This is a genomic window from Brevibacterium yomogidense (assembly GCF_016107685.1).
Classification (GTDB): domain Bacteria; phylum Actinomycetota; class Actinomycetes; order Actinomycetales; family Brevibacteriaceae; genus Brevibacterium; species Brevibacterium yomogidense.
The window spans coordinates 1-115343 of the sequence record NZ_JABASY010000006.1; the positions used below are offsets into that span (position 1 = coordinate 1).

Genomic DNA, 115343 nt, shown 5'->3' on the forward strand with positions numbered 1-115343 from the left:
GATGGTACTGCACTCGATAGGGTGTGGGAGAGTAAGACACCGCCGCAATACTTTTAGTAGGAAAGCCCGAAGGCTTGAGCATTGCTCGCCTTCGGGCTTTCCCCATTCACCCGCGAGAACACCACTCCGCGGTGACTCACAAGAACCCTTGTTAAACGGGCGTGAGTGATCGTCTGTCTGAGTAGTCGAACAACATAGTTGAGCGCATCACCATGGGCAGAACCGTGCGGTCTTAATGCGTTCTCGCTATTCAGAATCGCGCGCTGCAGGACCGCTCCGCATATATAGTGCCTACCATGAGTCTTCATCCCGCCCTCCGGCCCATGTACGACACCGTCCTGCACAGGAACCCGGGCGAATCCGAGTTCCACCAGGCAGTGCTCGAGGTGTTCTACAGCCTGGGCGCAGTGGCGGACCGTCACCCGGACCTGGTCGAATCGGGCGTGATCGAACGACTGTGCGAACCCGAACGCCAGATCATCTTCCGCGTCCCGTGGACGGACGACCATGGCAAGGCACAGATCAACAGGGCGTTCCGCGTCGAGTACAACTCCGCTCTGGGCCCCTATAAGGGGGGTCTGCGATTCCACCCGACGGTCTACCTGGGCATCGTGAAGTTCCTCGGCTTCGAACAGATCTTCAAGAACGCTCTCACCGGCATGCCGATCGGCGGCGGCAAGGGCGGATCCGACTTCGACCCGAAGGGCAAGAGCGACCTCGAGATCATGCGGTTCTGTCAGTCGTTCATGACGGAGATGTACCGGCACCTCGGTGAACACACCGACGTGCCGGCCGGTGACACCGGCGTCGGCAGCAGGGAGATCGGCTACCTCTTCGGTCAGTACAAGAGGATCACCAACCGGTTCGAAGCCGGGGTGCTCACCGGCAAGGGACTCGACTACGGCGGATCCATGGTGCGGACCGAAGCGACGGGATTCGGCGTCGTCTACTTCGTCCGAGAGATGCTCTCTGCCGCGGGACGCAATTTCGACGGCAAGCGGGTCATCGTGTCCGGTTCGGGCAACGTGGCGATCCATGCTGCGCTCAAGGCGCAGGAACTGGGAGCCACGGTCATCGCCGCGTCTGACTCCGGGGGCTACATCCACGACCCCGCCGGGCTGGACATCCAACTGCTCGAAGACGTGAAGCTGAACCGCGGGGCTCGGATCAGAGAGTATGCAGATGCCCGCACGTCGGCCACCTTCCATGACGAGGGCAGCATCTGGTCGCTCGAGGCAGACATCGCGCTTCCCTGCGCGACGCAGAACGAACTCGATCATGATGCGGCGGTCGAACTCGTGAAGAACGGGGTCTCACTCGTGGCCGAAGGCGCGAATATGCCCTGCACTCCTGACGCCATCAAGGTGTTCGGCGAGAACGAGGTGCTGTTCGGCCCGGGAAAGGCGGCCAATGCTGGTGGTGTCGCCACCTCGGCACTGGAGATGCAGCAGAACGCGTCCCGGGACTCCTGGTCCTTCGCTCAGACGGACGCTCGGCTCGACGAGATCATGTCCGGGATCCACACCGCCTGCGCAGAAGCGGCAGAGGAGTACGACGCCCCCGGCGACTATGTGGCCGGGGCGAATATCGCGGGCTTCCTCCGGGTCGGTCGCGCGATGAGCGCCCAGGGAATCGTGTGACGGTCTGACCCTGCCGGCGAGGAGGCCCGCACGCGCCGGTCGGAGCGTCCACGACTGTGGGTCAGCGGGGGGCTGGTCGATGATAGGCGCCAGCCCAGTGGGTGAGGGGTGGGGGAGCGGCTCGGTTCGACTGCAGAGCTGTGACCTTCCCGACGATCAGGTCGTGCGTGGCGACGGGCACCCGGTCGATGATCGTGAGGTCGAACCAGACGGCGCAGCCCTCGATGATCGGGCCGCCGGACGGGGCATCGATCGTCCCGACGCTGTCGAGCACTCCGTACAAGGGCTGGGCGGGCTCACCCAGCCACTGAGCGATGTCCTTCTGCTCCGCCGTCAACACGCTGAGAGTGCAGGTCTCCGCGGTCTCCAGCGATTCAGCCATCCGGGAGCCGCTGTAGATGCTCACAGCCATCGTCGGTGGGTCGTACGACACATCGATGAAGGAGTCCACAGTGATCGCGTGCTGCGTGGAGCCCCGCCGACAGCCGATCACCGCAACAGGACGGGGAAAATCCTGCGCCGCGCTCCTGTATGCCTCGACGAAGCCCGGGGCCGATGTGTCCGCATGCGGACCTAGAATGGATGACATGTCTGAAACATATCCCGCCGGCGGTGGCTCGGCCACGCTCGACCGCCAGGAACAAGAGCAGCTGGTAGAACCCGGGGACCACGAGCGGTTCTCGCACTATGCACCCAAGAACAAGATCATGGAAGCCATGGTCAACGGCACACCCGTGGTCGCTCTCTGCGGCAAGGTGTGGATCCCCACACGGGACCCGGAGCGCTTCCCCGTCTGCCCACGATGCAAGGAGATCTTCGAAACCATGCCGGAAGGATCGCAGGAGTAAGTGTCGCGTCGTGTTCCCGGCACTCATGCCGCTGAACAGCTCTCGCCTGCTTTCCCCGAACGCGCTGCCTGGGGCACTGCTGGCAAGCTGCGAGCGTGGCAGGCAGAGGCGCTGGAAGAGTATTTCGTCAAGGAACCACGGGACTTCCTCGCAGTCGCGACGCCAGGTGCAGGCAAGACGACCTTCGCACTGAGACTGGCAGCGGAACTCCTGGCGAAGCGCGTGGTCGACCGGTTGACCGTCGTGGCACCGACAGAGCACCTCAAAGTGCAGTGGGCGGACGCGGCGGCACGTGTGGGGATCCGTCTGGACCCCTACTTCAAGAACGCGCAGGGCCGGCACGCGCCCGGCTTCCACGGTGTGGCTGTCACATATGCGCAGGTGGCCGCCAAGCCGATCCTGCACCACAACCGGACAGCAGCGGCCCGCACCCTCGTCATCCTCGACGAGGTGCACCACGCAGGTGACAGCCTGTCGTGGGGTGACGCGATCCGCGAAGCTTTCGAGCCCGCTCGGAGACGTCTGGCGCTCACAGGTACGCCGTTCCGCTCCGATACGAGCCCCATCCCGTTCGTCGAGTACGCGCCGGACGAAGAGGGCATCCGGACCTCGCGCGCTGACTACACCTACGGCTACGCGCAGGCTCTGCGTGACGGCGTCGTGCGCCCCGTCCTGTTCCTCGCCTATGCGGGTGAGATGAGATGGCGGACGAAAGCCGGCGACGAGATGTCGGCGGTGCTGGGTGCGGACGCGACGAAGGACATCCACTCGCAGGCCTGGAGGACTGCTCTCAACCCCAAGGGCGAATGGATCCCCGCCGTGCTGCGTGCGGCGGACCGACGCCTGTCGGAGGTCCGCCGAACGGTTCCGGACGCCGGTGGTCTCGTCATCGCGACGGATCAGACAGTGGCCCGCGCCTACGCGAAGCAGCTCCGCGAGATCAGCGGCGAGGAGGTCACCGTCGTCCTGTCCGACGAAGTGGGGGCCTCACAGCGCATCGAGCAGTTCCAGGACTCGGACCGCCGATGGATGGTCGCGGTGCGCATGGTGTCGGAAGGCGTCGACGTGCCGCGTCTGGCAGTCGGCGTGTATGCGACCTCGTCTGCCACACCGCTCTTCTTCGCCCAGGCGATCGGCCGTTTCGTGCGTGCACGGAAACGCGGCGAGACCGCGTCTATCTTCCTCCCCAGCGTGCCGATCCTCATGGCACTCGCGAACTCGCTCGAAGCAGAGCGCGACCATGCCCTGGACCGGAAGCCGGACCCGGAGGACGACGGTCTCGTCACCTTCGATGACGAGGCGCTGGAGGAGGCCAACCGCGCCGAATCCGCGAGCGACGCGCTCATGGGGTCCTTCGAGGCACTCGACGCCCAAGCGAGCTTCGACAAGGTGCTCTTCGACGGGGGTGAGTTCGGCGCAGGCGGCGCGATCGGGTCCGACGACGAATCGGACTTCATCGGCATCCCCGGCCTCCTCGAACCCGATCAAGTGACGGAGCTGCTGCGGAAGCACCAGGCGGACCAGCAGACCCGGCGTCGGCACGTGGCAGTGTCCGCGCCCGAACCGGCCACTGATGAGTTCGAACACCGTGCCCTCAAAGAGGATCGCAACAGGCTGCAATCACTCGTCGGAGCGTGGGCGCGGCGCACGGGACAGCCCCACGCGACCATCCACGTCGACCTCAGGAAGGCGTGCGGCGGTCCTGCGGTCGCCGACGCGACGCGTGATCAGGTGCGGGACAGGATCAAGAAGCTCGAGGCCTGGTTCGTCGGACGGCGCTGAACGAGTCCGCGGTCTCGGGCCGGCTGTCGGCCTCGGGGCCGGACGTCGGCCTCGGTCCGGGAGGTCGGGTCAGCCCTCGTAGTAGACGGTGGGGATCGCGGGCTCCCCGTCCTGCAGGCGGCGAGCGGTGCGCGGGAGCTCGGCGACGGAGGCAGCGTGCCGCTCCCGCGCGCGTCGCACACCTTCGCGGCCCGTGAACGAGTCGTCGACGGCACCTTCGACGACCAGGTCCACCAGCAGCTCACGGCCGTCCGCGAGGTCCGCGGGGATCCGCGGGATGCCGATCGCCTCCTCCGTCGCGATGTCACCGTCGAAGGCACGGACCGCCTCCTTGCGGCCGCCCCGGCTGCTCTTGCCGTTCGCCTTCTTCGCCACCGACGTCCAGTCCCCGGAGCCGTCGGGCGCATCGGTGTGCGCCACCAGTTTGTAGACGAGATTCGCCGTGGGGGAGCCGGAGCCCGTCACAACACGTGTGCCCACCCCGTAGGAATCGACAGGAGCCGCCGCGAGCGACGCGATCGCGTATTCGTCCAGATCGCTGGTCACCGTGATCTTCGTGTCCGTCGCCCCCAGTTCGTCGAGCTTCGCCCGGACCTCCGTCGCCTGGATAGCCAGGTCACCTGAATCCAAGCGGACCCCTCCAAGCTCCGTCCCTGCGATGTCGATCGCGATCTCCAGGGCCGCATCGACGTCGAACGTGTCGAGGAGGAGTGTCGTGTCCCGACCCAGTGATCCGACCTGCGCGGTGAAGGCATCGCGCTCCGAATCGTGGATCAGTGTGAAGGAATGCGCAGACGTCCCCAGAGTAGGGATCCCGTACGCGAGCCCCGCGGCGAGGTTCGACGTCGCGGAGAAGCCTGCGACCGCCGTGGCACGCGCCGCCGCGACGGCAGAGATCTCATGGGTGCGCCGCGATCCCATCTCCGCCAGCGGGCGGCCGCCCGCCGCGTTCGTCATCCGCGATGCGGCGGACGCGACAGCCGTGTCGTGGTTGAGGATGGAGAGGATGAGCGTCTCGAGGACGACGGCATCGCCGAACGTCCCCTCGACCGTGAGGATCGGGGACCCCGGGAAATAGACCTCGCCCTCCGCGTATCCCCGGATGGTGCCGGTGAACCGGTAGTCGCGCAGATAGTCGAGGGTGTCGTCATCGACGATCGACTCCTCCTTCAGCCACCGCAGCTGGGTATCGGTGAAGCGAAAATCGGCGAGGTGCGAGAGGAATCGGCCCGTGCCAGCGACGACCCCGTAGCGGCGGCCCGACGGGAGACGCCTGCCGAACGCTTCGAAGATGCTTCGGCGGTGCGCCACCCCTGAATGCAGTCCCGCCTGCAACATCGTCAGTTCGTACATGTCTGTGAGGAGGGCGCTCGAGCCGAGCTCCGCCGCAAGATCGCTCATGCCTGGATCCTAGATCACAGTGTCGCCGCACTGCAGGTCGAAGCGGTCGCCAGTGGTGCGGGACCCCGACGGGGCCGCTGCACCGACGCGGTGCTCATCGCGGTTAAGGCGGCGGTGCCTATCACGGTTAGGGTAGGGGCGTGACAGAGCAGGGAGGGGCGACCGCAGTCGCGGAGCCGGACGCCACGAGCGTCCCCGCACCCGTGCGGGACGTGCCGTGGGTGACGATGGTCCTCAACGATCCCGTCAACCTCATGAGCTACGTCGAGTTCGTCTTCCGCGAGTACTTCGGATACAGCAGGGCGAAGGCCAGACGCCTCATGCTCGAGGTGCATGAGCGGGGCCGCAGCCGTGTGTCGACGGGAACCCGCGAACAGATGGAAGCAGACGTTCAGGCGATGCACGGGTACGGGCTCTGGGCGGAATGCCGGCCGGCGGAGGAAGGCGGCGATACGGCGTGAGGATCCTTCCCGACCACACCGGTGAGCACATCATCATCCAGATGGAGCACGCGGAGCAGACGATCATCGCCACTCTGCTGTCCGACGTGTCGCAGCTGCTGTCCATGGACCTCCCGGAGCCGGACGCGGACCCCTTCGAGCGGCTCGTCGGGCACCTGGATCCGGACCAGGACGTCACCCGCCCCACGGACCCCGCTCTCCTGCGGCTGCTTCCCGACGTCGACTCCACGGACCCGGAGCGGTCCGTGGAATACCGCCGACTCACAGAGCGCGACCTGCGCGAATCGAAGCTGCACAGCATCCGCATCGCGCTTCACAGCCTCGGCCAGCATCCTTCTCCGATCGCTCTTGACGCGGACGCCGCACGCGCATGGATGCGTGCGATGACGGACGTGCGGCTGGTGCTCGCCTCCCGGCTCGACATCACGAACGACGAGGACGCGGAACGGCTGCTCGGCGGCGACACGGAGCTCGGTGAGACCGGGGAAGCGGTCCTCAGCCTCTACGAGCTCACGACCTGGCTGCACGAGCACATCACCCAGTTCATGCTCGACGGACTGGCCCCGCACCCCGACGACGATCCGGACGACGGCGAGGACGACCTCCTGTTCGACGAGGACGGGCAGTTCGAAGGCAGCGACGAAGACGACGCGCAGGGCGGGCTCTGATGCGCCTCACAGCGGTCGGCACCTCGGGCTCGTTCCCGGGAGCGGGCAACGCGGCCAGCTGCTACCTCCTCACGTGGGAGGCGGACGGACGGGACTGGGCGGTCGTGCTCGACCTCGGGTCGGGTGCACTGGGTGCGCTCCAGGAGCACATCGACCCCTCGCGTCTCGACGGGGTGGTGCTGTCGCATCTGCACCCGGACCACTGCCTCGACATGACGGGGCTCTACGTGCGCCGCATCTATGACCCGGCTGTGTTCCTCGCACCGGACCAGCCCGGGGTGGCACCTGTGATCGATGCGGCTCCGCTGGACGTGTGGGGGCCCGCCGGTACAGAGGAGAGGCTCGCCCGTGCCTACTACACCGACCCCGGCCTCAGCCCGGACGCCGACCGTTCGCATCCGGCCGACCTGCAGACCGCCTTCGCGTTCCACACGGTGCGCGACCGTGAGTCGTTCACGGTCGGCAGCGTGCGGTTCGAGCCGTTCCTCGTGAGGCACCCCGTCGAGTGCTACGCGCTGCGCATCACGGCCCCGGGCGGGGGAGTGCTCGTCTATTCCGGTGACACGGACTCATGCGACGGCCTCGACGCGGCGGCCGCGGACGCGGACGTGTTCCTCTGCGAGGCCGCTTTCGAGGAGGGCCGCGACCAGGCCCGGGACGTCCACCTCACGGGACTGCGCGCCGGCGAGACCGCCGTGCGTGCTGGGGCCCGCCGCCTCGTCCTCACCCATATCCCCCCGTGGACGCGCTCCGACGTCGTCCGCGCAGAAGCGGAGTCCGTGTACTCCGGCCCCCTCGACATCGCCACTCCCGGTGGCATCTGGGACATCCCCCTCGGAAGGAATCGACAGTGACTCACACCCGTTTCGACGGACGCACACCCGACCAGCTGCGCGAGGTGCGGATCACCCGTGACTGGCTCGACCACGCCGAAGGCAGCGTGCTCGTCGAGTTCGGCCGCACGCGGGTCCTCTGCGCCGCCTCCCTGTCGGAAGGCGTGCCGCGCTGGATGAAGGGCCAGGGCCGCGGCTGGGTCACCGGCGAGTACGCGATGCTCCCGCGGGCCACCCACACCCGCAGCTCCCGCGAATCGGTCAAGGGCCGCGTGGGCGGGCGGACGCACGAGATCTCCCGGCTGATCGGACGCTCCCTGCGCGTCGCCGTCGACATGGGCAAGCTGGGGGAGAACACGCTCCAGATCGACTGCGACGTCCTCCAAGCCGACGGCGGCACGCGCACGGCGGCCATCACGGGTGCGTACGTCGCGCTCGCGGATGCGATCGACACAGGACGGCGCCGCGGCTGGATCCCGGCCGCTGTGGACCCGCTGGTCGATTCGATCGCCGCTGTGAGCGTGGGGATCGTGGACGGTGCGCCGGTCCTCGACCTCCCCTATGAGGAGGACGTGAAGGCCGGCACGGACATGAACGTCGTCATGACGGGGGCGGGAGCCTTCGTCGAGGTCCAGGGCACCGCGGAAGGCACACCGTTCGATCGCGACGAGCTGGGCCGCCTGCTGGATCTTGCGCAGTCGGGCTGCGAGGAGCTCACCCGCATCCAGCGCGCTGCCCTGGCGGAGCCGCGGAAGACCGGTTCCTGAGATGGCCGGCGCGTCCTTCGCCGAGGCGGTCCTCGCCACGCGCAACGCCGGCAAGATCCGGGAGCTCGAGTCCCTGCTCGCGGAATCCCTGGGGCCGGTCCGGGTCCTGTCCGCAGCCGATGCAGGGCTGCCGGACGTCGTCGAGGACGGAACCACGTTCGCGGAGAACGCGCTGCTGAAGGCACGGTCAGCTGCGGCCCACTCCGAGCTGCCCGCCTTCGCCGACGATTCGGGGCTGGCCGTCGACGTGATGAACGGTGCGCCCGGCATCTTCTCCGCCCGCTGGTCAGGAGTCCACGGGGACGACGCGGCGAACAACGCGCTGCTGCTTGCACAGCTGGCGGACGTGCCGGACGCGCACCGCGGAGCCGCGTTCGTCTGCGCGGCGGCATTCGTCGCCCCCGACGGGACCGAGGTCGTCCGCGAGGGGCGCTTCACCGGCACCCTGCTGCGGGAGCCACGCGGCGAGGACGGGTTCGGCTACGACCCCCTGTTCCTCCCGGACGGATCCTCCCTCACCGCGGGCGAGATGGGCCCGGCCCGCAAGAACGCGATCTCGCACCGCGCGCTCGCGTTCCGCGCTCTGCTGGGTGTGATCGCGTAGACCATCGGCATCGATGCCGGCATCGCCGGTGGGACTGGCGGCACGTAGTTTCTGCACGACCTGTCCGCATGGCGGTCTGCTTCCAGTGGACATGAGAGCTTCGTTACACTGTTTCTCAGCTTTGATGAGGTTCTCGATTCTTTGTCCTGCGGCCACCGTCTGCCCGCAGGATCGACAGGAGCATGATGTCCCGCCTTCTCGCCGTCGCAGCAGGAGCCGCAGCGCTCACCCTCACGATCACCGGCTGCAGCGCAGGTGCGGGCGGAAGCGGTGGCGGCGACGCCAATGCGGACCGCACGGACATCGTCGTCGCGCACACCGCGGAGCCGGTCAACCTGGACTTCACGACGACGGATGGTGCGGCGATCCCGCAGGCGCTCATGGAGAACGTCTACGAATCGCTGGTGCGCATCGACCAGGACGGTGAGCTTCAGCCCGCGCTGGCCACCGACTGGACCGTCAGCGACGACCGTCTCACCTACACGTTCACGCTCGATGAGGACGCGACCTTCTCGAACGGGGACCCGGTCACTGCGGAGGATGTGAAGTTCTCCTACGAGCGCGTGCAGTCGGACGAATGGACGAATGCGCTGGGTGCGAAGATGGACCTCGTCGATTCGATCGAGGCGAGCGACGAGAATACCGTGGAGATCACCCTGTCCCGGCCGTCCAACACCTGGCTGTTCAACCTGGCGTCGCTCGTGGGGGCGGTCTTCCACCCGGACGAGGTGGACGACCTCGCGAACACGGCGGTGGGGTCCGGCCCCTACGAGGTCGAGGAATTCACCCGCGGGCAGCAGATCGTCTTCACGAAGCGCGACGACTATGCCGGTGCGACCCCGGGGACGCTCGACACGGTGACCTTCCGCTACTTCGACGACGCGGTCGCCGCTTCGAACGCTCTGAAGTCGGGGCAGATCGACGTCATCAGCAACCTTCAGACACCAGAGCTCACACCCGACTTCGAATCGGACGACACCAAGCAGGTCGAGGTCGGCACGACGAACGGCGAGGTCGTGCTGTCGATGAACAACGCGGAGGGTATCTTCGCGGATCAGAAGGCGCGCGAGGCGGTGCTGTACGGCATCGACGAACAGGCGGTCCTCGACACCGCGTGGGGTGGGTACGGCACGCTGATCGGCGGCATGGTCCCGCCCACGGACCCGTACTACGAAGACCTCAACGACGTGTGGCCGCACGACGTGGACAAGGCGAAGGAACTCGCCGAGGAAGCCGGGATCGATGGTGAGGAATTCCGCTTCACCGTCCCCAACCGCCCCTACGCGCAGGCGTCGGCGGAGATGGTCGCGGCCCAGCTGGAGGAGATCGGACTTCGTCCCACGATCGTCACGCAGGAGTTCCCCGCGGTCTGGCTGGACGAGACGATGACCAACCACGACTACGACATGTCGGTCATCAACCACGTGGAGGCCCGCGACATCCTCACCGTGTTCGGCGACGGCTACTACACCGGCTACGACGCGTCCCGGATCGAGGACATCGCGGCGGACGCGGACGAAGGGACGGAAGAGGAGTACGTCGAGGGCATGAAGGAGGTCGCGCGGACCGTGACGGAGGATGCCGCCGCCGGCTTCCTCTTCCTCTTCCCCAACCTGGTCGTCGCGGACGCCTCCGTGGCCGGTCTGCCGGTCAACGCGGTCTCCGACTCGTTCCAGATCTACGACCTCGCCTGGAACTGAACGGCCCACCGATACTGAGCCCCGTCTAACCGATACTGAGCCCCGTCTACTGAGCCCCCTCATCCGATACTGAGCTCCCTCATCCGGGACTGAGCCCCTGGGGGCGCTCCTCCACCCTCACCCGCACCGACGAAAGGCGACTGACACGTGCGCGCACTCGCCAGCAGACTCCTGCAGTTCGTGCTGACGGTCTGGGCCGCGACCGTCGCGGTGTTCGCCCTCATGCAGATCCTGCCCGGCAACGCCGCGCAGGTGGCGGCGGGGATGAGCGCGACCGCGGAGGACGTCGCCCGCATCGAGCAGGAATTCGGCCTCGACCGGCCGCTGGTCGTCCAGTACGGCGAGTGGCTGATGGGGATGCTGCGCGGTGACCTCGGGGTCTCCTACGTGACGGGCGCCCCGATCACACCGCTGGTCGTCGACAGCATCCAGGTGACGCTCATCCTGGTGGTGAGCGCGATGGTGCTCGCCCTCGTCATCGCCGTGCCGTTGGGGACCGTCGCCGCGCTGCTGCGGGGACGCCGTCTGGGCGCGCTGCTGTCGGGTCTCAGCCAGGTGGGTGTCGCCGTACCGAACTTCCTCGCGGGCATCCTGCTCGTCATGGTCTTCTCCCTGGGGCTCGGCTGGTTCCCGTCCTCGGGGTGGCAGGCGCCGGTCTTCGGCCTGGGGGGATTCCTCTCCCACCTCGTCCTGCCGGTGTGCGCACTGGCGCTGGTGCAGGGGGCGATCCTCACCCGCTACGTCCGTTCCGCGGTGCTGGAGGTCATGCGTGAGGACTACCTGCGCACAGCGCGTGCGAAGGGCCGCACGTCCGGGAGTGCGCTCGCCGTCCACGGTCTGCGCAACGCGGCGATCCCCGTCGTCACCGTCGCGGGAGTCCAGCTCGCCACGCTCCTCATCGGGGCCGTCGTCATCGAGCAGGTCTTCGTCCTCCCCGGAATGGGGTCGGAGCTGGTGCGTGCGGTGGCGAACCGGGATCTCCTCACCGTGCAGGCGATCGTCATGGTGCTCGTCTTCCTCGTTCTCCTCCTCAACCTCGTCATCGACCTGCTCTACACCCTCCTCGACCCACGTGTGAGGAATGCCGCATGAATCCCCTCGACCCTCACGGCCCGGCGACCGGCAGTCCTGCTGCGCACCCCTCGGTGCCTCCTGGCAGTGCGGCGCAGACTCCGGCGGCGGACGCTGCGACGAGGAGCGCAGCGACGGCGGACACCCCGGTCGGGCGCAGCCGTCGCACAGCGGAGCTCACGTTCGTCGTGGGGCTCGTGCTCGTCGGGATCGTCGTCGTCCTCGCGCTCGTGTCGTTCGTGTGGACGCCGCACCCGCCCACCCGTCCCGACGCGGCCGCGCGGCTGGAGGGCATGTCCGTCACCCACCTGTTCGGGACCGACCGATTCGGCCGCGACACCCTCACCTGGATCATGCTGGGGGCGCGCGTCACCCTGCTCGTCGGCGTCGTGGCCGTGGGGATCGCGATGCTCATCGGCGTTCCGCTGGGGGTGCTCGCCGGGATGACGCGGGCACGGTGGCTGTCCGGGCTCATCATGCGCGGCAACGACCTGCTGCTCGCGTTCCCCGCGCTGCTGCTCGCGATCGTGTTCTCCGCCGTGTTCGGTCCGGGGACGGGGCCCGCGATGGTCGCGATCGGCATCGCCGCGATCCCGGCCTTCGCCCGCGTGGCCCGGTCCGGCACACTGCAGATCATGGGTCGCGAGTACATCGCGGCTGCGCGCACCGCGAACCGCACACCGCTGCAGATCGCGATCCAGCACGTCGTGCCGAACATCGCGGGTCTCGTCATCGTGCAGGCGTCCGTCACCTTCGCACTGTCCGTGCTCGCCGAGGCAGGGCTGTCCTTCCTGGGGCTCGGCACCCAGCCGCCCACCCCGTCGTGGGGGCGCATGCTGCAGGAGTCCCAGCAGTTCCTCGGGTCCCGCCCCGAACTCGCCCTGTGGCCGGGCCTGTTCATCGCGATCGCGGTGCTGGGCTTCAACCTGCTGGGCGACGGCCTGCGGGACAGGCTCGATCCGACTCTGAGAGGACGCAGCTGATGTCCGCCCCACTGCTGAGCGTCCGCGACCTCACGATCTCCACGGGTTCGCGCGAAATCGTCCACCCGCTGGCGTTCGAGATCGCCCCGGGTGAGCGGCTGGGTCTCATCGGGGAGTCCGGTTCGGGGAAATCGCTCACGTCCTCGGCCGTCATGGGGCTGCTGCCGTCCGAGATGTCCGCACGTGGCACGGTCGCCCTCAGCGGGGAGGGCGCAAACCTCCTCGAGAGGTCGGAGTCGTCGCTCGCCCGGTTGCGCGGCAACCGGATGAGCATGGTCTTCCAGGAGCCCATGAGTGCTCTGAACCCGCTCATGCGCGTGGGCGCCCAGGTCGCGGAGGTCATGCGGCTGCACCGGACGGCCACGCGGGACCAGGCGATGACGCGGGCGATCGACCTGCTCGACCAGGTGCACCTGCCGGATCCCGCTGCGGCCGCTCGCGCCTACCCGCACCAGCTGTCCGGCGGGCAGCGGCAGCGCATCATGCTCGCGATCGCGCTGGCGAACTCGCCGGACCTGCTGATCTGCGACGAGCCGACCACCGCGCTGGACGTGACGGTGCAGTCGGCTGTGCTCGACCTCATCGACGAGCAGGTCGCGGCGCGCGGCACCGGGCTGCTCTTCATCACGCACGACCTCGCGGTCGTCGCGCGTGTGTGCGAACGCGTCATGGTCATGAACCGGGGCCGCGTCGTGGAGACCGGGACGGTCGACCAGATCTTCACTGCGCCCCAGCACGAATACACGCGGGGCCTGCTCGCTGCGAGCGACCTCACTGCCACCGACGACCGCGGTCGCCTCTTCACGATCGCGACCGCCGCGGCCTACCCGGGCGCGGGGGCACCGGCTGACGCTCCCGCCGCCCGGGTGACGGGGGAGACCCAGCCGGCCGGCGCCTCGGTCGCGGAGCAGACACCCGCCGCCGAGGCGGGGGAGCAGTCCCAGCCGGCCGGCACGTCGGCGGTGGGTCGGGCAGAAGATCGTGAAGCAGGGGGAGCCTGGGACGCGTCGGGGAAGACCGGCCGCGACGAGCCCTCCGACACAGCCCACCTCATCGAGATGAGCGGTGTCGTCAAGACGTTCACGCGACGGGCGGGCCTCTTCCGCAGCGACCGGGTCGAAGCGCTCAAGGGCATCGACCTGAACGTGCGGGCCGGCGGACGCATGGGCATCGTCGGCGAATCCGGGTCCGGGAAGTCGACGCTGCTGTCCATCCTCTCCGGCCTCGAGACGCCGACGGCAGGGCGCATCCGGGTGGGCGACGTCGTCGTCGACCCGGAGGACTACTCGGGGCTCACCGCGATGCGCCGCGACTTGCAGATCGTGTTCCAGGACCCCTACGCCTCACTCGACCCGCGGATGAGCGTGGCCGAGATCATCGGGGAGCCGCTGCGATCGATGGGCCTCGACGGAGCCGAGAGGAAGGACCGGGCGGAGGAGATGATCGAGGCCGTGGGCCTGGACCACGACTCGCTCACCCGCTTCCCCCACCAGTTCTCCGGCGGGCAGCGGCAGCGGATCTCGATCGCGCGTGCGCTCGTCACGCGCCCCCGCATCCTCGTCGCGGACGAACCGGTGTCCGCACTCGACGTGTCCGTGCGCGCGCAGGTGCTCAACCTGCTCGCGGACCTCGTCGACGAGTACAGCCTCACCCTCGTCTTCGTGTCCCACGACCTGGGGGTCGTCCGCCACCTGTGCTCCGACGTCGCCGTCATGCGATCCGGGGAGATCGTCGAACAGGGCCCCACCGACCAGGTGTACGACGACCCGGCACACGACTACACGCGGGCGCTCGTCGCAGCGACCCCCACCATCCACGCGGCGCTCAACGTCTGACCGGCGGACACGAGCGCCCTCACCACCTCACGAAGGAGACCCCGCAGTGAACCCCGAAGGCCACGCACCACTCGCCACACCCGCCGACCTGTCCGTCGAGGCCATGACGCGCGGCTTCCGGGAGGGCGACCTCACGCCGGTGGACGTGCTCGAGGCGGTGCGGTCACGCGTCGACACCTGCGAACCGACACTGCGTGCGCTCTGGTGGTCCGACCTGGAAGCCGACGGCGCTGCGGCTGCAGCCGCCCGGGAATCCGCCGCACGGTGGAAGGCGGGGGAGGAGCGGGGCCCACTGGACGGCGTGCCCGTCACCGTCAAGGAGAACATCGCAGTCCACGGCGTGCCGATGCCCGGCGGCCACGCGGCCGGCGACCCCCGGCCGGCTCCCGCGGACGCCCCCATCACCGCGCGGCTGCGGGAAGGGGGCGCGGTCCTGTTCGGCGTGACCGTCATGCCCGATTGGGGCATGCTGTCGTCCGGCGTGTCCTCCCGCCACGGCATCACCCGGTCGCCGCTCGACCCCGCGCTCACGACCGGCGGGTCGTCGAGCGGTGCCGGTGCTGCAGCGGCCGCGGGCTACGGTCCCGTCCACATCGGCTCCGACATCGGAGGCTCGATCCGCCTACCCGGCACCTGGTTGGGGCTGGCGACCCTCAAGCCCAGCTTCGGCCGGGTCCCCCTGGACGCGCCCTACCTGGGACGGTGCGCGGGACCGCTGGCGCGGCGCACCGCGGACTCACGGGCCGCGATGCAGGTGATCGGGCGTCCCGATGCCCGCGACGTGTCCGAGCTGCCGCCCTACACGGGGGACTACGCGCGTCCTCTGGGGCAGACCCCGGGGCAGGAGCCCGGCGTCGCCGGCCCGCGGATCGGCGTGCACACGGACGCGGGCTGCGGAGAGGCGACGGACCCGGAGGTGGCGGCCGTCGTCGCCGCGACGGCCGCGGCACTGTCCGATGCGGGCGCGGACGTCGTCGAGATCCCACCGTTCATGGACGCAGAGCTGTTGGCCGACGTGGACCGCTTCTGGCGCGTGCGGTCATGGGAGACGTACTCCGCACTGTCACTGGAGGACCAGCGGCGGATCCTGCCGCACGTCGCGCGGTGGTGCATGGCAGGCGCCGATGTCCCGGGCGTCGACCTCATGCGCTACTACCACTCGATCCAGAGGATGCGGTCCGCGACGATCGCGGCGACCCTCGACTACGACTTCGTGCTCTCACCGGTCGCGCCGATGGCGGCGTTCCCCGCGGAGAGCCCCATGCCCTACGACGACCCGTCCCTGCCGATGCAGCACATCGGCTTCACGGTGCCCTACAACATGTCGGAGCAGCCGGCATCGAGCGTCCACGCGGGTCTCACCTCGGACGGCCGGACGGTGGGGGTGCAGGTCGCGGGACGTCGCTTCGACGATGCGGGCGTCCTCACGGTGTCAGCGCAGATCGAAGAGCTGCTGGGTGCCGCAGCACCGGTGCGGACCGTCGGGGTCGACGCCGGCTGAGGGCTGCGGCACCGGCGGGCCTCCGGCCCGGGTGCCCGACACCAGAGGCCCCGGCCACTGCCGGACCTCAGCCGTTGTAGAAGAACGTGATCGCGATCGAGTCCCCTTCGACCTCCACGGTCCCGGCCGGGTGCAGATCGGACGTGAGCTCGTATTCGGTGCCGTCTTCCGTCTCGACGTCAGCGACGACCTTGCCGGGCTTGTCCGAGTCGGTGTAGAACGAACCCGTCGACGTCGCCCCGAAGTCGGTGACGACGATCTCCGGCTTCTTCTCGAGGTCGAACTCCACCCCGTCCTTCTTGAGCTTGTCGTAGGTCTTCTTCTCGTCCTCCGACTGGAAGCTGTCGCGTTCGAAGAAGCCGCAGTCCGTCTCGAGCTTCTCGGACTCCAGACATTCGTCGAGCTGCGCCTCGACAGCCTTGACGACGTCCTTCTTGTACGCGTCCGTCACCCCGATCGTCACGTTGAGCGCGGCAGGCTGGGGCGCTTCGTCAGGGGCGAAGCCGACGGAGATCGCGGCCGACCCCTCTTCCGTGTACTTGGTCTCCGGAACGACCAGCTCGTACGACCCGGGCATGACCGCATATTCGGTGTCCCCCGTCGCCAGATCCACGGACTCACCATTCACCGTCGCATCCGCAGTCTGGGTCAGGTCGAGGGAGAGGGTCTGCAGGACGGGCGGCTGGAGGGTCCACTCGTCGAAGAACACTCCCTGCTTCCCCGATTTCTCTGCAGTGAGCGGCAGTTCATAGTCCTGCCCGCCCAGTGTGTAGCTCGCGGTCATCGTCGCGACGTCGCCGTCGATGTCCGCCTCACCGACCTGGACGTCCTCGATCGCGGAGTCCGAACCGGAGAAGATCTCCGGGGACACGAGCGCTTCGTTCGCACCGTTCGGCACGGTCGCGGTCGTGACCTCCTGGGCCGCTGCGAGGTCGCCTGCGGCGACCGCGTCGAGGTACTGCTGGGCGACGGTCTCCGGCCCGTACTGGGTGCGGTTCATATTCATGACGACGAGTGCGCCGACGACCACGAGCACCAGCACGACCCCGACCGCGGACAGGGACAGGATGAGCGGCAGCTTCGACTTTCCCGTCTTCTTCCCGTCCCGCTGCCGTGTGGGGGCCGGGTCGCCGGGGGCGTATCCGGGAGCCGGTGCGGGCTGCGGCACGGTATCGCCAGAGGCGGGCGCGGAGGCGGCGACGTAGGCGTCCTGTGAGAAGGCGGCCGGCGCTCCGTACGCGTCGGCCGACGGCGCGTACGGCGACTGCGCTGCCGCATCCGGGCCGTAGGCGGGGGCCGCGCCGTACTGGCCGGCCCCGTACTGGTCGCCCTGATGCGCACCGTACTGATCTGCACCGAACTGGTCTGCCTGGTGCGCACCGAACCGGCCCGCCCCGTACTGGTCCGTGCCGAATTGACCGGCCCCGTACTGTCCCGCGTTGAACTGACCCGCGCTGTGCTGGTCTGGCCCGTACTGATCCGCGCTGTGCTGATCCGCCCCGTGCTGGCCGACGCCCGTCTGCGGCGACTCAGGTGTCGAGGCGGCGTCGCCGGCCTGCTGGTCCTGGTGCGCCTGCTCAGGACTGCGGTCGGGCATGGGCGGGATCTGGGGGTATGGATCTCCAGCGCTCATCGCCAGTGGCTCACCTTCGGAACGTCGACAACAGGGCAGGAGACACAAGGGTCTCCGGTCGCTCAAAGGTACCACCCGGACATGACGCGGCGGTGTGTCGAGCGCGCCGGTGGCACCCGGGGCGGGGCACAATGGGCGGCGATGTCAACGGCACCCCCGCTTCCCCCGCTCTCCAGCCGCCACCCGATCGTGATCGGTGCCCTGGAGGCGCTGCGCGCCGTGCTCGTCCTCGCCGTCAGCGTGCTGGTCGTCGCGATCGCCGCGTGGTTCACCGCGATCGCGCAGCTGCAGCCTCTGTCCGCGGTCCTCACCTGGGCGGGGACGCTCATCGCGGCGGCATCCGGCTGGGAGCTCACGATCGGGGTCGGACTGCCGCCCACACTGCTGACGATCGTCCTCCTCGCCCTCCTCACGTCCGCGCTGAGCCGGACCCGCCGCGCCCTGGCCGCCAACGAGCTGCTGGTCCGCAACGGCGCGCTGCCCGCGACACGGTACGCCGCCACGATCGGCATCACCACGTGCGTCGTCATGATCGCCACCGTCCTGTTGGTCGCGGGCCTGGTCGTGGGGACGGGAGAGGTGAGCGTGGTGGGGTGCGCCCGTTTCCTCGTCGTCGTCGCCGTCCCCGTCCTCATCGCCTGTCTGGGACCGGAACGGCGCGGCGCACCTGCCGGCCGCTGGGCGCAGGCGCTCCTGGACACCGTGGCGCGGAGAGCGGGTGCGGAATGGGCCGACGCTTCGGAGGCCGCACTGCGGGTGCTGCGCCGCGTGGCCGCGGCCTGGGCGATCGTCTCCCTGCTGGGTCTCGTCATCGCCCTCGTCACTGGCTGGTCGTCGATGGCCGAGGCCGTATCCGGCTATTCGCACCCGACCGTCGCCGCGGTGGGCCTGGGCATCGTCCAGCTCCTCTACGCCCCGACCCTCCTGGTATTCGTCCTCAGCTGGGTTTCCGGCGCGGGCATCCACCTCAACGCCGTCGCCCACGCATCGCCGTTCTCGGAGCAGGCCGGCCTCGTCCCCGCTGTGCCGGTCCTCGCCGCGATACCCACAGACGCCTCGGCGTGGGGGTGGGCCTTCCTCGCCGTCCTCCCGGTGGCGGCGGGCATCGCGGCGGTGGGGCGGCCTCGGTGGGCGGACGACCTGGACTGGCGCACCGTCGTCCTCGCTGTGGTGCTGGTACTCGTCTGTGCAACGGTGATCAGCGTGTTCGCGACGGGTCCGATCGGGCCGTCGGGACTGGGGACGTTCGGCGTTCCCGTCCTCGCAGCGGCGGGTGCCATCGGGGCGGGAACGGCCGCGGGCGTCGCCGCCGGGTGGGGCCTCAGTCTGCTTGCGAGCCGGGCATCGGCTGACCGGTGAGACGCTCGAACCAGTCACCGACCTGCGTGTTGTAGTCGTTCTGGCAGACCGCTGTCGCCTGTTCGGTGATCGCGTCGCCCATGCACTCCTCGTACTCCGCACGGATGTCCCAGATGAAAGCCGTGGAGACGGCGGACACGAGCACGTAGCCGCCCACGAGGAAGCCGATGATGCCCGTCACGATCGCCTGGGGGACCTGCTTCGCGCGGATCCCCGCGATGAGGCAGAGGACGGCACACACCATCGCGGCCAGCGCGAGGACGCCGGACACCATGACGAGGGGGAGGGAGAGCATCGAGCAGAGGATGGAGCCCGCGAGGAGCACCGTGAGGGCGAGGCCGTACTTCACGACGGCACGCTGCGGGCCTGTCGGCTTGTCCGGCTCCTTGTCGCCGTTCGGCCCCTTGTCCGCTCCGCGGCCGGAACCGTCGGAACCCGAGCCGTGCGCATCACCGTCACGCGGCGGGTCGATGCGGGGCTTGTCGTCAACGGGGCTCGGTGTGCTCACACACCACAGTGTCGCATACCGCCCGCGAGGGATCGATACAGCCCGCGGACGCCCGTTCCTCTAGACTTGCCGCGTGCGCTGCCTGATCCTCGCCTCCGGTTCCGGGACCCTCACCCAAGCCCTCCTCGACGCGTTCGCGGACGGACGGTCGGGGGTGCGGATCGTCGGCATCGGCTCCGACGTCCCCACCGCAGGTGTCCTCGACCGTGCACGCTCCGCAGGGATCGACACGTTCGTCGTGGCTCCCGCGGACCACGCGTCCCGTGCGGATTGGGACCGTGCACTCGCCGACGCGGTGGAGTCGTACACGCCTGACTGGATCGTCTCCGCGGGGTTCATGAGGATCCTGGGTCAGAGCTTCGTCGAACGCTTCACCGGCCGCATCATCAACACCCACCCCGCCCTGCTGCCGTCCTTCCCCGGTGCCCACGGCGTGCGTGACGCACTGGCGCACGGCGTGAAGGTGACCGGCACGACGTTCCACCTGGTCGACGCCGGAATCGACACCGGGCCGATCGTCGCCCAGTTCCCCCTGCCCGTGCACGACGAGGACGACGAGGAGTCCCTGCACGAGCGGATCCGTGCCGTGGAACGGACGCGACTCGTCGAACTGCTGGGCTTCCTGTCGTCCGGGACGCTCACCGTCGACGGCCGACGAGTGAGCGGCTGGACGCCGGCACGCCCACGCGGCGACTGACGACCAGGCCACCGGAGCCCGCCGTCCGCTCCCGCCGCCACCCACCCGCACGACACCACCCCGCGACCACACACCCATCCGAGCAGGAGGCACCAGACACGTGCAGACAGCCCACCCCATCCGCCGCGCACTCATCAGCGTCTACGACAAGACCGGTCTGGAAGACCTCGCAACCGGCCTCCACGCCGCCGGAGTCACCCTCGTGTCGACCGGTTCCACCGCCGGCCGCATCAGCCGGGCCGGCGTACCCGTCACGCCGGTCGAGGAGCTGACAGGGTTCCCGGAGACGCTCGAAGGACGGGTGAAGACCCTGCACCCCCGCGTGCACGCGGGTATCCTCGCGGACACGCGGAAGCCCGAGCACCTCGAGCAGATCGCGGATCTGGGGATCGAGGCCTTCGACCTGGTCGTCGTCAACCTGTACCCCTTCACGGACACCGTCGCGTCCGGCGCGGAGTTCGACGACTGCGTCGAGCAGATCGACATCGGCGGGCCGTCGATGGTGCGCGCTGCGGCGAAGAACCATCCGAGCGTCGCAGTCGTCACCGACCCCTCCGTCTACACCGAGGTCGTCGAAGCGGCGGCCGGAGACGGCTTCACCCGCACGCGTCGGACGCAGCTGGCCGCGGACGCGTTCGCCCACACCGCCGCGTACGACGTCGCCGTCGCCACGTGGATGGCCGAGCAGATCGCCGAGGACGAAGCGGTGCTGCCGGCGTTCGCGGGCTCCGCGGTCCACAAGACGGCCGACCTCCGGTACGGAGAGAACCCCCACCAGCGTGCGGCGGTCTACGCCGTTCCCGGCGCGGGAGGTGCCGCGGGCGCCGTCCAGCTGGGCGGCAAGGAGATGTCGTACAACAACTACCAGGACATCGATGCGGCGATCCGCGCCGCCTACGACTTCTCCGACCCCGCAGTGGCGGTCATCAAGCACGCGAACCCGTGCGGGATCGCGGTGGGCGACGACATCGCCGATGCGCACCGCCGCGCGCATGCGACCGACCCCGTCTCCGCATACGGGGGTGTGATCGCTGCGAACCGCGAAGTGACGCTCGCGCTGGCGGAATCGATCAAGCCGATCTTCACAGAGGTCCTCGCCGCTCCATCGTTCGCCGCGGATGCCCTGGAGCTGCTGCGGACGAAGAAGAACCTCCGCCTGCTCGAGCTGGGGGAGCACACGGAACAGCCCCTCGAGACGAAGCAGATCGGCGGTGGCTTCCTCGTCCAGGAACGCGACCTGCTCCAGGCCGACGGGGACGAGCAGACCGGGTGGACCCTGGCCGCAGGTGAACCGGCGGACGACGCGACGATGCGCGACCTCGTCTTCGCGTGGCGCGCCTGCCGCGCCGTGAAGTCGAACGCGATCCTGCTCGCGAAGGACGGAGCCGCTGTGGGAGTGGGGATGGGACAGGTGAATCGCGTGGACTCCGCACGGCTCGCGGTGGAGCGTGCCGGTGAGGAGCGGGCGACCGGGTCCGTGTGCGCCTCCGACGCGTTCTTCCCGTTCGCCGACGGCCCGCAGGTGCTCTTCGACGCGGGCATCAGGGCTGTCGTGCAGCCCGGCGGGTCCATCCGCGACGAGGAGGTCATCGCTGCGGCCCAGGCCGCGGGCGTGACCATGTACTTCACGGGATCGCGCCATTTCTTCCACTGACATGAACGGTCCTTCCCCCGGCGCGGCCCGGCGGCCCCTGCGCCGGGGGAAGGGCCGTGGCTGGTTCTCCAAGCGCTGGATCTACTGGAAGCGCCGCTTCTCCAACCCGACGCCGCGGGACTGGGTGCTGCTGGTCGTGCTCGTGGTCCTCGTGAGCGCCGTGGTTCTCTCCACGGTGAGCTTCCGCCTGTCGGGACTGCTGCTGGCCGCTCTGTGCGCTGCGTCGGGAGTCGTGAGGCTCATGCCGGAACCGTGGTGGGCGACGGTCCGGAACCGGGGCCGCGCATTCGACGCCGGGATGTTCTTCGGAGCGGCGATCGCGCTCGCCCTCATCACATGGGCGGTGCCGGGCTGAGCCCGCCGTTCCCGCCGCCTCACAGGAGGCCCACCGCCACACAGCAGGCCTGTGACGTGCACTTCTAAGGATGTGTGAAGAATCTGTGCACACCCTGTGACGATGCGCCGGGTGTTTGCGTCCGCCTGCGGACGGGTGGCAGGGTCATGCATGAAGCCGCCGGGTGAAGGCGGATGTCGACACGGAGGAGGCCGCATATGGGTATCGGAGATATGGCCGGCAAGGCGCAGGACGCACTGAAGACCGAACAGGGTCAGAAGTTTGCAGGCGAAGGCCTCAACCGTGCATCCGACGCCGCGGACAATGCCACCGGCAACAAGCACACCGACCACATCAACACGGGTAAGGACGCCGTCTCCGACAAGCTCGGGCTGGGCGGCGACGACAAGAAGAAGGGTCAGTCCAAGCGCTGATCCGTCACCTCACTCGCGCTGCGCCCCGGTTCCGCTTCTGAGGACCGGGGCGCAGTCGTGTGCACGGGCTCGTCCACCTGAACGCGAGGTGCACCGACCTAGCGAGGTGCGCCGATGTAGCGAGGTGCACCGACCTAGCGAGGTGCGCCGATGTAGCGAGGTGCGCCGACGTGGTCGGATGCCCGCGGGGCGGCGCGCCCGGCGGACCCCTGCGGGGCGATGCGCCCGCGCATCGCCCGGTCAGAGTTTGACGACGGGTGCGTAGCGCATGAGGAGGCGCTTCGTCCCTTCCGAACCGAAATCCACGACGGCGACGGTCTTGTCGCCCGCACCGGTCACCTCGACGACCGTTCCCAGGCCGAACGCGTCGTGGGAGACGCGGTCGCCCGCATCGACGGAGACGACTTCCCGCTGGGGACGGATCCGATTGGGGAAGCCGCTGCCCGGGCTGGTCGACGACGACCGCGCACCGGCACCGCCGCGCCTGCCCGCACCGAAGACGTTCCCGGACGAACCGCCGGAATCCCCGCGTCCCCCTCCGTAAGCGGAGCCGTAGGGCCCGGAACCGGCCAGTCCCGCACCGAATCCGCCCGACCCGAAACCGGTCGTGCCGCCGGAGCCCGTCGACTCCCAGTCGATGAGCTTCTCCGGGATCTCCGCGAGGAACCTGCTGGCAGGGTTGTACTGCGGCTGGCCCCACAGGCTGCGGGTCTCCGCCCGGGTGAGCACAAGCTTGCGCTGCGCCCGGGTGAGGCCGACATAGGCGAGGCGGCGCTCCTCCGCCATCTCCTGAGATGATGTGAAGGACCGCTGATGCGGGAACGTCCCGTCCTCCAGCCCCGTGAGGAACACGACAGGGAACTCCAGTCCCTTCGCCGTGTGGAGGGTCATGAGGGTCACTTCGCCGGCTTCTTCGTCGGGGATCGCGTCGGAGTCCGACGACAGTGCCACAGCTTCGAGGAACGCGTCCAGAGACCCGTCCTCGTTCTGGGCGTCGTACTGCTCCGCCACGGCGACGAGCTCCGCGAGGTTGTCCACGCGCGATTCGTCCTGCGGGTCCGTCGACTCGTTGAGTGAGGCGAGGTAGCCGGTCTGCTCGAGCACCGCTTCGAGTGCGGCCGCGACGCCCCCGCCTTCGGCCACACCGGCGAGATCGCTCAGCAGTGCGAGGAAGGTGCGGATGGGGCCGCGGGAGCGCGTCGTGATGCCGACGGCGTTCTCCGCGTCCTCGAGCGCCTCACGGAACGTCGTCCGTTCGCGTTCCGCGTGCGCCGCGACGAGTGCTTCCGTCCGATCGCCGATCCCACGCTTGGGCTCGTTGAGGATGCGGCGGAGGTTCACGTCGTCCGCGGGGTTCGCGAGCACGCGGAGGTATGCGAGCGCGTCCTTGATCTCCTTGCGCTCGTAGAACCGGGTGCCGCCGACCACCTTGTAGGGCATGCCCGCACGCACGAGCGCGTCCTCGATCGCACGTGACTGCGCGTTGGTGCGGTAGAAGACGGCGACGTCGCCGTACGTGAGGTCGTGCTCGTCACGCAGTTCGTCGATCCGCTCGACGATGAAGCGGGCCTCCGCCTGCTCCGACTCAGCGACCCACCCGGTCACGGCCTCGCCGTCGCCGCTGTCCGTCCACAGCCGCTTGTCCTTGCGGTCGTCGTTGTTCGCGATGACGGCGTTCGCGGCGGAGAGGATGTTCTGCGTCGACCGGTAGTTCTGCTCGAGCAGCACGACGCGGGCGCGGGGGAAGTCCTCTTCGAACTCCACGATGTTGCGCACCGTCGCCCCGCGGAACGCGTAGATCGACTGGTCCGCATCCCCGACGACGGTGAGCTCTGCCGACGGTCCGTCCGGGAGGTCCGCTCCCGCCAACAGGCGGATGAGCCGGTACTGGGCCGGGTTGGTGTCCTGGTACTCGTCGACGAGGATGTGGCGGAACCGCGCGCGGTAGTTGTCTGCGACGGCGTCGAAGGCGCCCAGCAGGTGGACGGTCTCCATGATGAGGTCGTCGAAGTCGAGTGCGTTCGCCCGCCGCAGCCGGTCCTGGTAGCGGCGGTAGACGGTGAGGACGGCTTCGTCGTTCGGCCGCTTCTCCGACACGGTCTGCGCGAAGTCGTCCGGTGTCATGAGGTCGTTCTTGAGGCCGGAGATCCGCGACCGCAGCGCCCGCGCGGGGAACTTCTTGGGGTCGAGGTCCGTCTCCCGTGCGATCTGGGTGAGCAGCCGCAGCGAGTCCTGCGCGTCGTAGATCGTGAAGCTCGACGTGAGCCCCAGCGTCTTCGCCTCCCGGCGGAGGATCCGCACGCAGGCGGAGTGGAAGGTCGACACCCACATCGTGCGGGCCGCCGGCCCGACGAGTGCGGCGATCCGCTCCTGCATCTCCTTCGCCGCCTTGTTCGTGAAGGTGATCGCGAGGACCTCGCCCGGCCGAGCGTGCCCCGCTCGCAGGGCGTGGGCGATGCGGCGGGTGAGCACGCTCGTCTTGCCGGACCCGGCGCCGGCCACGATGAGGAGCGGGCCACCGCTGTGCAGGACGGCTTCCCTCTGTGCGGGGTTGAGGCCGTCCAGCAGCGCATCCGTCGACTGCTCGTAAGCGGGGGAGGGCGCCGCGCCCGAGGCCCCGGCCGGGGACACGGGACCGGTCCCGGACCGGGCCCCGGCCTCGGACCCAGACCCAGCCCCGGCCCCGGCCTCGGACCCAGACCCGGACCGGGCGGACGCGGTCGCGGGCCCCGCACCGGCCTCGGCGGCGGCGCTCACGACGTCCGCCCCGGCCCCGGCAGCGGTATCGCCGTCTGCGGTCCGGGGGGACAGGACGGAGAGGAAATCGAAGGGGGAGCTCATAGCGGTGCGAACCTATCAGCCGGGACGGACACGGCCCGGCTCTGGGGAGCCGGGCCGTGGACGACGAGCGGGTGCGGGACGGATCCCGCGCTGACCGGATGAGGAGTCCTGATCAGCGGAGTGACTGCTCTGCGGAGTGGCCGTTCTCAGGCGAGGACGGTGCCGGGGACGAAGACGGCGACGATCACGGCGACGAGGGCGGTGATGCCTGCCGCGTGCGACATGCCCGCGGACGCACCCTGGTCAGGAGCCGCCTTCTCCTTGCGCTTGCCGATGAAGGCGAAGACGGTGACCGCGATCGCGAGGACGAGCTTCACGCCGATCTTCACGTGATTGACGGCGGCGTCGTCCGCGACCATCGCCTCCGCGAGGCCCGTGAGGAGAAGGCCGGTGACCAGCTGCAGGTACGCGCCGTGCAGCATGCCCGGGGACAGCTTCGGAGCCTTGATGTTCGTGAAGTACCCGCCGATGATGATGGCCATGCCGATGAGGTGCAGAAGCACGAGGACGAGACGAAGGATTTCCATACCCCCGAGTCTAGTGGCAGGATAAACCCCAGCGCCCACCCGCCCCGGGAGCGCGGTCCGCCCTGGTGTAATGGCAGCACGCCGGCCTTTGGTGCCGTGTGGTCTAGGTTCGAATCCTAGGGGCGGAGCGGGATGAAGCGATCCGCAACACAAGGAGCCCCACACATGCCGCAGCACAGTCCGGCAGCAGTGATCGTCCTCGCCGCGGGCGAGGGAACCCGGATGAAGTCGGCCACACCCAAGGTGATGCACCCGATCGCGGGACGCTCTCTCCTCCACCACGCGATCAACGCGGCGGCGGGTACCGGCCCGGAACATCTGGTCGTCGTCCTGCGCCACGCGCGGGAACAGGTCGCCTCCCACGTCGAATCGATCGCGGGCGTGCTCGACCGCTCCGTGCTCGTCGCGGACCAGGACGACGTCCCCGGGACGGGCCGCGCCGCCGAATGCGCGCTCACCCAGCTGCCGGAGGGCCTGACCGGCACCGTCGTCGTCACCTACGGCGACGTCCCCCTGCTCACCGCGGGGACCCTCTACGCGCTCGTGGAGCACCACGAATCGCAGACGAACGCCGTGACGGTTCTGTCCGCGAACGTCGCGAACCCCACCGGCTACGGCCGGATCGTGCGCGACGCCGCCGGCGACCTCGAGCGGATCGTCGAGGAGAAGGACGCGGACGACGAGGTGCGGAGGCTGCGCGAGATCAACTCCGGCATCTACGCCTTCGACGCCGCCGTCCTGCGCGAATCGCTCGCCCGCGTCGACACCGACAATGCTCAGGGGGAGAAGTACCTCACGGACGTCATCGGCATCGCCCGCGGAGGCGGGTCGCGGGTCGCGGCACTCACCACCGATGACGTGTGGCAGGTCGAAGGCGCGAACGATCGCGTCCAGCTGGCCCAGCTGGGCAGGGAGCTCAACCGCCGCATCGTCGAAGGCCACATGCGCGCCGGTGTCACGGTCGTCGACCCGGAGACCACCTGGATCGACGCCGACGCCGTCATCGCACCGGACGTGACGATCCAGCCGGGCGTGCAGCTCCACGGCGCCTGCGACATCGCCACCGGTGCGGCCATCGGCCCGGACTCCACCCTGTCCGACACGGAGGTGGGCGAGGGGGCGACCGTCATCCGCACGCACGGCTCACTGTCCGTGATCGGGGCCGGCGCGACCGTCGGCCCGTTCGCGTACCTGCGCCCCGGCACGGAACTGGGCACGAACGGGAAGATCGGCACGTTCGTCGAGACGAAGAACGCGCAGATCGGTGCGGGGACGAAGGTCCCCCACCTCACCTACGTGGGGGACGCGACGATCGGCGAGCAGTCGAACATCGGCGCCTCCTCCGTGTTCGTCAACTACGACGGCGTGCACAAGAACCGCACGACCATCGGATCATTCGTGAAGACAGGATCCGACACGATGTTCATCGCACCGGTGACAGTGGGCGACGGCGCCTACTCCGGCGCGGGCACCGTGATCCGCGAAGACGTCCCCGCCGGTGCCCTCGCCATCACGGAGGGGCGCCAGCGCAACATCGAGGGGTGGGTGGTCGCGAAGCGGCCGGGCACCGCTGCCGCGCGAGCGGCGCAGATGGCAGGCGGGGCGGCGGAAGCGTCCGCCACGACAGACCCTGCGGGTCCGAACGGGCCCGGCAGCGCAGACAACGCGGACAACGCGGAGAAGGAGTCCTGAACGTGAGGTCGATCACCACCGCGGGCGAGAAGAAGCTCGTCCTCGTCAGCGGGCGCGCGAACTCGGAGCTGGCCGAACAGGTCGCCGAATGCCTGGGCACGGAACTGCTGCCCGCAGACATCTACAACTTCGCGAACGGCGAGATCTACGTGCGGTTCAGCGAATCCGTTCGCGGCACCGACGTCTTCATCATGCAGTCGCATACGACCCCCATCAACGAATGGGTCATGGAGCAGCTGATCATGGTGGACGCGCTCAAGCGCGCGTCGGCGAAGCGGATCACCGTCATCGCACCGTTCTTCCCGTACGCCCGCCAGGACAAGAAGCACCGCGGCCGTGAGCCCATCTCCGCGCGCCTCATGGCGGACCTCTTCAAGACCGCCGGGGCGGACCGCCTCATCACGGTCGACCTGCACACCGCGCAGATCCAGGGGTTCTTCGACGGTCCCGTCGACCACCTCGTGGCGCTGCCCCTCCTGTCCGACTACGTGAAGGAGAACTACCCGGAGGACCTCGCCGTCGTGTCCCCCGACGCGGGTCGCATCAAGGTCGCGGAGAACTGGTCGGCGAGCCTGGGCGGCGTGCCGCTCGCGTTCATCCACAAGACCCGCGACATCACGCGCCCGAACGAGACGAAGGCCAACCGGGTGGTCGGCGAGGTCGAAGGGCGCCACTGCGTGCTCGTCGACGACATGATCGACACCGGCGGCACGATCGTGCAGGCGGCGGACGCCTGCATGGCAGCCGGCGCGAAGGGCGTCATCATCGTGTCGACCCACGCCGTCTTCTCCGGGCCCGCCGTGGAACGGCTGAAGAACTCCGTGGCGGAAGAGGTCATCGTGACGAACACCCTGCCGCTGGGGGAGGAGACGCACTTCGACAAGCTCACCGTTCTGTCGATCGCGCCCCTGCTGGCACGTGCGGTGCACGAGGTCTTCGAGGACGGGTCGGTCACGAGCCTCTTCGAGAACGTGAGCAGCTGACGAAGGGCCCCAGGCTCGGCGCCCACCGCCGTCGGCTTTGACGGTGGTGCGCGAGCACGTATGATTGGCGGGTTACCTCGGCGAGGGAGGCCCCGACGGCCTCCGTGATCGACGCGGTCCTCATGTTCCGAGCAGGCATCCTGTCCTCCGCTCCGGGCCGGTGGGTTCTGCGTCCGTACGAGGCGCCACCGCTTGGAAGGAGATTGACCATGGCCGATGCGAAGCTTGATGTCGTGCGCCGCGAGGAATACGGCAAGGGTGCTGCCCGCCGGTACCGCCGCGAAGGCAAGATCCCCTCAGTCCTCTACGGACACGGGACCGAACCCATCCACCTGCTGCTGGACGCGCACCCCACGATGCTCGCGCTGCGCACGCAGAACGCGCTGCTGAAGCTCGAGAACCCGAACACGGGCAAGAGCGAGCTGGCGCTTGCGAAGGACGTGCAGACCAACCCCGTCACCCGTGAGATCGAGCACCTGGACCTCCTCATCGTCAAGAGGGGCGAGAAGGTCGAAGTCGATGTGGCAGTCGTCCTCGAAGGCGAAGCCGCTCCCGGCACGCTCGTGTCCGTCGACAACCAGTCGCTGCTCATCGAGGCCGACGCGACGAAGCTGCCCGACACGCTCGAGGTCAGCATCGAGGGCCGCGAGGCGGGCGAGCACATCTACGCCGCAGACGTCCCGATGCCGTCCGGCTCGACACTCATCTCCGATCCGGAGCTGCTCGTCGTGAACGTGTCCGCGCAGCTGTCCGAGGAGCAGCTCGAAGCGGAACTCGAGTCCGACGCCGTCGACGAAGAGGTCGCTGCGGCGACCGGTGCGGAGCCGGAGGAGGAGACCGAGGCAGAAGAAGAGGAGTGATCCTCGCGAGGAGCCCGCAGGGCCCCTCGCATTCGCACGCGTGCACTGCGGGGCAGGACCGTTCGCGGTCCTGCCCCGCAGTCGATCTGTGAAGGAAGGACGGACGCTCCGACATGAGCGCGGACACGTGGATCATCGTGGGTCTCGGGAACCCGGGGAGCCGGTACGAATCGACCCGCCACAACATCGGCTACCTCGTCGTGGACGAGCTCCTGCGCCGCATGGGCGCGAAGCTGACCAAGACGAGAGCGAGCGCGCTCTCGGCCACCGGCCGACTGCCGGGAACGGGCGGGCTGCCGGGCCCCCGCACGGTGCTGGTGCGCCCGTCCACCTACATGAACGTTCTGGGGCAGCCGGTAGGACAGCTGGCCCGCTTCCATTCCGTGTCGCCGGACCGCGTGATCGCGATCCATGACGACGTCGACCTGGACTTCGACACGGTGCGACTGAAGAAGGGCGGCGGCGAGGGCGGCCACAACGGTCTGCGCTCGATGACCAGCCACCTGGGGACGCGCGACTACCTGCGGGTGCGGGCGGGAGTCGGCAGGCCTCCTGGCCGCATGGACACAGCGGACTACGTGCTGGGTCGTTTCAGCGCACAGGAGAGGACGACGCTGCCGATCTTCGTGTCCGACCTCGCCGATGCGGTGGAGGCGCTGACCGGTGAGGGGCTCGACGCCGCACAGCAGCAGTTCCACGCACCCCGCTGACTACGGGCGCACGACTACGGGCGCGGTGCGCTGCGCGGGCGCAGGACCAGTGCCGCTGCCGCCCCACCGATCGCCCCGAACAGGTGCCCCTGCCACGAGATGCCGACGTGCACGGGGAGCACCCCCACGAGCATGGATCCCCCGTAGACGGCGAAGACCGCGATGGCGATGACGGCGTACAGGACCCGGTGGCCCATCGACCCCGCGGTGAAGACGCGGATCATGAGGTACGCGAAGTAGCCGAACACCAAGCCCGACGCGCCCACGGTCACCGTGCCGGGGAGCGCGAGCAGCCACGGGCCGATGCCGCCGATCAGGGTCGCGACGGCGGTCACGCCCCAGAAGCGGCGGGCGCCCTCCGCCGCGACGAGGCAGCCGAGCACGAGGAACGGCACGGAGTTCGACACGAGATGGCCCCACGTGGAGTGGAGGAGCGGCGCGAGCACCACGCCCGGCAGGTGGGTGAGGTCCCACGCGCGGATCCCCAGGGACTCGAAGCGACCCGGCAGGATCATGTCCGCGAACTCGATCACCCACATCGCGACGAGCAGGACGATCGGTGACAGGAACCGGGCGGCGAACGGCGCGCGCTCGGAGGTGCGTGCGGGAATGTGCGACATGCTCCGAGTATCCGCGATGAAGCTGGACGAACGTTCCGTGTGAAGCCGCGCGGTGCGGGCAGTTCCCCATCGGGCCCCTGCCCGTCACCGGTCTGCGCGACGACGACCGACGAGCAGACCGCAGACTCCGCCCACCGCCAGCAGGAGCGAGGTCGCGGCCACCAGCAGGGCTACGGTCGCCGGTTGGGCGTATTCCATCCCTCCCACCCACAGACCGTTCTCATCCACGCTGTCCCACTTGAGGGTCGGCGGGTCAGCGGCGCACTCTCCCCAGAACAGGAACAGGACGCTCCCCGTGAGGAGTGACATGACTCCCCACGCGCGTACAGAGGGTGCCGCGAGCGCAGCGGCGACGCAGCCGAGGACGCACACCCACACCCAGAGGACGGCGAGGTGCGGCTCGAGGAAGACCTCGTCCTGCATGTCGCCCAGCGTCGAGTACCGGATCTGCGGAGCGCCTCCAGCCCCCTCACTCGCAAGCACCGGGATGATCGCAGCGGCGATGTAGGTCCCGAGCGCGAGGAGGTGTGCGACGCGAACAGCGGCGGGCCCGGCGGGGAACCTCTTCTCATCCATGGGACGAGTCTCGTCCGTCAGCAGGTATCCCCTGTGTCCGAGCGGTTCCCGTCCAGGAACACGGACGTCCGGCACCGCGGAGCACTCGCCCGGCCCCACGGAGCTCGCCCGGCATGGGGGCGACGCGGGGAGCGGGAGAGACGCGGAGCGTCGGGGTGTGACGGGTCCCTCCGTCGCGGTCATGTCCGTGGGGACCTCTAGACTGGACGGCGTGCTGACTGGATTGAGTGACGCCCTCACGCTGCCCGCATTCGAAGAGGTCCGACAGGCGGTGGCCGATCCTGCTTCCCCGGGAGGCAGCGTGTCCCTGGTGCGAGGGCTCCTGCCCCCGCTCATCTCCCGTACTGCGAAGACCGGCACTGCGCTGGTCGTCACCGCGACGACCCGCGAAGCCGAGGACCTCTCCCGCGCCCTGGCGGATCACCTTCCGGAGGAGGCTGTCGCGGTCTTCCCGTCGTGGGAGACGCTGCCGCACGAGCGGCTGTCGCCCCGGTCCGACACCGTCGGAGAACGCCTCACCGTCCTGCGGCGACTGGCGCACCCGGACGAATCCCAGCCGCTGCGCGTCGTGATCGCCCCGGTGCGGGCCGCCCTCCAGCCACTCGTCAAGGGCTTGGGGCAGCTCGAACCGGTCGTGCTGCGCGCGGGCGATCGGATGGACCTCACCGAGCTCGCGGAGACTCTGTCCGGGCTCGCGTACTCCCGGGTCGACATGGTGTCGCGGCGTGGTGAGTTCGCGGTGCGCGGCGGGATCATCGACATCTTCCCGCCCACCGCGGATTCGGCTCTGCGCCTCGAATTCTTCGACGACGAGGTCGAGGAGATCCGACCGTTCGCCGTCGCCGACCAGCGGTCGCAGCCGGCGGACCCGGACGGGCCGGAGGCGGAGCTCTACGCGCCGCCGTGCCGTGAAGTGCTCCTCACCCCCGCCGTCCGCGCGCGTGCGGCCGCGCTCGCGGAGACGACGCCGGCTGCTGCGGACATGCTGCAGCGGATCGCCGCGGGGGTGGCGGTGGAGGGGATGGAGTCGCTCGCGCCCGTGCTCGCGGACGGGATGGAACCGCTCGTGGCGGTCGTCCCGGCGGGGACGAGGGTCCTCGTCGTGGAACCGGAGAAGGTGGCCCGCCGGGCGGAGGACCTGGTCCGCACCTCGGACGAATTCCTCGCCGCGGCGTGGGAATCCGCGTCCGACGGCGCGCAGGCACCGGTCGATCTGTCCGCAGCGAACTTCCGCACGATCGCGCAGACACGGGAGGCCGCCGGCATCCTGGGCCTGCCGTGGTGGGAGGTGGGCGGCTTCGCGGTCGACGAGGAGCTCATCGCGCCGGGCACCGAGTCCTACACCGTTCCGGCACGTGAACCGCGCGGATACCAGGGTGATGTCGAAGCGATCCTGGCCGACGTCCGCAGCCTCGTCCGCGACGACTGGTCCGTCGTGGTCCTCACGGAGGGTGGCGGCCCCGGCAAGCGGCTCGTGGAGGTGTTCGCCGAAGCCGAGGTCCCTGCTGCACTCGTCGACGACCCCGACTTCACGGCTGCGGGCCGGGTCGAGGTCGCGACCGGCGCGGGCTATGGCGGTTTCGTCGTCGACGACCTCCGCCTGGCGGTGCTCACGGAGGCGGACGTCCTGGGGCGCGCGGCGGCGGCGTCGACACGGGACATGCGCAAGCTGCCAGCGCGCCGCAAGCGCAATCAGGTCGACCCGCTCAACCTCTCCCCGGGCGACCACGTGGTCCACGAGCAGCACGGGGTGGGCCGCTTCGTCGAGATGGTCCAGCGCACAGCAGGCAAGGGCAAGGACGCGCACACCCGCGAATACCTCGTCATCGAGTACGCGCCGTCGAAGCGGGGGCACCCCGGTGACCGGCTGTACGTCCCCTCGGACTCCCTCGACCAGGTCACCCGCTACGTCGGCGGAGAGAGCCCGTCACTCAACAAGATGGGCGGATCCGACTGGTCGAAGACGAAGTCGCGGGCGCGCAAGGCGATCAAGGAGATCGCGGGGGAGCTCATCCGCCTCTACTCAGCACGGCAGGCCACGAAGGGCCACGAGTTCGGTCCGGACACACCGTGGCAGCGGGAGCTCGAGGACGCCTTCCACTACGTCGAGACCCCCGACCAGCTCACGACGATCGACGAGGTCAAGGCCGACATGATGAAGAGCGTCCCCATGGATCGTCTCATCTGCGGCGATGTGGGCTACGGGAAGACCGAAGTCGCCGTCCGTGCCGCGTTCAAGGCGATCCAGGAGGGGAAGCAGGTCGCGGTGCTCGTCCCGACGACCCTGCTCGTACAGCAGCACTTCGAGACCTTCTCAGAACGCTACGCCGGCTTCCCCGTGACCGTGGCGGCCCTGTCGCGCTTCCAGTCGAAGAAGGAATCCGACCGTGTCATCACAGGGCTGAAGGACGGCACGATCGACCTGGTCATCGGCACGCACCGGCTGCTGTCCGGTGAGGTCTCGTTCAAGGACATGGGACTCGTGATCGTCGACGAGGAGCAGCGGTTCGGCGTCGAGCACAAGGAGACGCTCAAGGCGATGCGCGCTGATGTCGACGTCCTCGCGATGTCCGCGACCCCCATCCCGCGCACTTTGGAGATGGCGGTCACCGGCATCCGGGAGATGTCGACGCTCGCGACCCCTCCGGAAGAGCGCCACCCCGTCCTCACGTACGTGGGGAGATACGAGGACCGGCAGGTCGCAGCCGCGATCCGCCGCGAGCTCATGCGCGAAGGTCAGGCCTTCTACATCCACAACCGGGTCCAGGACATCGATCGGGTGGCGGGACACCTGGCGGAACTCGTCCCGGAAGCTCGCATCGCGATCGCCCACGGGAAGATGGGGGAGAAGCAGCTCGAGCAGGTCATCATCGACTTCTGGGAGCGGAAGTTCGATGTGCTGGTGTGCACCACGATCGTGGAGACGGGCATCGACATCGCGAACGCGAACACCCTCATCATCGACAATGCGGACCGCTTCGGACTGTCGCAGCTCCACCAGCTGCGCGGGCGGGTGGGCCGTGGCCGCGAACGCGCGTACTCCTACTTCCTGTACCCGCCGGACGGGACGCTCACGGAGACGGCGCACGACCGCCTCAAGACCCTCGCCGAGCATTCGGAGCTGGGTGCCGGCATGCAGGTGGCGATGAAGGACCTCGAGATCCGTGGAGCAGGGAACCTGCTGGGCGGGCAGCAGTCGGGTCACATCGAAGGGGTGGGATTCGACCTCTACGTCCGGCTGGTGGGGGAGGCCGTCGCGAACTTCCGCGGCGAGGCACAGGAGGAAGAGCGGGAGATGCGCATCGAGCTCCCCGTCGATGCGCACATCCCCACGGACTACGTCGGCCACGAACGGCTGCGACTCGAGGCGTACCGGAAGCTCGCTGCCGCGACCGGCGAAGAGGCGATCCGCGAAGTGCTCGAGGAGCTCACCGACCGCTACGGCGCACCACCGGACGCGGTGGGAGTGCTCGCGGACGTCGCCCGGCTGCGCATCCGGGCCCGCGCGTCCGGTGTCTCCGACATCGTGAGCCAGGGCAACTTCATCCGGTTCGGACCGATCGAGGACCTGCCCGACTCACAGATCGCCCGCCTCAAGCGCATGCATCCCAAGGCGCTCATCAAGCCGGCGGTCCGCTCGATCCTCGTCCCGAAGCCCACGGGCGGCAGCGGCTTCGACCAGCGGGAGGTCGTCGACTCGGAGATCCTCACGTGGGCCCACCAGTTCCTCGAGGCGATCCTGCCGATCGAGGAGGAGGCGTCCGCGTGACCGGTGGCGGCACGGTTCCGTCGAGACCCGCGGACATCGACCCGCGCGACCTGCAGGAACCCTGGGCGCGGCCGGAAACCGCGGACCTCACACCCGCGTCGATGATGGCGTTCATCCGTGCACGCTGCCCCTGGGCGGAGGCCCATACTCACCGGTCCCTGGCCCCGTACCTCCTCGAGGAGACGGTGGAGCTCATGGCCGCCCTCGTCGAGGACGAGGCTGCGAGGGATGAGGACCCGGGTACGGTCGACGCCGTGGAGGCGGAGCTGGCGGATGTCCTCTATCAGGTGCTGTTCCACGCGGCACTCATCGACGACCGCAGGGGACGGGCCCCCGGCGCCACGTGGGATTCTCTGCAGGAGCGCATCGTCGGGAAATACGTGCGCCGTCACCCGCACGTGTTCGACTCAGCGCACCCCGTCCCGCTGGACGACGTGCAGCGTCGCTATCAGCAGGTGAAGGCGGAGGAGAAGGAGCAGCGCGATGCCGTGTCCGAACCGTCGGCGGCCTCGCACCGGCTCGCGGCCGACCGTGCTCTGAGCATCCTGTCGGAGATCCGGGGGACAATGGACGACAGGAACAGACAAGACTGACCGGTACCGGCGGCACGCCTGCGGACGACCGGTCGCTGAACGGAGATGAGGAGCACGCATGACGATCGCCTTCCACCGCGCACCGAGGATCGAGGTCCCCGGCACCTTCAACTTCCGTGATCTGGGCGGACACTCCACGCGTGACGGCGCCACCGTCGCCACCGGTCGGCTCTACCGTGCCGATGGTCTGGGCAGGCTGGGGGACGACGGCATCGCCATGCTCAAGGAGATGCGCATCGTGTCGGTCGTCGACCTGCGGGAGGAGAAGGAGGTGGCGAACATCCCCGACACCGTCGACGGGCTCGGGGCGCGCTACTCGCATATGCCGCTGCTGGGCAACCGCTACTTCCCCTTGGACGCGAACATCCCGGACCGCATCGTCCTCGACCCTCCTTCTCTGCCCGGACTCTATGCGGCGATGATCGAGACCGCGGGCCCCCGCTTCGTCGATGTCATCAGCCACCTGTCGGAGGTCGAGGAGGACGCGGCGGTCTTCCACTGCTCCGCCGGCAAGGACCGCACCGGCCTCATCGCGGCGTTCGTCCTCTCGCTGCTGGGTGTCGAACGCGACGCGGTCATCCAGGACTATGCGCTCACGGAGGAGTACCTGGGTGAGGAGTTCCGCGCCGCGCTGCGGTCGCACTTCTCGTCCGCCGGCATCTCGACCGTGTCCACGATGGCGACGGACGCGAAGCCGGAATGGCTCGCCGACGTCCTGGACAGGCTCGACCGCGACCACGGCGGCGTCGAGGGCTACCTCGTCGACCACGGCCTGCGGGACGGAGTCGCCGATCGCCTGCGGTCCTCACTCACGGCGCCGGCTGCACGTTCGTGAGGGCACCCGCACGTTCCTGAGGCCGCGCGCGTTGACGGGCGGCCCGGCGGAGTGCGAACACCCACCCCACCACGGCGAGGCAGAGGCTGCCCGCGTAGGCGAGGACGCCAAGTGGGTGGGTCGTGGCCGTCTGCCAGATGAGCCGCTCGGGGAGGAGCGCTGCGAACCCGAACGCGATGAGCAGCCCTATGTAGCTGCCGATCATGTTCCCTGCGTGCCCTGTGGTGTCACCCTTCCTGATGCGGAGGAGCCCGAGTGTGACGGTGCAGATCGTGAAGACCGCGAGGGCGTGGAACAGCGTGATGCCGTTCTCCACGATGAAGAGTCCTGACACGGACGTCGCGTACATGAGGACGATCCAGCTGCGCCCCACATTCCGGTGGAGCCGGTCGCGACGGCGTCTCACCATGTTCACGGGTCCCAGCGTGATCGCGAGGAAAGCGGTCGTGGCGTGGATCGGGATGACGATGGATGCGAGGAGCGTGTCCATGGCTATAAGATAGTTGCACTATTCAAGTGCGACAACGTGGAGAGCACACGGTGCATCCGCTATCCGACCCACATGGCACGCGCACCGGAAAGCGGACCCGGGGAGGCACGCGATGAAACTGGGCGAACTGGCGCGCAGCCTGGACACCACGACCGCGAGCGTCAAGTTCTACATCCGGGAAGGCCTGCTGCCGCCGGGCCGCAAAGTGAATCAGACGACCGCGATCTACGACGAGAGTCATCATCGCCGGCTGGCGCTCATCCTGGGACTGCGCGGCGCCATCGGGACATCTCTGGCACGGATCGCGGACCTCGTCGCGATCATCGACGACCCGGAGGCGGGGCAGCTCGACGTTCTCGAGGCCGCCCAGACGATCGGCGTCGAAGGCCGCGGTGAGGAGGGCTCACGATCCGTGCCCGGCGCGAGGACCGGCAGCGGCGACGCGGACGCGGGGGCTGCGGACGCCTCGGCAGCGGTGGCGCGGATCATCGACGAGCAGGACTGGCCGGACGTGCCGAGCCGGGCGCGCGCAGCGGTCGAGCGGCGACTCGCCCGCGTACGGACGCACGGGGTCGACCTGGACCCGCAGACGCTGTCCCGCATCGCCGCGGCCGTGGCATCGATCGGAGTCATGGGCCTCGATGTGAGCGGCACGCGCGACGAGGCTGCACTCGGGGTCGCCGTGGGGACGTACGAAGTGTCACAGCTCGTGGTCGACATGCTGAGCCTGGCGCAGACCTCGCACAGTGTCAGTGCACTGGAGCCGTGACGCGGCTTTCGGGCTGTTCGGCACACGACGGCTCTTCGCCCCGGCATCGAGTGCATTAGGCTGACACCGTCGTCCCCGCACACGCGCACACGCGCACGATCAAGGAGAGTCCGTGGCACAGATTCTGGCCGCCAATGCACGGGAGATCCTCGACTCCCGTGGCAACCCGACAATCGAAGTCGAAGTACTCCTCGAAGACGGCGCGGTCGGCCGCGCCGATGTGCCCTCCGGTGCGTCGACAGGTGAGTACGAAGCCGTCGAGATGCGCGACGGAGACCCCGACCGGTACCTGGGCAAGGGCGTGCAGAACGCCGTCGACGCCGTCCTCGACGACATCAACGATGCCATCGCCGGCATCGAGGGCGACGAGCAGCGCCTCGTCGACCAGGCACTCCTCGACCTGGACGGAACGGACAACAAGTCCCGCCTGGGAGCCAACGCGACGCTCGGCGTCTCTCTGGCAGTGGCCCGCGCGGCGGCGGAGAGTGCAGAACTCCCGCTCCACCGCTACCTGGGCGGACCCAACGCCCACATCATGCCGGTGCCGCTCATGAACATCCTCAACGGCGGGTCGCACGCTGACTCCAACGTCGACATCCAGGAGTTCATGATCGCGCCGATCGGCGCCTCCACCTTCCGCCAGTCCCTCCAGTGGGGTGCAGAGGTCTACCACGCGCTCAAGAAGGTCCTCAAGGACCGCGGCCTGTCGACCGGGCTGGGTGACGAAGGCGGGTTCGCCCCGAACCTCGACTCCAATTCGGCCGCACTCGACCTCATCCTCGAGGCGATCGAAGCGGCCGGCCGCAAGCCCGGCACGGAGATCGCGCTCGCACTCGACGTGGCCTCCTCGGAGTTCTACGGGGAAGCCGGCTACACCTTCGAGGGCTCCGCCCGCACGGCCGACGACATGGCCGCGTACTACGAGAAGCTCGCGAGCGACTACCCGCTCGTGTCCATCGAGGACCCGCTGGACGAGAACGACTGGGACGGCTGGACCGCCCTCACGTCGCGGATCGGGAACGCGGTCCAGATCGTCGGCGACGACCTCTTCGTCACCAACCCGGAGCGCCTGCAGCGCGGCATCGAGATGGGCGCCGCGAACTCGCTGCTCGTGAAGGTGAACCAGATCGGCACGCTCACGGAGACGCTCGACGCGATCTCCCTGGCGCACTTCCACAACTACACCTCCGTGGTCTCCCACCGGTCGGGTGAGACGGAGGACACGACGATCGCGGACCTGGCCGTCGCGGTGAACTCCGGACAGATCAAGACCGGCGCGCCGGCACGGTCGGAGCGCGTCGCGAAGTACAACCAGCTGCTGCGCATCGAAGAGCATCTGGGCGACGCGGCCCGCTACGCCGGACGCGCGGCGTTCCCACGGTTCCGCGACTGACATCCGGTCGGTTCCGGCGCTGACACGCCGGAGCGGACTGCAATCCCCGCAGCGGGGACAGGGGCGCGGCACACTTGAGGTGGCCGCGCCCCTTCCCTGTCCGCGCGGTTCGAGGTGAACACGATGAGCAGACGCAGTGCGACCGGTCGCAGCCGCGGACGCCCCGGCGCGGGTCAGGCCGGCGGCAGGCGTCCCCAGCGCGACCCTCGCCACACCCGTTCGGGTGGGGGAGTCTCCCCGGAGCTCATCGACGACACCGCGGCCGGACGTCGGATGTCCTTCCGGACGGCCGTGATCGTCGGCGCACTGCTGGTCGTCGGGTTCGGCCTCATCCAGCCGCTCAGCAGCGGCCTGTCGCAGATGCAGCAGATCGCCGCCCTCGAAGCGGACGTCGACGCGACGAAGGGCGAGGTCGACCAGCTCCGCGAGGAGCGCAACCGGTTGGACGATCCCGTACATCTGGAGCGGCTCGCACGGGAGAACCTCCAGTACGTCCATGACGGAGAAGAAGCCTTCATCGTCGTCGACAGCCCGAGCGCCCGCGGCGACGACGCGGACGAATCGACGGCGGGAGCATCGAAAGCCGTCCGTGCACAGCCCTGGTACATCGAGCTGGCCGATTCGCTGCGCGCGGTCGGCTTCGCGAGCGAGGAGGACCCCACGTGATCACCCCCTACACGGATGCCGACAGGGAGCGGGTGCGCGAACAGCTCAACCGGACGCCGCGCGGGGTGGTGGGAGTCGCGTCCCGGACCGCGGACGGCGACCCGATCGTCGTCGCCACCGCGCCCCGACTGGCTGACGGGACGCCCTTCCCCACCACCTACTACCTCACCCACCCCGACTACGTGACCGAGGCGTCCCGGCTGGAGGCAGCCGGCGTCATGGCCGAACTCTCTGCGGAGCTGGCCGAGGACGAAGAGCTCCAGGCCGCCTACGCCCGCTCGCACCGCGCCTACCTGGACGACCGCGCCCGCATCGGGCGGGAAGTCGGGATCGACGAGGTGACCGAGGTCGCGGACTTCTCCGCAGGCGGTATGCCCACGCGCATCAAGTGCCTCCACGCGCTCGTAGGACACAGCCTGGCGGCCGGGCCGGGGGTGAATCCGGTGGGGGACAGGGCCCTCGCGATGATGGAGACAGTCCCGCCTGCCGTAGGCTTCCATCTATGACGAGAACGGCTGCCTTCGACTGCGGGACGAACTCACTGCGACTGCTCATCGCGGACATCGACTCCTCTGGCGCCCTCACCGAGGTCGTGCGCGAGATGCGGATCGTCCGTCTGGGACAGGGCGTCGACGAGACCGGGGAGTTCGCGCCGGAAGCGCTCGAGCGGACCTTCGCCGTCTGCGAGGAGTTCGCGGAGCTCGTGGCGGAGCACGCGCCCGACCGCCAGCGGTTCGTCGCGACATCGGCCAGCCGCGACGTGTCCAACCGGGACGCCTTCGCAGCGGGAGTGCAGCAGCGCCTCGGTATCGCGCCGGAGGTCATCGACGGCGCGGAAGAGGCCGCACTGTCGTTCCTGGGTGCCACAGCGGGGATCCCGGACGCCGCGACCCCTCGCCTGGTCATGGATCTGGGCGGAGGGTCGACGGAGCTCGTGCTGGGCGAGTCGACCGCTGGTACCGGTTACAGCATGAACATCGGCTGCGTGCGGCTGTTCGAACGGCACCTCGCCTCCGATCCGCCCACCGCGGAGCAGATCGCCGCACTGCGAGCCGACGTCGACGACGCGTTCACCGAAGCCGCGCAGCACGTCGACGTCTCCGCAGCGCGGACGCTCGTGGGTGTGGCGGGGACCATCACGACCGTCGCGGCCGCGGCACTGGACCTGGACCGCTACGATCGCGCGGCGATCCACGGCACCCGGCTCACACGTGCCCAGGTCCTCGACACTGCCGACCGACTGTCCGCCATGACGTCCGACGAGCGCCGTGCGCTGCCGTACATGCACCCGGGCAGGGCGGACGTCATCGTCGCGGGCAGCCACATCTACGCGCGCCTCGTCGAACTGGTCGATGACGCCGTCTCCCGCGCAGGCGGCACCCTCGAGGTCCGAGTGAGCGAGTCGGACATCCTCGACGGGATCGCGCTGGGCCTCGCACAGGGCTGACGATGCCACGAGGACACGGGGCGCGCGGAATCGGGAGCGAGCGCGCGCGTCAGGCTGCGAGGCGGCGACGCCTGCGGAACCGCCTCCTCCAGATCCTGGCGATCCTTGCCGCTCTGGGACTCGTCGCCTCGACGATCTTCGGCAGCCCCGCAGGAGCCGCGGAAGCGGGCGCTGCCCAAGCGGGCACGCGAACCGGTCCGGCCTCCGCCACGGGAGCACAGAACCCCTTCGTGCGCGTCGCAGCGGCGCAGACCGACGACGACCTGCCCGAACCGGGACCCGGCCAGTGGTTCATGGAGCCCTACGACATCCCGGAGCTGTGGAAGGAGACCCGGGGTGAGGGCGTCACCGTCGCCGTCATCGATTCGGGTGTGAGCGACGAGCACGAGAACCTCACCGACCGCGTGACCGCGTCACGCGACTTCTCCGGCGCCGGCAAGGACGGCACGGAACCGGTCGGTGCGGACAGCATCATCCACCACGGCACGGCTGTGGCGGGGGTCGTCGCGGGCACCGGCGAGGGCAGCGGTCCGGTGGGCGTGGCACCGGAGGCGAGGATCGCCTCGGCGTCGGTGTGGTTGGGCGGCGGGGCACCGGCAGCGGCGCAGTCCACCCGGGTCCAGGCAGAGCAGGCCCTGCGCTGGGCGGTGGACAGCGGCGCCTCCGTCGTCAACATGTCGCTGGGCTGGGACGATCCCTCCTGGCCGCAGTCGTGGGACGACGCGTTCGCGTACGCCTATGAGAAGGACGCGGTCGTCATCGCCTGCGTGGGCAACCGGTCGCAGGGCGCGACCCAGGCGTGGTCGCCGGCCACCGTCCCCGGGGTAGTCGGCGTGGGCGGACTGACCAAGAGCGGTGAAGTGCGCCAGACGTCCTCCGCACCCGGGACGGCCGTGGACCTCATGGGCCCGGCTGAGGACATCCCCGTCCCGTACTGGGACGGCGGGTACGGGACCGCGGACGGCTGTTCGTTCGCGGCCCCCGTCGTCGCCGGCATCGCGGCGCTGCTGCGTTCCGCGCACCCGGACTGGTCGGCGGATCAGGTGGTCGCCGCACTGACGGAGACCGCCGGTCCCGTCGCGGGCCACGAGGGGCAGGGCACCGCCGAGGCGCCGGACCCCCTCGTGGGATACGGCCGGGTCGACCCCGGGGCCGCTCTCACGTGGGAGTCCCGCGATGACGTGCCCTCTGCATCCGATCAGCTGAGTGACTGGGTCGCGATGCACCGCCGGGCCGAGACCTCGGACGACGCCGCGCACCCCGGTGCCGAGGCGGCCGACGAGGACGACAGCGGCGGAGGCGCCCTGCCCGACGGCAGCGTCACCGCGGAAGGAGCGGCGGCGCCCCTGCTGGGACCGGTCGTCCTCGTCATCGGGGGACTGGCGGGTGCGGCACTGCTGGGAGGGTCGGTGGTCATCGTCGTCCGGAGTCGACGCCGAGGGTCGGCGGACGGTGACGGAGAGCCGCCTCCGAATGTGGCGAACCCGACCCCGGAAACCGGCTAGTGAAAAGTTTCACAAGGACTTAGGATGAGGGTATGGCTCTCATCAGAAACAACGCTCTGCGTCCGCGCATCCTCATCGTCGGCGGTGGCTACCTGGGCTTCGTGACCGCCCAGAACCTCCTCAAGGACCTGGGACGGGGTGAGGCCACAGTGACCGTGGTCGACCCCAACCCGTACCTCACCTACGCCCCGTTCCTGCCGGAGGTCGCCGGCGGCAGCATCGAACCCCGTCACGCGATCGTCCCGCTCCGCCGTCACCTCAAGGGTGCGGAGGTCATCACGGGATCCGTGGCGAGCATCGACCACGGCAAGAAGTTCGTCGTCATCGAGCAGGAGGGCTACGAGCCCTTCGAGCTCGACTACGACCAGATCGTCCTGGCGTCCGGCGCCGTCCCGCGCGCACTGCCCATCCCGGGCCTCGCGGAAGAGGGCATCGGCCTCAAGCGGATCGAGGAGGCCATCGCGCTGCGCGACCACGTCCTCAACCGCCTGGCAGAAGCATCGCTCATGGAAGACGACGCGGAACGCCGCAAGGCACTCACCTACGTGTTCGTGGGCGGCGGGTTCGCGGGCATCGAAGCCCTCGGCGAACTCGAGGACATGGCGCGTGCCGCCGTTGCCCAGTACGACACCCTCACGGAAGCGGACATCCGCTTCGTCCTCGTCGAGGCGCTGGGCCGCGTGATGCCCGAAGTGGGCGAGGCGCAGGCCCGCTGGGTCGTCGACCACCTGCGTGAGCGCGGCATCGACGTCTACCTCGATACCTTCCTCAAGGACTGCACCGACAAGCACATCGTGCTGTCGAACGGTGAGGAGTTCGACGCAGACCTCGTCGTCTGGAACGCCGGCGTCAAGGCGAACCCGATCCTCATCGATTCGGATCTGCCGATCGACGAGCGCGGCCGTGTCACGGTGCGCGCGGATCTGCGCGTCGAGAACGAAGAGGGCGTCGTCGAAGGTGCCTGGGCCGCGGGCGACAACGCCGCTGTCCCGGACCTGTCCGGAGAGGGCCCCGGCGGTTTCTGCGTCCCCAACGCCCAGCACGCGATGCGTCAGGCACCGGTGCTCGCGAAGAACCTCCTCGCGTCGATGCGCGGCGAGACCGTCTTCACGCAGTACTTCCACAAGTCGCTGGGCGCGGTCGCGGGCATGGGCCTCTTCAAGGGCGTCGCGCAGATGGGCAGCACGGAGCTGCGCGGACCCATCGCGTGGGCGCTGCACCGTCTCTACCACGGCTACGCGATCCCCACGACCGAACGCTCCGTCCGCGTGTTCGGCAACTGGGTGCTCAACACGGTGCTGGGCCGCGACCTCACAGCGCTCAAGGACATCGACGTGCCGCGCCGCGCGTTCGTCGAGGCTGCGAACTCCAAGCCTGCTCCCCAGAAGGAGAAGGCGAACGCCTGACGGTGAGGCTCTGACACTCTGAACGGGTCAGAGCGGACGAACCTGGTGGAGGCCCCGGACTGCGGTTCGGGGCCTCCTGTCGTCCGGGCGCAGTGTCAGCCTGGACGCAGATCACGTCGGGAGCCTGGACGCAGATCACGTCGGGAAGGGGAAGAAGTGGACCCTCCGCCGGCGTTGTGTGGTTAGGCTTGGCTTTGATGCGCTGCGGGCTGCGACGCGTCGCACCGTCGAGCGTGCCGTGACCGCGACGCACGAATACCCCGGGAGAGGAGTGGAATGGATCCGACCACGTGGAACCTTCCACTCGCGATCGTCTGGAGCATCATGTACGGGATCATCCTGTGCCGCGCAGGGGCGACGTATGCGCTGGGACGACTGACGCGCGGCGGGCTGTCGAAGTCACCGCGGATCCGCGCGCTGCTGGTGTCGCAGAAGTACGCCCGAGCGGAGGAGAGGGTGAACCGCTGGGGCGCGCCCGTCGTCGCGGTGAGCTTCTTGACGGTCGGTTTCCAGACTCTGGCGAACCTCGCCGCGGGGACCACCCGGATGCCATTGCTGCGCTACCTGGCTGCCCTGGCCGTCGGGGGAGCGGCGTGGGCGACCGTGTATTCGATCGTGGGGTTCGCGGGCTTCCGGGCGATCATGCTCGCGTACACGCGTGCACCTGTCCTCACGGTCGTCATCGCGGTCGCGGCCGCCGTGATCCTGGTCGTCGCGGTCGCACGGCCGGTGCGACGACGTGCCGCACGGCGAGAAGCAGTGCGCTCGGATGATGCGGAACCGCTAGTCTGAGTGCGGAGCGCGTGATGCGCTCTGCGCCCCTATAGCCCAACCGGCAGAGGCAGTCGACTTAAAATCGATTCAGTCTGGGTTCGAATCCCAGTGGGGGCACCACAGCGGGTTGTCGATCGGTCCCACGACGCGCACCATGGAAGAACCTGTTGTCCCTCCACGGGAAGAAGGCTCTGTCATGATCGGCCGCTTGAACACCACTGCCATGGACTGCCCCCAGCCCCGCCAGACAGCGAGGTTCTATCAGGCGCTGCTGGGCGGAACCCTCACCCCGGAAGAGGAAGACGCCGACTGGATCGACCTCGACGACCCGTCTGGCCGCCGCATCCTGTCCTTCCAGCGGGCGGAGGACTACGTCGCGCCCACGTGGCCGGACAACTCCGTTCCGCTGCAGATGCACATCGATATCCGGGTGGCGGGCTACGACGAGTCGGAGCCGACGATCTTCGCTGCCGGTGGTCGACTCCTGGACGACTCCGACGAGCACCCCAACTTCCGCGTCTACGCCGACCCCATCGGAAGACCGTTCTGCCTGGTCCTCAGCTGAGGTCGGCGGGAGACCCGGTCGGCACCGGGAGACGCCCGGTCAGCACCGGGACAGGTAGGTCGACACCGGGACAGGCCTGGTCGACACCGGGAGACGTCGACTCGGTACCGGGCGCCGCAGGCCGCTCAGGCGTAGCCGTACGCCCGCTTCGCATTCACCCGGCGCGTCTCGCCGCGGATCGTGAAGAGTGAGATGACCGTGCCGACGTAGAAGAAGCCGAGCGTAAGGAAGAAGAGGATCCCCTTGAGGATCTTCCCCAGGTAGAAATACTGGAGTCCGGCGACGAAGAAGAAGCCGAGGATCGTGAGGACGAGCGCCAGGCCCTCGTCCTTGGCGGGCAGTGCGGGGTGGGACACGGTGCCTCCTGAAGTGTGGATGAACTGGCTGCGGGGTGCCGATCGACCGCACGGGCAACCGGCGCCTCCTCTGATTCTCGCATCGCGGCCCGCCCCTGTCGGTAGGGGTGGCCCTCCCGTCCCCGTCCGGAATGCCCGCCCTATGATGAAACGGTGACGACGACCACGGGGGAAGCTGCTCGACGACAGACGGCGCCGCTTCACCACGTGAGCGGGGGAGTCACCACGTGAACGACCGTCCCCGAGGCGGGCTCACCGCGCTCTGCATCGCCCAGATCGTCAGCTGGGGCCTTCTCTACTATTCGCTGCCCGTCGCTGTAGCGCCGATCTCCCAGGACACGGGTTGGAGCCACACCGTCATCACCGCGGCACTGTCCGCCGGACTGATCGTGTCCGCGCTCGCCGGGATCCGTGTGGGCCGCCTGCTGGATACGAGCAGTCCACGTGCCGTCATGGCGTCCGGCTCCGTCGTGGGCGTCGTCGCGCTCCTCCTGGTCGCGTGGTCGCCCAACCTCCCGATGTTCTTCGTCGGGTGGCTCGTCGCGGGCTTCTCCCAGTCGGCAGTCCTCTACCCGCCGGCGTTCGCTGTGATCACCCGGTGGTACGGGGATCGCCGGGTGGGTCCGCTCACGACCGTCACCCTGGTGGGCGGCCTCGCCTCCACCGTGTTCGCTCCGCTCATCGCGTTCCTCATCGACACGTTCGGGTGGAGGGCGAGCTACGTCGTCATGGCGGGGATCCTCGCGGTGGTGACGGTGCCGCTGCACACGCTCTTCCTCAACCGCCGATGGACCGACACCATCGCGACGAGCGAAGAGGCGAGCCCCGCTGCGGAGATCCGGAGCGTGACGCGGTCACGGCAGTTCCGCACCCTCCAGATCGCGATGGCGGTGGCGACGTTCACGCTCTTCGCCGTCACCATCAACATCATCCCGATGTTCCTGGAGCGGGGGATGAGCTATTCGACCGCAGCGTTCGCGCTGGGACTCATCGGGGCAGGGCAGCTGGTGGGCCGCATCGGCTATACGTGGCTGGCCCACGGGACGACGACTCGGACCCGCACCACCGTCATCTTCACTGTGGGCGCGGCCGGGCTGTGGGCGCTCGCGGTCCTGCCGGGACCGTTCTGGCTGCTCATCGCCGTCGCGGTGCTTGCCGGTGCAGCACGCGGGTGCCATACCCTGCTGCAGGCGACGGCGGTCTCCGACCGGTGGGGGATCAGGAACTTCGGGGCCGTCAACGGCGTCTTCACCGCCCCCATGACGTTCGTCGGCGCGCTCGCCCCCGTGGCCGGTCCCGCCGTCGCGGGACTGCTGGGCGGCTACCCGCACATGGCCGTCGTCATGGCGGTCCTGCTCAGCACTGCCGCCCTGGTCACGCGCCGCACCTGAGGCCGTCGCACGTCACGGCCCCACAACGGCCCCCCACAGGAGACTTCCCGCGCATGAGGGCCCGCGCGCATGAGGGTCTGAGCCCGGGCAGTCGTCCTGCGTTCCGTCGTTCCCGTTCGGTCAGGTATCAGCACGTTCCACCACTCAGGACTTCACGAGTCTCCTGATCGCGTCGGCCGCCTCCGTCACCTTCTCCTCAGCGGATCCTGCCCGTGCTGCGTCGACGACGCAGTGCGCCAGGTGGTCCTCGAGGAGGGTGAGTGCGACGTTCTCCAGGCCCGAGGTCGTGGCGCTCACCTGAGTGAGGACGTCGATGCAGTACTTGTCCTCGTCGATCATGCGGGCGAGGCCGCGCACCTGCCCCTCGATCCGACTCAGCCGCGCCAGCAGCCGCTTCTTGTCGCCGGAGTAGCCGTGCGTGTGCGCGGCCGCAGTCGTGTCCTTCGTCAGCTCACCGCTGTCCGGTGATGTGCTCATGTCTGATCCTTCTGTTCTGTGGGACGGAATCCGCGCAGTCGCAGGCTGTTGGTGACGACGAAGACGGAGGAGAACGCCATCGCGGCTCCGGCGATCATGGGGTTGAGGAGTCCCAGCGCCGCGAGCGGGATCGCCGCTGCGTTGTACGCGAAGGCCCAGAAGAGGTTCCCCCGGATCGTGCGCAGCGTCCGCCGTGACAGGTCGATCGCGTCGGTCGCCGCGACGAGGTCACCGGCGACCAGCGTAATATCCGCAGCCTCGATCGCTGCATCCGTGCCGGTGCCCATCGCCAGGCCCAGGTCGGCCGCCGCGAGTGCCGGCGCGTCATTCACACCGTCGCCCACCATCGCGACGGTGCGCCCCTCACTCTGCAGCCGCTTCACGTGATCGACCTTGTCCTCCGGGAGCACTTCTGCGATCACCTCGTCGATCCCGGTCTGCTGCGCGACGTCCTGGGCGACATCCCTGTTGTCGCCGGTGAGCAGCACGACGCGCAGATCCTGTGCGTGGAGGCGCGCGATCGCACGGGGCGAGGACTCCTTGACGGTGTCCGCGATGAGGATGACGCCGCGCGCCTCCCCGTCCCAGCCGACGACCATCGCCGTCCGGCCCCGCGCGCCCGCCTCGTCGAACGTCTGCCGCACGGCGGCAGGCACCGACCAGCCGGCGTCGTCGAAGAGGAGCGCGCGGCCTGCCATGACGGCGCGCCCCTCCACGGTCCCGCGCACACCGCGTCCGCGCACGTTCTCGAAGTCGACGACGGCGGGCAGGGGAGACGCAGCATGGTCGACGACCGCGCGGGCGACCGGGTGCTCCGACCCGGCCTCCAGGGCGCCCGCCAGCCGGAGGAAGGCGGCGGGGTCGACGGATTCGGCGACGACGACCTCGGCGACGGTCATGCGGCCGGTCGTCACAGTGCCCGTCTTGTCGAGCACGATGGTGTCGATGCCGCGGGCGGTCTCGAGGACCTCGGGGCCGCGGATGAGGATGCCCAACTGGGCGCCACGGCCGGTGCCGACCAGCAGCGCCGTGGGGGTGGCGAGGCCCAGCGCGCACGGGCAGGCGATGATGAGGACCGCGACCGCAGACGTCATCGCGGGAGTGAACCCGTAGCCCAGCAGCATCCACACGACGAAGGTGACGACGGCGATCGCCATCGCGATCGGCACGAAGATCGAGGAGACGCGGTCGGCGAGCCGCTGGACGTCGGCCTTGCCGGACTGCGCGTCCTCGACGAGCTTCGCCATCCGCGCCAGCTGGCTGTCCCTGCCCACCCGCGTCGTGCGGACGAGGAGGCGACCCGATTCGTTGACGGTCCCGCCCGCCACGGGATCGCCGGAGGCGACCTCGACGGGCACGGATTCGCCTGTGAGCATCGAGGCGTCGACGGCGGAGCGGCCGTCGACGACCGTGCCGTCCGCGGCGATCGTCTCACCCGGCCGCACGACGAACTCGTCATCGACGCGCAGGCGCTCGACGGGGATGCGGACCTCCGCACCGTCCCGGACGACCGCGACGTCCTTGGCGCCCAGCTCCAGCAGGGTCCGCAGCGCCGCACCGGCAGAGCGGCGCGACCGCTTCTCCAGGTAGCGCCCCAGCAGCACGAACGTGATGACACCCGCCACCACCTCGAAGTAGACGTCGCTCAGCTCCCCACCGTGGCCGCCCAGGTGCAGGGTGAAGTCGAAGCCGTGGCGCATGTCCGCGTGGCCCGCGGTGCCGAAGAGCAGGGCTGCGAGCGACCAGACGAACGCCGCCGTCGTGCCGACCGTGATGAGGGTGTCCATCGTGACCGCGCGGTGGCGAAGATTCACGAACGTGGACACGTGGAACGGCCACGCCGAGTACAGGAACACCGGTGCCGTGAGCGCGAGCGACACCCAGCCCCAGTAGTCGAACTGGAGCGGTGGCACCATGGCCATCGCGACGACCGGGACCGTGAGGACGATCGCGGTGATCAGCCGCCACCACAGGCCGCGCAGTTCGCGGGCGGCGCGTTCGTCGGCCTCTGCCAGCGCGTCGTCGCCCGCCAGTTCCGCGGTGTACCCGGTCTGCTCCACGACATCGACGAGCAGCGACGGGTCGAGGTCCACCGGAGCGTGCACGGTCGCCTTCTCCGTCGCGTAGTTCACGCTCGCGCTGACTCCGTCGACCCGGTTGAGCTTCTTCTCCACACGCGCAGCGCACGACGCGCACGTCATGCCGCCGATGAGCAGTTCGAGGTCTGCGCCGTCCCCGCCGGTTATGGCGGGTGCCGTGGTCGTGGCAGGCGCGGTGCTGGTTGCAGGCGCGGTGGCAGTGCCCGCGGCTGCCGGGGCCGTGCCGTCCTGGGTCGTCATGCTGGTCGCTCCTTCGTGTCCGCAGGGGTGCGAGACAACTCCAGCATACCCCTAGGGGGTATCTGAGGGAAGGGATGGTGGGCGCTCGACGGTGTGGTCCACGACACCCCTCAGGTGCGTGGCAGGCACCACCGACGCGTGGCAGATACTACCGACGCGTGGCAGATACTACCGGCGCGTGGCGGACACCACAGGTGCGTGGCGGGGTGCGGGGATAGGCTCGAAGGGATGGACTCTCCGATCGTCGTCGCAGGCGGAGGCGCTGCTGGCCGCGCCGCCGTGCAGACGCTGCTCACGCTGACCGACCAGCCGATCGTCCACCTCGCCGGGCCGTCCGGTGAGGCGATCGACCGCACCCTCGTCGACAAGGCCCTCATGACCGGTCGCGTGTCACCGGACCGCGCCGTCGCCATGCGGCCGCCGCTCGACGGCGTCGACACCCGTTTCGACACACTCGCATCCGTCGCCGAGGTGCCGGCAGGCTCGGATACGACTGTCGCCGAGGTGCCGGTCGGGTCGATCTCCGATGCCGCTGTGGTCGCGGGAACCGGGGAGGCACCAGCTGGCCCTGATACCGCCGCCTGTCCTGGGCGGGGCTCCTCGCGACTGGCGCTCACCCTGGGGTCCGGGGGAGTGCTGGGCGCGGCGGGACTCATCGTCGCGACGGGGTCGACGCCGCGCCGCCTCGACGTGCCGGGTCTCGAGGAGTGGGTGCGTGCAGAGCGCATCTCGACACTCCACTCCGTGACCGATGCCCTGCGGATCCGTGAGCTCCTCGAAGAGGTCGACGGTGCGCGTGTGCTGGTGAGTGGGACCGGTCTCGTCGGCGCCGAGGCCGCGAGCCTCCTCACCGAGGCGGGGCACCACGTCACGCTCGTGGCACGTTCGGCGGTTCCGGGTGCCGCAGGACTGGGAGCGACGATCGCCGGCCGCCTCGCGACGATCCACGAGGGTGCGGTCGAGACGCGGTGGGGGACCTGGGTGGTCGCGCTGCGTGAAGGGGTCGCAGCTCTCTCCGACGGGTCCGAGGTCGAAGCGGACCTCGTCGTCGTCGCCCACGGCGCGGAACCGCACATCCCGGGAGGATTGCTGCGTGACGAGACGCCCGACGATCGCGCTCGTCCCGACGGCAGCCGCGGGGACGGCAGCAGCCCGGATGAGGGTCGCTCCGATGCCAGTCGCCCCAGTCGCGGGGGCGGCAGTGCTCGCGGTGCGGGGCACGGCAGTGCCGCCGACGCAGGTGTTCCTGTCGACGACCGGCTGCGCTCCGCGGGCTGGGAGAACGTCCTCGCCGCGGGCGCGGTCGCACGCTTCGGGCCGCAGCCGTACCGTGTCGACCACTGGGACGACGCCGAGGCGCAGGGGGCCCACGCGGCACGGACGCTGCTCCACGACCTCGGCGACGGTGACGATCCCGGACCGTACCGGCCGTGGAGCCCGTGGTCCGCACGCATCCACGGCCGCCAGCTGGCCGGCTTCGGCCACCCGCTGCCGGGGTCGACGGAGCGGATCGTGAGCGAGGACCCTCTCCTCGTCGAGTTCATTTCTGCAGCAGACGGTGCCGACACCGTCTGCGCGGTCGTCGGACTGGACGCCGGCCGGGCACTGCGGGACCACGCGCGGACCATCGGCCCACACGCGCCGTGAGGGGAGACGCGGGCAGCGGAGGTTCGGACCTGGCGGGGAGACACGGGCCCAGTGGGGAGACGGGGCCCAGTGGGGAGACAGGCTCACGAGAGGGCGCGGGGAGGAGACCCCGGTCTCGGGTGTGAGCGTTGAGCGCGGGTGAAGACCTTGCAGCATGTCCGGTCAGCGGACCGTGAGCGACCGCATGCTGAACCCGGGCGTAACCTGCGGGTATGACCCCGCACGCCGCCCCGGACTTCCCGGATCACCGCAGCAAGGTGCTCGCGTGGCGCGGTCTCATCCTGGGTGTGATCGCGCAGCTGTTCTTCACGATCGTCATCGCCGGGCCTGCATTCCTCATCCCCCACCTGCGCACGGACAAGGGCTTCACTCTCGCCGAAGCGGGAATGGCCGGCACATCGACGAGCGTCGGCATGGTCATCACCCTCGTCGCCTGGGGTGCGCTCGCCGACAGGCGCGGTGAGCGGCTGGCCCTCAGCCTGGGACTCCTCCTCTGCTCCGTCGCCACGGCAGGGGGCTTCGCCCTCGCGGTGGCAGGGCTCCTGGATTCGCTGCTGCCGCTCGTCCTCGTCCTCGCGCTGGCGGGCGGGATCGGCGCGAGCGTCAACACCGCGACCGGGCGCGTCGTCGCCGGCTGGTTCCCCCGCCACCAGCGCGGAACCGCGATGGGGATCCGACAGATGGCACAGCCGTTGGGCACCGCCGTCGCCGCGGTCCTCGTTCCTCCGCTCGCCGCGCTCTGGGGGATCCCCGGCTTCTTCGCCGTGACCAGTGTGCTGTGCCTGCTCATCGGGATCGGGTGCGTGCTGGGAGTCGTCGACCCGCCGCGTCCCGGCAGACGTGAGCTCACAGTGCCCGACCCGGACGGCGCCGCAGCGGTGGAAGCCGCAGAACCGGAGACCGGTCGGGCGGTGGGGGCCGGACAGATGGCGGGTGGCGGGCAGGTCCCGGTGGCCGGCCGCAACGCTGGGGTGGGCCCGGGTAACGGGGGCAGGAACTCAGCCGGCACCTCGGCGGTGGTGAATCCGTACCGGGAGGACTCGTTCCTCTGGCGCATCCATGCAGTGTCCGCACTGCTGGTCGTCCCACAGATCACCTTCGCGACGTTCGGGCTCGTGTGGCTCATCGATACGCAGGACCTGTCCGCGCAGACTGCGGGACTCCTCGTCGGGGCGGCACAGCTCGCAGGGGCGTTCGCCCGACTCGCGATGGGAGGGGCGAGCGACCGCGCGCCCTCGCGGGTCATCGTCCTGCGGTGGGTCGCCTGGGCTGCGGCGCTCCTCACCGGTTCCGTCGCCGTGGTCTCCCTGGGCGTTCTGCCGGTGGTGGCGGGTGTCCTGTTCGCCCTCGCCTCCGCGGCGTCCGTCGCGGACAACGGGCTGGCGTTCACCTCCATCGCGGAGGCGTCGGGATCCCGCTGGTCCGGCAAGGCGATGGGCATCCAGAACACCGGCCAGCATCTGCTGTCGGCGGGGGTGGGGCCGGGGGTCGGGGCGCTCATCGCGACACTCGGCTACCCGCTGGCACTGGGGTGCGTCGCGGTGTTCCCTGTCGTGGCCTCGTTCCTCGTCCCCGAACGGGACCTTGAAAGATCGTGAGGGCGTATGAGGTGCGTGCGGGTTGCGTGGGCCCACGCATTCAGTCGTCGTTCACTCGTCCCCTATAGCGTTCTGTACAAGGCGACGACACCGGAGGGGCGATCATGGCGGCACTGCATCCGCGGCAGCAGGAGAACCTGCGACAGTACATCGATCGCCTCCACCTGGAGGGGTACCGGGTCATCGACGGGCACACCCCCGACCCGGATCTCATCGACCCGGGCGGCGCGGCGGTCGAGACATGGCGCGAGGACTACCCGTACGACGAGCGGATGGACCGCGAGGACTACGAGCTCGAGAAGTACTTCCTCCAGATCGAGCTGCTGAAGTTCCAGTACTGGGGGCAGGACACCGGACGCAAGCACGTCATCGTCTTCGAAGGTCGCGATGCGGCGGGCAAGGGCGGCACCATCAAGCGCTTCACGGAGCACCTCAACCCGCGGGCGGCCCGCGTCGTCGCGCTCAACAAGCCGTCAGACGTGGAGCAGGGGCAGTGGTACTTCCAGCGCTACATCCAGCACCTGCCGACGTCCGGCGAGTTCGTCATGTTCGACCGCTCCTGGTACAACCGGGCGAACGTCGAACGTGTCATGGGCTTCTGCACGGACGAGGAGTACGAGATCTTCATGGAGCAGGCGCCCCAGTTCGAGAAGATGCTCATCGACTCCGACATCCACGTGACGAAGTTCTGGTTCTCCGTCACCCAGGCGGAACAGCGCACCCGCTTCGCGATCCGCCAGATCGACCCCGTGCGGCAGTGGAAGCTGTCCCCGATGGACCTCGAGTCGCTGGACCGGTGGGAGGACTACACCGCGGCGAAGGAGGCAACGTTCATGCGTACCGACACGGACTTCGCTCCCTGGATCACCATCAAGTCGAACGACAAGAAGCGTGCACGCCTCAACGCGATGCGCTACTTCCTCAACCAGTTCGACTATGACGGCAAGGACACCTCCGTCGTCTACCCGGCCGACGAGAACCTTGTGAAACGTGGACGCGACGCGGTGGGGGACTGAGGCACGGTAGTGGCTGCGGCGCGGTGGGGGTGAGGCGTGGTGGGGACTGACTGCACCTCGAGCGCATGATGTGCCCCTACGTCCGCGTACAGGACCGTTCAGCGCGAAGAATCGGTCCTGTACGCACACGTAGGTGTAGGGATGTCCTGTACGCGGACGTAGGGGCCCAGGGTCAAGGGGTCCGTGAGCCCAGGGGCCGAGGGATCTGGGCTCCCAGGACCCCCATAACCCGAGGAGCCCCATAACCCCAGGCGCCCTAGACCCCTAGGCATCAGGAGGTCGTCGACACGATCCCGCCTGGGTGTCTGAGGGTCTGTCACCGGCCGGGTGAGAGGGGAAAGCTCACCCGGCCGGTCACACTCAAGGGGCATCGCCGCCCGGTCAGCCGCGTGGGGCGGCAGTGCCCCTGTCGGCAACGATGCGGGCGTCAGTGCCCGGTGGCCCGCGAAGTCGCGGCTACGGTCGATCAACCGCGTGAAAGCGGCGACAATCGAGTGGCGGTCGCGCGGCAGTCTTTGAGAGACGGCCGCGCGGAGTGCAGCCAGGAGACGGCCGAATCGCTGAGGGCCTACTCCACGACCCGGGGCGCTCCACTCCTCAGCACCACCCGCCAGCTCACCTCACGGCACCCGCCAGCTCACCGCACCTCAGCTCACCTCGGCCAACTGCACCGCACCTCACTGCACTGCCCGGCGTTTGCGGCCCACGAAGCTCATGCAGAACGCGAAGATGCACAGCGCCAGGATGATGACGGCGATGGCGATGCCGGCGTCGACCCAGAACTGCGGTGGGAAGAGACGGATGAGGGAGTCGTCCATGTAGAACGTCCAGGTGCCGTCTGCGAAGAAGACGTTGTGGAAGCCGGTGAAGAACTGGTCCCAGCCGATGACGGCGAGCACGGTGAGGGCGGCGAAGAGGACGAGCGTGACGATCGGTCCTGCCCGGAGGCTGCCGCGGATCCCGCTGCCGGTGGGACGGCACTTGTAGAGGCCGAACACGATGATCCCGATCGCGCCGATGACGGCGACGAGGGTGAGGATGCCGATGAGGGTCTTCACGTCCGCCATGTGCGCGATCTCGCCGGAGGTGAAGACGGGCGTTCCGTCGGGCAGCACGACGTCGGACAGGTATCGTTCCGTCGCCAGGTTGAAGAGGTAGTCGACGGTGTAGGACCCGTAGTGCAGGCGGTCCGCGTCGGTGAAGCCGTACTGGTCGTCGGGGAAGCCGGGCCGCCACGAGTAGGTCCAGGACAGGAACCATCCGGAGGCGACGGCACGCACTGCCAGTGCGAGTGCGACGAAGGGGAAGGCGATCGTGATCCAGATCGCGCCGATCACGTCGAGGGGGGTGCGTCTGCGGACGGGCATCTCGACGGTGCGGGAGGCCATCGAAGCTTCCGCCGCCCGCATCTCGTTCCGGTCCGCGTCGACCTTCGCCGCCCGCTTCGCGGCCTTCCGTTCGCTGCGGGTGAGCTTCTTCGTGGGGGCGTCACCGGCCGGTGCTGCGGTGCTCTCCCCGTTGAGGAGGGCCCATTCCTCGTCCGTGAACATGTCGGGTCGCGCCGTCGCGCCCGCTGCGCTGCTCACCCCGTCTGCTGGGGCACCCGCCGCCGAGGCCCCCTCCAGTCCCGGCTCCGTCCCGCCTGGGGCGTCCGTGCCGGTGTGGGAGACGGGGTCGAACTCGGCGGTCGGCTGGTCTTCGACCGGGGCGTCGTGGATCGGGTCGAAGGCGGCGGTGGCATCCGGATCGAACGCGGCGGCGTCGAACGTGTCCGCGCGTCCGGATTCGTGCGCGCCCGCATTCGCCCCGCTGTCGTCGTCGGCGTACTGAGCCGCAGTGGGGTCGTCCCCGTCCGGCTGAGAGCTCAGCCGTCGGGAGAGGAGGTCCTTCGGCTCGTTCGAATCGTCGGCATTCACGTCTTCATTGTGGACGGAGGTGCGCCGCCTTCCCGGGAGGACACGCCCGTGGGGCGGTTCCGCACAGAGAGGGCACGGCAGTCGGGGAGCGGCTACCAGGGAGTGCATGTTCCACGATTCAGGGCTTGCACAGTGCGTGAGCGTGGGCTTCCACCCCTTCCCGCGCGGGCCGGGCAGGACTACCGTGGAGTCATGGACGACCTGGTGAGAATCTTCGGTCCTCGCGTGCGTTCCGTCCTCGCGGAGGAGTTCCGACGGCAGCTGTCCGTTGTGGGCGGTGGTGACGATGTCTACGCCGCCACGGTGTGTCATGCAGACGGACTTGCGTGGTGGACGGCCGTGAACACTCCGGCATTCCACGACGAGGACGTGAGGGGGCAGGTGTCGACTGCTGCGGAAGTGGGAGGCGGGAGCGAGTACCCAGGAACGGGCTCGCCCGGAGGCGAGCGGTACTGGCGCTGGTACCCCGGAGGATGGGGCGCACCCAAGGCGAAGGGGTCACCGCAGTCGGAAGACCTCCTGGCGGACCTGGAGGCATGGATCTCGGACACCTCGCACACGAAGTCGAGCACGTGGACGGACATGAAGCGTGGCCTCGTCGATCTCCTCATGTCATCCGTGGGCTCGTCGGATGTCCGTTCGGTGTTCAGCGAGGTGGGTGCGACACCCGTCCTCTACGTCGTCGAGGCGGACGGCGATCCTGCGCAGACGGTGCTGTCTCTCGAGACGCTCAATGACGACCACCCGGACCCGTCCGCACTGGATGATGCCCTGGCATTCTGGCGCGATGTGACGTGACGGCGCACGCGCGCACGTGAACTCCGCGCGACGATGTGACGGGCTCCTGCATGTGACGTGACCCCCACACGTGTCGCAGAACTGTTACCGCGTGCGGCTCGAGGGTGAAAGGGGGGGCTGACAGACTCTCGTTGTACGGGTTTCGTGGCAGCCGCCCGGCTGATCGTCGGGGTTCTGGGCGCCGTGTCAGCAGGGAGTCACAGTATGCAGACTGCGGTCTTGGTCCTCGACAGGGAGAACTCCCGTATCACCGCGGAGCGGTTCGCAGCGCAGTACCTGAGTGATTGGGGTACGGAGGCACGGATCACCCGATCGGACGACCCGATCGAGGTGCGGCCGGCCGAGGCCGAGGCCAGCCCGCCCGAGAACGAAGCTCACCTGCCAGAAGACGAAGCTCATCCGGCTGAGCGCCGCGGGTTCCGCGTGGAGGTGGGCGGCGGGGTGCTGGAGGTCGTCCAGTCCTCAGTGCCGTTCACAGCGGCAGCGGGGTTCGCGGAGTGGGAGGACCTGGGCGCGATGTGGCCGCGAGACAGGGCGTTCAACGCGGCGCACCCCGCCCATGTCTCCGTGGCGTGCGGCTCCACAGGCATCGACGTCAAGCAGGCTTCGCACCTGGTCACGCAGGCGCTGGCGTCCCTCGTCGCCCTGATCGACAGCGCGCACGCGATCGTGTGGCCGACGGCTCGTCACCCGATCGAACCGTCGCTGCTGCGGAAGATCGCACTCGATCCCCGTGTCGAGGGGCGTGTGCCGTTGTGGGTGTCCGTCGAGACCGTGACCGCGGTCGATGGTTCCCCGGTGGGACGGACCGAGGGGATGGTGGAGTTCGGGCATCCGGAGTTCGAGGTTGCCGAGGCTGATGAGAGTGCCGCTGACCTCGTCACCTTCCTGCTGAGGCTCGCGTCGTTCTCCGTCTCCCGAGGTGCGATCCCGCCGGGACAGACCGTCGCCTCTCCGTCCGGTCCGCGCCGCATCATCGTCGGCGACGCGATGTTCGCGGACGACGCGATCGTCCATCGGATCCTGCCGACACGACTCAGCAGGGAACTCCCACAGGACCCTGACGGCCCTCGACCGCGCGACCCCCACGGCTCTGCTTCACCTCGATCGATCTCCGCCAGGAGCTCTGCCCCCTCTCCGCGTTCTGCCGTCCCGAAGAGGCGCGGTTTCTGGGCTCGATTCTTCCGCAGCTGAGGGCTCGTGACGCCCCCTCTCCAAACGCGCACGAAGCCGCCGGGGAGGGGCTCAGTCGAGCGGCTTGCACCCAGCCTCAGCCGAGCAGCACGGAGCAGAGGAGGATAGCCGGGACGGACAGCATTGTGGTGATGAAGACGCTGTCGCGCATGAGTGTCTCGGACTGCCGGTACCGCATCGCGTAGATGTAGACGTTCTGGGCGGTGGGCAGGGCAGAGGTGACGACGATCGCGAGCAGGTCGTTCCCCGTCCACCCGAGGATCGGTCCGCCGATCACCCATGCGAGCACGGGCTGGATGATGAGCTTCGTGCCCGTGATGATCGTCAGCTGCGAGCGGGTGCCCTTGAGCGGCAGCTTCCAGCCGTCCTTGAAGCTCAGCCCGAATGCCAGGAGGGCGCCGGGGACCGCCATGTCGCCCATCATGCTGAGGGGGTCGAACAGGACGGGCGGCACGGTGAATCCGGTGCCGGACACGACGATGCCTGCGACTGCGCCGATGACGATCGGGTTGCGCGCGATCGTCCAGATCGGTGACCACCAGTGGTCGATCTTCCCCTGCCGGAGGGTGTCGAGGACGGCCATGCCGACGGGTGCGAGCAGGAGCAGCTGGAACAGCAGCACCGGTGCGACGTAGGCGATGTCGCCCAGCACGTAGATCGCGATCGGGATGCCCAGGTTGCCGATGTTGACGTAGCTGACGGCCCACGCGGAGAACATCGCCTCACCCGTCGTTCGCCCGCGCAGCCACCGGGTGAGGACGAAGAGCGCGACGGCGCAGAGTACGGCGGAGCCGCCTGTGGCGATGAGTTGGGACGAGAAGATGAACGTGAGGTCTGTCGTCGAGATCATCGTGAAGAGAAGGGTGGGCGTCGCCAGATAGAACACGATCCCGGCGAGCACCTTCTGCGCGTACGGTCCGAGTACTCCGGCACGGCCCAGCGCGAAGCCGGTGAGGATGACCACGGCGATGACGCCGAAGCCTTCGAACACTCCGAGCACTCGGGCCCCCTCTCAGGTGGCAACCATACGCGCGGTTGAACGCCGGTAGCCTGGTGTTCGACATGAGAGACGACACGGACCCCACTCCTTCCCGTACCGGTGCTGAGCCGCAGGCAGGCCCGACGAGCGCATCGCAGCCCGGTGGTATCGGCACGCCGCGACCTGACCGCACCGATGGTGGGAAGACCCGACCCCGCCGCCGAGGCCGTGGCCCCGGTGGGAACACCGGCCAGGTTCCGCAGGGAGACAAGCCGGCACGCCGAGGCCGTGGTCGCCGGAAGGGCCAGGGGGACTCCGGTCGCAGGCAGCAGCACGAAGCGCGGCGGGAGCGCCAGCGCGCGGCGCGTGCTGCGCGCGAGCCGCTCATCGAGTACCCCGCGGAGCTGCCCGTCGTCGAACACCGCGAGGAGATCGCGGAGGCGATCCGCGACCATCAGGTCGTGGTGATCGCCGGTGAGACGGGTTCCGGCAAGACGACGCAGATCCCGAAGATCTGCCTGGAGCTGGGCCTGGGTGTCGACGGGATGATCGGCCACACCCAGCCGCGGCGCATCGCCGCGCGCTCCGTGGCGGCTCGTCTGGCGGAGGAGATGGCCGAGGACCTGGGCGACACCGTCGGCTACCAGGTGCGCTTCACGTCGCAGGTGGCCGACCACACACGGGTCAAGGTGATGACGGACGGCATCCTGCTGTCCGAGCTGCGCCACGACAGGCTGCTGCGCGACTACGAGGTCCTCATCATCGACGAGGCGCACGAACGCAGTCTCAACATCGACTTCATCATCGGGTTCCTCACAGAGCTGCTTCCGAAGAGGCCCGACCTCAAGGTCGTCATCACGTCCGCGACGATCAACCCGGAGGCGTTCAGCGAGCACTTCGGCGGCGCCCCGATCATCTCCGTGTCCGGTCGGACCTACCCCGTCGAGGTCCGCTACCGCCCCCTCGACCCGAACGACGCGGGAGGCTCCGCAGAGGACGACGAGGGAAATGGCGACCTCACACGGGGCGGAGCTGCGTCGCGTGCCCCCAAGGACCAGGTCGAGGGGATCCTCGACGCGTTCGACGAGCTGACGGGGGAGGCACCCGGCGACATCCTCGTCTTCCTGTCCGGTGAGCGGGAGATCCGGGACGCGGCGGACGCGCTGACCGACCACGTGCAGAAGGCGACCCTCAAGGGTCCGCGCAGGCGCGGGGCGGACTGGGAGGTCGTGCCCCTCTACGCGCGGCTGTCCTCGCAGGAGCAGCAGCGGGTGTTCCGACCGCACGGCAGGCCGCGGGTCGTGCTCGCGACGAACGTTGCGGAGACCTCGCTCACGGTGCCCGGCATCAAGTACGTCATCGACACCGGGGTGGCCCGCATCTCCCGGTACTCGAACCGGACGAAGGTCCAGCGGCTGCCGATCGAACCGGTCAGCCAGGCGAGCGCGAACCAGCGCAAGGGCAGATCGGGGCGGACGAGCGACGGCATCGCCATCCGGCTGTATTCGCAGGCGGATTTCGAGTCTCGACCGGAGTTCACGGACCCGGAGATCCTGCGCACGAACCTCGCGAGCGTCATCCTCCAGATGGTGAACCTGGGTTTCGCCCGCACGGAGAAGGAAGTCACGGACTTCCCGTTCCTCACCCCGCCGGACCCCCGCGCGGTGCGCGACGGCCGCACGCTGCTGTCGGAGCTGGGAGCGCTGAAGGTCGGGCAGGACAGCGGCCTCACGGTGACGGACATCGGGCGGAAGCTCGCGGCGCTGCCGATCGACCCGCGGCTCGCCCGCATGGTCATCGCGGGCGCGCAGAACGGCTGCGGGGCGGAGGTCGCGGTGATCGTCGCGGCACTGTCGACGCAGGACCCCCGGGAACGGCCGGCGGAGCAGCGTGGCGAGGCGGACGCCCTGCACGCGCGCTTCACGCACGCCCGCAGCGACTTCCTGTCGTTCCTCGCGCTGTGGAACTACGTGCGCGAACAGTCGCAGACCCTGTCGAGCTCGAAGTTCCGCCGGACGATCCGGGGGGAGTTCCTCAACTACGTGCGGATCCGCGAATGGCAGGACCTCGTGGGCCAGCTGCGGTCGATCGCGGGATCCGCCGGCATCCAGCTGGGTGAGGTGACGTGGAAGACCGGCGCGGATGAGGGTTCCGCGGCGGGCGGGAAGCGAGACCCCTCCACCTCCGGCCCGTTCGACGCGCAGGCCGTCGCGATCCACAAGGCCCTGCTCACGGGACTGCTGTCGATGATCGGGCAGAAGCTGCCGGACGGGCGCGAATACCAGGGTGCGCGAGGTGCCCGCTTCCAGATCTTCCCAGGCTCCGGGCTGTTCAAGAAGGGGCCGGACTTCGTCATGAGCGCGGAGCTCGTGGAGACGTCCCGCCTGTGGGCGCGCACCGTCGCGTGGGCGGACCCGGACTGGGTCGTCGACGTCGCGGGCGACCTCGTGAAGCGCACGTATGCGGAGCCGCGCTGGTCGGGGAGGAGTGGCCAGGCCGTCGCGAACGAGAAGGCGACGCTCTACGGGGTGACCCTTTACACGGAGCGGCCGGTGTCGTACGCGCGCATCGACCGCACCGTCGCTCGGGAGCTCTTCCTCCGTCACGCCCTGGTCGAGGGGGACTGGCGGGAGACGCACGCGTTCCTGCAGACGAACGCGAACACCCTGGCGGAGGCGGAGGAGCTCGCCTCCCGCACCCGCGACCGCCGAGTGCTCTCCGGTGAGGACGACCTCTACGCCTTCTACGACGACCGCGTGCCGGAGGACGTGCTGACCGCCTCCGATTTCACCGGCTGGTGGCGGAAGAAGCGTCGCGAGGACCCCGCGTTCCTCGATGTGCCGCTCGAGACGCTGCTGGCCGAGGACGCCGCGGACCGCACCGCCGACCTCGCCCACGAATACCCCACCCACTGGGTGCTGCCGGCCCGCAACGACGAGGAGTCGGAGGCCCGCGCGGAGCTGCGCTACTCGTTCGAACCGGGCACCGAGGGCGACGGGGTGACGGCGGAGATCCAGGTGGGCGACCTGGACCAGGCCGACCCCCACGCGTTCTCGTGGCAGGTGCCGGGGCTGCGGATCGAGTTCATGGCGGCGCTCATCCGGTCGCTGCCCAAGGCGAAGCGGACCTACTTCGTGCCGGCCCCCGATGTCGCCCGCGACATCCTCGCCCACCTGCGTGCGGCCGGTGAGGAGGGGCTCGGCAGTCTGCCCGAGGTGCTCGCCGTCGAACTCACCGCCCGCGGCGGCGGGGGGCGGCTCGAGGACCGCAATCCGATCACCGTGACGCCCGCGGACTTCGACTGGTCCCGCGTGCCCGCCCATCTGCGGCTGCGCTTCCGGCTCATGCGGGGGCGCCGCGTCCTCACCGAGGGCTTCGACCTTGCCGCGATGCAGGCCGACCAGCGCAAGCGGCAGGCCGCGAAGGCGGCGAAGGCGCTCGCCCGGGCGCAGGGGTCGGCCGCCGAGGCCGCAGCGGCCGGGCGAGGCGGCTCGGCTCCGCAGGCGGCCGGGGCGCAGACCACCGCCGCCGAGGCCGCAGCTGGCACTCGTGGACCCCGCACCGCAGGCGCGGGGCAGGCAGGTGCGGGTGTGGGGCCGGCGGGTGCAGGTGCGTCACGCGCTGGCGGTGCGGGTCGCAGCGGCGAGCGTGGCAGCGGTGGGCGGACCAGTGCGCCGGTGCCCACCCGCGAACAGCTGGTCGACCGGGTGGTGGCGGGCGCCTCGGCAGTGCTGTCGTATGCGAAGGAGCACCTGAGCACGCAGGAGAAGCTGGTGCTCGCCGGTCACCAGAAGACGTCCGACGCGCTGCTGGAAGCCGTGCTCCGTGTCGCAGCCCGCGGTGAGATCGCGGCAGCAGGGATGGGCGCGGACGGACGGTACGCGGACATGACCGGGACCGCGGACGTGGCCGCGACCTCGGGAACGGCCGGGGTCTCGGACATGACCGGGACCTCGCGAGGGGCCGGGGCCTCGGGAACGGCTGGGGCTTCCGGGGCGTCGGGTGCGGACCGCGCACCCGGTGCCGCTCCGGATCCGGACGTGCTCTCGCGCGCGGCGCAGGGCGGGCTCACCACGCGGATGGACCAGCTGCTGCCCGCCCTCATCGCTGCACTCACCGCGATGACGACGCTGGAGAAGAAGGTGTCGAAGGCGTCGTCGCTGGTGATCCTCGCGAACCTGGCGGACGTGAAGGAGTGGCGGGAGCAGATGGGAACGGCGGAGGCGATCGCGGGGCTCAGCGAGGCGGCGCTGCTGCGACTGCCGCGCTGGGTGGAGGCCGCGAACGTGCGGATCGACGCGATGGTCGACCAGCCGCCTCGGGACCGGCAGCTCATGGATCGGATGCTCGCGTCGGAGGCGGCGGTGTCGAAGAAGCTCGCCACGACGCGGCCGGACGTCGCAGCCCTGGGGCGGGCCGCCCGCTTCGGTGAGGTCGTCGACCCTGGTGCTCCCTCGAGCGGCCCCGGCAGACCCGCATCGGGGCCGGGGGAGGGGTGGCACGCGCTGCTCTTCCAGCAGGAGGAGCTGCGGCTGAGCCTCTTCGCACCGTCACTGGGGGCGATCGGCAAGGTGTCGGAGCAGCGGATCGCGAAGTCGCTCACGAAGATGTGAGGACCACGACGGCCCGGACCACGACGGCCCGGACCACGACGGCCCGGACCACGACGGCCCGGACCACGACGGCCCGGACCACGACGGCCCGGACCACGACGGCCCGGACCACGACGAGGTGGGGGCGGTCCGGACCACGACGATGTGGGGCGGGACCGTGCCCGCTAGGCGGTCTGAGTCCGCTACCCCCAGAAGACACCCGTGACGATCCCCATGAGCGGCATGAAACCGGCAGCGAGCACGGTGGCACCGGCCCAGCTCCACCGCCACCGCCACGTGTCGCGCCGCCAGCCGATGAAGAGGCACACGAGCGCGGCGACGAGGCAGATGAACCCGCCCACGGACATGAGGATGACGCCGAACTGCGTCCACCCGCCGGCCCCCAGCTGCATGATGTACACCGCGACCTGTGACATCTCGAGGGAGAACGCGATCGCCAGCCACAGCAGCGGGGCGCTCGCCAGCGCGGCCAGCACGAGGGGCAGGACGCGGAGCAGGCGGCCAGTCCGGTGCGGGTCCCGTGCGACGGTCGTGACCTCGTCCGGGTGGTCGTCGTGCTGATCGTCCCACCGGTCGTCGTGTCCGTCGTCCCACTGGTCGTCCCGGGGGCTCGATGATCTGCGGTTGCTGCTCACGGACACCAGCCTAGATGTCCCCGCTGGAGAACACCTGCCTACACTGGAGCGGTGAACTCCGGCCCCTCATCCTCCTCAGCCCCAACCGCCGACATCCGCAAGCAGGCGAAGCGGCGGCGGACCTTCGCTGTCATCTCCCACCCCGACTCCGGCAAGTCGACGCTCACAGAGGCGCTCGCCCTCCACGCCCGCGCGATCGGCACCGCCGGCGCCGTCCACGGCAAGGCGGGACGCCGCTCGACCGTCTCCGACTGGATGACGATGGAGCAGGACCGCGGCATCTCCATCACGTCCGCGGCCCTCCAGTTCGAGTACGAGGATGTCGTCTTCAACCTCCTCGACACCCCCGGCCACGCGGACTTCTCCGAGGACACCTACCGCGTGCTGTCCGCCGTGGACAGCGCCGTCATGCTCGTCGACGCGGCGAAGGGCCTCGAGGTCCAGACGATGAAGCTCTTCGAGGTGTGCGCCCACCGCGGCATCCCCATCGTCACCGTCATCAACAAGTGGGACCGTGCAGGGCTCGACCCCCTGGCGCTCATGGACGAGATCCACGAGCGCACCGGTATGCTGCCCACCCCGCTCACATGGCCGGTGGGCCAGTCCGGTGACTTCCGCGGCGTCCTCGACCGGCAGACCGGCGACTACACGAAGTACACGCGGGCGAGCGGCGGCGCGAGCATCGCAGGCGAGGAGTCCTACGAGCCGGCAGCCGCGGAAGAGCTCGAGGGCGATGCGTGGACGACCGCCGTTGACGAATCGGAGCTGCTGGAGCTCGAAGAGCAGAACCACGACCAGGAGGCGTACCTCGCAGGAAGCACCACCCCCGTGCTGTTCGCCTCCGCCGTCCTCAACTTCGGTGTGCACAAGCTGCTGGACACGCTCGTGGACATCGCACCGGCCGCGGAACCGCGTCCTGACGTCAAGGATGAGCCGCGTCCCGTCGACGCACCGTTCTCCGGTTTCGTATTCAAGGTGCAGGCGGGCATGGACGCGAACCACCGCGACCGCCTGGCCTACGTCCGCGTGTGCTCCGGCGTGTTCGAGCGGGGCATGGTCGTCACCCACGCGAGCACGGGCAAGCCGTTCGCCACGAAGTACGCGCAGCAGGTCTTCGGTCGCGACCGCGAATCCGTCGACGAGGCGTTCCCCGGCGACGTCGTGGGGCTCGTGAACGCCTCCGCTCTGCGCGTGGGCGATTCCCTGTACCTCGACCGCAAGGTCGTGTTCCCCGGCATCCCCACCTTCTCGCCCGAGCACTTCATGGTCATCCGGGCGAAGGACTCGTCGAAGTACAAGCAGTTCCGGCGCGGCATCGAGCAGCTCGACCACGAAGGCGTCATCCAGGTGCTGCGCAGCGACTTGCGCGGCGACCAGGCGCCCGTGCTGGGTGCAGTGGGCCCCATGCAGTTCGAGGTGGCCGAGGACCGGATGGTCAACGAATTCAACGCACCGTGCGAACTGGAGCGGCTCAACTTCTCCATCGCACGGCGCACCGTGCCCGAGGACGTGCCGACGCTGTCCCGTGAGCGCAACGTCGAGGTCCTGTCGCGATCAGACGGGGAGCTGCTGGCGCTGTTCTCCGACCGCTGGCGCCTGCAGGGCGTGGAGCGGACGCATCCGGACGTGGTGCTGGAGCCGCTCGTCGTGAGCTGACGATCCGGGGTGCTGCGCAGCGGACCGCGCGAGTGCAGCGAGGCGTGTGATTCAGCGCACGGGGTGGTGGGTTCGCTCAGCAGGTTCACGGAGGACTAAGATGGGTTGGCGCCCGTACGGACATCCGTTGACCACCGCATCTCATCGCGCGTGCACGCACCCCCGGGCATTCTGAAGACGTTGAGGAGAGTACGAGACTGTGGCTGAGAATCCGATTCGGGTCGCCATCGCTGGCCTGGGCAACTGTGCGAGTTCCCTGATCCAGGGAGTGGAATACTACCGCGATGCGGATCCGGCACAGAAGGTGCCGGGCCTCATGCACGTCCAGTTCGGCGACTACCACGTGAGCGATCTCGAATTCGTCGCCGCGTTCGATGTCGACGGCAAGAAGGTCGGCCAGGACATCGCGGAAGCGATCCACGTGAGCGAGAACAACACGCTCAAGCTCGCGGACGTCCCGCCCACCGGTGTGACGGTGCAGCGCGGACCCACGCTCGACGGCATGGGCGTGTACTACCGCGACACCATCATCGAATCGGATGAAGAGCCCGTCAACGTCGCACAGGCGCTGCGTGACGCTCGCGTCGACGTGCTCGTCTGCTACCTGCCGGTCGGTTCTCAGCAGGCCACGGAGTACTACGCGCAGGCCGCGATCGACGCGAAGGTCGCCTTCGTGAACGCGCTGCCGGTCTTCATTGCGGGCACCAAGTCGTGGGACGACAAGTTCAGGGCCGCGGGTGTCCCCATCGTCGGCGACGACATCAAGAGCCAGATGGGCGCCACCATCACCCACCGCGTCATGGCGAAGCTGTTCGAGGACCGGGGCGTGGTGCTCGACCGCACGTATCAGCTGAACGTGGGCGGCAACATGGACTTCAAGAACATGCTCGAACGGGAGCGACTCGAGTCGAAGAAGATCTCGAAGACGCAGGCCGTCACGTCGAACACGAGCGTCGACCTCGCGGACCGCGACGTCCACATCGGGCCGTCCGACTACGTCGAATGGCTGGACGACCGCAAGTGGGCGTACGTGCGCCTCGAAGGCCGCAACTTCGGTGACGCGCCCGTCTCGCTGGAGTACAAGCTCGAGGTGTGGGACTCGCCCAACAGCGCCGGTGTCATCATCGACGCCGTCCGGGCCGCGAAGATCGGCCTGGACCGCGGCATCGGGGGAGCACTCCTGAGCGCGTCGTCCTACTTCATGAAGTCGCCACCGCACCAGCAGGGCGACGACGCGGCGCACGCCGCGATAGAAGCCTTCATCCGGGGAGACATCGACTCCTGACCGCCTGGCGCCGTCCGTCGCCGCTGCGGCCGCGGACGAGTCCTCGAGGTGGGGGTCCAGTCCCCGTCGCAGTGGTCGAATCCTCGCCGCGGCAACCGGGTCTTCCTCGCCGGTAGCCGACGCGGCTTCGACGCGGCCTGTCCGACACACCACAAGGTGTCGGGCAGGCCGCGTTGTTTTTCGATAGTGGTGCGCGACTCGGGGTTCTCCGAGTACTCTGGCACCCGTCGCACAGTCGCGGAGCGCGGTGCACTGTTCTCCCCGGCCTGCGCGGCGGCGTCGCTGTCCGTGCAGAGGCGTCCCTGCCCCGCGTTCGAGGAGTACTCGTGTCCACTGCCAAGAACCCGCCGCCGGCCTCACAGGTGCACTCCGAGGAGCACCTCGGCGTGCTCATGCGGAGCCTCATCGTCATCGAGAGGGCGGGCAACAAGCTGCCCCACCCCTTCTGGCTGTTCCTGGGCCTCGCGCTCATCGTCATGATCCTGTCCGCGGTCGCCTCTGCGATGGGAGCCTCCGCGGTCAATCCCGCGACAGGCGAGGACGTCGTCGCGGTCAACCAGTTCGGTGCCGAGTCGCTGAGGGAACTCGTCGCGAACTCGGTCACCAACTACGTCACCTTCCCCGCGCTGGGTCTGGTCCTCGTCGTCCTGTTCGGCGTCGCGGTCGCGGAGCAGTCGGGGCTCATCCCGGCCCTCATGAAGGCGGCGCTGCGGTCGGCGTCGCCCCGCTGGGTGACACTCATCGTCGCGCTCGTCGGGTCTGCTGCGTCGATGGCCTCCGACGCGGCGTACATGATCGTCATCCCGTTGGGCGGCATCGCGTTCAAAGCGGTGGGCCGCAACCCGATCATCGGCTGCGCCGTCGCCTACGCCGCGACGTCCGGCGGGTACTCCGCCGCACCGTTCGTGAACTCTCTCGACGCGATCCTGGGCGGGCTCTCCACGTCCGCGGCACAGATCGTCGACGGCTCCTACGTCGTCACACCGGTCGCCAACCTGTACTTCAACTTCATGTCGATGTTCGTCGTCGCGTTCGCGGTCACGCTCGTGACGGAGCTCCTCCTCAACAAGCGCGGTGAGCAGCTGACCGTCGACGAGGACTCCGACGACGGCGTCGAGGACCACGAGGACTTCGCGCGCGGAGCCTCGGCCACGGAGAAGCGCGGCATGATCGCCGCGCTCATCGCGATGGTGCTGGGGATCATCCTCGTCATCGTGCTGGCGCTTCCGCAGGAGTCGTTCCTCCGCGACGTCGACGGCGGCTTCGGGCCGGAGTCCGGTCTCATGGCCGGGATCGCCGCGATCGTCGGAGTGGGCTTCTTCGTCTTGGGCATCGCCTACGGTGTCGTCACCGGATCGATCCGGACGTGGGAGACAGTGCCCAACATGATGGCCGAGGGTGTCCGCCCGTTCGTCCAGGTGATGGTCCTGTTCTTCGCCGCCTCGCAGTTCCTCGCCGTCTTCAAGGCGTCGTCGCTGGGTGAGATCTTCGCGATCAAGGGGGCGGAGTTCTTCCAGAGCGTCGAAGCGGGACCGTTCCTCATCCTGCTGGGCGGCTCCGTGCTCGTGGGGATGGGCGCGCTCCTCATCACCTCCGGCACGGGGCTGTGGACGCTGCTGAGCGTCATCCTCGTGCCGATGTTCATGCTGCTGGGGATCTCACCGGAGACCACGCAGGCGATGTACCGCATCGGTGACTCGACGTTCAACATCGTGTCGCCCATGAGCCCGTACTTCATCATGATCCTGGGCTTCGTGCAGCGGTACAAGAAGGACGCGGGGATCGGCACGCTCCTGTCGCTCACCATCCCGCTGAGCATCGCGATGTGGATCTGCTGGACCGCGTTCTTCTTCGCCTGGTGGGCACTGGGCATCCCGTGGGGCCCCGGTTCGCCGATCGACTACGCTCCCTGATTCGGAGTCCGGCGACTGAGCCCCGCATTCGGAGGTCTGTGTCGGGTGGCCGAGTCCTCTGTCGGGTGGCCGACTCCTGCCGCGGCATCGGATACCCGGTGTGCCGGCCCGACGCTCTGAGACTGATGCGGTTCTCGATGACAGCGATGTGATCTTCCTGGTCACATCGCTGTCACGATCGTCCTGTGAACGGGAATTCTGTGAAGTGATACAGGGTTCATCCATAGAATGGTGTCGGTAGATACCACGACCACCGATGGGAAGGATCCCGATGAGCAATCCGCTCGTGCGCCGCGGCATCAACGACGGAATCCGAGCTGGGCAGGAGCAGAACCGCATCCCCGCCCCCTCTGATGCGCAGCTGCAGCAGATGTACGACGCTCCGTCGTACCAGGCGCAGCCCGTCGCCGAACGGTCGATGACCTACGACGACGTCCTCATGAAGACTGCCATCTGCTTCGCCGTGCTGCTCGCCGGCGCGGTCGTCGGGTGGATCATGCCGATGCTGGCGCTGCCGTCGATGCTCGTCGCGCTGGTGATCGGCCTGATCATCGCGTTCAAGAAGGAACCCAGCAAGGGCCTCATCCTCGCGTACTCCGCGATCGAGGGCGTGTTCCTGGGCGGCATCTCGAGCATGTTCGAGACGATGTACGACGGCATCGTCATGCAGGCGGTGCTGGGCACTGTCAGCGTGTTCCTGGTGATGTTCGGGCTGTTCAAGTTCAAGATCGTCCGCATGAGCTCCGGCTTCATGAAGTTCCTCATGCTCGCAGTGGGCGGCTATGCGGTGTTCTCACTCGTGAACTTCGGCTTCGCGATGTTCTCCGGCGGTGAGATGAACGCCCGAACCATGGAGATCACGATCATGGGCATCACGATGCCGCTGGGTGTCCTCATCTCCGGTGTCGCCGTGATCCTCGCGGCGCTCACGCTCGTCGCGGACTTCCAGATGATCGAAGAGGGCGTGCGCCACCGGATCCCGGAGAAGTACTCGTGGATCTGCGCGTTCTCGCTCATGGTCACCCTCATCTGGCTGTACATCGAGATCCTGCGCCTGCTGTCCTACTTCCGGTCGAACTGACGGGTCATCGGGACAGATCATGACGGCTGAGGCGAAGGCGGCGGCTCTCCTGGAGGAGGTCGGCCGCCTTCGCCTTCGTGTGACGTCTCTGACGACTCGCCAGCTGGACGACGGTCGGCGGGCCGTGATCCGTGAAGCGCTCGCGCACCTGTCGGATCTGTGCGCGGAAGGTCGGGCCGTACCGGAGCTGGAGGACAGGGTTCTCGCGGATCAGGTGGTGGTGCTCCTCACCGACTGCCTGCCGGAGTACGGGGCGACGGACGACCAGACGGCCCGCGCGCTTGTGATCGCGCAGGATCTGAGGCACGCCCTCGCGTAGCCGTCACTCTTCCGGGATGCCCCGCACTGCGGGGACGACACACATGGGCGACAGAGATGACAAGCACAGACGGCAGACAGGAAGGAGACTCCTCCACAATGACTGATGCAGAGCCGATCCAGGGTCCTCGCGGCGAAGACCTCTTCGACGCGATGAACTTCCACACACGGAAGTGGGTGCGGCCGGAGGACCTCAATGCGAACGGCACGCTGTTCGGCGGCAGCCTGCTGCGGTGGATCGATGACGAGGCGGTCGTCTACGCCATGATCCAGTTGGGCAACCAGCGCATCGTCACGAAATACATCTCAGAGATCAACTTCGTGTCGTCGGCGACGCAGGGCGACATCCTCGAGATCGGTCTGCAGGCCGTGCACTTCGGCCGCACATCGCTCACGATGCGTTGCGAGGTGCGCAACATCATCACCGGCGACACGATCCTCTCGATCGACAAGATCGTCTTCGTGGGACTCGACGAGCACGGTGAGCCGAAGCCCCACGGCTACACCGCGATCACGTACTCGCGCGACCGCTTCCCGGAAGATCTCACGCGCCGGAAGCGTTCCATCACCTGAGGCGTTGCCCTGCCTGAGGCGGCCAGGGCGGACACGCGCGAAGCGATATCAGGAGAAGCGCACCGCAAGACCTCGGCTCGCAAAGCTCTGTAATATAGCTCACATGCCGATCGAGCTGGAGAACGTGGCCATCGCTGTCCGAGACCTCGAGGAGGCGATCGCCTTCTTCACCGACCTGGGTCTCACCGTTGCCGGTCGTGACACCGTCAAGGGTGAGTGGGCCGACGTCGCGGTGGGCCTCGACGGCAACCATGTGCACCTCGCACTGCTCGAGACACCGGACGGCCACGGTCGTCTCGAGCTCTTCGAGTACATCCATCCTCACGCGATCGAGACGGCACCCACACAGCCGCACGAGATCGGCATGCATCGCGTCGCGTTCTCCGTCGATGACCTCGACGAAGCACTCGAGATCGCCGCGAAGCACGGCTGCCATCCGGTGCGCGGAGTCGCGAACTACGAGGATGTCTACAGGCTCACGTATGTCCGCGGTCCCAGTGGCATCCTCGTGATGCTCGCCGAGGACCTCCGCCAGCGGTGACGAGGGCGAACGGAGCGAACGGGGGACGATGACAGACACGCAGGGCGGCAGGTTCGTCTACGAGACGGCGACGAGCATCGACGGTTGGATCGCGGACGGGGACAACTCCTTGTCGTGGCTCTTCGCGGTGCCCGTCGAGGACGAGGATCAGGCGAGGCTCGCACCGCTGGCTGCGCCTGTCCAGGTGATGGGGTCGACGACGTATCTCTGGGTGCTGGAGGAGATGGGTGCACTCGAGGATCCGACGAACTGGTCGCGGGCGTTCGCTCCTGCCGAGGTCTTCGTCTTCACCTCGCGTGAACTGCCCGTTCCCGACGGAGCGAGGATCACTTTCCTCTCGGGTGACGTCGCGTCCCACCTCGGCGCACTGCGTCGCGCGGCAGACGGTGGTGACGTGTGGGTCATCGGTGGGGGAGACCTCGCTGCGCAGTTCATGGAAGCGGGCGTCCTCGACGAGGTCGTCCTGTCGGTCGCCCCCGTCATGCTGGGGTCCGGTGCTCCGCTCTTCCCGCGCCGACTCGACGCGGACCGCCTCAGCCTCGTGAGCGCGACGCGGGTGGGCGAGTTCGCCCGCCTCACCTATCGCGTCTCACCCTGAGCTGCTGCGAACCGGCTGAGAAGCCCGTTCCGCAGCGAACCCGTCCTGTCGACCGTCTCGCACAGTACGCTCCGCGCCTCTTGCCATACGGTCAGCGCTTCTTGCAGGACGCACCCGCGCCTCTAACGGCGTCAGCTGGGGCGGTGCTCCATCATGGTCTCTTCCAACAGCGCCTCCGCGATGGGGCGGTAGTCGATGCTGTCGTCGTACCACTCGTCGAAGTCCGCGAAGTCGCCGTCCTCCTCATAGCCGAGCTCGTCGAGCTTCGCCGTCCACGTGGCGCGGGAGTCTTCGAGCCGGTCGACGATGTCGTCGCCGATGACCCCTGATTCCACGACCTCTTCGCGCCGGTCCTCTGCGAACGCGCGGATCTCGTCCTGCAGTTCGGCGGAGGCCTCGTCGATGTCACCTCCGGACTCGTTCGCCAGCGCGATCGCGTCCACCTTGCTGCCCACCGTCGACTCCATGCCACCGTGGAAATACGCGTCGAACGAGTCGAAGATGATCTGCTGGTACGCCAGGGGGAGCGCGTCGACGCCGGAGCCGGTGAGGATGGCGCCGCTCACGCGCGGGAAGCTGGTCTCCGTGGGGTAGCCGAGGTTCGGGGCGACCTCGAAGAAGCCGCCCTGGACGACATCGGACAGCACCGCGAGCGTGCAGTCGATCGTCCCGCGCTGCAGCGCTTCATAGGCTTCGACTCCGGCGATCGACACGGGGGTTCCGCCCACATGGTCGACCATGTCGTTCGCCGCAGGGGACCCGACGCGCACCTGGAGTCCCTGCCAGTCGTCGAGCTCCGGTGCCGGGTCCGTGCAGACCGAGTAGTAGTTGCCGGAGGCCATCACGGGAACCAGCGGGGTGACGCCGATGTCCTCGTACTCCGCGAGGATCTCCGGGGTGTTCCACGCGACGTCCGCTGCGACGATGTTCACGAGGACCTCACCCAGCATGGGGGAGGAGGGGTCGCCACCCAGCAGGTCGTTGAAGGCGTTGAATGCCGGGAAACGTGCGGGATCGTACGACGGGAGGGTGAAGGCCATGTCGACGCGCCCGTCGGCCAGAGCGTCGTGGAGCTCGTCGTAGCCGGCGATCGACTGGTTCCACGCGAGGTCGACGGTGAGTTTCCCACCGGAGCGCTCCTCGACGGCCTCCTTGAAGTGGGTGCCCAGGGGTGCCTGTGGGGAATCCGGCGAGGTCGCGGGGATCTGGAAGCTGATCGTCGCCGGGTCGAGGTCCTCGACTGCCGCCGCGATCTGTTCCTCCGACGCCCCGTACTCGTATCCGTCGCCCGCTTCTCCTGCTGCGGTCTTACCGCCCGCGGTTCCCGCGCATGCGGTCACCGTGAGGCTCAGTGCCGCGAGTGCAGCGATGCCGCTGATGCGCGAAGCCGTGATCCGTCGTGCCCTTTTCATGTGTTCACCTTTGAAGAGAGTGGAAAGGGAGGGGCCGCACAAAAATGATGCGCGCCTCAGAAATGAGCCTATCAAACGATCGAATGGTCTTGACCGTCGTCCCACCGCGCACCTAATCTGCAGGTGAGAGGCACACCGGGGTGTCAGCGCCGTGGCAACAGACCCGCAGACTCCGTGTGCCGGGGAGGCTCCGCATCGTGACCCAGCAATCCGTGCCCGCGCAGGAATCCGTGCCCGCAGAGGATGCACCCGCACTCGACGTGGAGGTCCGTCCGACCTTCCACGAGCAGTTCGCGCTCCTCGCGGAGACCCGTGGCGACGTCGACGCGCTCATCGATGCGACGGGGACGGTCACGTTCGCGGAGCTCGACGCGCACACGAACCGGCTCGCCCGGCTGTTCCAGGATCGCGGGGTCGCACAGGGGGACTTCGTCCTCATGTCCACGCCTGTCGGTTCGCTCATGATCCAGGCCGCGATCGCGGCCTGGAAGGTCGGTGCGGTGCCGATGCCGGTGTCCGACCGACTCGTGCAGAGCGAACTCGACGCGATCATCGAGGTGGGTGCTCCCGCTCTGGCGATCGACACGACCGATCGGACGATGGACGTCCCGCGCATCACGCATGTGCAGGACGCGCAGGGCCTGTCCGCCGATCCTCTTCCCGCCGTCGTGTCTCCCCAGCTCAAGTCGCCCACGTCCGGTGGCAGCACGGGACGGCCGAAGCTCATTGTGTCCGGCGCCGAGGGCGACCCGACGGCGATCGCGCTGCTGGGCAGGGTGATGGGTGTGCCGGAGAACGACGTGTGCCTCATCACCGCAGCGCTCTACCACAACGCGTCCTTCAGCAACGCGCTGGCGGCACTCACCCTGGGCAACACGACGGTGCTCATGGAGCGCTTCGACCCGGAGACGACTCTGCGCATGATCGAGCAGCACCGCGCCGGCTGGGTGTACGCGGTCCCGGCGATGATGCAGCGCATCTGGAAGCTGCCGGACGACGTGAAGTTCCGCTACGACCTGTCGTCCGTCACGACCTTCTTCCATGTCGCGGCACCCTGCCCGCAGTGGCTGAAGAGGGCGTGGATCGACTGGCTGGGCCCGGAGGTGATCTACGAGCTGTACGGCCCGACGGAGGGCCAGGCGGCCACCGCGCTGACGGGGACGGAGTGGCTCGAGCACCCCGGTTCCGTCGGGACGGCGAAGGTGGGTGAGGTGAGCATCCGGGACGAGGCGGGTGCTCCACTGCCCGCTGGTGAGACCGGTGTGGTGTGGCTGCGTCGCGGTGTCGACGAGCCGCCGTCGTACTTCTACCTGGGTTCGGAGGCGGAGGCCGCTGAGGATCAGTGGGAGACGGTCGGTGACATCGGCTGGATGGATGCCGACGGGTACCTCTACCTGACCGACAGGCGCGGCGACATGCTGCTGGTGGGTGGCGTGAACGTGTACCCGGCGGAGGTGGAGGCGGTGAGCGACATGCATCCGGCGGTGCTCGCCTCGTGCTGTGCGGGGATCCCGGATGCGGACCTCGGAACAGTACCCGCGCTCGTCGTGGAGACCGCGACCGGGGAGATGCCCGCCGATCTGGAGGAGCACCTCGCGGAGCACCTGTCGAAGGTGAAGCGGCCGCGGCACATCGTGGCGACGTCCAGCCCCCTGCGTGACGCAGCGGGCAAGATCCGCAAGCGGGACATCAAGGACGAGTTCCTCACCACCTGATGACGCCTGCTCGTCGTCACTCGCATCCTGCGGTTGCGACCCTGACGCCCCTGTCCCGCCACCCCTCGACCCCCACACGGAACCGGTCTAGCGTGGAGGTGTGACCACCTTCGATGAGAGCCAGGACCCAGCCGCCACCACCGCAACCGCTGCCTCTGCCGCGGACCTCACCACTGTGACCACCGCGAAGCCCACGAGCGCGACGCTGGGCGAGCTGCGCGCCGCCGGGTACGGAACCCGCACACTGCGCGAGGAGCTGCGCGACAACCTCCTCGCGAAGCTCGCCGACGGCACGGACCCCTGGCCGGGTCTCCACGGCTTCGAGTCCACGGTGCTGCCGCAAGTGGAGCGGGCGCTGATCGCCGGTCACGACATCGTGCTCCTGGGGGAGCGCGGTCAGGGCAAGTCGCGGCTGCTGCGCGCCCTCACCGGCCTGCTGGACGAGTGGTCGCCGGCGATCGCGGACACGGACCTCTCCGAGGATCCTTTCCACCCCGTCACCGGAGGCGCCCGGGCCCGGGCGGAGCGCGAGGGCGACGCCCTCCCCGTCGTGTGGCGGCATCGTGCGGAGCGGTTCGTCGAGAAGCTCGCGACACCGGACACGTCCGTCGCGGATGTGATCGGGGACGTCGATCCCATGCGGGTCGCGGAGGGCCGCAGCCTGGGCGACCCGGAGACCATCCACTTCGGCCTGGTGCCGCGTGCGCATCGCGGCATCGTCGCGATCAACGAGCTGCCGGACCTCGCCGAACGCATCCAGGTGGCGCTGCTCAACGTCATGGAGGAGCGCGACGTGCAGATCCGCGGCTACGTGCTGCGGCTGCCGCTGGACGTGCTCGTCGTCGCGTCCGCGAACCCGGAGGACTACACCAACCGCGGCCGCATCATCACACCGCTCAAGGACCGGTTCGGTGCGGAGATCCGCACCCACTACCCCCTGGATCTGACCGACGAGGTGGCGGTCGTCCGCCAGGAGGCCCACCTCACCGCGGAGGTCCCGGACCACCTCATCGAGATCCTCGCCCGGTTCACCCGCGGCCTGCGGGAATCGCCGGCGATCGACCAGTCCTCCGGTGTCTCCGCCCGCTTCACGATCGCGGCCGCGGAGACGGTCGCCGCGGCCGCTCGCCACCGTGCCACCGTCACGCACCGCAGACTGTCCGTGAGCCCCACCGCCGAGGCGTCGGCCACCTCCACAGAGCGACCCGCCGAGGAATCGGCGGGCTCAGTGGACCCCGCCGCCGAGGCCGTGGCCCGCCCCGTGGACCTCGTCACCATCCTCGACGTGCTGCGGGGCAAGGTCGAGTTCGAGCCCGGTGAGGAGGGCCGGGAGCGGGACGTCCTCGAGTACGGCCTGCGGGTCGCGACCGCGGAAGCGGCGCGGGAACGGCTGGCCGGCATCGACCTCGGGCCCCTTGTCCTCGCCTTCGACGGCGACCGCACCCTGGTGACGGGGGAGCATGTGAGTGCGCGGGAGTTCCTCGACGAACTGCCAGAGCTGGACGACGCGGATCTCTACGACGAGATCGCGGGGCGATTGGATGCGGAGTCCGCCGGAGAGCGGGCTGCGGCGATCGAACTGGCCCTCGAGGGCCTCTACCTGTCGCGGAAGCTGTCGAAGGTGACGGGGGAAGGGCAGGCCGTCTATGGATGACGAGCGTCCGGCCGGCGAGCATCCGGCCGGCGACGGATCAGCTGACGGCAGGTCAGCCGACGACAGGTCGGTTGACGACGGGCCGGTGGGCGGCGGACCGCACGGTGCTGGTCGCGGACCACGCCGGAGCGGTGGGGGCGAGACGCGGTACGGCCGTTTCGCGGGCGGCCCGGACCCTCTCGCGCCCCCGGTGGACCTCGCGGAAGCGCTCGCATCGATGGCCGACGACGTCATGGCGGGCTACGGCCCCGACCAGGCCCTTCGGGAGTACCTGCGACGTGGCGGGGAGAACACGCGGGGGCTCGACGACCTCGCCGGCGACATCCAGCGCAAGCGCCGTTCCCTGCTGGAACGGCACGGGATGGGCGGCACGATCGACGAGGTGAAGCGTCTCCTCGACGAGGCGGTGCTCGCTGAACGGGGACAGCTCGCCCGCGACATCACGATGGACGAGACGGACCGGACCTTCCGCGAGATGCAGATGGAGAACCTGCCGGAGTCACCTGCGGCCGCCGTGTCGGAGCTGCGCGGCTACGACTGGCAGTCCCCGCAGGCACGGGAGGCCTTCGGGCAGATCGAGGACCTGCTGGGCCGCGACATGCTCGACGCCCGGTTCCAGGGCATGAAGCAGGCGCTCGAGAACGCGACGGACGAGGACCGGGAACGGGTGCGGGACATGCTGAGCGACCTCGGCGACCTCCTGGAGAAGCGGGAGCGCGGCGAGGACACGGACGACGACTTCGCCCGCTTCATGGACGAGCACGGGGACCTCCTGCCGGAGGGCGCCGACAACCTCGACCAGCTGGTCGACATGCTGGCGCGCAGGTCCGCCGCCGCACAGCGGATGCTCGCCTCGATGACGGAGGAGCAGCGGGCGGAGCTCGCGGCGCTGTCGGAGCAGGCGTTCGGCTCACCGGACCTGCAGGAGCAGCTCGACCGGGTCGATCGCGGCCTGCAGGGCCTGCGCCCCGACCTCGACTGGAGCGGTGGGGAGCAGTTCGAAGGGGACGACGGCCTCGGGCTCGGTGAGGGTGCCGGCGTCCTCGAGGAACTCGCGGAGCTCGACCGGCTCGCCCACCAGCTGAGCCAGGCGTACCCGGGCGCGTCGCTCACCGACCTCGACGTCGACGGGCTGGACCGCCACCTGGGCCGCGACGCCGGCGTGGACGCGCGGACGCTGCAGGAGATCGAGGACCGGATGCGGGAGTCCGGCTTCATGCGGCGCACTGCCGACGGCGACTTGCGTCTGTCCCCGGCGGCACTGCGGCGACTCGGCAAGACCCTGCTGCGGGACGCGGCGACGCGCCTGTCCGGGCGTGCGGGGCAGCGCGATGCGCGGCTGGCCGGGGTCGCGGGTGAGCAGACCGGGGCGACCCGTTCGTGGGAGTTCGGGGACACGGAACCGTGGGATGTGGGACGCACCGTCGGCAACGCGATCATGCGCACCGCAGCAGAGGGCGGCGACCCCACCCAGGGGGTGCGGATCCGCGTCGACGACGTCGAGGTCCGCCAGACGGAGGCGCGCACGCGAGCGGCTGTGGCCCTGCTGGTCGACGTGTCGTTCTCCATGGCGATGGAGGGGTGGTGGCTGCCGATGAAGCGGACCGCGCTCGCCCTCCACCACCTGGTGCGCACTAGGTTCCGCGGCGACGCGCTCACGCTCATCACGTTCGGGAAGCTGGCGCGGACGACGGACCTCGACGGGCTCGTGGGGCTGGGCGCGGAGTACGAGCCGGGCACCAACCTGCATCACGGGCTCATGCTCGCCGGCGAGTTCTTCCGGAAGCACCCCACGGCGCAGCCAGTCCTGCTCATCGTCACCGACGGGGAGCCGACCGCGTACTTGACCCCGCGGGGCGAGGGCGCGTTCTCCTACCCGCCGGACTCCATCACGGTGCGGAAGACGATCGCGGAGCTCGACCGTGTGGGGAGGACGGGCGCGACGGTGACGTTCTTCCGGCTGGGCGACGACCGGGGCCTCGAGCGTTTCGTCGCCGCGATGGCCCGCCGCGTCCGCGGCACGGTCGTCGCCCCCGACCAGGACGACCTGGGATCCGCCGTGGTGGGCGAATTCATGCGGACCCGACGGCAGGGCGGAGACCAGCGGGCGGGGTGAGAACCAACGGCGGGGTGAGAGCCAAGGGCGGGGTGAGAGCCAGCCTCACCCCGCCCCCTGGCACCACCACTCAGGCCAGACCTTCACCATTCGGACCGGCCCGGACTGCTCGGGCCCGATAGAGGTCCTCACCTTTTCGACGGAGCCTCCTCACCCTTTTGCCGGGGTGAGACTCACGCTCACCCTTCCGGGTGAGCCAGTGCCTCACCCTTCCGGTGCGACGGGTTTCGCGTCGATGTGACGGTTCTCCCCGGCGGCGCGGTGGGGGATGCGGCCGCCTGCCAGCACCATGTCGACCTGGCGGTCGGACATGCGGTGGCGCAACTCGATCTCCGTGTCGCCCACCCGTGCGCGGACCGTAGTGGAGTCCTTCAACGTGTCGCGCAGCCCCGTGAAGCTCACGACGTCATCCTGGGAGATCCGCTCCGCGTCCGAGGGATCCGCGAACTCGAGGGGCAGGACGCCGAAGTTCGCGAGGTTCTGCCAGTGGATGCGCGCGAACGACTTCGCGATGACCACGCGCAGACCCAAGTAGCGGGGTGCGATGACCGCGTGCTCACGGGAGGACCCCTGACCGTAGTTCTCCCCGCCGACGATCGCGTGCCCGCCGTCCGTCTCCGCCGCTCGTGACGAGTAGGTGTCGTCGACCTGCGTGTAGACGAACTCCGCGATCTTGGGGATGTTGCTGCGGTACGGCAGGACCCGCGACCCGGCGGGCAGGATCTCGTCGGTCGACACGTTGTCGCCCACCGTCAGCAGGACCGGCACCTCCAGGTCGTCGGGCAGCGGGTCGAACTCCGGGAGGGACACGATGTTGGAGCCCTTGACCAGCTCGACCTGCTTCGCCTCGGCCTCGTCCAGCGGAGCCAGCAGCATGCGGGTGTTGACGCTGTACTTCTCCGGCAGCTTCGGTGGCGGGTAGCTCATGTCGAGGTCGCGGGGATCGGTGATCTTCCCGGTGAGTGCGGCAGCGGCAGCGGTCTCCGGGGAGCACAACCAGACGGAGTCCTCATCCGTGCCGGAACGGCCGGGGAAGTTCCGCGGCATGGTCCGCAGACTGTTGCGGCCCACGGCGGGGGCCTGTCCCATGCCGATGCAGCCCATGCAGCCGGACTGGTGGATCCGTCCGCCTGCCCGGATGAGTTCGAACGTCCAGCCGCCCTTCGTGAGGTCCTCGAGGATCTCACGGGAGGTCGGGTTGATGTCGAGGGACACCTGGTCGCTCGTCTGCTGGTCGCGGACGATCTCCGCGACGACCGCGAAGTCGCGCAGCCCCGGGTTCGCGGACGAGCCCACGACCACCTGGAACACCTCTTCGCCGGCGACTTCCCGCACGGGGACGACGTTGCCGGGGGAGGACGGCTTCGCGATGAGAGGTTCCAGCGTCGACAGGTCGATGTGCTCCTCGACGTCGTAGGTCGCGCCCTCGTCGGCCAGCAGCTCCGTGTAGTCGTCCGGTCGTCCCACAGCGCGGAGGTAGTCGCGCACCGCGTCGTCGGCGGGGAAGACGCTCGTCGTCGCACCCAGTTCTGCGCCCATGTTCGCGATGACGTGACGGTCCATGGCGGTGAGGTTCGCAAGCCCTTCGCCGTGGTACTCGATGATCCGCCCGACACCGCCCTTGACGCCGTGCCTGCGGAGCATCTCGAGGATGACGTCCTTCGCGGACACCCAGTCGGGCAGGTCCCCGGTGAGTTCGACACCCCAGATCTCAGGCATCCCGACGTAGAGCGGGTCACCGGCCATGGCCATCGCGATCTCGAGACCGCCCACGCCGATCGCCAGCATGCCCAGGGCGCCGGCAGCGCACGTGTGGGAGTCGGAGCCGATCATCGTGACGCCGGGACGTCCGAACCGCGCCTGGTGGACCGGGTGGGAGACGCCGTTGCCCGCCTTGGAGAACCACAGGCCGTAGCGCTGGGCCGCCGACTGGAGGAACAGGTGGTCCTCCGGGTTCTTCTCATCCGTCTGGAGGAGGTTGTGGTCGACGTACTGGACGGACAGCTCCGTGCGGACGCGGTCCAATCCCAGCGCTTCGAGTTCGAGCATCACCATGGTACCCGTGGCGTCCTGGGTGAGGGTCTGGTCGATCGACAGACCGATCTCGTGCCCCGGTTCCGGCGTCCCTTCGACCAGGTGCGAATGGATGAGCTTCTGAGCGACATTGTGTGCCATCGTGGCCCTCCTTTTCGTCGATTCCTCCGCGGCTGCGGGATATGACGAGGTGGGGCCAGTCTAGGACCTTCCTCCGCGCCTGAACAGGGGAGGTTGCTGGTGAGAGGGTCGGCTGGGCCTGGAGCCCGCCTAGCAGAACCAGAACAGAACCCGTCTAGCAGCACCCGCCCAGCAGGTCCAGCACCCGCCCAGTAGACCTAGAATCCGCCCAGCAGCGCCTTCTGCATCGTCGACAGTCCCACGGAGCCCAGCGCGAGTGCTCGTGAGTGGAAGTCGCGGAGCGAGAACTCGCGGCCTGCGGCCTCTTCCTGCGCCTTCACCGCCAGCCGCAGGTCCTGCCAGATCCGCTGGCCCACCGAGTACGACGGCGCCTGACCCGGCCAGCCCAGGTAGCGGGTGAGCTCGAATTCGAGGAAGCTGCGCTCCATCGCGACGTTGTCGGTGAGGAACTGCCAGGCCTTCTCCTTGTCCCACACGCCGCCGCCCAGCGATTCGGGGGCGCGCTTGCGGCAGTGCACGCCGATGTCCAGGCACACGCGGGCAGCGCGCAGACGCTGCGAGTCGAGCATTCCGAACCGGTCGCCCGGGTCCTTGAGGAAGCCCAGCTCGTCCATGAGCCTCTCCGCGTACAGCGCCCAGCCCTCCCCGTGGCCGGACACCCACACACCCTGCTTCCGCCACGCGTTCAGCACATCGTCCTGCATGACGGCCGCACCGAACTGCAGGTGATGGCCGGGAACGCCCTCGTGGTAGACCGTCGTCTTCTCCTGCCACGTCGAGAACGTCTCCACGCCCGCCGGCACCGACCACCACATGCGGCCGGGCCGTGAGAAGTCCGAGGTGGGAGGCGTGTAGTAGATGCCTCCCGTCCCGTCTTCGAGCACCATGCACTCGATCGTCTTCACCGGGTCGCTGATGTCGAAGTGCGTTCCGGCCATCGCCGCGGTCGCCTCGTCCGCGGTCACCTGCATCCATTCCCGCAGGGCGTCGAGTCCGTGCAGCTGCCTGGCCGGATCCTCGTCGAGCCGCTTCATCGTCTCCGTCACGGACGCACCCGGGTACAGCGATTCCGCGATCTGGCGCTGCTCCGCATCGATCGAGGCGAGCAGCTCCAGCCCCCACTCGTACGTCTCGTCGAGGTCGACCTCCGCGCCCAAGAACATCCGTGAGTGCAGCGAGTACTCCTCCGGCCCCACGGCGTCGTCCTCGCGAGCGTCGGCCAGCAGCTGGTCCTGCAGGAATTCGGCGAACCGGCCGGCTGCAGTGCGTGCGGTCCCCGCCGCGTCCTCCAACTCCCGCCGAAGCCCGTCGGAGATCGCCTCGCCGTCGGCGACCGAGCCACCCGCAGTGGCGACGAACTTGTCGAAGTGGCCCCCGGCCTCGGCGAGGGTGCGTGCCTGTTCGAGCACCGCGGCGACCTGGGTGCGGGCGGCGACCCGACCGTCGGCGCGGGCTTCCAGCAGCGATTCGCGGTGCCCGGCGAGCGCCTGGCCGACGGCCCGCAGGCGGGAGGCGTTGGCCTCCCAGTCGTCCGCCGAGGCGGTGGGCACCAGATCGAAGAACTCCCGGACCGTCTGCAGCGGGGAGGCGATGACGTTGAGTTCGGACAGGTCCGCTCCCAGCGTGTGCAGCTCCCGCTCGAGACCGAGCCGCTCCCGCAGCGCGTCCGCCGTCACCGCGTCGACGTCGTCGAAGGTGCCGGCGGCGCGGGAGGCGGCTTCCGCCTCGGCGAGCGAGTCGAGGGTGCGGGCACCCAGGGCGTCCCAGGCAGCGTGGCCGCCGGGGGAGAAGTCGTCGAGTTCGTCGTCGCGACCGTCCGCACCCACTTCGATCCGCAGCGAGGGGGAGAGGCCGAGCATCCCGCGGAAGTGGTCGTCGGCGACCTGGTCGACGGGGGTGGGCACGCGCGACGGTGTCGGGGCAGTCGATTCGCTCATGAGCTCAGACTACGTGCTGGTGGTGGGCTCTTCACAGGGGGAAGCGCAGCCGGGCGCCACCCTCCAGCCGGCGGTCGCTGCCGGCGACGCGGACCTGGATGCTGCGCGTCTCGTGCGAGCGGGAGACGAGGACGAGTTCCGTGTGGCTCAGCTGAACGTCGACCACTTGCCCCTGGAAGAGGACGCGGAAGCGCACGTCTTCCAGCTGCCGGGGCAGGCGGGGGTGGAACTCGATCCGGTCGTAGCGGATGACGACGCCCGCGAACGCGCGGACCACCACTTCGACGGTGCCGGCCATCGCACCCAGGTGGATGCCCTCCGCCGTCGACCCCCACTGGGTGTCGTCGAGGTCGATCCGCAGCGCCTGCTGCCAGTGGTCCCACGCGTCCGGATGCCCGATCATCGCGAGCACACCCGCGTTGACGACGCGGGACAGACTGGAGCCGTCGGTGGAGCGGGCCACGTAGTAGTCGATGGTCTGCTCGACCTGCGCGAACGTGTAGGCGTAGCCCATCCGGTGCAGCTCCCGCACGACCCCTTCGGTGCCCAGCAGGAAGAACAGCATCGTGACGTCCGCCTGTTTGGACAGCTTGTAGCGGTTGGTCGTGTCGTCCTCGGATTCGAGGATGAGGTCCATCCGTCCGATGTTCCCGTAGCGGCGGCGATACGCCTCCCAGTCGAGTTCGGTCAGCTCGTCGTATCCGGCGAACTGGCTGATGAGCCCGTTGTCCCCGAATGGCACGAACAGGCGTGCGGCAAGGTGCTCCCATTGCGCCGGCTCCTCAGGCCGGATGCCCAGCCGGAAGACCAGCTCGTCCGCCTCGTGGCTGGAGAGGACCTCGAAGATCCGCACCGCGTGACGTGCCGCCCAGGCGACCATGACGTTCGTGTACGCGTTGTCGTCGACCCCGGTGCCGGGTGCGTCCGGGTACCCGTCGTGGAACTCGTCCGGGCCCATGACGCCCCGAATGTGGTAGCGGTCCTCGGCCGCGTCGTAATCGGCCATCGACGCGAACAGGCGGACGATCTCGATGAGGAGCTCACCGCCCTGCTCCGCGAGCCACGTCGTCTCTGCCGTCGACCGGTAGTGCTGCCACGCGTTGAACGCGATCGCGAGTCCCACATGGAACTGGAGCCGGGAATGGTCCGGCATCCAGCGGGAGGACCGGGGGTTCCACAGTTCGATGGGGGTCTCCTCGCGCCCGTCGGACCCGGATTGCCAGGGGAACCGCGCACCGGCGAACCCGGCTTCCCGGGCGATCTGACGCGCCGCGTCGAGCCTGCGCCAGCGGTAGAGGAGGAGCGCTTCGGAGATCTCCGGCAGGCGGAGGATCAGCAGCGGCAGGACGAACACCTCATCCCAGAACACGTGCCCGCGGTACCCCTCACCGGTGAGGCCCCGCGCGGTCGTACCCGCATCGATGAACGTCGTGTGGTGGGACATTGCCTGCATCAAGTGGAAGGTGTGGAGATCCACCATGAGCTGCGTCTGGGTGTCCCGCGAGGGCTCTGAGGCTCTTGTCGACTTCGAGGCTCCCGGCGGTTCTGTGTCGCTTGACCACGTTGTGGTTCCCGACGGTCCGTCGTCTCCCGCCGGTGCCGTGTCTCTTGGCGGTGCGATGTCTCCCGACGGTGCCGTGTCTCCCGCCGGCTCAGCATCTGCGGCCCGCACCGTCACGCGGACGCCGAAGCGGTCCCACAGCCGGGACAGTGCTGCGCGGTGTCCCGGCAGGAGGTCGGCAAACCCTCTCTCCTCGATCCAGTCGAGCTGTTGTATCGCACCGCCGCGCACGGAGCTGAGTGCCGGGTCGCGCGAATTCACCGCCGCCGTGAGGGTGTCGATGTCGACGGGGGTGCCGGGGTCCAGACCGATCGTGTGGTCGAGCAGGACCGCCTGCCTGCCGGCATGGTCATCGACGATGTGCGGCGTCGCGCGGGTTGGTTCCGTGACGGTCGTCCGCTGGGCGAATCCGATGCGCACGCGACTCTGTGTCGTCGCGACTTCGCACAGGACGGTCCCGTCGTCGAGGACACGCGCATGCCGGGTGTCCACGTGTCGGTTGGCGAGCTGCTCGTACTCCGCCACATTGTCGTTGACGACCCGTGCGTCGATCCCCGTCCGGACGATGATCGTTGGGCTCGCCCCCGCGCTTGCCCCGGAGTCCACCCCCGCGCTTGCCCCTGAGCCCTCCTCTGAGCGTGCCCCGGAGTCCGCCCCGGCCCCGGAGCCCGCCCCCGCACTCTTCGCGGGTCCCGCGCGATCGACTCGCTCGCCTTCGATCTCCACGCGGGTGAGCAGCGCGGCGACGTGCTGCCTGTCCATCGACACGAGCCGCTTCTGACGGATCCGCAGTGCGCGTCCCTCGCCGTCGATGAGGCGGGCCGTGCGGGTGAGGACGCCGGCATCCATGTCGAGAATGCGCTCTTCCGCGTCGAGGGTGAGACCGCCGGCGGACCACCATTCCCCGTCGTCGAACCGCACGTCCAGGAGGCACCAGTGGGGCAGGTTGACCATCGATTCGTGTTCGAGGGTGCGCCCCTGCACCGTGCTGGTGAGCCGGTTGACGACGCCGGCCATATACGAGCCGGGGGAGGCGCGGGTGCCGGTGGGGGCCTCGGGCGCGGTTCCCCGGACCGACAGGTAGCCGTTCGCCACCGTCGTGAGGGCGGCGCGCCTGCCTTCGTGGGCGTCGTCCGTCCCGATGTACCGGAGAGTGCGGGGCAGGTCGCGGCGGTCGCCCAGGTCGAGCTCGTGCACGTCGCCCACGACCACGTGGGCTCCGGCGGCGGCGAGCCGGTCGCGCTCCCCGCTGCGGTCGATGCCGACCACGTGGCCGAAGCCCCCCGCCGAGGCCGCCCGGACTCCTGAGATCGCATCCTCCAGCACCGCACACCGGTCGGGTGCGACGCCGAGGCGCCGTGCCGCTTCCAGGAACGTGTCCGGTTCCGGCTTCCCCGGCAGCTCGAGGCTCCGGGTCGTCTCTCCGTCGACGATGACGTCGAAGAGGTCGAGGATCCCCGCGGTGTTCAGGAGGGTTCTGCCGTTGCGGCTGGCCGTCACGAGACCTGTGGCGATTCCCCCGGCACGCAGCCGGTGCAGCAGATCGACGGTGCCGCCGAACAGGGTGAGACCGGCCGCATCGAGTTCACGGGCGAACGCGGCGTTCTTCGCAGCCGCCAATCCGGTGACAGTGGGGGTGCCGGCCGGATCGTCCTCCGAGCCCTCCGGAAGGACGATCCCGCGCGCGGCGAGGAAGGTGCGCACCCCGTCCTCGCGGGGCCGCCCGTCCAGATACGCGCGATAGTCCGCGACGGCGTCGAACGGAGAGGTGTCGAAGAGTGAGGCGTCGGAAGGTGCTGCGTCGGAAGGAGCGGCCTCGGACGGTGCTGCCTCGGACGGTGCGGCGCCGGAAGGTGCGGCTTCGGATAGTGCTGTGTCGGAGGGCGCGGTTCGCGCGGCGGCCGAGGGGGCCTCGGCGAGACGGGCTGCTTCGGCGCCCTCGTGGCCTGCGGGAGGAACGGGGGCTTCGGCGGCGTGGTGGCGGGCTGCCTCGAGGACGGCGGGGTCGGTGAGGGCCGTGTCGAACAGTGTCTTCCAGGAGGCGGCGTGGAGGGAGGCGGTGTCGGTGACGACACCGTCCATGTCGAAGATGACTGCATCGAACGGGGGCGTTGTGCGCATGGGACCATCACATCATCCGCGGGTGACTCACGCCACGGGTCCGTGACGGACAGGCGCGCAGCGGCGACCATAGGGGTTATGCCGTCATCGTCGCTGTCACAGCCGGAGCCACAGCCACAGCCGGGGCTGCAGCCACGGTCTGAGCCTGAGCCGCAGCCGGAGCCCGCGCCACAGTCGCAGGGTTCAGCGGCCGCGCCATCACTGTCGTGGCCGGAGCATCCGCTCACGGGCGAGCGTGTGCACCTGCGGCGGGCGGACGAACGCGACATCCGCTTGGCTCAGATCCTGTCCGGGGACCCGTACATTCCCCGTATCGGATCGCTGCCGCCCAACGCGACGGACGCCCAGGCCCGTGAATGGGTCGACCACCAGCGCAGCAGCGTGGAACGGGGAGCCGGGTTCTCTTTCACCATCGTCGACACGGGGTCGGACACACCTGTCGGCAACTGCGGAGTGTGGTTGCGGGAGCTGTCGAACGGTCGTGCCAGCGCCGGCTACGCCGTCGCGCCGCCGTACCGCGGGCGGGGGCTGGCCGCGGATGCCCTGTCTGTCCTCACCGGATTCGCAGCTGAGCTTCCCGGCCTGCACCGGATCGAACTCTGCATCGAACCGTGGAACAGCGCGTCGGCGCGAACAGCCGAGGCTGCCGGCTATGTGAGGGAGGGCCTCATGCGCAGCCACCAGTGGATTGGCGGTCAGCGGCGGGACATGCTCCTCTACGCGCGTGTGGTCCGCTGATACGCGCGTGTGGTCCGATGACGTGGGATAGCATCACTCCAACAGCACTGATCGTCCGTTCAGTAATGTTCTGGGTCGGTGCCGCGCCCGTCACGTGACGCTCGGTCGGCACCCGACGCCCCGCCCGGCGTCCGATCCTCACGCGTTCATCCGATTCCCAAGGAGGAGCATGTCGCAGCGGCGACTGTGGAACAAGGACTTCATCGTCGCTCTCAGCATCAGCGTCTTCCTGGCGTTCGTCTTCTACCTGCTCGTCACATCGATGGTCGGCTATGCCGTGCTGCGCTTCGCCGCGGGAGAGACCGCTGCGGGATTTGCGTCGACCGCGTTCGTCCTGGGGTCCGTCCTCACACGCCCGATGGCGGGCAAACTGCTGGACGTCGTGGGACGACGTCGACTCCTGACGGTCAGCCTGGTGCTGGCCGTCGTGGTGTCCATCGCCTACTTCTTCGTCGATTCCCTGTCCCTCTTCATCCTGTCGCGGTTGGCGCACGGGATGATGTTCGGCGCGGGCCATACGACGTTGAACGCCGCGGCGCAGGACCTCATCCCGTCGGCGCGCAGGTCGGAGGGCAGCGGGTACTTCGCCGCGTCGATGACGCTCGCGTCCGCGTTCGGCCCGCTCATCGCGGTGACCACCGTTGAGGAATGGGGCTACGGCGTCCTCTTCGGGGTGTCCCTGGCCTTCTCCCTCATCGCGCTGATCGGACTGCCCTTCCTCCGGCTGCCCGAGCACAGGCTCACCGCAGCGCAGCTGCGCAACGCCCTGTCGTTGAGCCCCCGCACTTTCGTCGATGCGGAAGGCTTCCGCATGGGCGTCGTCATCTTCTTGACGGGGGCCGCGTATTCGGCGGTCCTCGCATTCCTTGCCACTCATGTCGCTCTCGCCACCGAGGCCGTCGGCGCCTCTTCGTCCGCGTCACCCCTGTACTTCCTGGGCTTCGCGGTGTCGTCTCTCACCGCACGCCTGACGATCGGCCGGGTGCAGGACCACCACGGCGACAATGTCGTCCTCTACCCCCTGTTCATCACGTTCGCACTGTCGTGTGTGATCGTCGCGGTCTGGCCGACGGTGTGGGGCCTGGCGATCGCAGGGCTGCTCGCCGGCTTCGGGTATGGGTCCCTCATCACCTGCGCGATGGCGATCGCAGTGCGGACGGCTGGTCTGTCACGGGTGGGGCTCGTCACGTCGACGTATCTGCTGAGCATGGACCTGGGGCTGGGACTCGGGGCGATCGTGCTGGGCGCCGCCGCAGGAGCGTGGGGGTTCGAAGCGCTCTACCTTCTGTGTGCGGTACTCATCGCGCTCGCCGGCGGGTGGTATGCGCTGGTGCACGGGCGTTTCCCGCGCGCGGGCCGCGAAGGTGCGCCCGGCAGACGGTGAGGGTCGTTGCGAAGGTGCGCCCGCCATACGGTGAGGGTCGCCGCGACGGGGTACCACGACTCCGCGACCCCCGCCGAGCCCAGAGCCGACCGATGATGACCGCGAGCAGCCCCATACACTGTTCCGAGTGACTGATCAGCGACTGTGGACGAAGACCTTCGTCGTCGGAATCATCGTCAACCTCTTCATGTCGACGGTGTTCTACCTCCTCATGACGACCATGGCGATGTACGCCGTCGACCGGTTCGCCGCATCGGAGACCGGCGCGGGGCTCGCCTCCTCGAGCTTCATCATCGGTGCTGTGGTCGGAAGGATCCTTGCGGGGAAGTTCCTCGACGTGGTGGGCCGGCGGCGAATGCTGGTCGCGAGCATGGCGGTCTTCGTCCTCGCGGGCGCCGCCTACATCCCGATCGACGGTTTCGCCCTCCTCATCGCTCTGCGACTTGTCCACGGCTTCGCGTTCGGTATGGGGAACACCTCGCTCGTCGCGTCCATCCAGTCCGTCATACCGCCCTGGCGGCGTGCGGAGGGCAACGGCTACTTCGGCACCGCGACGACTCTGGCGACGGCGGTCGGGCCGCTGCTGGGAGTGTGGCTGAGCGTCGAGTTCGGTTTCGCGTTCCTGTTCTGGGCTGCATCCGTGTGCGGCTTCGTCGCGATGGTGGCGGCTCTGCTTTTCGCGGTGCCGGAACGCACGCTGAGTGCTGACGAGAGGACTGCACTCCGGTCGTTCCACCCGGCGAGCTTCGTCGACCCGGGCGCACTGAAGCCCGGTGCTGTCATGGGGCTCGGCGGGATGGCGTATTCGGCGGTGCTCGCATACCTCGCTGTCTACACGACATCCGTCGGGGTGCCGGGTGCTGCGGGCACCTATTTCGTCTTCTTCGCCATCGGGTCGCTCGCTGCTCGTCTCTTCGCGGGGCGCATCCAGGACCGGTGGGGCGACAACGTCGTCCTCGTCCCGGTCTTCGTCGTCTTCTTCGCGGGTATGGCGGTCGTCGCCGAGGCCCAGACCCACTGGGCCTTCTGGCTCGCGGGTGTGCTCACCGGGCTGGGGTTCGGCTGTCTCCTGCCGTCCCTGCAAGCGATCCTCATCTCACGCACCCCGAGTGCCCGAGTGGGTGTCGCAACCTCGACGTTCTTCCTGATGCTCGACGTGGGCACGGGGATCGGCCCGGTCGTGTTGGGCGTCATCGCGGGGAGGGTCGGGTACTCGCCGATGTTCTGGACCTGTTCCGGCCTGGTCGTGCTATCCGCGATGCTCTACTTCGCAGTCCACGGCCGTCACGCGGGGAGACGCGGGACAGTCTGACTGGTCTGGCGAGGACCTCACCGGTCTGACTGGTCCGGCGGGGCCTCACCGGTCTGTCCGGTCTGGCGAGGACCTCACCGGTCTGACTCGGTTCGACGGGGACTGCGCCGATCAAGCTCGGCCCGGTGAGGACCGTGCCGAGCTGACGTGGTTCGGGGGCCATCGTCAGAACGGCGGTGCCTCATCGGAGTCGTCTTCCGACTCGACCACGGTGGAGAACAGATCGGGTCCTTCGTACACGTCGTCGACCGGCAGGTCGGACAGCGTCTGCGCACGGTGGAGCAGCTCACCGGTCGTGTGAGTGTCCGTGCCACGTGCAAGCGGTGGCGGTGAGGTCGTCGCGGCGACTCCCATCGGCAGAACCCATGCGACGTCGTCTCTGCTCAACCGTTTGAGCCGAATGACGCCCATCGTCTTCAGCTGGTGGTGGTGCTTGCACATGGGATGCAGGTTCTCCATCACGGTTTGACCACCTGTGCGAGGATCCCGTTTCGAGAAGCTGCAGCAGTGCTCGATCTCGCACCATTCGGCCGGTTGGCTGCAGCCGGGCACTGTGCAGGTTCGCCATTTCTGGCGGATGGTTCTGCGCATCGCCGCTGTGGGTTCATAGGTCTGCGCGATGTGGTCGGTGACGATACTGGTCGCGGGATCGGTGAGGACCCGGTACCAGGACGTCGAATGCGAGGCTGCTTCCCTGCACCGCGGCGCGGAGAGTGGAACGTCGCCGTTGATGCGGCCGGGGTGCTCATCCAATCCCATGACAGTGGTGAGGGGCACGGTGATCGTCACCGCGGCCTGCTTGCGCAGCCACGAGCCGTCGGTGGGGCACAGGACATCCACGACAGCGTCATCGGGCAGCGGGCCTGTGCTGGTGTGGTCAGCGGCCGAAGCACCGACCAGTTCGCGTTCAACCGGGCCGTTCACCGCCGGGTCGAGGTCTGTGAGGTCACGCTTCGCAGGCGCACTTTCCGCAGAGTCGCAGTCTGCGAGGCCGCGCTTCGAGGAGTCGGAACCTGCAGCGGTGCCACCTGCGCGGCCAAGATCAGTGGTGTCTGTGGTGTCTGTGGTGCGGCGTGACCTCACGCGCACCTGTGTCTGAGGTCGTGCCGCCGCCAGCAGATCGAACATCAATTCTGCGATGCGTCGGTCTTCGACGAGCCTGCCGGACAGATCATCGGCGTCCACGGGCACGCCGTCCCTGCTCAGCCCGAGTGCTCCCAGTTCGTGGCGCCGGATGGCCCGCGCCATGGCGCGAAGCCGCTGGAAGAGTGCCTCGATCACGTCGACCGGGCCGATCATCGTGAGGATCGCGGAGTCGTCGTCACAGCGTTCGAGACGCACGCACCGCTTCTTGCGCGGTGCATCAGGGTCCTGGGGCAGCGGGTCCAGCATCCGGATGTGCATCCGTGCCTGCTTCTCGTACTGGTCCATGGAGATATCAGGGCTGAGGGCATCGAGGTGCCGGTCGAGTGCCTGCACCTCCGACAAGGGGAGGAACGCATCATCGATCCGGAAACTCAGGCGTGTCACACGTTCCATCGCGACGCGGCCCTGAACAGCGGAGGCCAGCAGATTGTGCAGGCCGAGAAAGGCCACGACCGCGGCGGCCGTCACGCGCCGCGCCGTCTCCAGTCGGGACTTCTTCAGCTTCACGGCGATCACGATCGCGTCTTCGGGGGCGATGAGTTCGCGTGCACGGGCCGAGATCCGTGGGTCGGTGCACCGCCCGTCCACTCCCTGGGCGGCACCGGGGGAGTTCTGCGACGGTTCGTTGAACGCATCCCGCGCGGTGAGGAACTCTTCGAGCTCCTGCTCGCCGCCTCGCCGGTTCAGTACTCGCGAGAGGGCGAATGCGGCAAGCCGAGCCGTCTCGTGCGCACGGAGGCGGTCCAATTGTTCGGCGCAGGTGGCCCACTGCTCCAGCAGTCCGGCTGAGGTGAACGAATCGTCCGCGTCACGTGGGGGAACGGGGTGGGCAGAAGCTCTGGGCTCCCCGAAATCTCCACTCGAACCGGAACCTCCGGAAGCCTGGGAAACTGGAGAAGACTCGGAATCCCAGAAATCCCGGGCGGGCTCCACCGCCCCGAACGCTCCCGAAGCGACGTGGGCAATCGCGGCACGCACTTCTGTGACAGTGAGCAGCTGCCGGACAGGGCGAGAGGGACGAGCATCCTCGTTCGGAGTGCTTCCACTGACCGTGTCTGTCATCGTCCCTCCCTCGCAGAACGTTCGACGTGGCCCTTCACGTTCCAGATGAGGCATTCCCCATCGATGTTCTACACGCTATTAGGAGGCACGGACATAACTACGAGAAACGGCTTACTGAAAGTGTCGTCCCAGGTGGGCCTCGTGCTTCCATGCAGCGGCGGGTGCGCGACCATCCCGAGAAGGCCATTCGGAGGGTGGCTCAGACGCGTGGCCAGCCGGGCAGACTCAGACGCATGGCCAACCGGGCAGGCTCAGACGCGTGGCCAGCCGGGCAGGCTCAGACGCGTGGCCAGCCGGGCAGGCTCAGGCGCAAGGCCAACCGGACGGGGCCAGCCGCATAGCCAACCGGGCAAGCTCGGGCGCGTGGCTGACCGGGCAGGTCGGGGGGCGGGGGTTACCCGGGCCGGGTCAGGTGTTCTAGCGTCCAGGCAGGCTCAGCCGCGCGCGGCCCAGCTCCCGCGGACACTGCGTCGCAGGGCGCGCGCGGGGGAGGCGAACCCCACGGGTCGCCCGATCCGACTGTCGGATGCGGCGCCAGCACCACCACTGGAGCCGACCCCACCACTGGAGCCGACCCCGCCTCCGGAGCCGTCCCCGTCTCCGGCGCCGACCGCACCGCTGGGACCGGCTTCGGCCTCGGCGGCGGTGTGGAACTGACCGACCGCGGTGAGCGCGGCGACGGCGGCCTGCCGAGCGAGGGCGCGTTCCGTCTCCGGGGTGAGGAGCTCGCGGCCCTGTGCGTCCGACGGGCTCACAGCGGGATGTTCCCGTGCTTGCGGGCAGGCTGGTCGACGTGCTTGTTCGCGAGCGCGCGCAACGACCGGATGATGCGGGAGCGGGTCTCCGAGGGGCGGATGACGGCGTCGATGTAGCCCTCTTCCGCGGCGAGGTAGGGGTTCAGCAGTTCGTCCTCGTACTCCTGGATGAGCTCCGCGCGGCGGGCATCGACGTCACCGCCGGACTCCTCCACCGACTTGAGCTCGCGCCGGTAGACGATGTTCGCGGCCCCCTGCGCGCCCATCACAGCGATCTGCGCGGACGGCCACGCGAGGTTGATGTCCGCGCCCAGCTGCTTCGAGCCCATCACGCAGTAGGCGCCGCCGTACGCCTTGCGGGTGATGAGGGTGACGAGCGGGACGGTCGCCTCTCCGTACGCGTAGATGAGCTTGGCGCCGCGGCGGATGATGCCGCCGAACTCCTGGTCGGTGCCCGGCAGGAACCCCGGGACGTCGACGAACGTGAGGATCGGGAGGTTGAACGCGTCGCACAGCCGGACGAAGCGGGCCGCCTTCTCCGACGCGTCGATGTCGAGCGTGCCCGCCAGCTGCATCGGCTGGTTCGCGATGATGCCGACACTGCGGCCCTCTACGCGTCCGAAAGCGGTGACGACGTTCGGGGCGAACAGCTCCGACACCTGCAGGAGGGTGTCCGGATCGAGCACCGTCTCCACGACGGACAGGATGTCGTACGGCTGCGACGCGGAATCCGGGACGAGGGTGTCCAGCGCGCGGTCGTCGTCGGACTCGTCGAGGTTCGCCGGGTCCTCATAGCGCGGCACCGGGTCCATGCTGTTCTGCGGCAGGTACGACAGCAGGTCGCGGACGTAGTCGATCGCGTCCGATTCGTCCTCCGCGAGGTAGTGAGCGTTGCCGGTGACCGTATTGTTGGTGCGCCCGCCGCCCAGCTCCTCATGACCCACGTTCTCGCCGGTCACGGTCTTGATGACGTCCGGGCCGGTGATGTACATGTGCGACGTCCCGTCGACCATGATCGTCACATCCGTGAGCGCGGGGGAGTACACCGCGCCGCCGGCCGACGGGCCCATGATGAGCGAGATCTGCGGGATGACGCCGGAGGACGCGACGTTGAGGCGGAAGATCTCCGCGAACAGGGCGATCGAGCCCACGCCCTCCTGGATGCGCGCGCCGCCCGAGTCGTTGATGCCGATGATCGGGCAGCCCAGCTTGAGCGCGAGCTCCTGCACCTTGACGATCTTCCGACCGTTCGCCTCCGCCAGGGAACCGCCCAGCACCGTGAAGTCGTGTGCGAAGACCGCGACCGTGCGCCCCTCGATCGTGCCGAGGCCGCACACCACGCCGTCGCCGTCCGGGCGGTTCTTCATCATCCCGAAGTGCGTGTTGTGGTGGCGGACGAATTCGTCGACCTCCTGGAACGACCCTTCGTCCAGCAGCTGGTCGATGCGTTCGCGTGCAGTCTGCTTGCCCTTCTTCCGCTGGTTCGCGACGCTGCGCTCGTTGCCGGTGTGCGCGGCGGCGCGACGCTCCTCGAACGCGGCGATGCGTTCCGCGGTGGTGCGCGGGACACGGCTGTCGGGGGACTGCGATTCCGTGGTCTGGCTCATGGCCCACACCCTACGATGCCCGGACGCCGCCTGACGATGACCGCAGTGCCCGTGGTCGGTCGTTGTAAGGAGTCGCCAAAGGTCATAGGGTGATGTGGTGCACAGTGACGGGCCGGTACGCGCTTCGTCCACGGGCCCTCTCGAATCGTGGGAGGGTGCCCGTGGCGCGCCGTCGAACCCGTACGCGGGCGAGCCGAAGGACGCGAGCGCAGCGCTACGGGCCGGTACAAATCTGCACCCGGCGCCGGTGATCCACGAGTGGACCTCTGAGACCTCGTCGACGAACGACCGCCTGGTCGCACTCCTCGAATCCGGCGTGGACGTCCCCGACTTCGCCGTCGTGGGCACCGACCATCAGACCGCAGGCCGCGGCCGTCTGGATCGCACGTGGACCGTCCCGCCCGGCCGTGCCCTCACCTGCTCCGTCCCCGTCCGCGTCCCGGTCGGCACCCCCGCTTCCGCGCTGGGCTGGCTCCCCGTCGTCACCGGTTTGGCCGTTCGGGCAGCGCTCGCCGAGGCCGGGGTCGACTCCCAGCTCAAATGGCCGAACGACGTCCTGGTCGACGGGCGGAAGATCTGCGGGATCCTCGCCCGCGTCGTCGCCCACGACGGCGGGATGACGGTGGTCGTCGGCACCGGTGTGAACGTGGCACTCACGGCGGAGGACCTGAGTGAGGGTGGGGTGCCGGAGGGCGCCGCGACCTCGGTCCTCCTCGAAGATGGACAGGTCGACCGGAGCGCGCTGCTGGGTTCACTGGTCGGCCACCTCCGCAGGACCGTCACCGCGGTCTTTGCAGAAGGCTCCGCCTTCACAGACGGGACGACCGCCGCCGAGGCCCGGGCCGCCATAGTCACTCTGGGCGCCGCCGTCCGCGTGCACCTCCCCGGTGGGGACGAACTGGTCGGCACGGCCGTGGATCTCGATGAGCACGCGAACCTCCTTGTGCGCCCCGACGGTGTGACGGACCCGCAGGACACGGTCCGTGTGGCCGCCGGCGACGTCGTCCACGTGAGGCCCGTATGAGCGCGGATGAGAACCGCGCAGAAGACCACCGAACCACTCAGAGAAGGACACCGCCTGTGAAGGCCGACAGACCTGCGACGTGGACGGGGTCGGTGCGCTGGGCGGACGCGGCGGACCCTGCCGCATGGAAGCGGGACGGGAGTCCGGCGGAACCCGGCGGTTCGGATGTGCAGAGCACGCAGCAGCTGCCACCGGTCGTCGCTGAAGCCGGATCACCACCGGTCACGGCGCTGCCGATCATCCCGGAACACACTGCGACAGATGATGAGCCGACGGCGGAGAAGGGCGCGGGCGCAGGACAGGGCGCGGGCGCCGGACCGGGTGCCGTCGCCGGAGCAGGTGCCGTCGCCGGACCGGGTGCTGGCACAGGAGCAGGCGCGGCCTCGGGGGCAGGCTCGATCTCAGGAACAAGCGCGGCCTCGAGTGCCGGTGCTGCTGCGGGGACAGCTGCTGCTGCGGGGACAGGTGCTGCTGCGAGACGCGGTGCTTCCGGAGGACGAGACGCTGCCGGAGGACGAGATGCTGTTCCGGGGGCTCGCGGTGCCACGGGGCAGGAACAGGCGGCGGGCGAGGACCGGGCGAGGGGCACGGAGCCGGCTGCGACCTCGGCGGCAGATGCAGACGCGGGCGAGCCGTGGGCGGGCGGGGGAGATGACTTCTCCGACATCGACCCACCGGACGACGACCCGGGCACCGTCGCGGACGCCACCTCGACAGAAGCAGCCACGGCGGAAGCGGACGCTGCCTCCGCCGAGGCCGCCACAGAGGAAGCGGACGGCGCTCCACTGTCGGATGCGGCACGCAGTGAGTTCTCCCTGCGGCTGTCTGACGACCCCCGGACGGGGCCGATGCCGGAGATCGACCTCCACGCTGCTCTGTCGGAGAAGGAATCCACGGCCGCGGAGAACACGATCTACGAGCTGCGGACCGCCGCGCAGCACCTCGAGGAGGTGCTGATCGGCGGCAAGCGGGTGCTCACCCGCAAGGAGGTCGCCCAGCTGGCAGAGGTGTCCACCCTGTCCGCCCGGAAGCTGTGGCGTGCGCTGGGCCAGCCTCTCATCCCCGAAGGCGAAGCGGCCTTCACCGTCAGCGATGCGGCACCGCTGCGCAGGGTCGCGGATCTGGTGTCGAGTGGGCTCGTCGATGAGGAAACCGCGCTCCAGATGTCGCGTGCGATCGGACAGATGACCGACAGGCTGGTCGTCTGGCAGATGGAGGCGATGGTCGAGTACCTCATCGAGGAGAAGGGGCTGAGCGACAGCGAGGCGCGGCGTGCCTCCCTCGACGTCTTCGAGGACATCATCGATCCGCTGCAGGACCTCATGGTCTACGCGTGGCGCCGCAACCTCGCCGGTGCGCTGGGGCGTCTCAACGTGAACGTGGAGGAGACCCTGGAGATCGGCGGCGCATCGCGCGGACAGGACCCGACGATGCCGCTGGCCCGCGGGATCGGGTTCATCGACCTGGTCTCGTATACCCGCCTGTCGCAGCAGCTGGACTCGCGTGAGCTCAGCCGGCTGGTGAAGCGCTTCCAGTTCCTCGCCTACAACATCGTTGCCGCGGGCGGCGGGAAGGTCATCAAGACCGTCGGCGACGAAGTGTTCTTCGCCGCGGAGACACCGCTGGCCGGTGCGGAGATCGCGATGACGCTGCTGGAGCAGGTGAAGAAGGACGGGTCGCTGCCCCGCTGCCGCGTGGGCTATTCGTGGGGGCGGGTGCTGTCGCGGATGGGCGACATCTTCGGGACCACCGTGAACCTGGCGGCGCGTCTCACTGCGGTCGCGGACCCAGGCACCGTGGTGACGGACACCGAGACCGCACGCATCATCGAGCGCGACGACATGTTCGGGTTCGACAACCGGCGTGACCTCAACCTGCAGGGTCTGGGAGAGATCGGGGTCGTGGAGATGCACCGGCTCACCGCACCGACGATCACGTCCGAAGACATCACCTGAGAGGGAGGGCTCGCCTGGGAGGCAGGGCCCACCTGACAACCAGGGCCCGACGGAGGGCGGCCTGCTCCGACACCGCGCCCACAGGGTCGCTCGGCTCAGAACAGCGCGGCGCCGTCGTCATCCTCGTCGTCGTGGGACACGATGACTGCGGCATCGTCGTCCTTCGGACGTGTGCGGGCGATCTCCTCGCGCAGCGCCTCCCGGGCGGCTTCGTCTGCCGCGCTCGAGGCGGCATCGCCTTCCATGCCGGGCAGGGTTCCGGACGCGAGACCGGCCACCGCTGCTTCCGAGGCGCCTGCACGGCCGGAGCCCTGAGCGTCCGCGGCACTGGCGTCGCCCGTACCGCCCGGACCGGCGTCGCCCCCGTTGCCTGGACCAGCACTCCCGGCGCTGCCCGGACTGGCCGCGCCCCCGGTCGCGTCTGTGGCCTCGGCGTCCGTGGTCACGTACGGCAGGGTGCCGATCGCGTCGATCTTCGCGTCGAGGGGAACACCGGAGGCGTCCCGCTTCGACAGGGTCTCAGGCAGACTCCGGGCGCCGCCTCCTGCGGAGGCGGCCTGGGGCGTGGGCCCGACGAAGCCCAGTGCGAGCTCCGCCTCCCCGGTGAGGAAGCGGTGCGCGCGGACACCGCCGGTCGCCCGCCCCTTCGCCGGGAAGTCCGTGAAATCGGACATCTTGATCGACGACACCGGGTCGCCGTAGAAGTTCTCGCCCTTCGCGATCGTCACGACACGGTTTTCGCCCTGGGGGTCGACGAGTGAGAACGCGATGACGTGCGCATCATCGGAGAGCCGCACGCCGGCGACACCGCCGGCAGCCCACCCCTGCGCACGCAGGATCGACACGGGGAAGTGGAGCAGCTGTGCGTTCGACGTGATGAAGGCGGCGTCCAGCGTGTCGAGGTCCGTTCCCGCGGGTGCCTGCGCGGCGCCCACGACGACGTCCTTGCCCTTGAGCGTCACGGCCTCCCATTCGGTGCGCCCGTTCGGTGCGCCCTGACCGGACACCCGCTTGACGATGCCGCCCCGTGTGCCCAGGAGGATGTCACGGTCCGGATCGATGAGTGCGAGCGCCTTCTCGCCCTTCTCCAGGTCGATGAGGTCCTTCACCGGTGTGCCGCCCGCAAGAGCGGGTCGTGTGGCCTGCGGGGGCAGGTGGGGGAGGTGGACGACGTCGAGGGCGACCATCCGACCCTTGTCCGTGAGCACCGCGAGGCGACCCAGGGCGGTCGACGGGAGCTGCGACACGATCGCGTCGTGGCTGGCGCGGCGCCCTTCGACGGACAGGGGCGAACGGTCCGTCGTCCGGGCTGCACGTCCGGAGGTCGACAGCAGCACCCAGCACGGGTCGTCCGTCACTGTGAGCGCCTTCTGCGCCTTGCGACCCTTCGCGGACAGCTCCTTGAGGGAGCCTTCGACGAGGACGGTGCGGCGGGGGTCGGTCAGGGAATCCGCGAAATCACCCAGCTCCTTCGCGACGAGTTCGCGCAGCTCCGCCTCATCGGCCAGCAGGCGCTCCAACTCGTCGATGAGGGCGCGCAGCTCGTCGCGCTCCGCTTCGAGTTCGATGCGGGAGAACTTCGTGAGCCTGCGCAGCTGGAGGTCCAGGATGTACGTCGCCTGGATCTCCGACAGATCGAACACGTCCATGAGGCGGGTGCGGGCGGACGCCGCGTCATCGGAGGTCCGGATGAGCTGGATGACCTCGTCGATGTCGAGGATCGCGATGAGCAGACCTTCGACGAGGTGGAGTCGGTCCTTCGCCTTCCCCAGCCGGAACTGGGTGCGCCTGCGGACGACCTCGATGCGGTGGTCGATGTAGACCTGGAGGAGGTCCATCAGCCCCAGGGTGCGCGGCTGGCCGTCGACCAGGCACACGTTGTTGATGCCGAAGCTGTCCTCCATCGGGGTCAGTCGGTAGAGCTCCTCCAGGACGGCCTGCGGGTCGAAGCCCGTCTTGACCCCGATGACCAGGCGCATGCCGTGCTTGCGGTCGGAGAAGTCGTCGATGGATGCGATCCCGGTGAGGCGCTTCGCCTGCACCTGATCCTTGACGCGTTCGATGATCTTCTCCGGGCCCACCAGGTAGGGGAGTTCGGTGACGATGATCCCACGGCGGCGCGCGGTGATGTTCTCGAACGCGACGGTGGCGCGGGTGCGGAACGTGCCGCGGCCCGTCTCATACGCCTCACGGACTCCGTCGAGTCCGATGATGCGGCCACCGGACGGGAGGTCCGGGCCGGGGATGAACCGCATGATCTCGTCGAGGGTGGCGTCCGGGTGGCGGATGAGGTGCTGCGCGGCGGAGATCACCTCACCCGGGTTGTGGGGCGCCATGTTCGTGGCCATGCCGACCGCGATGCCGGAGGTGCCGTTGATGAGCAGGTTGGGGAACGCGGAGGGGAGGACCGACGGCTGCGTGAGCGTGCTGTCGTAGTTGGGGACGAAGTCCACGACGTTCTCGTCGAGTCCCGCGATCATTCCCATGGAGGCGGTGTCCAGACGCGCTTCCGTGTAGCGCGGGGCGGCGGGCCCGTCGTCGAGGCTGCCGAAGTTCCCGTGGCCGTCGACCAGGGGGAGACGGAGGTTGAAGCCCTGTGCCAGACGCACCAGCGCATCGTAGATCGCGGTGTCTCCGTGCGGGTGGAGCTTGCCCATCACGTCGCCGACGATGCGCGACGACTTCACGTGCCCGCGGTCGGGGCGCAGCCCCATCTCGCCCATCTGGTAGATGATGCGCCGCTGGACGGGTTTGAGCCCGTCGCGGGCGTCCGGCAGGGCGCGCGCATAGATGACGGAGTACGCGTACTCGAGGAACGACGTCTCCATCTCCTGGGAGACGTCGATGTCTGCGATCTGACCTGCCGTGCCGATTGTCATGGGTGTGCTGGAACTCCTTCTCCGCGAGCGCCCTCCATGTTATCGGCAGGAGCGGACATAACGGGGGACGTGGGGGTCGGACGGGTGCCGGGTCGGCTCTCTGCCAGGAGCGTCACGCCCCACAGGGCTCCTGCTCCGCTCAGCGCGAGGAGTGCGAGCGCACCCGGTGGGACGGTCCCGAATTCGCCCAGCACCATCCCGCCGATCAGCACTGCGGTGATCGGGTCGACGACGGTGAGTCCCGCAAGCACCGACGCCGCGGAACCGCGGGCGTACGCGGTCTGGACGAGCCAGACACCCACCGCCGAGGCCGGGGCCAGTCCCGTGCCGACCGCCCAGGCCGCAGGTGGGAGACCGTCACCGGCGAGGAGCAGCACGCCGACCACGTGTGTGCCGGAGGCGACACCGCCGAACAGGACGCCGGCGGCGAGGACACGCGGCGTGTGCCCGAGGCGGCTGCGGGCGACGAGGGCTCCGACCGCGGACAGCGCGATCAGGCCTCCGGCCAGGACGGCAGCCGCCCGATCCGAGGCGGGGGATGCCTCCATGTGCTGTGAGGCCGCGACGACGAACACCGTGACGGAGGCGACGACGAGGGTGACGGCGAGCAGTAACCTGCGGGTGACGGGTCCTGGGCTCGTCGCAGAGGTGTCGGGCGAGGGCGACTGTCGCGCCGAGAGGGCGGTGAGGAGCACCGCGATGACGAGTGACACCGTCCCGAGGGACTGGACGATGGCGACGGGTGCCAGCACCAATGCCACGACGTTGAAGACGGTCTCGAGGACGATGAGCGCGCCGCCCACCAGCCAGAGGGGGCTGACGAGCAGGCCTTGCAGAGACTGGGTCGGCGGTGGAAACCTCCGGAAACGGGATCCGTTCGTCAGGCTGCTGGGGTGGTGCACTGCGGGCAGGCACGCCCGCGCAGTGTGCGGTCGAACGCCGCTTCGCCACGGCGCCAGTAGCCGTCGACCGTCCAGTTGTCACGCGTGAGGCGCGTGCGGAAGGTGAGGTAGCAGCGCAGCGACTTGATGGACATCGCTTCACCGGCGGCCCAGACGTAGCCGTTGGGGTTCGTGAAGTCGTACTCCATCACCGCGTCGGCCAGCAGCGTCGTCGTGCCCGGCTGCGCGTCGCCCCGGTACAGCCAGTGGACCGTCAGGTCCGCGCGAGTGGGCAGCGGGATCTGCGAGGCGGGGGAGGCGACTTCGATGAACGCGGTCGCGGCAGTGCCCTTCGGAAGCGTCTCTGCCCAGCGGGCCAGCGCCGGCAGGGCCGTGTCGTCCGCCGCCAGCACATACCAGTCGAACGTGTCCTTCACGAGGTAGGTGCTGCGAGGCCCCATCGACCCCAGGCGGTCGCCGGGGGCGGCGGTGGCGGCCCAGTGGCCGGCCACACCGTGCGTGTGCAGGACGAAATCGATGTCCAGGGTGCGGTTCGCGGAGTCGAACCAGCGGATCGTGAAGTCACGATGGGTGAGCCCGCGGATCGCGAAGCGGCCGTCGACGATTGTCGGCAGGACAGGCATGCCGTCCTCGTCCATGTCGAAGAAGAGCTTCAGGTGCTCGTCCGGGCTGATGCTGGGGAAGCCGGCGAAATCGTCGTCCGCGCGGAAACGGATCCGCATGAGCGCTTCAGACAGGCGGAGGGTCGAGACCACGGTGAGGACGCGAGGACTGGTGTCGAAGCGGAACGTCGCATTCCGCGTGTTCTCACGCAGCGGTGCGTGCTCGGTGCGGACTGCGGGCCGCGGGATCGCCGGAGCCAGGGCGCGATCAGCCTCCGTCGGCGCAGTCCCCGTCAACGGGTGCATGGCGAGCGTGCTCATCGGTCCTCCTTCGGCGATACGAGAACCGGCGACCCGGTAGGGAAGCCTCACCTGTTCTCATTCGGTCACTCAAACGTACGCTAAAGAAGTGTGATGAGGCAAGCCTAACGCTACTGTTCTGAGACGCAGAACACAGGTGTTCACGGGCCTCGCAGCCCGGATCGCCCTCAGGCCACCCTCAGGTCGGCATGGCACTCACGGCGCTCACGCGAGTCGGCGCCGCGCGGAGTCGATCCGGTCGACGGACGACCGCAGGACCACGCGGATGCTCAGCACGTGCGCCTTCGTCTGAGTCGCGACGACAGGGTGGATGGCGATGTCCGCGACGGCGGGGAAGTCATCGACCAGCTGGGAGACCCGCAGGAGGAGCTCCTCGATGGGGGCGACGTTCATGACGGGCAGCCCCTTGTAGCCGAACAGGCGGGGTGCGGCCTTCACGGAACGGATCATCTCCGCAGCGTCGACGTCGGTGAGTGGTGCGACGCGGTGGGCGATGTCGCCCACCAGTTCCGTCGTGTCACCGGACAGGGAGAAGGACACGACCGGGCCCAGGAGCGGGTCCTCCCCGCCGCGCACCACGCACGCCGTGCCCGGGGGCGCCATCCGCTGGACGTCGATCTCGTAGGGCCCCTCCGTCGTGAACTCGTCGATGACGTCCCGGATCTGCGCGTAGTCGTCCCGCAGCTCCTCCGGCGATTCGATGTTGAGCCGCACACCGCCCAATTCCATGCGGTGCCGCAGGCGGGTGTGGACCGCTTTGAGCGCCACCGGGTAGCCCAGCTCCTCGGCCGCAGCGAGCGCCTCATCGACGGACGACGTCGTGATGTGAGGGAGGACGGAGATGCCGTACGCCTCCAGGAGCTTCCGTGTGCGCGACGGGGTGAGCACGACAGCTTCGCCGTCGCCGATCGCGTCGAGCGATTCGTCGATGACCTCCCGCGCCGCACGCCGGTCGATGTTCCCGAGCTCCGGGTAGTTGCCGTGGTCCTCACCGCGCCACATCGCGTAGTCCGTCGTCCGCGCCAGAGCGGTGACGGCGTCCTCGGGCCCGAAGTAGCTGGGGACGGTGCGGGACTCCGGGGTGCCCTCCGCGCCGGGCACGAACGCCGTCAGCTCGTCGCGCACACCCTGGACTCCGGAGAAGCAGGCGATGGTCGTCTGCCGGGCCTGCGCGGCCTGCTCGGACAGCGCCTCGGCGATCTCCTGCTCCGACGCACCGGCGGACGGGGTGAAGCTCACGATGACGGAGTCGACGTCGTCGTGGCCGAACATCTCCTCGAGGGCCTCCCCGAACTCGCCCGCCCGCACCTCCGGGTGGAGTGACACCGGGTCGCGGCTCACGACGAGCCCTTCCGCACGCGCCGCCTGGACGAGGAGCGTGCCCATCGCCGCGGAATTGCCGACGATCCCCACCCTGCGGCCCGTCGGGAGGGGTTGGCTCGCGAGGACCTGGGCGATGTCGAACAGCTGACGGATCGAATCGGCGCGGATGATGCCGGACTGGGCGAGGACCTCGTCGAGGGCGCCGCCGGCACGCTCCTCCAGCCCGGACAGGCGGACCTCGTGGCCCGGGGGCAGCTCCTGCCCTGTGAGGTCGGACTTCACGACGACGACCGGCTTGACGCGGCTCACCCTGCGGGCGATGCGCGAGAACTTGCGGGGGTTGCCGATCGACTCGAGGTAGAGGCCCACCGCCTTCGTCGCCGGGTCCTCCTCCCAGTACTGGAGGAGGTCGTTGCCGGACAGGTCCGCACGGTTCCCCGCGGACACGAAGGTGGAGATCCCCAGGCCCAGGCGGGTCGCCCGTGCCAGCAGTGCGGTGCCCAGCGCACCCGACTGGCTGAAGAGGCCCAGGCTGCCCGGCTCCGGCAGGAAGGGGGACAGGGACGAGTTCAGGGCGACGTCCTCGGCGGTGTTCGCGATGCCGAAGCTGTTGGGACCCACGACCCGCATGCCGTGCGAACGGGCGGTGGCGACGACCTCGCGCTGCAGCACGGTGCCCTCCGGGCCGGCTTCGGCGAAGCCGGAGGAGATGACGACGACTGCCTTGACACCGTGGGCGGCACAGTCGCGGACGACGCCGCTCACGGAAGCTGCGGGCACCGCGATGACGGCAAGGTCCGCGGGCTCCGTGAGCTCGTCGAGGCTGCGGACGGTCTGCACCCCGGCGATCGCCTCGGCCTCGGGGTGGACGACGGTGAGGGTGCCCTGGAAGCCCGCGGACGTGAGGTTGCGGACCAGCAGGTTACCGGTGGAGTGCCGCTTGCGGGAGGCCCCGATGACGACGACGGACGACGGGTGGAGGACCGACCGGACGCTCAGCGCCTCCGCACGGTGCTCCCGGGACGCGATGACCTGCATCGCGCGGTCCGTCGGATCGATCTCGAAGCGGACGGCGACGACGCCGTCCTCGAACTCGCGGGACACCTCGTACCCCGCGGCGGCGAACACCTGCAGCATCGAGCGGTTCTGGGGCAGCACCTCGGCGGTGAAGATGCTGATCCCGACTTCGCGGGCGGCGACGGCCAGGTGCTCCAGGAGGATCGAACCGACGCCACGGCCCTGGTGCGAATCGGAGATGTTGAAGGCGACCTCGGCGGATTCCGGGTCGATCCGGTCGAAGCGACCCACCCCGATGACCTCGTCGCCCACGACGAGGACGAAGGCGACGCGGTCCCGGTAGTCGACGGTGACGAACCGGTCCAGGTCCTTCTTGGGGATCTGCGGCATGGGGGCGAAGAAGCGGAGGTACACGGACTCCGGCGACTGGCTCATGTGCATCCGCTGCAGGGCGTCGGAGTCGGACGGGACGATCGGTCGCAGGTGGGCGGTGCCGCCATCGCGGAGGACGACATCGGCCTCCCAGTGTGAGGGGTAGTGCGTCATGGTCACGAGCATATGCGCGATGGACGGCGCATATGCTGTGCGCATGGCCATTCCCCATGAACTCGTCACAGAACTCCAGGCCGCCGGGTATTATCCGCAGCTCGCCGGGACCATGATCGTCGAAAGCCTGTTCGACGAGGACATCAAGTCGCACTTCGTCCATATCGACACGCATGTGGACCTCGACTCGATCCACCGCCACGTGACGGCCTTCGCGATCACGCCCACCCGCCTGCTCATCGCGCACGTCGACGACGATCCCGCCCCGCGCCCGCTGGGGCAGCCGCCGCGGGCGATAACGTCGTCGGAGGCGATCGAGCTGGGAGACATCCGCACCGTCCTCATCGGCCGCACCTACGAGAAGCCGGCACACTTCGAGCCGGGGCAGGAGCCCGTCGAGGTGTCGCTCACCCTGGGCTGGGGGTCGACGACACGGATCGACACATTCCCGGAAGCATGCACCGACCCGCAGTGCGACGCGGACCACGGCTACGGCGGCAGCCTCCTGTCCGAGGACCTCACCCTGCGTGTGTCCGCGCTGGCTGAAGGGCCCGAGGCCGTGACGCGCGCCCAGACCTTCGCACTCGATCTTCGCAGGGCCACATTCGCCGCCACGCACGGACGGAGCTGAGCCGCCGATGGTGGAGAGCTCAGATCCTGTCGAGGCTGCAGGCCCGGCCGTCGACGGCGCGGGTCGTGGGGCGGCGGGAGCACTGCGCGTGCCCACCCCCGACTACGCGGGGCCGCTGCTGTCGGACGTGATCCCGGCCGCCGCGCTCGCGGTGGGCGGGGAGGACATCCTGTCGCCCGAGGCCGCAGCCCGCGCCCGGCGCATCAGCCCGGACTCTGAGGCCCGGACCGCGGTCGTCGTCCTCATCGACGGGCTGGGGTCCCGGCTGCTTCGCCGCCGGGCGGCGCACGCGCCGTTCCTCCGGTCGCTGCTGCCGGACGAGACGCTGCTGAGCGCGGGATTCCCGTCCACCACGGCGAACTCCCTGTCGTCGCTGGCGACCGGCCTGCTGCCGGGAGCTCACGGGGTGATGGGGTACACGCTGCTGGACCCGGAGCGGGACGAGGTCTTCAACCAGCTCACCGGTTCCGAACACGTCGACGGGCGCCTGTGGGTGCCGGACGCCACCCTGTTCGACCGGCTCATCGCCGGTGGGATCGACGCCGTGAACCTGGGGGAGCCCAAGTTCGACGGCCGCGGACTCAACCGGGGCTCGATGCGGGGGGCGCGGTTCCGCGGCTCTCGCACGCTCGACGAGAGGGTCGACCACGCACTCGAGGAACTCCGTTCCCCCGGCCGGCATGTCGTCTACCTGTACTGGGGCGCGCTCGACAAGAACGGGCACGTCCACGGCGTCGACGCGTGGGAGTGGCTGGAGGAGCTCGAAGCGATCGACGGGAGCATGAGACGGCTCGCCTCCTCCCTGCCGCGTGACGCGGTCATGACGGTGACGGCCGACCACGGGATGATCGACGTGCCGCACGAATCCCGCCTCGACCTCGCGGAACACACCCCGCAGCGCGACCTCCTGCGGGCGGTCGGCGGGGAACCGCGGGCCACCCACCTCTACGCCCGCGCCGGGGCGGAGGCGGACGCGCTCGCCGCGTTCCGCGACCTCGTCGGCGCGCGGGGGACGGTCCTCACCCGCGCCGAAGCCGTCGCCGCCGGTCTCTTCGGTCCGGTCCGCGAGAAGAACCTGCCGCGGATCGGCGACCTCGTCGTCATCGGGGAGCCCGGATTCGGGATCGTCGATTCGGAGAACGACTCACCCGCGGCACTGGCACTCGTGGGCCACCACGGGGGAGTGACCGCGGACGAACTCGAGATCCCGCTGCTCACCATCACGGGGTGAGCGCGGCGGACGCCGACCCTCAGACGTCGTCTGCCGAGGCGCCTCAGCCGAGGTGCCTCAGCCGTCTGCGGGGTCCTCGAGGTCGACCGTCGCGCGCCTCGGTGTGGGCGGTGTGCCCTTCTTCGGGCGGTACAGGACGTGGCGGTACATGAGATAGCGGAAGACGTTGCCCAGCAGGACGCCGACCACGTTGCCGGAGACGTTGTCCGCGAACGCGGACGTGAGCCCCAGGACGTGGTGGGAGAACCACAGGCAGAGCAGCGCGATGAGCAGGCCCACGGCGTTGACGGCGAAGAATCCCACCGCCTCGCGCACGGGGGTGTTCGTCCGCCCGTCCCGGAACGTCCAGTAGCGGGACCCCACCCACGACACCGCCGTCGCGGCCGTGACGGACAGGACCTTCGCCCACATGGGGCCCATGCCCACCGGATCCAGGCGCAGCAGATTGAAGAGACCGATGTCGACGAGGAAGGCGACGCCGCCGACGGCGGAGAACTTGCCGACCCGCCGCAGCTCCTTCACCAATCCCATGAGCGCCAGAATACTGGCCGCTGAGCACGCCGCTGAACACGTCACCGTCCGGCGCGCATAGACTGGCTCCCGTGACTTTCCCGAAGATCGGCGTCGTGGGCGGCGGACAGCTCGCCAGGATGATGGCGCCAGCAGCGGAGGCGCTGGGCGTCTCCTTCCATGTCCTCAGCGAGGCCGACGGTGCCTCCGCCGCACAGGTGTCCGCGAACGTCACGGTGGGCGACTACCGCGATTGGGACACCCTCGAGGCGTTCGCGCGGACCGTCGACGTCCTCACCTTCGACCACGAGCACGTGCCGCCGGAGCACCTGCGGGCACTCGGGGCCGCCGGACACAGCGTCCACCCCGGTCCGGACGCGCTCATCCACGCGCAGGACAAGCTGGTCATGCGCAAGAGGATCGACGAGCTGGGCCTGCCGAACCCCCGGTGGGCCGAAGTGGCCTCCGTCGCCGACCTGGAGGTCGCGGCGCAGGACCTGGGCCTGCCCCTCATCCTCAAGACTCCCCGCGGCGGCTACGACGGCCACGGTGTCCGGGTGATCCATGACCCCGCCGAGGCCGCGGACTGGTTCGCCGACGCCCCCGGCCCGCTGCTGGCGGAGGAGAAGGTCGACTTCACCCGTGAACTGGCGGTCATGGTCGGCCGCTCCCCGTCGGGTCAGACCGCAGTGTGGCCGGTCGTCGCGACCTACCAGCAGGACGGCGTGTGCAAGGAAGCGATCGCACCGGCCCCCGGCCTGGCGCCGGAGCTGTCCGCACGCATCCAGGGCGACGTCATCGCGCTCGCCACGAAGTTGGGCGTCACCGGCGTCATGGCGATGGAGATGTTCGAAGTCCCTGGTGGCTACCTCGTGAACGAACTCGCGATGCGCCCCCACAACACGGGCCACTGGACGCAGGACGGCTCTGTCACCAGCCAGTTCGAGCAGCACCTGCGGGCGGTGCTCGATCTGCCGCTGGGCGACCCGACCGCGACCGCGCCGCTCACCGCGATGGTGAACGTCCTGGGTGCCGACCGCGACGACCTCTACCACGCGTACCTCCACGTGCTCGCCCACGACCCCGCGGTCAAGGTGCACATGTACGGCAAGGGGGTGCGGCCCGGCCGCAAGCTGGGGCACGTGAACCTGGCCGGGACGGACAGCGCGGAGCGGCTGCTCGCCCGAGCCCGCCACGCCGCCGACTTCATCGCAGGCGTCGACACGAACCCGCACCCGGACTTCGGCCCCGAAGGTGAGACGGACACGGGCGGCACTGCGAGTGCGGCTGCCGGAGCCGCAGCCTCGGCGGCGGGGACGTCGGTGAGTTCGACGGCAGCCGCGGGGACAGGATCCGTCTCGACCGCCTCGGCGGCGGGGTCCCAGGCGCAGCCGCGGGTCGGCATCGTCATGGGTTCGGATTCGGACTGGCCCACCATGTCCGCGGCCGCGGACTCGCTGCGGGAGTTCGGCATCCCGTTCACCGCGGAGGTCGTGTCCGCGCACCGCATGCCGGAGGAGATGGTGGAGTGGGGCCGCACGGCGGCCGACCGCGGCCTCGAGGTCATCATCGCCGGTGCCGGCGGTGCCGCCCACCTGCCCGGCATGCTCGCCTCCCTCACGTCCCTGCCGGTCATCGGTGTGCCGGTGCCGCTGAAATACCTCGACGGGATGGACTCGCTGCTGTCGATCGTCCAGATGCCGTCCGGCGTCCCCGTCGCGACCGTGTCCGTAGGAGGCGCCGCGAACGCGGGACTGCTCGCGGTGCGGATCCTCGCGGCCGGCGGGACCGGAGATCGCGAGGCGCACGCGAACGGTGCACAGGCCGGTGAGGACGACACCCCGGCTGGCGGGAACGATACTCCTGCAGCCGCGGACCTCCGTGCCGCTCTCGACGAGCACCGCGCCGCTCTGCGGGACACGGCACAGGCGAAGGGCCGGGCCCTCGCCGAACGCCTCGCAGCAGGAGACACTGCGCGCGACTGAGACCAAACCCCACGGCGGCTCCCACCACGGGAGACCGTCACCTCCACGAACAGGACAGCGTCGAGCCGTCGGGCCGACCAGAAGGAGCTGAGGATGACTTTCGATCTCTACCGTCCCACTGAAGAGCACGACGAACTCCGGGCAGCGGTCCGTGACGTCGTCGACGCGAAGATCACCCCGTTCGCCGCGGAGGTCGACGCCGACTCCCGCTACCCGCAGGAGGCGCACGACGCGCTGCTCGCGACCGACTTCTTCGCACCCCACGTGCCGGAGCAGTACGGCGGCGTGGGTGCGGACGCGCTCGCGACCGCGATCGTCATCGAAGAGGTGGCGCGCGGGTGCGCATCGTCCTCGCTCATCCCGGCCGTCAACAAGCTGGGCTCGATGCCGGTGCAGCTGGGCGGCGGAGAGGCGATCAAGGAGAAGTACCTCACGCAGCTCGCGGAAGGGCGCGCGTTCTCTTACGGACTCTCCGAGCGCGAGGCCGGGTCCGACACCGCGTCGATGAAGACCCGTGCGGTGCGCGACGGCGACGGCTGGGTCCTCAACGGCGTGAAGACGTGGATCACGAACGCGGGGGAGTCCGACTTCTACACCGTCATGGCGGTCACCGACCCGGACGGGCCGCGCGGACGCAACATCAGCGCGTTCGTCGTGGAGAAGGGCGACGAGGGCTTCACGTTCGGGGAGAAGGAGCGGAAGCTCGGCATCAAGGGCAGCCCCACGCGGGAGCTCTTCCTCGAGGACGTGCGCCTGCCCGCCGACCGCATCATCGGCGAGGAGGGCGAGGGACTCAAGATCGCCCTGCGCACGCTCGACCACACGCGTGTGACGATCGCCGCGCAGGCCGTGGGCATCGCCCAGGGCGCCCTGGACTACGCGATCGGCTACATCAGGGAGCGCCAGCAGTTCGGCAAGGCGATCGCTGACTTCCAGGCGATCCAGTTCATGGTCGCGGACATGGGCATGAAGCTCGAGGCCGCACGCCAGCTCACCTACGTCGCAGCGGCGAAGAGCGAGCGCGAGGACGCGGACCTTGGCTACTTCGGTGCCGCGGCCAAGGCCTACGCGTCCGACGTGGCGATGGAGGTCACGACCGACGCCGTGCAGCTGCTGGGCGGCGCCGGCTACGTCTCCGACCACCCGGTCGAGCGCATGATGCGCGACGCGAAGATCACCCAGATCTACGAGGGCACGAACCAGGTGCAGCGCCTCGTCATGGGACGCAAGCTGCTGGCGTGACATACGGAGGCGCGTCGCACAGCGGCGCGTGACACGGAGGCGCGTCGTCGCGCAGCCATGCGACGACGCGCCTTCACTGTGCCCTGTGGTGAGCTCGGGCGTCTGTCAGCTGCCCGGCCACAGTTCCGGCGCCTTGGTCGTCAGGAACTTGTTCGCGGCCTCGCGCCCGGACCGGATGAGCCGCTCCGACTGTGCGGGAGCCAGCTCGAAATCGAGCGCCGACGTTCCGGCCGTGTCGATGAACATCGTGCGGTCGATCGTCGACGGCTCGTCGATGTGTCGACGATCGATCCCGTGCAGAGCGGTCGAGACCAGCGCCTTCGTCACCCCGAACAGACCGCCCACAGGCTGAGAGATGGATGGTTCGTCCTCCCGCGCGGACAGCCGCATGCCGAATGTGGGCCAGCGGGCCGCCGTCCGGTCGGGCTGGTCGAACACCCCGATCGGGTAGTTCGACAGCAGCCCGCCGTCGACCAGGCTCACAGCACCCCGCGGAGGTGTGCGCAGCCGCACCGGCCGGAACATGAACGGGATGGCGGCGGACGCGCAGACGGCCTCCGCCACCGACTGCTCGTCGGGGTCGAGACCGTAGTGCTCGTAGTCCCACGGGAGCAGGGACATCCGGTGGTTCGACAGGTCGCTCGTGACGACGACGAGTGAGAACTCGCGCTCCGGGTGCAGCGCAGAGCCGGGGTCCGTCCGCCGCAGGTCGCCGAACGTGCGCACACCCAGGTCGGCCAGCACACCGGTCAGCCAGCGCTGCAGATAGCGGCCCTCGTGGAGGCCGCCCCGGGCGGCGAGGGACACGACGTCGGCGAGGACGTGCGCGGGACCCAGCGCACGTCCGATCCTGCTCGAATCGGGCACCCGTGAGTAGTCGAGGGTCGCGACGAGTTCCGACAGGCGATTCGGTGACTCGTCCGCGTGCTGCAGAGCGGCGACGAGGGACCCTGTGATCGCGCCCGCGGACGTTCCGGCGATGCGCGGAAACGTATAGCCGACAGCGCTCAGGACGTCGAGCGCCCCGACGAACGCGGTCCCCTTCACACCGCCGCCCTCCATCACGAGGTCGGCTCGTCGTGCAGTTCTCGTCATAGCGCGAGCCTAGAGCAGTACTGACGTCCGGCGGCTGAAGGTGCAGACTGGTGACGACAGGCCACTGCAGCCTGGCACAGAGGGCAACCGGTTGGAAGCGCGCGAGGAGACCGTCATGAAGATCGCACACCGCATCGACGACTTGGGGACGGAGACCGCGTTCGCCGTCGCTCAGGCCGCAGCCGAATGGAAGGCGAAGGGCAATCGCATCTTCCCGTTCCACCTGGGAGACATCGACATCCCCACGGCACCGCACATCGTCGACGCGATGAACGCTGCGATCGCAGACGGGAAGACCGGCTACTGCCCGGGACCGGGGATCCCGGAGCTGAGAGCCGTACTCGCAGACGACATCGGCGGCCAGCGCGGCATGCCGGTGGACGCAGAGGACGTCGTCGTGACAACCGGCGGGAAGCCCGTCATCACGAAGTTCCTCCAGACGGTCATGAACCCGGGGGAGGGCGTGCTCTACCCGAACCCCGGCTTCCCGATCTACGAGTCCCAGATCGAGTACTTGGGCGGGGTGCCGCTGCCGTACAGGTACGTGCCCACGCCGGACGGCTTCGCGATCGACCTGGACCACCTGCGGTCGCTCATCACCCCGCAGACGACCGCCCTGATCTACAACGACCTGCAGAACCCCATCTCCGCGGAGTCGACGGACGCGGAACGTGAAGCGGTCGCGAAGATCGCTCAGGAGCACGACCTGTGGGTGCTGTCCGATGAGGCGTACTTCGAGATGCGCTATGAAGGCGAGTCGCGGTCGATCGCGGCGCTGCCCGGCATGCAGGAGCGGACGGTCATCCTCTACACCTTCAGCAAGAAGTTTGCGATGACGGGTTCGCGGCTGGGCTGTGCGGTCGCGCCGCGGGAGGTCGCGAACATCATCTCCACCCTCAACACGAACGACGAATCGTGCACGACGCACTTCGTCCAGTGGGCGGGCATCGCCGCGCTGCAGGGCACCCAGGAGCCCGTGCACCGCATGCTCGACGAGTTCCGGGGGCGCAGGGACGCCGTCTGCGACCTGGTGAACGGGATCCCGGGGATGAGCGTCGCGGTGCCCCAGTCGACGTTCTACGTATTCCCCGACGTCACGGAGACCGTGCAGCGGATGGGGCTCACCGACGTCGGGGAGTTCGCACAGCAGGCGCTGCACGCGACAGGGGTGTCCTTCTGCACCCGCGAGCACTTCGGCAGACGGCAGCCGGGTGAGGACCGCGACTACATCCGGCTCGCCTACTCCGGAATCGGCCTGGACGACATCACGGAGGGGCTGGGCCTCCTGCGCGACTGGGTCGAATCCGTCTGAGCCTCCTCCGTCTGAGCCTCCTCCGTGTGAGGCTCCGCACGGGAGCACGTCCCGCGTCTCTCTGAGCCGCCCCGGGCCACCTGGGGCCGTCCGACTCCTCCGGGTGCCCAGGGATCTTTCACCGACCTGCCGGGGCGTCTTACGTGAGAATGATCCTCTGATCATGCATTGTGGTGCTGTCAATCCGCTCCAGCCCCGAGGCACCGTGACAGACAAGCGCTCGCTCCAGTACGTGGACCCCATCCGTGAACCCCGGCACCTCGACGCACCGCGTCGTGACGTGCGCGGATGGGTGCTGCTCGCTGCGACGATGCTCCTGCCCGGCAGCGTGCAGTCGGTCTTCCGCGCGCGCCGCGCGCGGATCCCGCTCGTCATCACCCTCGTCACCTGGCTGGTCATCCTCGGCGCGATCATCATCGTGCTCATCCGACGGCAGTTCCTCTTCACCGTCGCGACGAACCCCTTCGTCCTCGTCTTCGTGCTCCTGCTGCTGGTCGTGGCGGGCGTGAACTGGGTCGTGTGCCTCTTCGACACCATCCGCCGCGTGCGCGTCCACACGCTGAGTCCCCGGGTCCGCACCCGCTTCCTCGCGGCCGCCGCCGTCGCCGTGCTCGTCGTCACCGGCGGCACGGCCTACGGGTCGATCATGGTGAACAGCCAGCGCGGACTCATGTCCGACCTCTTCGCCGGCGGGCTGGGGGAGCGCCCCGTCGACGGCCGCTACAACATCCTCCTGCTGGGGTCCGACGCCGGGAAGGGCCGGGAGGGCATCCGCCCGGACAGCATCACCCTGGTGAGCGTCGACGCGAAGTCCGGCGCGGCCGTCATGATCGGCCTGCCCCGCAACATGCAGAACGTCCCCTTCGACGACGACAGCCCGCTCGCCTCCCACTACCCGAACGGGTTCGACTGCGGCGACGAGTGCCTCCTCAACGCCGTCTACCAGCAGGGGGAGGAGCACGCGGACGAATACCCCGACGACGTCACCCCCGGCGTCGAGGCGATGAAGGAGGCCGTCGGGGGCGTGACCGGGCTCGAGGTCCAGTACCACGCGATGATCGACCTGCAGGGCTTCGAGGACCTCATCGACGCGATGGGCGGCATCACGGTCGTCTCGGAGAAGCGCGTGCCGATCTCGTCGGCCATCGACCCGTCCACCGGCCAGCACGGCCCGGTGAAGGGCTGGATCGAGCCGGGTGAGCAGCACCTCGACGGCTACCACGCCCTCTGGTTCGCACGGTCGCGCGAATTCGCCTCCGATTACGAGCGGATGACCAGGCAGCGCTGCGTCCAGGACGCGATGGTGCGCCAGCTGGACCCGGCGACCCTCCTGCTGCGCTTCCAGGACATCGCGAAGGCCGCTCCGGAGGTCGTGACGACGGACATCCCCCAGGTCCAGGTGGACCGCTTCGTCG

General features: G+C 69.0%; 91 protein-coding genes and 2 tRNA genes (1 of these 93 running past the window's edge). 65 read left to right on the forward strand and 28 right to left on the reverse strand.

Annotated features, from left to right (window positions below; all coding sequences use genetic code 11):
* Positions 1 to 296: 296 nt before the first annotated feature.
* Positions 297 to 1640: an NADP-specific glutamate dehydrogenase gene (gene gdhA, locus JFC09_RS13510; RefSeq protein ID WP_198394568.1), complete on the forward strand. Its 1344-nt coding sequence runs from the start codon at positions 297 to 299 to the stop codon at positions 1638 to 1640.
* A gap of 61 nt (positions 1641 to 1701) precedes the next feature.
* On the opposite strand, the gene JFC09_RS13515 is transcribed toward gdhA, so the two are convergent.
* Entirely contained in the window at positions 1702 to 2229 is a 528-nt protein-coding gene (locus JFC09_RS13515) for a flavin reductase family protein (protein WP_198394569.1), read from the reverse strand.
* Here JFC09_RS13515 and JFC09_RS13520 point away from each other — a divergent pair.
* A complete protein-coding gene (locus tag JFC09_RS13520; protein WP_198394570.1) occupies positions 2228 to 2488 on the forward strand; it encodes a DUF3039 domain-containing protein in 261 nt (86 codons plus the stop codon). The genes JFC09_RS13515 and JFC09_RS13520 overlap by 2 nt on opposite strands.
* Positions 2489 to 4270 (forward strand): DEAD/DEAH box helicase, encoded by a 1782-nt coding sequence (locus JFC09_RS13525; RefSeq protein ID WP_198394571.1) that lies wholly within the window; start codon positions 2489 to 2491, stop codon positions 4268 to 4270.
* A 69-nt stretch (positions 4271 to 4339) separates the two neighbouring features.
* On the opposite strand, the gene JFC09_RS13530 is transcribed toward JFC09_RS13525, so the two are convergent.
* On the reverse strand, positions 4340 to 5671 hold the full coding sequence (locus tag JFC09_RS13530) for a nicotinate phosphoribosyltransferase (RefSeq protein ID WP_198394572.1): 1332 nt from the start codon (positions 5669 to 5671) through the stop codon (positions 4340 to 4342).
* A 140-nt stretch (positions 5672 to 5811) separates the two neighbouring features.
* Between JFC09_RS13530 and clpS the strand changes: the two genes are divergently transcribed.
* From clpS to JFC09_RS13580, 10 genes are all read left to right on the forward strand, one after another.
* Positions 5812 to 6132, forward strand: coding sequence for an ATP-dependent Clp protease adapter ClpS (gene clpS / locus JFC09_RS13535; protein ID WP_198394573.1), 321 nt, complete (start codon positions 5812 to 5814; stop codon positions 6130 to 6132).
* Positions 6129 to 6800: a DUF2017 domain-containing protein gene (locus tag JFC09_RS13540; RefSeq protein ID WP_198394574.1), complete on the forward strand. Its 672-nt coding sequence runs from the start codon at positions 6129 to 6131 to the stop codon at positions 6798 to 6800. The genes clpS and JFC09_RS13540 overlap by 4 nt, the downstream gene beginning before the upstream one ends.
* Positions 6800 to 7654, forward strand: a complete 855-nt coding sequence (locus JFC09_RS13545; protein ID WP_198394575.1) for an MBL fold metallo-hydrolase — start codon at positions 6800 to 6802, stop codon at positions 7652 to 7654. The genes JFC09_RS13540 and JFC09_RS13545 overlap by 1 nt, the downstream gene beginning before the upstream one ends.
* Positions 7651 to 8400, forward strand: a complete 750-nt coding sequence (gene rph, locus JFC09_RS13550) for a ribonuclease PH (protein WP_198394576.1) — start codon at positions 7651 to 7653, stop codon at positions 8398 to 8400. The genes JFC09_RS13545 and rph overlap by 4 nt, the downstream gene beginning before the upstream one ends.
* Position 8401: 1 nt before the next feature.
* Positions 8402 to 9004 carry an RdgB/HAM1 family non-canonical purine NTP pyrophosphatase gene (rdgB, locus tag JFC09_RS13555; protein ID WP_198394577.1) on the forward strand — a complete coding sequence of 201 codons (603 nt, stop codon included), beginning with the start codon at positions 8402 to 8404 and terminating at the stop codon, positions 9002 to 9004.
* A 185-nt stretch (positions 9005 to 9189) separates the two neighbouring features.
* The gene (locus JFC09_RS13560; RefSeq protein WP_198394773.1) at positions 9190 to 10704 is read left to right on the forward strand and encodes an ABC transporter substrate-binding protein; all 1515 of its coding nucleotides are present in this window, start codon (positions 9190 to 9192) and stop codon (positions 10702 to 10704) included.
* 147 nt (positions 10705 to 10851) lie between these two features.
* Positions 10852 to 11796, forward strand: a complete 945-nt coding sequence (locus JFC09_RS13565) for an ABC transporter permease (protein WP_198394578.1) — start codon at positions 10852 to 10854, stop codon at positions 11794 to 11796.
* Complete coding sequence (locus JFC09_RS13570) at positions 11793 to 12758, forward strand: ABC transporter permease (RefSeq protein ID WP_198394579.1); 966 nt, start codon at positions 11793 to 11795, stop codon at positions 12756 to 12758. Before JFC09_RS13565 ends, JFC09_RS13570 begins: the two co-directional genes overlap by 4 nt.
* Positions 12758 to 14593 carry a dipeptide ABC transporter ATP-binding protein gene (locus JFC09_RS13575; protein ID WP_198394580.1) on the forward strand — a complete coding sequence of 612 codons (1836 nt, stop codon included), beginning with the start codon at positions 12758 to 12760 and terminating at the stop codon, positions 14591 to 14593. The genes JFC09_RS13570 and JFC09_RS13575 overlap by 1 nt, the downstream gene beginning before the upstream one ends.
* 46 nt (positions 14594 to 14639) lie before the next feature.
* On the forward strand, positions 14640 to 16094 hold the full coding sequence (locus tag JFC09_RS13580; RefSeq protein WP_332839778.1) for an amidase: 1455 nt from the start codon (positions 14640 to 14642) through the stop codon (positions 16092 to 16094).
* Between the two features lie 67 nt (positions 16095 to 16161).
* Here JFC09_RS13580 and JFC09_RS13585 read toward each other — a convergent pair whose 3' ends face one another.
* Complete coding sequence (locus JFC09_RS13585; protein ID WP_198394581.1) at positions 16162 to 17727, reverse strand: hypothetical protein; 1566 nt, start codon at positions 17725 to 17727, stop codon at positions 16162 to 16164.
* Positions 17728 to 17868: 141 nt separating this feature from the next.
* Here JFC09_RS13585 and JFC09_RS13590 point away from each other — a divergent pair, with 141 nt between their 5' ends.
* The gene (locus tag JFC09_RS13590) at positions 17869 to 19086 is read left to right on the forward strand and encodes a cell division protein PerM (RefSeq protein ID WP_198394582.1); all 1218 of its coding nucleotides are present in this window, start codon (positions 17869 to 17871) and stop codon (positions 19084 to 19086) included.
* On the opposite strand, the gene JFC09_RS13595 is transcribed toward JFC09_RS13590, so the two are convergent.
* The gene (locus JFC09_RS13595) at positions 19049 to 19594 is read right to left on the reverse strand and encodes a hypothetical protein (RefSeq protein WP_198394583.1); all 546 of its coding nucleotides are present in this window, start codon (positions 19592 to 19594) and stop codon (positions 19049 to 19051) included. The genes JFC09_RS13590 and JFC09_RS13595 overlap by 38 nt on opposite strands.
* Positions 19595 to 19667: 73 nt before the next feature.
* Between JFC09_RS13595 and purN the strand changes: the two genes are divergently transcribed.
* The 4 genes from purN (at position 19668) to JFC09_RS13615 (ending at position 22713) form a co-directional block, all read left to right on the forward strand.
* Positions 19668 to 20291: a phosphoribosylglycinamide formyltransferase gene (purN, locus tag JFC09_RS13600; protein ID WP_198394584.1), complete on the forward strand. Its 624-nt coding sequence runs from the start codon at positions 19668 to 19670 to the stop codon at positions 20289 to 20291.
* Between the two features lie 100 nt (positions 20292 to 20391).
* Positions 20392 to 21945, forward strand: a complete 1554-nt coding sequence (gene purH / locus JFC09_RS13605; protein ID WP_198394585.1) for a bifunctional phosphoribosylaminoimidazolecarboxamide formyltransferase/IMP cyclohydrolase — start codon at positions 20392 to 20394, stop codon at positions 21943 to 21945.
* 1 nt (position 21946) lies between these two features.
* Positions 21947 to 22300 (forward strand): hypothetical protein, encoded by a 354-nt coding sequence (locus JFC09_RS13610; RefSeq protein ID WP_198394586.1) that lies wholly within the window; start codon positions 21947 to 21949, stop codon positions 22298 to 22300.
* Between the two features lie 197 nt (positions 22301 to 22497).
* Complete coding sequence (locus JFC09_RS13615) at positions 22498 to 22713, forward strand: Rv0909 family putative TA system antitoxin (protein WP_198394587.1); 216 nt, start codon at positions 22498 to 22500, stop codon at positions 22711 to 22713.
* Positions 22714 to 22953: 240 nt separating this feature from the next.
* Here the strand turns inward: JFC09_RS13615 and pcrA are convergent, their stop codons facing one another.
* Positions 22954 to 25554 carry a DNA helicase PcrA gene (gene pcrA, locus JFC09_RS13620; RefSeq protein WP_198394588.1) on the reverse strand — a complete coding sequence of 867 codons (2601 nt, stop codon included), beginning with the start codon at positions 25552 to 25554 and terminating at the stop codon, positions 22954 to 22956.
* Positions 25555 to 25700: 146 nt separating this feature from the next.
* The gene (locus JFC09_RS13625; RefSeq protein WP_198394589.1) at positions 25701 to 26081 is read right to left on the reverse strand and encodes a hypothetical protein; all 381 of its coding nucleotides are present in this window, start codon (positions 26079 to 26081) and stop codon (positions 25701 to 25703) included.
* 56 nt (positions 26082 to 26137) lie between these two features.
* Between JFC09_RS13625 and JFC09_RS13630 the strand changes: the two genes are divergently transcribed.
* The 5 genes from JFC09_RS13630 to pth all read left to right on the forward strand — a co-directional run bounded on the left by JFC09_RS13630 (position 26138) and on the right by pth (position 30326).
* Positions 26138 to 26209, forward strand: a tRNA-Gln gene (locus tag JFC09_RS13630).
* 37 nt (positions 26210 to 26246) lie between these two features.
* The gene (gene glmU / locus JFC09_RS13635) at positions 26247 to 27773 is read left to right on the forward strand and encodes a bifunctional UDP-N-acetylglucosamine diphosphorylase/glucosamine-1-phosphate N-acetyltransferase GlmU (protein ID WP_198394590.1); all 1527 of its coding nucleotides are present in this window, start codon (positions 26247 to 26249) and stop codon (positions 27771 to 27773) included.
* Between the two features lie 2 nt (positions 27774 to 27775).
* Positions 27776 to 28756, forward strand: coding sequence for a ribose-phosphate diphosphokinase (locus tag JFC09_RS13640; protein ID WP_198394591.1), 981 nt, complete (start codon positions 27776 to 27778; stop codon positions 28754 to 28756).
* Between the two features lie 209 nt (positions 28757 to 28965).
* Positions 28966 to 29616 carry a 50S ribosomal protein L25/general stress protein Ctc gene (locus JFC09_RS13645; RefSeq protein WP_198394592.1) on the forward strand — a complete coding sequence of 217 codons (651 nt, stop codon included), beginning with the start codon at positions 28966 to 28968 and terminating at the stop codon, positions 29614 to 29616.
* A 113-nt stretch (positions 29617 to 29729) separates the two neighbouring features.
* Positions 29730 to 30326: an aminoacyl-tRNA hydrolase gene (pth, locus tag JFC09_RS13650; RefSeq protein WP_198394593.1), complete on the forward strand. Its 597-nt coding sequence runs from the start codon at positions 29730 to 29732 to the stop codon at positions 30324 to 30326.
* 14 nt (positions 30327 to 30340) lie between these two features.
* Here the strand turns inward: pth and JFC09_RS13655 are convergent, their stop codons facing one another.
* Together JFC09_RS13655 and JFC09_RS13660 are read right to left on the reverse strand one after the other, a co-directional pair.
* On the reverse strand, positions 30341 to 30946 hold the full coding sequence (locus JFC09_RS13655) for a rhomboid family intramembrane serine protease (protein WP_198394594.1): 606 nt from the start codon (positions 30944 to 30946) through the stop codon (positions 30341 to 30343).
* Positions 30947 to 31030: 84 nt separating this feature from the next.
* Positions 31031 to 31522: a hypothetical protein gene (locus JFC09_RS13660; protein ID WP_198394595.1), complete on the reverse strand. Its 492-nt coding sequence runs from the start codon at positions 31520 to 31522 to the stop codon at positions 31031 to 31033.
* A 181-nt stretch (positions 31523 to 31703) separates the two neighbouring features.
* Here JFC09_RS13660 and mfd point away from each other — a divergent pair, with 181 nt between their 5' ends.
* The 3 genes from mfd to JFC09_RS13675 are packed head-to-tail and all read left to right on the forward strand — an operon-like array spanning position 31704 to position 36719.
* Positions 31704 to 35291, forward strand: coding sequence for a transcription-repair coupling factor (gene mfd / locus JFC09_RS13665; protein WP_408610974.1), 3588 nt, complete (start codon positions 31704 to 31706; stop codon positions 35289 to 35291).
* Positions 35288 to 35884, forward strand: coding sequence for a MazG nucleotide pyrophosphohydrolase domain-containing protein (locus JFC09_RS13670; RefSeq protein ID WP_198394596.1), 597 nt, complete (start codon positions 35288 to 35290; stop codon positions 35882 to 35884). The genes mfd and JFC09_RS13670 overlap by 4 nt, the downstream gene beginning before the upstream one ends.
* A 58-nt stretch (positions 35885 to 35942) precedes the next feature.
* A complete protein-coding gene (locus JFC09_RS13675) occupies positions 35943 to 36719 on the forward strand; it encodes a tyrosine-protein phosphatase (RefSeq protein ID WP_198394597.1) in 777 nt (258 codons plus the stop codon).
* Here the strand turns inward: JFC09_RS13675 and JFC09_RS13680 are convergent.
* Positions 36694 to 37209, reverse strand: a complete 516-nt coding sequence (locus tag JFC09_RS13680; protein WP_198394598.1) for a DUF2306 domain-containing protein — start codon at positions 37207 to 37209, stop codon at positions 36694 to 36696. The two genes, JFC09_RS13675 and JFC09_RS13680, sit on opposite strands and share 26 nt — an antisense overlap.
* 112 nt (positions 37210 to 37321) lie before the next feature.
* On the opposite strand from JFC09_RS13680, the gene JFC09_RS13685 reads away from it, so the two are divergent.
* The 10 genes from JFC09_RS13685 to JFC09_RS13730 all read left to right on the forward strand — a co-directional run bounded on the left by JFC09_RS13685 (position 37322) and on the right by JFC09_RS13730 (position 45734).
* Complete coding sequence (locus tag JFC09_RS13685) at positions 37322 to 37978, forward strand: MerR family transcriptional regulator (protein ID WP_198394599.1); 657 nt, start codon at positions 37322 to 37324, stop codon at positions 37976 to 37978.
* 112 nt (positions 37979 to 38090) lie between these two features.
* The gene (gene eno, locus JFC09_RS13690) at positions 38091 to 39371 is read left to right on the forward strand and encodes a phosphopyruvate hydratase (RefSeq protein WP_198394600.1); all 1281 of its coding nucleotides are present in this window, start codon (positions 38091 to 38093) and stop codon (positions 39369 to 39371) included.
* A 123-nt stretch (positions 39372 to 39494) separates the two neighbouring features.
* Complete coding sequence (locus JFC09_RS13695) at positions 39495 to 40037, forward strand: FtsB family cell division protein (protein WP_198394601.1); 543 nt, start codon at positions 39495 to 39497, stop codon at positions 40035 to 40037.
* A complete protein-coding gene (locus tag JFC09_RS13700; RefSeq protein ID WP_198394602.1) occupies positions 40034 to 40543 on the forward strand; it encodes a DUF501 domain-containing protein in 510 nt (169 codons plus the stop codon). The genes JFC09_RS13695 and JFC09_RS13700 overlap by 4 nt, the downstream gene beginning before the upstream one ends.
* Positions 40540 to 41484: a Ppx/GppA phosphatase family protein gene (locus JFC09_RS13705; RefSeq protein WP_198394603.1), complete on the forward strand. Its 945-nt coding sequence runs from the start codon at positions 40540 to 40542 to the stop codon at positions 41482 to 41484. The genes JFC09_RS13700 and JFC09_RS13705 overlap by 4 nt, the downstream gene beginning before the upstream one ends.
* A gap of 2 nt (positions 41485 to 41486) precedes the next feature.
* On the forward strand, positions 41487 to 42989 hold the full coding sequence (locus tag JFC09_RS13710; protein ID WP_232483614.1) for a S8 family peptidase: 1503 nt from the start codon (positions 41487 to 41489) through the stop codon (positions 42987 to 42989).
* 32 nt (positions 42990 to 43021) lie between these two features.
* On the forward strand, positions 43022 to 44395 hold the full coding sequence (locus JFC09_RS13715; protein ID WP_198394604.1) for an NAD(P)/FAD-dependent oxidoreductase: 1374 nt from the start codon (positions 43022 to 43024) through the stop codon (positions 44393 to 44395).
* A gap of 276 nt (positions 44396 to 44671) precedes the next feature.
* Positions 44672 to 45187, forward strand: a complete 516-nt coding sequence (locus JFC09_RS13720; RefSeq protein ID WP_198394605.1) for a VTT domain-containing protein — start codon at positions 44672 to 44674, stop codon at positions 45185 to 45187.
* A gap of 25 nt (positions 45188 to 45212) precedes the next feature.
* Positions 45213 to 45289: transfer RNA gene (locus tag JFC09_RS13725), tRNA-Leu, on the forward strand.
* Positions 45290 to 45377: 88 nt separating this feature from the next.
* A complete protein-coding gene (locus JFC09_RS13730) occupies positions 45378 to 45734 on the forward strand; it encodes a VOC family protein (RefSeq protein WP_198394606.1) in 357 nt (118 codons plus the stop codon).
* 125 nt (positions 45735 to 45859) lie between these two features.
* Here the strand turns inward: JFC09_RS13730 and JFC09_RS13735 are convergent, their stop codons facing one another.
* Positions 45860 to 46090 carry a TM2 domain-containing protein gene (locus JFC09_RS13735; RefSeq protein WP_198394607.1) on the reverse strand — a complete coding sequence of 77 codons (231 nt, stop codon included), beginning with the start codon at positions 46088 to 46090 and terminating at the stop codon, positions 45860 to 45862.
* A 227-nt stretch (positions 46091 to 46317) separates the two neighbouring features.
* On the opposite strand from JFC09_RS13735, the gene JFC09_RS13740 reads away from it, so the two are divergent.
* Positions 46318 to 47481, forward strand: coding sequence for an MFS transporter (locus JFC09_RS13740; protein ID WP_198394608.1), 1164 nt, complete (start codon positions 46318 to 46320; stop codon positions 47479 to 47481).
* A 144-nt stretch (positions 47482 to 47625) separates the two neighbouring features.
* Here JFC09_RS13740 and JFC09_RS13745 read toward each other — a convergent pair whose 3' ends face one another.
* Positions 47626 to 47958 (reverse strand): metal-sensitive transcriptional regulator, encoded by a 333-nt coding sequence (locus tag JFC09_RS13745; RefSeq protein WP_198394609.1) that lies wholly within the window; start codon positions 47956 to 47958, stop codon positions 47626 to 47628.
* On the reverse strand, positions 47955 to 50297 hold the full coding sequence (locus JFC09_RS13750) for a heavy metal translocating P-type ATPase (RefSeq protein ID WP_198394610.1): 2343 nt from the start codon (positions 50295 to 50297) through the stop codon (positions 47955 to 47957). The genes JFC09_RS13745 and JFC09_RS13750 overlap by 4 nt, the downstream gene beginning before the upstream one ends.
* A 228-nt stretch (positions 50298 to 50525) precedes the next feature.
* On the opposite strand from JFC09_RS13750, the gene JFC09_RS13755 reads away from it, so the two are divergent.
* The 3 genes from JFC09_RS13755 (at position 50526) to ppk2 (ending at position 54558) form a co-directional block, all read left to right on the forward strand.
* Positions 50526 to 51944 carry an FAD-dependent oxidoreductase gene (locus tag JFC09_RS13755; protein ID WP_198394611.1) on the forward strand — a complete coding sequence of 473 codons (1419 nt, stop codon included), beginning with the start codon at positions 50526 to 50528 and terminating at the stop codon, positions 51942 to 51944.
* Positions 51945 to 52156: 212 nt separating this feature from the next.
* Positions 52157 to 53542, forward strand: a complete 1386-nt coding sequence (locus tag JFC09_RS13760; protein WP_198394612.1) for an MFS transporter — start codon at positions 52157 to 52159, stop codon at positions 53540 to 53542.
* A 104-nt stretch (positions 53543 to 53646) separates the two neighbouring features.
* Positions 53647 to 54558: a polyphosphate kinase 2 gene (ppk2, locus tag JFC09_RS13765; protein ID WP_198394613.1), complete on the forward strand. Its 912-nt coding sequence runs from the start codon at positions 53647 to 53649 to the stop codon at positions 54556 to 54558.
* A 677-nt stretch (positions 54559 to 55235) separates the two neighbouring features.
* On the opposite strand, the gene JFC09_RS13770 is transcribed toward ppk2, so the two are convergent.
* Complete coding sequence (locus JFC09_RS13770) at positions 55236 to 56474, reverse strand: TIGR01906 family membrane protein (RefSeq protein WP_332839780.1); 1239 nt, start codon at positions 56472 to 56474, stop codon at positions 55236 to 55238.
* A gap of 192 nt (positions 56475 to 56666) precedes the next feature.
* Between JFC09_RS13770 and JFC09_RS13775 the strand changes: the two genes are divergently transcribed.
* Positions 56667 to 57272 carry a hypothetical protein gene (locus JFC09_RS13775; protein ID WP_198394615.1) on the forward strand — a complete coding sequence of 202 codons (606 nt, stop codon included), beginning with the start codon at positions 56667 to 56669 and terminating at the stop codon, positions 57270 to 57272.
* A gap of 204 nt (positions 57273 to 57476) precedes the next feature.
* Positions 57477 to 58466, forward strand: a complete 990-nt coding sequence (locus JFC09_RS13780; protein ID WP_198394616.1) for a hypothetical protein — start codon at positions 57477 to 57479, stop codon at positions 58464 to 58466.
* Between the two features lie 76 nt (positions 58467 to 58542).
* Here JFC09_RS13780 and JFC09_RS16940 read toward each other — a convergent pair whose 3' ends face one another.
* Positions 58543 to 59466, reverse strand: coding sequence for an AEC family transporter (locus tag JFC09_RS16940; RefSeq protein WP_198394617.1), 924 nt, complete (start codon positions 59464 to 59466; stop codon positions 58543 to 58545).
* A gap of 62 nt (positions 59467 to 59528) precedes the next feature.
* Here JFC09_RS16940 and hrpA point away from each other — a divergent pair, with 62 nt between their 5' ends.
* Positions 59529 to 64058, forward strand: a complete 4530-nt coding sequence (gene hrpA, locus JFC09_RS13790; RefSeq protein WP_198394618.1) for an ATP-dependent RNA helicase HrpA — start codon at positions 59529 to 59531, stop codon at positions 64056 to 64058.
* A 182-nt stretch (positions 64059 to 64240) separates the two neighbouring features.
* Here hrpA and JFC09_RS13795 read toward each other — a convergent pair whose 3' ends face one another.
* Positions 64241 to 64693 carry a hypothetical protein gene (locus JFC09_RS13795; protein ID WP_198394619.1) on the reverse strand — a complete coding sequence of 151 codons (453 nt, stop codon included), beginning with the start codon at positions 64691 to 64693 and terminating at the stop codon, positions 64241 to 64243.
* Between the two features lie 51 nt (positions 64694 to 64744).
* On the opposite strand from JFC09_RS13795, the gene JFC09_RS13800 reads away from it, so the two are divergent.
* The 8 genes from JFC09_RS13800 (at position 64745) to JFC09_RS13835 (ending at position 72658) form a co-directional block, all read left to right on the forward strand.
* Positions 64745 to 66349, forward strand: coding sequence for a peptide chain release factor 3 (locus JFC09_RS13800; RefSeq protein ID WP_198394620.1), 1605 nt, complete (start codon positions 64745 to 64747; stop codon positions 66347 to 66349).
* A 199-nt stretch (positions 66350 to 66548) separates the two neighbouring features.
* Positions 66549 to 67634, forward strand: coding sequence for an inositol-3-phosphate synthase (locus JFC09_RS13805; protein WP_198394621.1), 1086 nt, complete (start codon positions 66549 to 66551; stop codon positions 67632 to 67634).
* A 326-nt stretch (positions 67635 to 67960) separates the two neighbouring features.
* On the forward strand, positions 67961 to 69547 hold the full coding sequence (locus JFC09_RS13810) for an AbgT family transporter (RefSeq protein ID WP_332839781.1): 1587 nt from the start codon (positions 67961 to 67963) through the stop codon (positions 69545 to 69547).
* Between the two features lie 271 nt (positions 69548 to 69818).
* Positions 69819 to 70628, forward strand: a complete 810-nt coding sequence (locus JFC09_RS13815; RefSeq protein WP_198394622.1) for a Bax inhibitor-1/YccA family protein — start codon at positions 69819 to 69821, stop codon at positions 70626 to 70628.
* 19 nt (positions 70629 to 70647) lie between these two features.
* Complete coding sequence (locus JFC09_RS13820; RefSeq protein WP_198394623.1) at positions 70648 to 70947, forward strand: hypothetical protein; 300 nt, start codon at positions 70648 to 70650, stop codon at positions 70945 to 70947.
* Positions 70948 to 71045: 98 nt separating this feature from the next.
* On the forward strand, positions 71046 to 71519 hold the full coding sequence (locus tag JFC09_RS13825) for an acyl-CoA thioesterase (RefSeq protein ID WP_232483615.1): 474 nt from the start codon (positions 71046 to 71048) through the stop codon (positions 71517 to 71519).
* A 103-nt stretch (positions 71520 to 71622) separates the two neighbouring features.
* Entirely contained in the window at positions 71623 to 72060 is a 438-nt protein-coding gene (locus JFC09_RS13830; RefSeq protein WP_198394624.1) for a VOC family protein, read from the forward strand.
* 28 nt (positions 72061 to 72088) lie between these two features.
* Positions 72089 to 72658, forward strand: coding sequence for a dihydrofolate reductase family protein (locus JFC09_RS13835; protein ID WP_198394625.1), 570 nt, complete (start codon positions 72089 to 72091; stop codon positions 72656 to 72658).
* 131 nt (positions 72659 to 72789) lie between these two features.
* Here JFC09_RS13835 and JFC09_RS13840 read toward each other — a convergent pair whose 3' ends face one another.
* Positions 72790 to 74070 (reverse strand): type 2 periplasmic-binding domain-containing protein, encoded by a 1281-nt coding sequence (locus tag JFC09_RS13840; protein WP_198394626.1) that lies wholly within the window; start codon positions 74068 to 74070, stop codon positions 72790 to 72792.
* A gap of 197 nt (positions 74071 to 74267) precedes the next feature.
* Between JFC09_RS13840 and JFC09_RS13845 the strand changes: the two genes are divergently transcribed.
* The 3 genes from JFC09_RS13845 (at position 74268) to JFC09_RS13855 (ending at position 79555) form a co-directional block, all read left to right on the forward strand.
* Entirely contained in the window at positions 74268 to 75785 is a 1518-nt protein-coding gene (locus JFC09_RS13845) for an AMP-binding protein (protein WP_198394627.1), read from the forward strand.
* 175 nt (positions 75786 to 75960) lie between these two features.
* On the forward strand, positions 75961 to 77439 hold the full coding sequence (locus tag JFC09_RS13850) for a sigma 54-interacting transcriptional regulator (protein ID WP_198394779.1): 1479 nt from the start codon (positions 75961 to 75963) through the stop codon (positions 77437 to 77439).
* Positions 77432 to 79555, forward strand: a complete 2124-nt coding sequence (locus JFC09_RS13855; RefSeq protein ID WP_232483616.1) for a vWA domain-containing protein — start codon at positions 77432 to 77434, stop codon at positions 79553 to 79555. The genes JFC09_RS13850 and JFC09_RS13855 overlap by 8 nt, the downstream gene beginning before the upstream one ends.
* A gap of 204 nt (positions 79556 to 79759) precedes the next feature.
* On the opposite strand, the gene JFC09_RS13860 is transcribed toward JFC09_RS13855, so the two are convergent.
* From JFC09_RS13860 to JFC09_RS13870, 3 genes are all read right to left on the reverse strand, one after another.
* Positions 79760 to 81730, reverse strand: coding sequence for an aconitate hydratase (locus JFC09_RS13860; RefSeq protein ID WP_198394628.1), 1971 nt, complete (start codon positions 81728 to 81730; stop codon positions 79760 to 79762).
* 197 nt (positions 81731 to 81927) lie between these two features.
* Positions 81928 to 83667, reverse strand: coding sequence for a DUF885 domain-containing protein (locus tag JFC09_RS13865; protein WP_198394629.1), 1740 nt, complete (start codon positions 83665 to 83667; stop codon positions 81928 to 81930).
* A 31-nt stretch (positions 83668 to 83698) separates the two neighbouring features.
* Entirely contained in the window at positions 83699 to 87349 is a 3651-nt protein-coding gene (locus JFC09_RS13870) for an HAD-IA family hydrolase (protein WP_198394630.1), read from the reverse strand.
* 78 nt (positions 87350 to 87427) lie between these two features.
* Between JFC09_RS13870 and JFC09_RS13875 the strand changes: the two genes are divergently transcribed.
* From JFC09_RS13875 to JFC09_RS13885, 3 genes are all read left to right on the forward strand, one after another.
* On the forward strand, positions 87428 to 88087 hold the full coding sequence (locus JFC09_RS13875; protein WP_198394631.1) for a GNAT family N-acetyltransferase: 660 nt from the start codon (positions 87428 to 87430) through the stop codon (positions 88085 to 88087).
* A 169-nt stretch (positions 88088 to 88256) separates the two neighbouring features.
* Positions 88257 to 89471 (forward strand): MFS transporter, encoded by a 1215-nt coding sequence (locus JFC09_RS13880; protein ID WP_198394632.1) that lies wholly within the window; start codon positions 88257 to 88259, stop codon positions 89469 to 89471.
* A 127-nt stretch (positions 89472 to 89598) separates the two neighbouring features.
* The gene (locus tag JFC09_RS13885) at positions 89599 to 90783 is read left to right on the forward strand and encodes an MFS transporter (protein ID WP_198394633.1); all 1185 of its coding nucleotides are present in this window, start codon (positions 89599 to 89601) and stop codon (positions 90781 to 90783) included.
* A 165-nt stretch (positions 90784 to 90948) separates the two neighbouring features.
* Here JFC09_RS13885 and JFC09_RS13890 read toward each other — a convergent pair whose 3' ends face one another.
* The 3 genes from JFC09_RS13890 to JFC09_RS13900 form a co-directional block, all read right to left on the reverse strand.
* A complete protein-coding gene (locus JFC09_RS13890; protein WP_198394634.1) occupies positions 90949 to 92676 on the reverse strand; it encodes an HNH endonuclease signature motif containing protein in 1728 nt (575 codons plus the stop codon).
* A gap of 749 nt (positions 92677 to 93425) precedes the next feature.
* Entirely contained in the window at positions 93426 to 93746 is a 321-nt protein-coding gene (locus JFC09_RS13895) for a hypothetical protein (protein WP_198394635.1), read from the reverse strand.
* Positions 93743 to 95353 (reverse strand): acyl-CoA carboxylase subunit beta, encoded by a 1611-nt coding sequence (locus JFC09_RS13900; RefSeq protein WP_198394636.1) that lies wholly within the window; start codon positions 95351 to 95353, stop codon positions 93743 to 93745. Before JFC09_RS13900 ends, JFC09_RS13895 begins: the two co-directional genes overlap by 4 nt.
* Before the next feature lie 94 nt (positions 95354 to 95447).
* Between JFC09_RS13900 and JFC09_RS13905 the strand changes: the two genes are divergently transcribed.
* Both JFC09_RS13905 and JFC09_RS16945 read left to right on the forward strand, forming a co-directional pair.
* On the forward strand, positions 95448 to 96377 hold the full coding sequence (locus JFC09_RS13905; RefSeq protein WP_198394637.1) for a biotin--[acetyl-CoA-carboxylase] ligase: 930 nt from the start codon (positions 95448 to 95450) through the stop codon (positions 96375 to 96377).
* A 56-nt stretch (positions 96378 to 96433) separates the two neighbouring features.
* Positions 96434 to 98332: an adenylate/guanylate cyclase domain-containing protein gene (locus tag JFC09_RS16945; protein ID WP_198394638.1), complete on the forward strand. Its 1899-nt coding sequence runs from the start codon at positions 96434 to 96436 to the stop codon at positions 98330 to 98332.
* 95 nt (positions 98333 to 98427) lie between these two features.
* On the opposite strand, the gene JFC09_RS13915 is transcribed toward JFC09_RS16945, so the two are convergent.
* The 4 genes from JFC09_RS13915 to JFC09_RS13930 all read right to left on the reverse strand — a co-directional run bounded on the left by JFC09_RS13915 (position 98428) and on the right by JFC09_RS13930 (position 105922).
* Positions 98428 to 101211, reverse strand: a complete 2784-nt coding sequence (locus tag JFC09_RS13915) for a DNA gyrase/topoisomerase IV subunit A (protein WP_198394639.1) — start codon at positions 101209 to 101211, stop codon at positions 98428 to 98430.
* Positions 101208 to 102014, reverse strand: a complete 807-nt coding sequence (locus JFC09_RS13920; RefSeq protein WP_198394640.1) for a hypothetical protein — start codon at positions 102012 to 102014, stop codon at positions 101208 to 101210. Before JFC09_RS13920 ends, JFC09_RS13915 begins: the two co-directional genes overlap by 4 nt.
* A 77-nt stretch (positions 102015 to 102091) precedes the next feature.
* Positions 102092 to 103036, reverse strand: coding sequence for a siderophore-interacting protein (locus JFC09_RS13925; RefSeq protein WP_198394641.1), 945 nt, complete (start codon positions 103034 to 103036; stop codon positions 102092 to 102094).
* A 204-nt stretch (positions 103037 to 103240) separates the two neighbouring features.
* The gene (locus JFC09_RS13930; protein ID WP_198394642.1) at positions 103241 to 105922 is read right to left on the reverse strand and encodes a bifunctional acetate--CoA ligase family protein/GNAT family N-acetyltransferase; all 2682 of its coding nucleotides are present in this window, start codon (positions 105920 to 105922) and stop codon (positions 103241 to 103243) included.
* Between the two features lie 43 nt (positions 105923 to 105965).
* Between JFC09_RS13930 and JFC09_RS13935 the strand changes: the two genes are divergently transcribed.
* Together JFC09_RS13935 and JFC09_RS13940 are read left to right on the forward strand one after the other, a co-directional pair.
* A complete protein-coding gene (locus JFC09_RS13935) occupies positions 105966 to 106553 on the forward strand; it encodes a DUF5998 family protein (protein WP_198394643.1) in 588 nt (195 codons plus the stop codon).
* A 7-nt stretch (positions 106554 to 106560) separates the two neighbouring features.
* Positions 106561 to 107784 (forward strand): alkaline phosphatase family protein, encoded by a 1224-nt coding sequence (locus tag JFC09_RS13940; protein WP_198394644.1) that lies wholly within the window; start codon positions 106561 to 106563, stop codon positions 107782 to 107784.
* Positions 107785 to 107841: 57 nt separating this feature from the next.
* Here the strand turns inward: JFC09_RS13940 and JFC09_RS13945 are convergent, their stop codons facing one another.
* Positions 107842 to 108315, reverse strand: coding sequence for a GtrA family protein (locus tag JFC09_RS13945; RefSeq protein ID WP_198394645.1), 474 nt, complete (start codon positions 108313 to 108315; stop codon positions 107842 to 107844).
* Positions 108316 to 108386: 71 nt separating this feature from the next.
* Between JFC09_RS13945 and JFC09_RS16950 the strand changes: the two genes are divergently transcribed.
* Together JFC09_RS16950 and JFC09_RS13955 are read left to right on the forward strand one after the other, a co-directional pair.
* Entirely contained in the window at positions 108387 to 110279 is a 1893-nt protein-coding gene (locus tag JFC09_RS16950) for a 5-(carboxyamino)imidazole ribonucleotide synthase (RefSeq protein WP_198394646.1), read from the forward strand.
* Positions 110280 to 110372: 93 nt separating this feature from the next.
* Complete coding sequence (locus tag JFC09_RS13955) at positions 110373 to 111521, forward strand: acyl-CoA dehydrogenase family protein (protein ID WP_198394647.1); 1149 nt, start codon at positions 110373 to 110375, stop codon at positions 111519 to 111521.
* Positions 111522 to 111626: 105 nt separating this feature from the next.
* On the opposite strand, the gene JFC09_RS13960 is transcribed toward JFC09_RS13955, so the two are convergent.
* The gene (locus JFC09_RS13960) at positions 111627 to 112616 is read right to left on the reverse strand and encodes a patatin-like phospholipase family protein (RefSeq protein ID WP_198394648.1); all 990 of its coding nucleotides are present in this window, start codon (positions 112614 to 112616) and stop codon (positions 111627 to 111629) included.
* Positions 112617 to 112731: 115 nt separating this feature from the next.
* Here JFC09_RS13960 and JFC09_RS13965 point away from each other — a divergent pair, with 115 nt between their 5' ends.
* A complete protein-coding gene (locus JFC09_RS13965; protein ID WP_198394649.1) occupies positions 112732 to 113928 on the forward strand; it encodes a pyridoxal phosphate-dependent aminotransferase in 1197 nt (398 codons plus the stop codon).
* A gap of 205 nt (positions 113929 to 114133) precedes the next feature.
* On the forward strand, positions 114134 to 115343 hold the 5' portion of the coding sequence (locus JFC09_RS13970; RefSeq protein ID WP_198394650.1) for an LCP family protein. Its footprint extends 266 nt past the window's final position; 1210 of the gene's 1476 nt are visible here — the first part of the coding sequence; it begins with the start codon at positions 114134 to 114136; the stop codon falls past the right edge of the window.

What these genes read in the sequence shown, in the direction of transcription:
- gdhA (WP_198394568.1), top strand. Translation starts at nt 297, where the DNA reads ATGAGTCTTCATCCCGCCCTCCGGCCCATGTACGACACCGTCCTGCAC.
- JFC09_RS13520 (WP_198394570.1), top strand. Translation starts at nt 2,228, where the DNA reads ATGTCTGAAACATATCCCGCCGGCGGTGGCTCGGCCACGCTCGACCGC.
- JFC09_RS13515 (WP_198394569.1), bottom strand. Translation starts at nt 2,229, where the DNA reads ATGTCATCCATTCTAGGTCCGCATGCGGACACATCGGCCCCGGGCTTC.
- JFC09_RS13530 (WP_198394572.1), bottom strand. Translation starts at nt 5,671, where the DNA reads ATGAGCGATCTTGCGGCGGAGCTCGGCTCGAGCGCCCTCCTCACAGAC.
- JFC09_RS13545 (WP_198394575.1), top strand. Translation starts at nt 6,800, where the DNA reads ATGCGCCTCACAGCGGTCGGCACCTCGGGCTCGTTCCCGGGAGCGGGC.
- rdgB (WP_198394577.1), top strand. Translation starts at nt 8,402, where the DNA reads ATGGCCGGCGCGTCCTTCGCCGAGGCGGTCCTCGCCACGCGCAACGCC.
- JFC09_RS13560 (WP_198394773.1), top strand. Translation starts at nt 9,190, where the DNA reads ATGTCCCGCCTTCTCGCCGTCGCAGCAGGAGCCGCAGCGCTCACCCTC.
- JFC09_RS13570 (WP_198394579.1), top strand. Translation starts at nt 11,793, where the DNA reads ATGAATCCCCTCGACCCTCACGGCCCGGCGACCGGCAGTCCTGCTGCG.
- JFC09_RS13575 (WP_198394580.1), top strand. Translation starts at nt 12,758, where the DNA reads ATGTCCGCCCCACTGCTGAGCGTCCGCGACCTCACGATCTCCACGGGT.
- JFC09_RS13585 (WP_198394581.1), bottom strand. Translation starts at nt 17,727, where the DNA reads ATGAGCGCTGGAGATCCATACCCCCAGATCCCGCCCATGCCCGACCGC.
- JFC09_RS13590 (WP_198394582.1), top strand. Translation starts at nt 17,869, where the DNA reads ATGTCAACGGCACCCCCGCTTCCCCCGCTCTCCAGCCGCCACCCGATC.
- JFC09_RS13610 (WP_198394586.1), top strand. Translation starts at nt 21,947, where the DNA reads ATGAACGGTCCTTCCCCCGGCGCGGCCCGGCGGCCCCTGCGCCGGGGG.
- JFC09_RS13615 (WP_198394587.1), top strand. Translation starts at nt 22,498, where the DNA reads ATGGGTATCGGAGATATGGCCGGCAAGGCGCAGGACGCACTGAAGACC.
- pcrA (WP_198394588.1), bottom strand. Translation starts at nt 25,554, where the DNA reads ATGAGCTCCCCCTTCGATTTCCTCTCCGTCCTGTCCCCCCGGACCGCA.
- JFC09_RS13625 (WP_198394589.1), bottom strand. Translation starts at nt 26,081, where the DNA reads ATGGAAATCCTTCGTCTCGTCCTCGTGCTTCTGCACCTCATCGGCATG.
- glmU (WP_198394590.1), top strand. Translation starts at nt 26,247, where the DNA reads ATGCCGCAGCACAGTCCGGCAGCAGTGATCGTCCTCGCCGCGGGCGAG.
- JFC09_RS13645 (WP_198394592.1), top strand. Translation starts at nt 28,966, where the DNA reads ATGGCCGATGCGAAGCTTGATGTCGTGCGCCGCGAGGAATACGGCAAG.
- pth (WP_198394593.1), top strand. Translation starts at nt 29,730, where the DNA reads ATGAGCGCGGACACGTGGATCATCGTGGGTCTCGGGAACCCGGGGAGC.
- JFC09_RS13655 (WP_198394594.1), bottom strand. Translation starts at nt 30,946, where the DNA reads ATGTCGCACATTCCCGCACGCACCTCCGAGCGCGCGCCGTTCGCCGCC.
- JFC09_RS13660 (WP_198394595.1), bottom strand. Translation starts at nt 31,522, where the DNA reads ATGGATGAGAAGAGGTTCCCCGCCGGGCCCGCCGCTGTTCGCGTCGCA.
- mfd (WP_408610974.1), top strand. Translation starts at nt 31,704, where the DNA reads ATGTCCGTGGGGACCTCTAGACTGGACGGCGTGCTGACTGGATTGAGT.
- JFC09_RS13675 (WP_198394597.1), top strand. Translation starts at nt 35,943, where the DNA reads ATGACGATCGCCTTCCACCGCGCACCGAGGATCGAGGTCCCCGGCACC.
- JFC09_RS13680 (WP_198394598.1), bottom strand. Translation starts at nt 37,209, where the DNA reads ATGGACACGCTCCTCGCATCCATCGTCATCCCGATCCACGCCACGACC.
- JFC09_RS13685 (WP_198394599.1), top strand. Translation starts at nt 37,322, where the DNA reads ATGAAACTGGGCGAACTGGCGCGCAGCCTGGACACCACGACCGCGAGC.
- JFC09_RS13695 (WP_198394601.1), top strand. Translation starts at nt 39,495, where the DNA reads ATGAGCAGACGCAGTGCGACCGGTCGCAGCCGCGGACGCCCCGGCGCG.
- JFC09_RS13705 (WP_198394603.1), top strand. Translation starts at nt 40,540, where the DNA reads ATGACGAGAACGGCTGCCTTCGACTGCGGGACGAACTCACTGCGACTG.
- JFC09_RS13710 (WP_232483614.1), top strand. Translation starts at nt 41,487, where the DNA reads ATGCCACGAGGACACGGGGCGCGCGGAATCGGGAGCGAGCGCGCGCGT.
- JFC09_RS13715 (WP_198394604.1), top strand. Translation starts at nt 43,022, where the DNA reads ATGGCTCTCATCAGAAACAACGCTCTGCGTCCGCGCATCCTCATCGTC.
- JFC09_RS13720 (WP_198394605.1), top strand. Translation starts at nt 44,672, where the DNA reads ATGGATCCGACCACGTGGAACCTTCCACTCGCGATCGTCTGGAGCATC.
- JFC09_RS13745 (WP_198394609.1), bottom strand. Translation starts at nt 47,958, where the DNA reads ATGAGCACATCACCGGACAGCGGTGAGCTGACGAAGGACACGACTGCG.
- JFC09_RS13750 (WP_198394610.1), bottom strand. Translation starts at nt 50,297, where the DNA reads ATGACGACCCAGGACGGCACGGCCCCGGCAGCCGCGGGCACTGCCACC.
- JFC09_RS13755 (WP_198394611.1), top strand. Translation starts at nt 50,526, where the DNA reads ATGGACTCTCCGATCGTCGTCGCAGGCGGAGGCGCTGCTGGCCGCGCC.
- JFC09_RS13760 (WP_198394612.1), top strand. Translation starts at nt 52,157, where the DNA reads ATGACCCCGCACGCCGCCCCGGACTTCCCGGATCACCGCAGCAAGGTG.
- ppk2 (WP_198394613.1), top strand. Translation starts at nt 53,647, where the DNA reads ATGGCGGCACTGCATCCGCGGCAGCAGGAGAACCTGCGACAGTACATC.
- JFC09_RS13775 (WP_198394615.1), top strand. Translation starts at nt 56,667, where the DNA reads ATGGACGACCTGGTGAGAATCTTCGGTCCTCGCGTGCGTTCCGTCCTC.
- JFC09_RS13780 (WP_198394616.1), top strand. Translation starts at nt 57,477, where the DNA reads ATGCAGACTGCGGTCTTGGTCCTCGACAGGGAGAACTCCCGTATCACC.
- hrpA (WP_198394618.1), top strand. Translation starts at nt 59,529, where the DNA reads ATGAGAGACGACACGGACCCCACTCCTTCCCGTACCGGTGCTGAGCCG.
- JFC09_RS13815 (WP_198394622.1), top strand. Translation starts at nt 69,819, where the DNA reads ATGAGCAATCCGCTCGTGCGCCGCGGCATCAACGACGGAATCCGAGCT.
- JFC09_RS13820 (WP_198394623.1), top strand. Translation starts at nt 70,648, where the DNA reads ATGACGGCTGAGGCGAAGGCGGCGGCTCTCCTGGAGGAGGTCGGCCGC.
- JFC09_RS13825 (WP_232483615.1), top strand. Translation starts at nt 71,046, where the DNA reads ATGACTGATGCAGAGCCGATCCAGGGTCCTCGCGGCGAAGACCTCTTC.
- JFC09_RS13830 (WP_198394624.1), top strand. Translation starts at nt 71,623, where the DNA reads ATGCCGATCGAGCTGGAGAACGTGGCCATCGCTGTCCGAGACCTCGAG.
- JFC09_RS13835 (WP_198394625.1), top strand. Translation starts at nt 72,089, where the DNA reads ATGACAGACACGCAGGGCGGCAGGTTCGTCTACGAGACGGCGACGAGC.
- JFC09_RS13840 (WP_198394626.1), bottom strand. Translation starts at nt 74,070, where the DNA reads ATGAAAAGGGCACGACGGATCACGGCTTCGCGCATCAGCGGCATCGCT.
- JFC09_RS13855 (WP_232483616.1), top strand. Translation starts at nt 77,432, where the DNA reads ATGGATGACGAGCGTCCGGCCGGCGAGCATCCGGCCGGCGACGGATCA.
- JFC09_RS13860 (WP_198394628.1), bottom strand. Translation starts at nt 81,730, where the DNA reads ATGGCACACAATGTCGCTCAGAAGCTCATCCATTCGCACCTGGTCGAA.
- JFC09_RS13865 (WP_198394629.1), bottom strand. Translation starts at nt 83,667, where the DNA reads ATGAGCGAATCGACTGCCCCGACACCGTCGCGCGTGCCCACCCCCGTC.
- JFC09_RS13870 (WP_198394630.1), bottom strand. Translation starts at nt 87,349, where the DNA reads ATGCGCACAACGCCCCCGTTCGATGCAGTCATCTTCGACATGGACGGT.
- JFC09_RS13875 (WP_198394631.1), top strand. Translation starts at nt 87,428, where the DNA reads ATGCCGTCATCGTCGCTGTCACAGCCGGAGCCACAGCCACAGCCGGGG.
- JFC09_RS13880 (WP_198394632.1), top strand. Translation starts at nt 88,257, where the DNA reads ATGTCGCAGCGGCGACTGTGGAACAAGGACTTCATCGTCGCTCTCAGC.
- JFC09_RS13900 (WP_198394636.1), bottom strand. Translation starts at nt 95,353, where the DNA reads ATGAGCCAGACCACGGAATCGCAGTCCCCCGACAGCCGTGTCCCGCGC.
- JFC09_RS13915 (WP_198394639.1), bottom strand. Translation starts at nt 101,211, where the DNA reads ATGACAATCGGCACGGCAGGTCAGATCGCAGACATCGACGTCTCCCAG.
- JFC09_RS13925 (WP_198394641.1), bottom strand. Translation starts at nt 103,036, where the DNA reads ATGAGCACGCTCGCCATGCACCCGTTGACGGGGACTGCGCCGACGGAG.
- JFC09_RS13930 (WP_198394642.1), bottom strand. Translation starts at nt 105,922, where the DNA reads ATGACGCACTACCCCTCACACTGGGAGGCCGATGTCGTCCTCCGCGAT.
- JFC09_RS13935 (WP_198394643.1), top strand. Translation starts at nt 105,966, where the DNA reads ATGGCCATTCCCCATGAACTCGTCACAGAACTCCAGGCCGCCGGGTAT.
- JFC09_RS13940 (WP_198394644.1), top strand. Translation starts at nt 106,561, where the DNA reads ATGGTGGAGAGCTCAGATCCTGTCGAGGCTGCAGGCCCGGCCGTCGAC.
- JFC09_RS13945 (WP_198394645.1), bottom strand. Translation starts at nt 108,315, where the DNA reads ATGGGATTGGTGAAGGAGCTGCGGCGGGTCGGCAAGTTCTCCGCCGTC.
- JFC09_RS13955 (WP_198394647.1), top strand. Translation starts at nt 110,373, where the DNA reads ATGACTTTCGATCTCTACCGTCCCACTGAAGAGCACGACGAACTCCGG.
- JFC09_RS13960 (WP_198394648.1), bottom strand. Translation starts at nt 112,616, where the DNA reads ATGACGAGAACTGCACGACGAGCCGACCTCGTGATGGAGGGCGGCGGT.
- JFC09_RS13965 (WP_198394649.1), top strand. Translation starts at nt 112,732, where the DNA reads ATGAAGATCGCACACCGCATCGACGACTTGGGGACGGAGACCGCGTTC.